The sequence below is a fragment of the Acidovorax sp. genome (assembly GCF_034519795.1).
Lineage (GTDB): Bacteria > Pseudomonadota > Gammaproteobacteria > Burkholderiales > Burkholderiaceae_C > Acidovorax.
Window position 1 is genome coordinate 281,781 of sequence record NZ_JAXHOB010000012.1, and the last position, 115,343, is coordinate 397,123.

Consider the following 115,343-nt stretch of genomic DNA (forward strand, 5'->3'; position numbering starts at 1 on the left):
CCGCTGACCATGACCATGATGGGCGGCCCCATCGATGCGCGCAAGTCGCCCACGGCGGTGAACAACCTGGCCATGAACCGCAGCTACGAGTGGTTCGAGAACAACGTGATCTACCGCGTGCCCGACAACTTCCCAGGCGCCGGCCGCCGCGTGTACCCGGGCTTCCTGCAGTACACGGGCTTCGTGGCCATGAACCCGGACCGCCACGCCACGAGCCATTACGACTACTTCAAGGACCTTATCAAGGGCGACGACGCCAGCGCCGAGGCCCACCGCAAGTTCTACGACGAGTACAACGCCGTGCTGGACATGGATGCGGACTACTACCTGGAAACCATCAAGACCGTGTTCCAGGACTACGACCTGGTGCATGGCACCTGGGACGTGCGTTCGCCCGAGGGCAAGGTCGAGCGCGTGCGCCCGCAGGACATCACCACCACCGCCCTGTTCACGGTGGAAGGCGAGCTGGACGACATCTCCGGCTCGGGCCAGACCGAAGCCGCGCACGACCTGTGCACCGGCATCGTGCGCAAGGAGCAGCGCCACCTGGAAGCCAAGGGCGCCGGGCACTACGGCATCTTCAGCGGCCGGCGCTGGCGCGACATCGTGTACCCCGAGGTGCGCAAGTTCATCCTCTCGCACGAAGTCCCGCAGAAAAAGGCACCCCGCCCCGTCGCCGTGACTGAAATGCCGGACGACAATCCGCCCGCGCCGCCGAGCAAGGTCGCCGCCAGCAAGCCCGTGGCGAAGAAGGCGCCGGCCAAGGCCGCAGCCAAGCCTGCGATCAAGGCCGTGCCTGCGTCCGCCAAGGCCGCCGTGCAGGCAACGCCCGCCAGCGGGGCGGCCGCAGCCCCCGAGCCGGAGGCTCCAGTGGCCAAGGCGGCCGTCACTGCCGCCCCCGCATCGCGCACCCGCCGCACCACGGCGGCACGCAAGGCTTGAATCCGCAGCCGGACGCCCGCGCACCCCTGCCTTCACCGCCTGCAGGGCCGGCCGCGCATGCGCTGGCGGCCCGCATCGACGCCGCCCTGCCGCAGACGCAGTGCACCCGCTGCGGCTACCCGGACTGCGCGGCCTACGCGCAGGCCATCGCCTTCGAGGCAGCGCCCATCAACCAGTGCCCGCCCGGCGGTGCCGAAGGGGTTGCCCGGCTGGCGGCCATCACCGGCCAGCCGGTGCTGCCACTGAGTGCCGAGCATGGCCTGGAGGTGCCGCGCGCTCTGGCCATCATCGACGAGAACTGGTGCATCGGCTGCACGCTGTGCATCAAGGCCTGCCCGACGGATGCCATCGTAGGCGCCAACAAGCGCATGCATACCGTGATCGAGCCGCATTGCACCGGGTGCGAGCTGTGCATCCCCGTGTGCCCGGTGGACTGCATCCGCCTTGAAACCGTGAGCGGCCAGGCCACGGGCTGGGCCGCCTGGAGCCCGCTGCTGGCGGACCATGCGCGCGGGCGTTATGCGCTGCACAAGGCCCGGGTGGCTGCCGGTGCGCCCGAGGAGCCGGACGACGAAGACAGCGCCGTACCCGCCGATGCCTCTGCGCCTCCCGGCGGTGGTGCCGATGCGGCCGCCCAGGCGCGCAAGGCGGCCATTGCCGCCGCCATGGCCCGCGCCCGGGAACAACGCGCCGGAACGCAGCGCTGAGCCAGGCGCGCCCAGGCCCCGTCAGCGTGCGGCCAGCGCCTTGTACACGCCGCAGCCCAGGTACAGGTCGCCCGCCCGTTCCACGAAGGACATCTTGGTCTGCACCGCACCGGTGGCCGGGTTGGTGATGTCGTACTCGACCCAGCCCGGACCGGCATCGGCCTGGGCCACGATGTCTTCGATCAGCCGGTCACCCGCGATGCCGGGAATATCCTGCACCCGGGTGCCCACCTTGGCCGGGTTGCCACCGAAGGCGCGGTAGGTGCCGCCGGCATCGAGCACGAACACGTACATGTCCCGGTCGTTGAAGGGCTGGCTCTTGTCGGTGATGCGCGCCAGGAACTGGTCCCGCGAGCTGCCCTTGTGCAGGGCCGCGGCGCGCTTGACCAGGGCCACCGCCTCTTCGGCCGTGCCCTGCTGCAGGCGAAACGCCGACACCGCGCGCGACAGCGTGGAGGCGCGGCTTTCCAGCGCCTCGGCCTGCCCCACGGCCTGGCCCACCATCTGTGCGTTGCGCTGGGTGATCTGGTCGAGCTGCTGCACGGCGCTGCTGATTTCGCGCAGGCCCGTGCTCTGCTCGGCGCTGGAACTGGAGATCTCGGACATGCTGGCCGCCACGCTGCGCATGCCGCCGGCCATATCGGTGATGCCTTCACCGGCGGTGCGGATCAGGCCGGCGCTGGCCTCCACCTGCGTGACCGAGGCATTGATCAGCTCGCGGATCTCGCGCGCGGCATCGGCCGAGCGCTTGGCCAGCATGCGCACCTCGGACGCCACCACGGCAAAGCCGCGACCCTGCTCGCCCGCCCTCGCCGCCTCCACCGCCGCGTTGAGCGCCAGGATGTTGGTCTGGAAGGCGATGGCGTCGATGGTGCCGATGATCTCCGTCATGCGGCGCGCGCCCTGCTGGATGGCCTGCACCGACTGCACGGCGCGGCCCATGGCCTCGGCCCCGGTGTCGGCGGCCTGGCGCATCTGGCCGGCGCGCTGGTCGGCGCCCTGGGCCGTCTGGGCATTGTTCTGCACCGTGGACGAGAGCTGCTCCACGCTGGCGGCGGTTTCTTCGAGGTTGGCGGCCTGCTGCTCGGTGCGCTCGGCCAGCTCGCGGTTGCCGTGGGCCAGGCTCTGGCCGGCATGGGCCACCAGGGCGGCGTTGCTGCGGATGTCGGCCACCATGGACGAGAGCCGCAGCACCATGGCGTCGAGCGCCCGGGCCATCTGTGCCATCTCGTCGCTGCCGCCGGTGGCGGCATGCACGCACAGGTCGCCGTCGGTGATGCGCGCCATGGCGCCGGACAGGGCCGCCATGTCGTCCACCAGGCTCAGGTACAGCGCCAGCAGCGCATACAGCACCACCACGCTGCCCGCCAGGGCTACCCACCAGGGGGCCCCCAGCGATGCGGCGGCCAGCGTACAGGCAATGGGCACGGCCAGCGTGGCCAGCTTGCCCGCAAGGTGCAGCCGGCGCATCCACCACAGGCCAGGCCGCAATGGAAGGAATCCTGCCATGTTGTCTCCGATATCGTTGTATTCCCGGGCCATGATCGCGCTGCGGGGTTTCGCAACCATACTAGGCATGGGCCTTACGCCGGATTGACAAGCAGCGCCACCCAAGGGTTTGCGATAGGAGCTGTGCCGGGGGACACACCGCAAGCGCGCCAGGCCGCTCGCCTGCGTCCCCGCAGGCACGGCATCACCCATAATGATGGCCCATGAACCCCCTGCTCTCCCACCTGCAGCCCTACCCGTTCGAGCGGCTGCGAAAGCTCTTCGCCGCAGTGGTGCCTCCGGCCCAGTATTCCCCCATCAGCCTGGGCATGGGGGAGCCGCGCCATCCTACACCGCAGTTCATCAAGGACGCACTCAGCAACAACCTCAATGGCCTGGCGAGCTACCCGGCCACGGCGGGCGAGCCGCGCCTGCGCGAGGCCTTCACCACTTGGTTGCGCAAGCGCTACGCGCTGACGCTGGACGCAGGCAGCCAGGTGCTGCCCATCAATGGCTCGCGCGAGGCGCTGTTTGCCTTTGCCCAGACCGTGGTCGACCCGACGAAGCCCGACCCGGTGGTGGTCTGCCCCAACCCGTTCTACCAGATCTATGAAGGCGCGGCCCTGCTCTCGGGTGCCACGCCCTACTACGCCCCGAGCGATCCGGCGCGCAACTTCGCGGTGGACTGGGACAGCGTGCCGACGGAGGTCTGGAAGCGCACGCAGTTGCTCTTCGTGTGCTCGCCGGGCAACCCCACGGGGGCCGTCATGCCGCTGCATGAATGGCAGAAGCTCTTCGCGCTGAGCGAGCGGCATGGCTTCATCATCGCCTCGGACGAGTGCTACAGCGAGATCTACTTCCGCGACGAGCCGCCGCTCGGCGGGCTGCAGGCCGCAGCGCAGTCGGGCCGCCCCGATTTCCAGAACCTGATCTCCTTCACCAGCCTGTCCAAGCGCAGCAACGTACCCGGGCTGCGCAGCGGCTTCGTGGCCGGCGATGCGGCGCTGATCAAGGCCTTCCTGCTGTACCGCACCTACCATGGCAGCGCCATGAGCCCTATCGTGCAGGCCGCCAGCATCGCGGCCTGGGGCGACGAGCAGCACGTGACCGAAAACCGTGCGCTCTACCGCAAGAAATTCGCCCAGGTCACGCCACTGCTGGCCGGCGTGATGGACGTGGCGCTGCCCGATGCCGGCTTTTACCTCTGGGCCAAGGTGCCCGAGGCCCTGAGAATGACCGACGCCGAGTTCGCCCGCGAGCTTCTGGCTCAATACAATGTCACCGTGCTGCCGGGCAGCTACCTGGCCCGCGAGGCCGGTGGCTTCAACCCCGGCGCCCAGCGCGTGCGCATGGCCCTGGTGGCCGAGGCCGAAGAATGCGTGGAGGCCGCGATGCGCATCGTCCAATTCATCCAATCCCGTACTGTCTGACATCCATGACCCAACAACTCCAGAACATCATCGACGCCGCGTGGGAAAACCGCGCCACCATCTCGCCTGCCGCAGCCCCCAAGGAAGTCGCTGACGCCGTCGAGCACGTCATTGCCGAACTCAACAACGGCACCCTGCGCGTGGCCACCCGCGAGGCCGTGGGCCAGTGGACCGTGCACCAGTGGATCAAGAAGGCCGTGCTGCTGTCGTTCCGCCTCAAGGACAACGAAGTCGTCAAGGCCGGCGACCTGGGCTTTTATGACAAGGTGCAGACCAAGTTCGCCCACCTGAACGAAGAACAGATGAAGGCCACCGGCGTGCGCGTGGTGCCCCCGGCCGTGGCGCGCCGCGGCAGCTTCATCGCCAAGGGCGCGATCCTGATGCCCTCGTATGTGAACATCGGCGCCTACGTGGGCGAAGGCACCATGGTCGACACCTGGGCCACCGTGGGTTCGTGCGCGCAGATCGGCGCCAACGTGCACCTCTCGGGCGGCGTGGGCATCGGCGGCGTGCTGGAACCCCTGCAGGCCGGCCCGACCATCATCGAGGACAACTGCTTCATCGGCGCCCGCTCCGAAGTGGTCGAAGGCGTGGTCGTCGAAGAGCACTCGGTACTGGGCATGGGCGTGTACCTGGGCCAGAGCACCCCCATCTTCAACCGTGCCACGGGCGAGATCAGCTACGGCCGCGTGCCCACGGGCTCGGTGGTGGTCAGCGGCAACCTGCCCAAGACGGCGGCCAATGGCGCGCCCTACAGCATGTATGCTGCCATCATCGTCAAGCAGGTGGATGCGCAGACCCGCTCCAAGACCAGCATCAACGACCTGCTGCGCGACTGATTCCAGTCCCGCAGAGCCTTCCAGCACGCACGGCCAGCGCCGGCAGACAAACCGACAATGAGAGGGGAAACACCATGAGTACGATGGAGCGGATTCTTCGCCTGATGAGCGAAAAGAAGGCATCGGACGTCTACCTGTCGGCCAATGCCCCGGCGCTGATCAAGATCAACGGCGAGTGCGTGCCGATCAACAACCAGATCCTGCCGCCGGATGCGCCGCGCAACCTGCTGTCCGAGATCATCACGCCCGACCGCATCGAGGAGCTGGAAGAGACCGGCGAGCTCAACATGGGCGTGCCGCTCTCGGGCGTGGGGCGCTTTCGTATCAGCGCCATGCGCCAGCGCGGCAGCTATGCGGTGGTGATCCGCTTCATCTCGCAGCAGATTCCCGAAATCAGCAGCCTGGGCCTGCCCCCGGTGCTGACCGAACTGATCATGGAAAAGCGCGGCCTGATCCTCATGGTGGGCGCCACGGGCTCGGGCAAGAGCACCTCGCTCGCGTCCATGATCGACAGCCGCAACGAGGCGCTCACCGGCCACATCCTGACCATCGAAGATCCGGTGGAATACCAGTTCCGCAACAAGAAATCCATCGTCAACCAGCGCGAGATCGGCAGCGACACGCAGTCGCTGCAGACCGCCCTGAAGAACGCGCTGCGCCAGGCCCCCGACGTGATCCTGATCGGCGAAATCCGCGACCGCGAGACCATGTCGGCGGCCATCGCCTACGCCCAGTCGGGCCACTTGTGCCTGGCCACGCTGCACGGTAACAACAGCTACCACGCGCTCAACCGCATCCTGTCCTTCTACCCCGTGGAAGTGCGCCCCACCATGCTCGGCGACCTGGCGTCGGCGCTCAAGGCCGTGATCTCGCAGCGCCTGGTGCGCACCCTGGACGGGGGCCGCCTGCCGGCCGTGGAGGTCATGCTCAACACCAAGCTGGTGTCCGACCTGATCGAAAAGGGCGACTTCGGCGGCGTCAAGGAAGCCATGGAAAAATCCATGGCCGAAGGCTCGCAGACCTTCGAGGAGGATCTGGCGCGCATGATCATCGACAAGCGCATCGACAAGAAGGAAGGCATGGCTTTTGCCGACTCGCCTACCAACCTGATGTGGCGCCTGCAGAACGATTTCTCGCTGGCGGCCAATGCCGCCAAGGCGCAGAAGGAGTCGCGCGACGCGCCCGATGACATGCCCTCGTTCACCGAGATCGTGCTCGACGTGAAGCCTGCGGCCTGAGGCGGGGGCGCGCAGCGCCCCCATGTTCTTTTTGTCTTTGTCTTTTATTTGCCTGCGATGTCCCGTACCCTGCACCTGGCCGAACAGCTGATCTCCCTGCCCTCCATCACCCCCGACGACGCGGGCTGCCTGGAGGTGCTGGCAGCACGGCTGGCACCGCTGGGCTTTGAATGCGAGCGCATCGACAGCGGCCCCGACAATTTCCGCGTGAGCAACCTCTGGGCCCGGCGCAAGGGTGCGAACGGCAGTGCCGCCAAGACCCTGGTGTTTGCCGGCCACACCGACGTGGTGCCCACCGGCCCGCTGGAACAGTGGAGCAGCAACCCCTTCGTGCCCACGCACCGCGATGGCAAGCTCTTTGGCCGCGGTGCGAGCGACATGAAGACCTCCATCGCCGCCTTCGTGGTGGCCGTGGAGGACTTCCTGGCGGCCACGCCCGAGCCGCATGTCACCCTGGCCCTGCTGCTCACCAGCGATGAGGAAGGCCCCTCGGTCGACGGCACCAAGGTCGTGGTCGAGCAGCTCAGCGCGCGCGGCGAGCGCCTGGACTACTGCATCGTGGGCGAGCCGACCTCGGTGGAGCGCACCGGTGACATGATCAAGAACGGCCGGCGCGGCACCCTCTCGGGCAAGCTGGCGGTGCGCGGCATCCAGGGCCACATCGCCTACCCGCAGCTGGCGCGCAACCCCATCCACCAGGCCCTGCCGGCGCTGGCCGAACTGGCCGCGACCGAATGGGACCAGGGCAACGCCTTCTTCCCGCCCACCAGTTGGCAGATCAGCAACGTGCATGGCGGCACGGGCGCGACCAACATCATTCCCGGCGAGGTGGTGTGGGACTTCAACTTCCGCTTCTCGACCGAATCCACGGCCGAGGGCCTGAAGCAGCGCGTGCACGCCGTGCTCGACGCGCATGGCCTGGACTATGAGCTGCGCTGGACCCTGGGCGGCCAACCCTTCCTGACCACGCCGGGCGAACTCGTCACGGCCGTGCAGCAGGCCATCCTGGCCGAGACCGGCATCACCACCGAGCTGTCCACCACGGGCGGTACCAGCGACGGGCGCTTCATCGCCCAGGTCTGCCCCCAGGTGATCGAGCTGGGCCCGCCCAACGCTACCATCCACAAGATCGACGAGCACATCGTGGTGGCCGACATCGAGCCGCTCACCAACATCTACCGCCGCACCCTGGACAACCTGCATGCCCAGGCTCTCGCGGCTGCGGCGGTGCCGGCATGAGCGCGGTATTGACCGGGGGCACCGTGGGTGCCGTGGTGCAGTCCGCCGCCGCCCTGCTGGCATCGGCCGGCCTCGCATTCGGCCATGGCACGGCCAACGCGCACGACGAGGCTGCCTGGCTGGTGCTGTGGCGCCTGGGCCTGCCACTGGACAGCGACCTGTCGGACGCGCCCGGCGCGGTCAGCGCCCAGGGCGTTTCGGCCGAGCAACTGGTCCAGGTGCAGGCCTTGCTGCAGGAGCGCATCGACACCCGCAAGCCCGCCGCCTACCTCACGCGCGAGGCCTGGCTGCAGGGCGTGTCCTTCTATGTGGACGAGCGCGCCATCGTGCCGCGCAGCTTCATTGCCGAGTTGCTGGCCGATGGCAGCGTGGATGAGTTCCTGGGCGAACACACGCACCGCGTGCTGGACCTGTGCACCGGCAACGGCAGCCTGGCCGTGCTGGCCGCCATGGCCTGGCCCGAGATCACCGTGACCGGCGCCGACATCTCGCCCGACGCCCTGGAAGTGGCCCGCATCAATGTGGACCGCCATGGCCTGCAGGATCGCATCACGCTGCAGCTGTCGGACGGCCTTGCCGCCCTGCCCGGCCCCTGGGACCTGATCCTGTGCAACCCGCCCTACGTCAACGCCAACAGCATGGCCAAGCTGCCGGCCGAATACCGTGCCGAGCCCGAGCTGGCGCTGGCCGGTGGCAGCGATGGCATGGATTTCATCCGCCAGTTGCTCAAGGATGCGCCCGCGCGCATGGGCGAGAACGCCGTGCTGCTGCTGGAGATCGGCAACGAGCGCGAGCACTTCGAAGCCGCCTTCCCGCGCCTGCCGGTGTACTGGATCGATACCAGCGCCGGCGAAGACCAGGTGCTGCTCATCACGCGGGAGGCGCTGCTCCAGCCATGAACAGCATTTCCTCACCCGTGGCCCTTACAACCTCTCTTGCCTCCCCGCCCCCTGCGGCGCCCGCCCGTGTCGCCGTGGTCATCCCCTGCTACAAGGTCACGGCCCACGTGCTGGGCGTCATCGAGCGCATCGGCCCCGAGGTGCAGGGCATCTTCGCGGTGGACGACAAGTGCCCGGTCAACTCCGGCGCCTTCATCCAGCAGCACTGCACCGACCCGCGGGTGCAGGTGGTGTTCAACCCCGAGAACCTGGGTGTGGGCGGCGCCGTGATGCATGGCTACCGCCGCGCCATCGAGGCGGGCTACGACATCATCGTCAAGGTCGACGGCGACGGCCAGATGGACCCGCGCCTCTTGCCCGGCTTCATCGCCCCCATCCTCAGCGGCGAGGCCGACTACACCAAGGGCAACCGCTTCTTCGACCTCGAAGAGATCCACCAGATGCCGCGCATGCGCATCTTCGGCAACGCGGCCCTGTCGTTTTTGACCAAGATCTCCTCGGGCTACTGGCAGGTGTTCGATCCGACCAACGGCTACACGGCCATCCACGCGCGCGTGGCCAGCCACTTGCCGTTCGACAAGATCAGCCGCCGCTACTTCTTCGAGACGGACATGCTGTTTCGCCTGAACACCCTGCGCGCGGTGGTGGTCGACGTGCCCATGAACGCCCATTACGCCGACGAGGAAAGCAACCTCAAGATCAGCAAGATCCTGCCCGAGTTCACGGTCAAGCACCTGCGCAACTTCAGCAAGCGCATCTTCTACAACTACTACCTGCGCGACATGTCGCTGGCCTCCATCGAGCTGCCGCTGGGCCTGCTGATGCTGGGCTTTGGCACCTGTTTCGGCCTGCTGCACTGGATCAGCTCGAGCGCCCACCAGGCGTACTCGTCGGCCGGCACCGTGATGCTGGCGGCCCTGCCGGTCATCGCCGGCCTGCAGCTGCTGCTGGCCTTCATCGGGCACGACATCGCCTCGGTGCCCCAGAGGCCGCTGCACAAGGTGCTGCACAGGAAGATCGATCTCGGCAAGAACGGCTGAGGGATGGGTTCTTCCGTCCAGGCCGCCGCCACGCGCACCGGGGCGCGCCACCTGAAACCCCGCTTTGACCTGCGCACCGTTGACCTGCGCGCAGCAGGGCTGCCTGCGCTGGCGGGCGGCTTGCTGCTGGCGCTTGTGGTGGCATGGTGCCTGATGCGACTGGTGCCGGCCTTCCAGTCGCCTGACGAGAATGTGCACCTGCTGCGGGCCGACATGATCGCCCACGGCCAGTGGACCTTGCGCAAGGATGAACCGGACGAGGTGGGCAACCAGGGCGGCTACGTGGACCGCAATTTCATGGCGTTCACGTCGCGCATGCGGGTGCTCTCCGGCACGGAGCGCGACTACACGGCTTCGGCCAGCGCACTCATGGCGCACGCCTCCGGGGAGCGCTGGGCGCACAAGGACATGTTCGTCAACGCCGTGGGCACGGGCTACTACGCGCCCTTCATCTACCTTCCCCACGCGCTGGGCCTGCGCGCCGCGCGCGCGCTCGACCTGTCGATGCGCGCAAGCTACGAGCTGACGCGCCTGCTGGTGGCCGCCACAGCCCTGGGCCTGATCGCATGGGCGTGGCGGCTGTTCACACCCAATCTGCTGGTGCGTGCGCTGGTGCTGATGCCGATGGCCCTGTTCCAGATCATCTCGCCCACCATCGACGGGCTGAGCATCGCCGCGGCGCTGCTGCTGGCCGCGCTGTTCTCCGTGCGCTGCATGGCCCCCCGCGGCGACGCGAACCCGTTGCAGGAATACGCGCTCTATGCCTGCACCTTCCTGCTCGTGACGTCCCGCGTCAATCTGGCCCCCTTGCTGCTGCTGCCCCTGTGGCTGCTGGTGCGCCGGTTTTCGGCCGCGCACCTGCTGGCCTGGATCGCGCTGTGCGCGGCCTGCGCCGGCTGGACGCTCTACGGCATCGCCACCACGGCGGACGCCCGCCTGGTGCGCAACCACGCGACCATCGAGATACTGGCGATCTATCTGCAGGATCCACTCGGGTTCGCCCGCCTCGTCCTCGGTACGCTGCTGGACGGCGATACCGGGTACTTCTACGCCTACTCCTTCGTGGGCATGATGGGCTGGCTCGATGCCGCAGTCACCAAGGATGCGATGAAGGCGGTCTGGTGTGGCCTGGCAGTGGCACTGGTGGCGACCATCGGGTCGGCGCGCTGGCGGTGGCGCGATGCGGCTGCCCGGGCGCTGCTCCTGTTCGTGGCGCTGGCCAGTTGTGTCCTGGTCTTCCTGGCCCTGGCCATCAGCTGGAACGACTACCCGGTGGCCATCATCAGCGGCGTCCAGGGCCGCTACTTCATCGTGCCCGCCCTGCTGGGCGCCACGGCGCTGGGCCCCATGGGCCAGGCGGCCTCGCCCACCCACCGGACCGTGGCCAACGTGCTCACGGCCACCTTCGCCCTGGCCTCGCTCTACATCATGGCCACCACCCTGTCCGAGCGCTACGCCCTGCGGCTCCTTTAACATCGCCGGGCCCCCGCCCGATCACTCCCATCCGAGGTCCCGATCCATGTACGTCTATCTTCTGACCATCCTTTGTGTGGTGGGCATCGCCATCGGCCAGATCCTGTTCAAGGTCAGCGCCAATTCCATGAACAAGACCGGCAGCTTCTTCGCCCTCGAAACGCTGGCCGTGTTCTTTGCCACCATGGTGCTGTACGGCATCACCTCCATCGGCTGGGTGCTGATATTGCGCAAGGCCGAGCTGGGCAAGGTCTACCCCTTCATGGCCCTGGCCTTCGTCATCGTGCCGCTGGCCAGCCGTTTCTTCTTCGGTGAGCGCTTTGCGCCGACGTACTTCATCGGCACGGCCCTCATCATGTCGGGCATCGTGGTCACGGTGGCTGCATCCCGATGAGCGCCGCCTTCGGCGGGCGGCCCGGCGCCACACCGACCGGCGGATGGCTGGCAACGGCCTGGGGACTGTTCCTGGCCTTGGCTCTGTTGCTGCCGGTGGGTGCGTGGGCACAACAGCCGCTGCCGCCCGGTGCCTATGGCTTCGTCGACACGGTGGAGTACGACGCCACCACGGGCATGGTGCGCATCACCGGCTGGTGCTACGACTCGCAGAACCAGCGCCTGCCCAAGGACTTCCTGGTGCGCATCGGGGATGCCGAAAAGCGCATTGCCGTGCCCGAACGCAAGACCCGCCCATCCGTCGGGGTCTACTTCCAGGACGGGGACCGCATCGCCCTCGAATTCGCGCTCGAAGTGCGTTACCCACGTTACCTCGCGGGTGGCGAGCAGCCGGTCTCGGTGATCGCCCGGTTCGAGGATGGCGCCCGTTTCGACGTCCAGGCCTCCTCTCCCGCAGCCGGCAAGGTCCTGGGACCTGACACCCCTGCGCGGCACTGGCTGATCGCGGCCGCCGTGGCCAGCACCATTGCGCTGCTGCTGCTCCCCGGCTCCGGGCGCCTGCAGGCGCGCCTGGGCACCTGGGTCGGTGGCCACCGCCGGGTGGTGGCAGGCGGCATCGCAGGCATCTTCCTGGTGCTGGTGGGCATCGGCGCCACGGGTTCGTCGCTGGAGCTGTTGCTGGGCCGCACGGACCAGGGGCCGCACCCCTTCCTGTCGCAGGACAGTGCCATGACCCATGTGGCGGGCCAGCCGCGCAGCGTGCGCTCCGACGACTGGATGGTGATCACCGCCAGCGCCCTCGCGCAGGCCAACCACGAACCGCCCTTTCCCGTCGTCAACCGCCATCTGGGCCTGGATGGCCAGAACATGATGGTCATCGGCATGACCGGCGTGCCCGTGTGGCACATCTCGGCCCTGGCACGCCCGGCCACCTGGGGCTTCTTCGCCCTGCCGCTGGACAAGGCACTGGCCTGGTACTGGTATTTTCCGTTCTTCGCCTGCCTGCTGGCGCTGTGGTGGCTGCTCGACGTGCTGGCGCCCGGACGCCCGGGCCGCAGCCTGGCGCTGTCGGCCGTGTTCTGCGTGGCGCCCTATGCGGCGGGCTGGTCCCACTGGCCGCTGTACGCGGTGTTCTTCCCCTCGGGGGCCCTGGCCGCGACCTTGCTCATGCTGCGCCACAAGTCCGGCGCCCGCCTGGGGTGGCTGGCGCTGGCACTGGGCTGGTTCCTGGCGGGGTTCGCACTGGTGCTCTACCCGCCCTGGCAGATCACCGTGGCCACGCTGTATGCACTGGTGCTTGCGGCCTGGCTGGCCGACAACCGCCGGCAGATCGCCTGGGGGCGCCTCACACCGCTGGCGTTTGCGCTGGCCGTAGCGGTCATGGCGGCCCTGCTCTACTTCTGGTGGCAAGATTCCCGCGAAGCCATCGCGGCCATGCGCAACACGGTCTATCCGGGCCAGCGCGCGGCGCTGCGCGGCGGCGACCTGTCCCTCCTGGTGCTGCTGCGCGGCTTCGGCAATGCCGATACCCTGTCCAACCTGCAGCGCAGCGTCTTCAACGAGAGCGAATTTGGCTCGTACTTCCTGCTGCTGCTGGCCACCTGGTTCCTGTGCCTGCGGCATGCGCGCAGCCAGGGCCCCCACCGCTGGATGGTGGCCGCCTGCGCGCTGTTCACCGTGTTCACGGTGGTGTTCGGTATCTGGGGCATACCGCTGGCCCTGTCCAAGGCGATGTTCTGGCACTATGTGTCGTCGTCGCGCATCGATCTGGCGCTGGGCCTGGCCTGCCTGCTGGTGGTGGCCTGCCTGCCTGCGCCTGCAACTGCGCAAGGGCGCACGGCACCGGTGGTGCTGGGCCTGCTCACAGCCGCAGTGGCTGCGCTGGCCATGGCCGGCATCCCCGAAGACTTCCACCCCGGCCTGAGCACCACCCTGCTGGCCAGCATGGCCGTGGCCGCAGGGCTCATGGCCTGCTGGCTGGTGCAAGGCAAGGTGGCGCATTCCATCGCGCTCATGGCCGTGGTGTATGGGGCCGCCACCGTCGACTTCAATCCAGTGGGCCTGGCCCCTTCCCGCGTAGCGCTCAACGAGACGGTGCAGCGCTACGTCGCGGGCCCTGCCGGTGCCGATGGCCAGGCCCGGCCGAGGCGGGTGCTGGCGCTGTTCCCCAGCACGTCCAATGCCATGGTCCTGGCAGCCGCCGGCGTGCCGTTGGTGAACGGCGTTTTCTACTACCCCCAACCCAGCGTCTGGCGCGGCATGCATCTGCCGGCGGGCGACCAGGACACGGTGAACCGCTACCAGCACCTGAGCTTCGTGCAGGAAACCATGGTGCCCCCGGCGACCTACCGCGTGATCAACCCCACGCCCGACAGCGTGCGTGTGCTGGTCGACCCACGGCGTTTCGACTTCGCCCAGACCGGCGCGCAGGTGGTGATGGGCAACGACCAGATCTTCGAGCTGGCAGAAAACCCCCGTTTGCGCCTGCTCGGCAAGTACGAGGGCTGGGCCTGGTACGAGGTGGCTGGCGCGGCGCCCTAGGAGGCTGTCGGACTTGGAGCGTCGAAAGCGAAAATCGGCCTCAGCGAGGACAGTTTTTGCCGGATTTGCAGCCCCATAGCAGCCTCCTATGGCCGTCCTACAGGGTTTGCCCGGTATCGGCGACAATATGGGGATGCCTGCCCGCGCAGTGCGGCGGCTGCCGCCGCGTGGCAACCGCGGCATCGCCCATGGGCTCGCGCCGATGCGATGCGGGCCCGCCGCCCCTTTCCGGGATCACCCGATCCCCCACCTGGAATACCCCGGGGCCTTGCGCTGCACGACGCAGCCGGGTCGCCTGATTGAGTTTTGCATGATCAACCTGAAGAACATCGTCCTGCGCCGCGGCACCAAGGTGCTGCTGGACAGCGTCTCCGTGACCCTGAACCCGGGTGAGAAAGTCGGCCTCGTGGGCCGCAACGGTGCCGGCAAGTCCACGCTGTTCGCTCTGCTCAACGGCAGCCTGCACGAGGACGGTGGCGATTTCTCCATCCCGCGCCAGTGGCGCATGGCGCAGGTCGCGCAGAACATGCCCGAGACCGACGAGACGGCCACCGCCTTCGTACTGGCCGGCGACACGCGACTGGCCGAGCTGCATACCCAGCTGGCGCAGCTCGACCAGAGCGACGCCGCGCACGACGATGCCGACCACGGCATGGCCATCGCCCAGGTCTACACCGACCTGGCTGATGCTGGCGACCACGACGCCGTTCCCCGCGCCCAGGCGCTGATCCTGGGCCTGGGTTTCCAGGCGCACGAGCTGGAGCGCCCGGTCAACAGCTTTTCGGGCGGCTGGCGCATGCGCCTGCAGCTGGCGCGCGCGCTGATGTGCCCGTCGGACCTGCTGCTGCTCGACGAACCCACCAACCACTTGGACCTGGACGCACTGGTCTGGCTCGAAGCCTGGCTCAAGAAGTACGCTGGCACCATGATCGTGATCAGCCATGACCGCGAGTTCCTGGACGCCGTCACCAACGTCACCTTGCAGATCGACAGCGCCAAGCTCACCCGCTACGGCGGCAACTACAGCAAGTTCGAAGAGTTGCGCGCGCAGCAGATGGAGCTGCAACAGGCCGCCTTCTCTAAGCAGCAGGACAAGATCGCCCATTTGCAGAAGTTCATCGACCGCTTCAAGGCCAAGGCCAGCAAGGCCAAGCAGGCGCAAAGCCGGGTCAAGGCGCTCGAGCGCATGGAGAAGATCGCCCCGCTGCTGGCCGAGGCCGAGTTCACCTTCGAGTTCAAGGAGCCCGTGAACCTGCCCAACCCGATGCTGGCGATCAGCGACGCGGCGTTCGGCTACACGACCGACGACGAGATCAAGACCATTCTTACCGGCGTGAGCAAGTCGGTGCTGGCCGGTCAGCGCATCGGCATCCTGGGCGCCAACGGCCAGGGCAAGTCCACCCTGGTCAAGACCATCGCCCGCGAGATGGCGCCCATTGCCGGCACGGTGACCGAGGGCAAGGGCCTGTCCATCGGCTACTTCGCCCAGCAGGAGCTCGATGTGCTGCGCCCCGGCGAGAACCCGCTGGAGCACATGATCCGCCTGGCGCGCGACATGGGCGCTGCCGCCCGCGAGCCCTCGCGCGAGCAGGACCTGCGCAGCTACCTGGGCAGCTTCAACTTCAGCGGCGATATGGTCAAGCAGGCCGTGGGCACCATGAGCGGCGGCGAAAAAGCGCGCCTGGTGCTGGCCATGATGGTCTGGCAGCGCCCCAACCTGCTGCTGCTGGACGAGCCCACCAACCACCTGGACCTGGCCACGCGCGAGGCGCTGTCCATGGCGCTCAACGAGTTCGAGGGCACCGTCATGCTGGTCAGCCATGACCGCGCGCTGCTGCGCGCCGTGTGCGACGAGTTCTGGCTGGTGGGCCGCGGCGTGGTCGGCCCGTTCGATGGCGACCTGGACGACTACCAGCGCTACCTGCTCGAAGAGGCCAAGCGCCTGCGCGAATATTCGCGCCAGGCCGAAGCCGCCGCTGCGAAGACGGCCTTAGCGGCTGCGGCTGCGGCAGCCGTCGCCAGCGCTCCGGCCCCTGCTGCGGCACCGGCACCGGTGGCCGCGCCACCCGTGGTGGCGGCCAAGGCCCCGGCCCCTGCAGCCGCTCCCGTGGCAGGCCGCGACCAGCGCAAGCTCGACGCGCAAAGCCGCCAGCAGCTGGCCGAGAAGACGCGCCCCCTGAAAAAGGAGCTGGAACAGATCGACAAGCGCCTGGCCGCCCTGTCGACCGAGCGCGCCGATCTGGAACACAAGCTCACCCAGCCCCTGCCCCCGGCCGAGATCGCCGAATGCGGCCGCCGGCTGAAAGCCGGCAACGACGAGACCGCACAGCTGGAAGAGCGCTGGCTGGAAATTTCATCGGCGATCGAAGAAATTGCGACGACCGCGGGCGCCTAAGTTGTAAAATCCTGTAATTCATTGCCTATTTTTCAAGTGCTTACATTAGGCCCGTATTGAATTATTTGCTATCTTTTTTGGAGTTGCGGGGGCGTGGAATTTTTTTGATTTTGGGTTGCATTTTTTTGTGAAACGCTGTCAACCGAGGGGCAAGTGAACGCGTTGTTGGTACATCACAGGAGTTTTCCAGTATGAATACCACCGCAATCATGTCCGCCTGGCCCGAAGACGAACGCGACCGCAAGCGCGCCCCGGCCCGCTTCTGAGGGTGTGGCGGCCCCGGCTTTCAAGCCGGGCGCCCCTTCTTTTCACTGTTCAAACCACCCCAGCAGGAAAGCCCCGCCACCGCGGGGTTTTTTGCGTCCCGCGCAGACCGCCGCCGCCTTGACCGCGATGGTGTCTGCACAGCGGCTCCATAGCCGCGTGCGCCCAGGCAGGCCAGTCTGCCGTCCTCCCCCCCCGCCACATCACTTCGCCCTGCGCCCGCCGACGCCGCCAGTGGTTTCATCGCGCCCCGGCAGCCGCGCCCTCCGCCCAGTGGACACATTGTCAAGCGCCCGAGAGGCGCCGGTGGACAAGGCGGAGAACGCCCGCCCTGCCTGGGCGCAGAACAATCCATGCATTGCGCCCCCCCCGGTGCGCCGGCCCTCCCGCTGGCCAGGAGGGCAGCCCCGGCGAATTTCTCGCCGAATCCATGGAAAGGAAAACCACCAATGCGGATGCACCACCACAGCCTGGGAATCACGGCGCATACCCGGCACTCCCTGCGTTTCGCCTGCGCCAGCCTGGTGCTGGCGGCCCTTGGCGGCCTCGCGCCGTCCGAGTCCGGCGCACAGACGCGCTACACCTGCCGGGACGACAACGGCAACCACTACACCTCGTTTCGGGCCTGCCCCCAGGGCATGAAGACCACGTCGGTATCGGCAGGGCCCACGGCAAGCGAATACCGCAGCGAACGCGCACCCAGCCGTGCGCAGCCCTCCGCGCCCGCGTCGGACCACCAGCAGTACATGAGCGAGCGCTGCCGCACCCTGAGCGACACCCTGCGATCGGCCTACTCCCGCGGCATCAAGGCCGACGTGCAAAGTGGCATGCGCCGTGAATTCGAGCGCGACTGCCGAGACGAAGAAAGCGATGCCTCATCACGCTACCACCAGGAGCAGCGCGACGCGCGCCGGCAACGGCGCGACGAAGACCGCCAGCAGCAGATGGCACAGCAGGCTTCGCAGGCCGACGAGGCCCGCCGCGGCCAGCAGTGCGCCGAATCGCGCCGCATCCTGCACCTCAAGAAGGCGCGCACGGACCTCAGCGAAGGCGAGCGCAGCGATCTCAAGCGCTTCGAGGATGCCTACCTGGCGCGTTGCGCGCGCTGAGAGGCTTTGCCGGCCATCGCCCGCCACCCGCCACTTGTCCGTTGGTCTGAAACGTTTTTTGACGTTGTTCACGTTTGGTCGATAGAATCAGGGTTTTCCCTATGGTTGCGCTATCCATGCGGCCATGGGGTCCCTGGCCACCACGGTATCCCCTGGCAGCGCCCTCCCCCTTCTTCGATCCATCGCCAACTTCCATGCAACGTCGCCAGTTCACCCAGTCCCTTCTTGCCACCGCCACGGGTCTCTCGCTCGCCCCTTCCGCATGGGCCGGCCCGCAGGACCCCATCGACGCCAAGCTCGTCACCATCGGCTGCTCGCTGGGCCTGACGGGTCCCCTGGCCAGCCTGGGCAAGGAGCTCAAGCAGGGCCTGGACGCAGGCATCGCCCAGGCCAACGCCCGCAGCGGCGGCACGGGCGGGCGTGAGCTGCGCCTGCTGGCGCTGGACGACGGCTACGAGCCCGCGCGCTCGGAAGAGAACGTGCGCAAGCTGATTGCCGACGGCAACGTGGCGGCGCTGCTGTCGTGCATGGGCACGCCCAACAACCAGCGCATCATGCCCCTGGTCGACGAAGCGCAGATCCCCTACGTGGCACCGCAGAGCGGCGCTTCGTCGCTGCGCAAGGCCGAGTACCGTTCGGTCTTCCATGTGCGCGCCGGCTACTCCGACGAAGCCCAGCGCCTGGCCAAGAAGCTCGTGGCCATGGGCATCACCGACCTGGCCGTGGTCTACCAGGACACGGTGTTCGGCCGCGAATTCCTGGCCGATGTGAACAGCGCCCTCAAGGCCGTCAACCAGCCCGCACCCAAGGCCTTCAAGCTCGACGCCAAGGGCGAGCAGGTGCCCCAGGTGGTGCAGCAGGCCCTCGGGGCCAAGCCGATGACGGTGCTGCTGGGCACGGCCGGCGACGTGAGCGCCGCGCTGGTCAGCGAGTTCCGCAAGGTCTCGGCCAGCACACCACTGGCCGCCACCAGCGTGGCCTTCAGCGGCGAAAACATCCGCCAACTGGGTGCCAAGGCCGGCGGTCTGGCCGTCTCGATGGTGATGCCCGATGCCACACGCACCAGCGTGGCCCTGGTGCGCGACTACCAGCGCGCCATGCGCGCCGTGAACCAGCAGGAATTCTCTTCGCGCAGCTTCGAGGGCTACGTCAACGCCCGCGTGCTGATCGATGGCCTGGACCGCGCGGGGCGCGACCTCAGCCGTGCCAAGCTGCGCACGGCACTGGCCGGTTTGCGCAGCAACGACCTGGGCGGTTTCATGGTCGACTATGCGGGTGGCGCACCGTATGTGGGTTCGAAATTCATTGACCTCGGAATCATGGGCTCCAACGGCCGCTTCATTGGCTGACACCCCCTGAGTCGCTTCGCGCCTTCCCCCTCTCTCGTCTCGCTGCGCGAGTCGGGAGGGGGACGCCCCCGGTGCGGCGGGGCGGCCCTTGCACGGGGGCACTGGCTTTGGCCATGCCTGTTTTGTCCGTAGCAGGCATGTCATACCGCGTCAAAAACAAAAAACCCGCCGAGGCGGGTCTTTGCGTTCCGGGCGACAACGGGGTCGCCTGCGGATGGATCAGCCCATGTGCAGGCCGCCGTTGACCGAGAAGTCGGCACCGGTGGCGTAGCCGCCTTCTTCCGAGGCCAGCCAGGCGATGATCGAGGCGATCTCGCTGGGCTCGCCCAGGCGCTTGACGGGCACGGTGGCGACGATCTTCTCCAGCACGTCGGGGCGGATGGCCTTGACCATGTCGGTGCCGATGTAGCCCGGGCTCACGGTGTTCACCGTCACGCCCTTGGTGGCCAACTCCTGCGCCAGGGCCATCGAGAAGCCGTGCATGCCGGCCTTGGCGGCCGAGTAGTTGGTCTGGCCGGCCTGGCCCTTTTCGCCGTTCACGCTGCTGATGTTGACGATGCGGCCCCAGCCCTTTTCCACCATGTCGGCCACCACCTGCTTGGTGACGTTGAACATGCTGTTGAGGTTGGTCTCGATCACGGCGTCCCAGTCCTCGCGGGACATCTTCAGGAACATGCGGTCGCGCGTGATGCCGGCGTTGTTCACCAGCACGTCGATGCTGCCGTGTTCGGTCTTGGTCTTGGTGAAGGCTTCCACGGTGGAATCCCAGTCGCCCACATTGCCCACCGATGCGTAGAACGTGTAGCCGAGTGCCTTTTGTTCCGCCAGCCACTTGGCATGGTCGCGGGTCGGGCCGCAGCCCGCAATGACCTTGAAGCCTTCCTTGTGCAGGCGCTGGCAGATAGCCGTTCCGATGCCCCCCATGCCGCCGGTGACGTACGCGACTTTCTGGCTCATGTAATTACTCCTTATGTAGTGATGCGCTCCATGCCACTCTACCCAAGAAACATGGCCCCACCCTGAAGGAAAACACTGAGCGGGCTTTCTTTTTGATGCAACAAAGCGTGTGATAACCTGCGATGTTGCGGCGCTCGGATGAGGCGCTGCGCGCGGCCTGCACTGCCTTGGGGCGCCTGCATTCCCCTGGCGCCACGCGGACCCACGGGCGGCCCTGGCATCCCCCGCGCGCCAAGGGCCAATGCAGCGCCCGGCGCACCCATGGTCCAGGCGCCACCACATTCCCAACGCCCCATGAAAAAAGCCCGCAGCGGCTGCTGCGGGCTTTCGTTCTTGGGCCGGGTTCGGGCGCATGGCGCCCCCTCCCCAAGCCTGTCAATCGGCCGTGGCCTCTTCCGGCTCGGCTGGCTCCGACTTGGCCGAGCGCTCCTTCTTGGGAAGGGGCTGGATGTCAAGCAGCACTTCGGGTGTTTCCACGCCCTTGTCGTCGGCCTTCATCTCGATGTCCACCGTGAGGCGGCCACCTTCGGTCAGGCGGCCGAACAGCAGTTCGTCGGCCAGCGCGCGGCGGATGGTGTCCTGGATCAGGCGCTGCATCGGGCGCGCACCCATCAGCGGATCGAAGCCCTTCTTGGCCAGGTGCTTGCGCAGCGTGTCGGTGAAGGTGACCTCCACCTTCTTCTCGGCCAGCTGGGTTTCGAGCTGCAGCAGGAACTTGTCCACCACGCGCAGGATGATCTGCTCATCGAGCGCCTTGAAGTTGACGATGGCATCCAGCCGGTTGCGGAACTCGGGCGTGAACAGGCGCTTGATGTCGCCCATTTCATCACCCGCCTGGCGCGGGTTGGTGAAGCCGATCGTCGCCTTGTTCATGGTCTCGGCGCCGGCGTTCGTCGTCATGATGATCAGGACGTTGCGGAAGTCGGCCTTGCGGCCGTTGTTGTCCGTCAGCGTGCCATGGTCCATCACCTGCAGCAGCACGTTGAAGATGTCCGGGTGCGCCTTCTCGATCTCGTCGAGCAGCAGCACCGCGTGCGGCTTCTTCGTGATGGCTTCGGTCAGCAGGCCACCCTGGTCGAAACCGACGTAACCCGGAGGCGCACCGATCAGGCGGCTCACGGCATGGCGCTCCATGTACTCCGACATGTCGAAGCGCAAGAGCTCGATGCCCATGATGTAGGCCAGTTGCTTGGCGGCCTCGGTCTTGCCTACGCCCGTGGGGCCGCTGAACAGGAACGATCCGATCGGCTTGTCGCCCTTGCCCAGGCCCGAGCGCGCCATCTTCACCGCGCTGGCGAGCACTTCCAGGGCCTTGTCCTGGCCGAACACCACGCTCTTGAGATCACGCTCCAGGGTCTGCAGCTTGCCCCGATCGTCGTTGGAGACGTTGGCCGGCGGAATGCGGGCGATCTTGGCCACGATCTCTTCGATCTCGGCCTTGCCGATGGTCTTCTTGCGCTTGCTCGGCACCATGATGCGCTGCGCAGCACCGGCTTCATCGATGACGTCGATCGCCTTGTCGGGCAGGTGGCGGTCATTGATGTACTTGGCGCTCAGCTCGGCCGCGGCCTGCAGGGCGGCCGCTGCGTACTTCACGCTGTGGTGCTCTTCAAAGCGCGACTTCAGGCCCTTGAGGATGTCGATGGTTTCCTGCACCGTGGGCTCGACCACGTCCACCTTCTGGAAGCGGCGCGACAGCGCTGCGTCTTTTTCGAAGATGCCACGGTATTCCGTGAAGGTGGTGGCGCCGATGCACTTGAGCTGGCCGCTGGAGAGCGCCGGCTTGAGCAGGTTGGATGCATCGAGCGTGCCGCCCGAGGCGGCACCGGCGCCGATCAGGGTGTGGATCTCGTCGATGAACAGGATGGCATTGGGCTTGTCCTTGAGCGACTTGAGCACGCCCTTCAGGCGCTGCTCGAAATCGCCGCGGTACTTGGTGCCCGCCAGCAGTGCGCCCATGTCGAGCGAGTACACCACGGCCTCGGCCAGGATCTCGGGCACGTCGTTCTGCGTGATGCGCCAGGCCAGGCCCTCGGCAATCGCGGTCTTGCCCACGCCGGCTTCACCCACCAGCAGCGGGTTGTTCTTGCGGCGGCGGCACAGGATCTGGATGGTGCGCTCCACCTCGTAGTGGCGCCCGATCAGCGGATCGATCTTGCCATCCTTGGCGGCCTGGTTCAGGTTCTGCGTGAACTGCTCGAGCGGCGAGGCCTTCTCGTTGCGCTCGGCAGACGCGCCCTCCTCGCCCTCGGCCTGGTTCTCGGCCTTGGCGGGCTCCGGCGGCTCGCCCTTCTTGATGCCGTGGGCGATGAAGTTGACCACGTCCAGGCGCGTCACGCCCTGCTGGTGCAGGTAGTACACGGCATGCGAATCCTTCTCGCCGAAGATGGCCACGAGCACGTTGGCGCCGGTGACTTCCTTCTTGCCGTTGCCGGTGGACTGCACGTGCATGATGGCGCGCTGGATCACCCGCTGGAAGCCCAGCGTGGGTTGCGTGTCCACCTCGTCGGTGCCGGCCACCTGGGGGGTGTTGTCCTTGATGAAGTTCGACAGCGACGACCGCAGGTCATCGATGTTGGCCGAACAGGCGCGCAGCACTTCCGCTGCGCTGGGGTTATCGAGCAGTGCCAGCAGCAGATGCTCCACGGTGATGAACTCGTGGCGTTGCTGGCGGGCCTCAACAAAGGCCATGTGCAAGCTGACTTCCAGTTCTTGGGCAATCATGTGAACTCCTTTGTGCTTGCGTGGAAGAGATAACTGTAGATCGGGACGAAAAACCTGTTATTCAACAGGTTCACTGACACATTGCAGCGGGTGCCCGGCCTTGAGGGCCGCATCCAGCACCTGCTCGACCTTGGTGGCGGCCACGTCGCGCGAATACACGCCGCAGACGCCTTTGCCGTCGAGGTGGATCTTGAGCATGATCTGGGTCGCCTGCTCCCGGTCCTTGCTGAAAAACTCCTGCAGCACCACGATCACGAACTCCATGGGGGTGTAGTCGTCATTGAGCATGACCACCTGGTACATCTGGGGGGGCTGGGTCTTTTGCGTGCGTCTTTCCAGCACGACCGAACCGCCGTCATCCCGCGCAGGCCTGGTGACCGGCGGCGCGGTTTTGGGAGAAGGTGGTTTTGTTGCCATGAATTTCATTCTAGCGACCCGCGCGTACCGCTGCCGCAGGAGAAATCTGATGTTCATCCGTTTTTTTTCAAGGCTGCCCTCAGCAATATTCTTGCCAGGCCATATCCGGCCTGGAAAAACACCCTTGGGATGAATATGGAACAGCAGCTTTTCTAGTCATAGACAACCGTTGCGGAGCCTGCTCCGACCTGGGCGCTCCAGGCGGCCAGCGCGGCATCGCTGGGATAAAAGCGGCTGCTGTCGGACAGCTGGATCTCGGCGACGGCCGTGGTGCTGCCGGCCGCCCCCTGGGCGGTGCCCGTGCAGCGCAGCCCCATGCGCACCCGCAGGCCGTGCAGCAAGTCGCCCTCGGGCGCCTCCTCGCGGCGCGGTGGAAACTCGCGCAGCAGCCTTTGCACCTCGGGCGCCTTGTCGCTGACCATCACGTGCAGGTACTTGCCGAAGCGCGCACGCGCGCCCGCCAGGTCCCAGACCTGCTGCACCTTCACGCGCAGGCCGCCGCTGAAATGGTCCAGCTGCAGGCGGCCCATCATCACCACGAACTCGTCCTCCTTGAGCTGGTTCTTGTAGGTGTTGATCAGCGCCTCGTCGGCCGAGGCCTCGATCACGGCCGACTTGTCGTCCAGCTTGAACAGCGCGAGCTTGCCGCGCTGGCCGTTGATGACCCGGAAATCACTGATGATGCCGGCCAGGATCTGCGGCTCGCGGCTGTCCAGCAGCTCGTCGATCTGCGTGCGCACGAAGCGGCGCACCTCGGTGGCCACCTCGTCGAACAGGTGGCCCGAGAGGTAGAAGCCCACGGCCGTCTTTTCCAGCGTCAGGCGCTCCTTGATGCCCCAGGGGGTCACGTCCACCAGCTCGGGCTCCTGCGTGCTCGATCCATGCGCGTCGTCGCCCATCATGTCGAACAGGCCGCCCTGGTTCACGTTGGCCAGCGAGGCCGCCGCGAAGTCGAAGGCCCGGTCGATGGAGGCCACCAGCGAGGCCCGGTTGAGGTTGAGCGAGTCGAAGGCGCCGGCCTTGATGAGGGCCTCCACCGTGCGCTTGTTCATGCGCGCGCGGTCCACGCGCAGGCAAAAGTCGAACAGGCTCTTGAACGGGCCCTTGGTGGCGCCGTTGGGGCCCTCGCCGCGGCCTTCGCGGGCCGCCACGATGGCCTCGATGGCGGCCTGCCCCCCGCCCTTGACGGCGCCCAGGCCGTAGCGGATGACCTTGTCCGTCACCGGCTCGAAGCGGTACATGCCGCGGTTCACGTCAGGCAGCTCGAAGGTGATGCCGAAGTTCTTGCGCGCGTCCTCGAACAGCACCTTGAGCTTGTCGGTGTCGTCCATTTCCACCGTCATGTTGGCGCAGAAGAACTCGGCCGTGTAGTGCACCTTGAGCCAGCCGGTGTGGTAGGCCAGCAGCGAGTAGGCGGCCGCGTGCGACTTGTTGAAGCCGTAGCCCGCGAACTTCTCCATCAGGTCGAACACCTCGTCGGCCTTGGCCTCGCTGATGTCCTGCTTGGCAGCGCCGGCGCGGAAGATCAGGCGGTGCTCGGCCATCTCCTCGGCCTTTTTCTTGCCCATGGCCCGGCGCAGCATGTCGGCGCCGCCCAGGCTGTAGCCGCCCAGCACCTGGGCGGTCTGCATCACCTGCTCCTGGTAGACCATGATCCCGTAGGTCTCGGCCAGCACCTTCTCCACCAGCGGGTGCGGGTACTCCACGACCTCCTTGCCGTGCTTGCGGTTCACGAAGCTGGGGATCAGGTCCATGGGACCGGGGCGGTACAGCGCGTTCAGCGCGATCAGGTCTTCCAGGCGGCTCGGGCGCGCCTCGCGCAGCATGCCCTGCATGCCGCGGCTTTCAAACTGGAACACGGCCTCGGTCTTGCCGTCCGAGAACAGTTTGTAGGTGGGCCCGTCGTCGAGCGGAATGCCCTCGAAGGTGAAGTTCTCCTGGCCCTTGTGGCGCTTCATGATGAACTCGCGCGCGATCTCCAGGATGGTCAGCGTGGCCAGGCCCAGAAAGTCGAACTTCACGAGACCGATGGCCTCCACGTCGTCCTTGTCGTACTGGCTCACCGCCGATTCGCTGCCGGGCTGCTGGTACAGCGGGCAGAAGTCGGTGAGCTTGCCCGGCGCGATCAGCACGCCCCCGGCGTGCATGCCGATGTTGCGCGTCATGCCTTCGAGCTTTTGCGCCATCTCGATGACGGTCCGGACGTCCTCTTCCTTGGCCACGCGCTCGGCGAGCATGGGCTCGAGCTCCAGCGCGTAGTTGTTCTTGTCGCCCTCCTTCTTGACGGCAGGCGGGTACTGCAGCGTGTAGGACATGCCGGGCTTGCCCGGCACGAGCTTGGAGATGCCATCGCAGAAGGTGTAGCTCATGTCCATCACGCGGCCCACGTCGCGGATGGCAGCCTTGGCCGCCAGCGTTCCGAAGGTCGCGATCTGGCTCACGGCGTTCTTGCCGTACTTGTCCTTGACGTAGTCGATCACCCGGTCGCGGTTGGACTGGCAGAAGTCGATGTCGAAGTCGGGCATGGACACCCGCTCGGGGTTCAGGAAACGCTCGAACAGCAGGTTGTATTCAAGCGGGTCCAGGTCGGTGATCTTGAGCGCGTAGGCCACCAGCGAGCCGGCGCCCGACCCCCGGCCCGGGCCCACGGGGCAGCCGTTTTCCTTGGCCCACTGGATGAAGTCGCCCACGATCAGGAAGTAGCCGGGAAAGCCCATCTTGAGGATGGTGCCGATCTCGAACTCGAGGCGGTCGACGTAGCGCTGGCGCTGCGCATCGCGGTCGGCCTCCTTGGGGAACAGCAGCTTCAGGCGCGCTTCCAGCCCTTCGAAGGACGCGAAGCGGAAATACTCGTCGATCGGCATGCCGTTGGGCGTGGGAAAGTCCGGCAACTGCGGTTTGCCCAGCACCAGCGTCAGGTTGCAGCGCTGGGCGATCTCCACGGTGTTGGCGATGGCCGAGGGGATGTCGGCGAACAGTGCCTCCATCTGGGCCGACGACTTGAAATACTGCTCGCGCGTGAAGCGGCGCACCCGGCGCGGGTTGGCCAGGATCTCGCCCTCGGCAATGCACACGCGCGCCTCGTGGGCCTCGTAGCCCTCGGCGTCGGCGAACTGTACCGGGTGGGTGGCCACCACCGGCAGGTGCAGGCGCGCGGCGAGCTGGGCGGCGGCCACCACATGGGCCTCGTCATCGGGCCGGCCGGCGCGCTGCAGCTCGATGTAGAAACGGTGCGGAAAAAGGCCCGCCAGGCGCAGCGCCAGGTCGGCCGCGCCCGCGTCATCGCCCTTGAGCAGGGCCTGCCCCACGGGGCCGGCCTGGGCGCCCGAGAGCACGATCAGGCCCTCGGACAGCTCCTGCAGCCATTCCCAGGTGCAGACGGCGAGGTTCTTGACGATGTTGCGCGTCCAGGCGCGGGCCAGCAGTTCCGACAGGCTCAGGTAGCCCTGGCGGTTCTGCACCAGCACGATCATGCGCGATGGCGGGGCCGTGCCCTCCCCCTCCAGGAAGATCTCGGCGCCCAGCAGGGGCTTGACGCCCTTGCCCCGGGCTTCCTTGTAGAACTTGATGGCGCCGAAGAGGTTGTTGAGATCGGTGATGGCCAGGGCGGGCTGGCCATCGACGGCGGCGGCCTTGGCCACCTCGTCGATGCGGTTGGTGCCGTCGACGACGGAATATTCGGTGTGCAGGCGCAGGTGGACAAACATGGGCTCCATTGTAGAAAGCCCACTGCACCTCGTAACCGAAACGTTTGCGACAGGGAGATTCCAGTGGTGCATGCCGCCGGTACAATGCGCCGTCGGGTCCCGGGCAGGCTTCCGCGTGGAGACATGCCCCCCGCTGGCGCCACCGCCAGCCACCCGTCCTGGAACATCCCGTTTCCTTTTTTTGCCTGAAAGCTGCTTGCGATGCTTCGTGCCCCACTGCCGTTTATCTCCGCCCTGCTGGCTGCAGGCGTTCTTGCCGGGTGCTCGACCACCACGGAAGACAAGACCGCCAACTGGAGCCCGAACCGCATCTACTCCGAAGCCAAGGACGAAATGAACTCGGGCGGCTACGACAAGGCCGTGCCGCTGTTCGAAAAGCTCGAAGGCCGTGCCGCCGGTACGCCGCTGGCCCAGCAGGCCCAGCTGGACAAGGCGTATGCCCACTACAAGGCGGGTGAAAAGGCGCAGGCCGTGGCCACGCTCGACCGCTTCATGAAGCTGCACCCCGCCAGCCCCGCGCTCGACTATGCGCTGTATCTCAAGGGCCTGGTCAACTTCAACGACAACCTGGGCCTGTTCTCGTGGCTGTCGCGCCAAGACCTGTCCGAGCGCGACCAGAAGGCCGCCAAGGATTCGTTCGAGTCCTTCAGCGAACTGGCCACGCGCTTTCCCGATTCGCGCTATGCCCAGGACGCGCGCCAGCGCATGACCTACATCGTCAACTCGCTGGCCCAGTACGAAGTGCACGTGGCACGCTACTACTACCAGCGTGGCGCCTACGTGGCCGCCATCAGCCGCGCCCAGGTGGCCGTGGCCGACTACCAGGGCGTGCCTGCGGTGGAAGAAGCGCTCTACATCCTGATGCAGTCCTACGACGCCCTGGGCATGGACCAGCTGCGCGACGACACCCGCCGTGTCATGGATGCCTCGTACCCGCAAAGCGAGTACGTGCGCACCGGCTTCAAGGGCAAGTCGGATCCCTGGTGGAAGTTCTGGTAAGCCTCTGAACGGTTCAGTCCGCGTCTGAACGGGCGCCCATCAGATCATCCAGCGCGGCGTCGAAATCCTCCGGGGTTTCCAGGCGCCGCATGGGCGGCAAGGACCGCAGCAGCCGTTTGCCATAGCCCATGGTGGCCAGGCGCGTGTCGCCGACCACCAGCACCCCCCGGTCCGACTCGCGCCGTATCAGCCGGCCCGCCCCCTGCTTGAGCGCCACCGCCGCCTCGGGCACGGCATATTGCTGGAACGAACTGCCCCCTGCCTCCTCGATGCGCTGGCTGCGTGCCTCGACCAGCGGGTCGCCCGGCGGCGGAAACGGCAGCTTGTCGATGATGACCAGCTGCAGCGCATCGCCGGGCACATCGAACCCCTCCCAGAACGTGGCCGAGGCCACCAGGATGCAGCCCGGCGCACCGTGCCCGCTGCCCTCGCGAAAGCGCTCCATCAGGCGGCGCTTGGGCCATTCGCCCTGCACCAGCACCGACAGCGACTGCCCGTCGCCAAAGCGGCGGTGCAAGGCATCACCGATCGTGGCCAGGGCCTTGAGCGTGGTGGTCAGAACCAGGGTGCGCCCACCGATGCGCGCGGCGGCATCGCCGGCCAGGCGCGCAATGGCGGCGCTGTGGGCCGGGTCCGCCGGCTTGGGCAGGTGGCGCGGCACGTACAGCGCGGCCTGCGTAGCGTAGTCGAACGGGCTGTCCACGCGCAATATCTCGGCCCCCTGCAGCCCGCAGCGCTCGACGAACCAGGTCAGCCCCTCGTCGGCGCCCAGCGTGGCCGAGGTGAAGATCCAGGCGCGCTGGCGCTCGCCCTCGGGGTCGGGCCACTCATCGTCACGCGCGCTGTGGGTGGGCTGGGTCAGCAGGCGGGTGCGCATGGCATGCGAGATATCGAGCGGCGACTCCACCAGCCGCACCTGGGTGCTCCCCAGATCGATCCAGCGCACCGCATCCTGGCCACAGGGCCCGGCGAACCGCGCCAGCCGGGCCAGCAACTCGGTGCTGCGTTCGTACAGGCGCTCCAGGTCGGGGGCGGTCTCGCTGAGCTGGTCGAGCGCCTCCTGGGCCTGGGCGCAGGCCGTCGACAGCCTGCGCAGCGCGGCCTCCCATGCCTCGCCTTGCGCGCCCTCGGGTGCGGGCCCCGTCCAGCCGCGCTTGCCCTGGGCGCTGGCGCTGCCGCCGGCCATGCGCAGGTCGCCCACGGCCTGCTCCACCCGGCTGGCCAGGGCCAGCCAGTCGGCCAGGCCGCGTGCATGGTGCAGGCCTGCGGCCAGCAGGTCGCGCGCAAAGTCGAGCAACTGGCCCGAGGACAGCTGCAGGCCCAGGAACTGCACGCCGGTTTCGCTGATCTGGTGGGCTTCATCGAACACCACCACGCGTACCGTGGGCAGCAGCTCGGCCACGCCGGATTCGCGCACGGCCATGTCGGCGAAAAAGAGGTGGTGGTTGATCACCACGATGTCGGCCGCCAGGGCCTCGCGGCGGGCGATGTTCACATGGCATTCGCGTGCGCGCGGGCAGTTTGCGCCCAGGCAGCTCTCGCGCGTGGAGGTCACCAGCGGAATGACGGGCGAGCGCTCGTCCAGGCCAGTGAGCTCTGCCAGGTCGCCGCTGCGCGTGCTGCGCGACCAGTCTTCCACCTTGGCCAGCACGCGCACCACATTACGATCTGTTACCGCGATGTCCTGCCTTGCCTGCACCATGCGGTGCAGGCACAGGTAGCTGGCCCGGCCCTTGAGCAGGGCGGCGCGCACCGACACGCCCAGAACACCCGCCAGCAGCGGCAGGTCGCGCGCGAACAGTTGGTCCTGCAGCGCCTTGGTGGCGGTGGAGAGCAGCACGCGCTCGCCGCTGAGCAGGGCGGGAACCAGATAGGAGAAGGTCTTGCCCACACCCGTACCCGCTTCCACCACCAGCATGCCACCCTCTTGCATGGTGCGGGCCACGGCGGCCGCCATGCGGGTCTGGCCCTCGCGCGGGCGGAACTGTGCATCGGCCCGCGCCAGCAGTCCTTCGGGCGCGAACACCTCCTGCACCATCTCGGCCAACGGCATCAGGCAGGCTCCCGGGTTTGTAGCAAGCGCTCCATGCGCAGCGCGAGCGGCTGCCGCAGGGGCAAAGGGTGGGTGGATTTCAAAAGGGGGTGCGCGGCAGTCATGGCAAAAATGCCACAGGCGGGCGGATAATACGCGTTCCAGAGCACCCAAACGACTGACAGGCCCGTTGGCACACCCACAATCACCAGCATGACCACCAAAGCGTTCCGCCTTATCGCCTCCACCGGCATCCACAAGGGTGACCGCGAGTACCAGCAAGACCAGGTGGCCCTGATCTCGCACGAACGGCACAACGGCTGCGTCCTGGGGGTCGTGGCCGACGGCATGGGGGGACGCAGCGGTGGCCGCAAGGCGTCCGACCAGGTCATGATGACCGCCCGCCAGCTGTTCGAGCGCTATTCGCCCGAGACCGACGATCCGGCTGCCATGCTCAAGAGCATGGTCGAAGAGGCGCACATCGTCATCCGCCTCACGGCCATCTCGGCCGAGCAGGAGCCGCACAGCACCATCGCCGCCTTCCTGATCAACCCGCGCGGCGACTGCCACTGGGTGCATGCCGGCGACTCGCGCATCTACCACTTCCAGGGCGGGCGCCTGGCGCACCGCACCAGCGACCACTCCTACGTGCAGGCCCTGGTGGACCGGGGCGAGCTGACCGAGGCCGAGGCCAACAACCACCCGCACTCGAACATCCTGGTGGGCTGCCTGGGCACCGAGAGCGACCCGCCCATCACCACCCACATGATTGCCCAGTTGCACCCGGGCGACACGCTCATGGCCTGCAGCGATGGCGTGTGGCACTACTTCTCGCCCACCGAGCTGGCCTCGGTGGTCGAATCGCTCTCGCCGCGCGAGGCCACGGAGTTCCTGATCGAAAAAGCCCGCACGCGGGCCCGTGGGGGCGGCGACAACCTGTCGCTGGTCATCGTGAAGATCGAGGCCCTGGTCGAAGAGAAGAAGACCGTGCAGGGCATGGGCATGGGGATCCATCCGTCCACAGCCAGCGTTCCCGCAGGCGCCACCAGCAAGGTCTGAGAGGCTGAGCCCGCCCACCCTGCCCTGCGCTTCAGTGCGCAGGCGCGGGCAGCGGTGCAGCCGGCTTGCGCCCCGATGCCGCTGCAGCGGCCTGCTCGCGGGCCACGCGGGCGCGGCGCGCCTCGGCGGCCTTCAATTCCTCGGCATGGCGCTCACGTGCGCGGCCCGCGCGCTGGGCGGCATCAGCGGCGCGCTGGGCCTGCTCGGCCTCGCGCTGCTCGATGTTCTGCGCGCGCGGGGTGGGCACCACGGGGGTCTTGGGTGTGCGCGGCATGCGCGGGGTCTGCACATGCGGCTGGCCACGCACGCCAATCCCCACTTCAGGAGCTTCACTCGGCGGGCCGGGCTGGGCAGCCTGCTTTTGCGCGATGCTGCGCCGCCGCTCGGCGGCTTTCTCCTTGCGCTCGGCATCGTTGATCTGCATCTCGCGCGAGCGCAGGCCGGCTTCGGCCTCGCGCGCCCGGTTGCGTTCCACACGCAGGCAGTCCTCCACCGCAAAGAGCTTGTAGCACTCGGTCTCGGCCGCCAGGCGCCGGGCGGCCACGGCCTTGCGCTCGTCCGCGATGTGCGCGCGTTCGGCGGCCCGGTGGGCATGGGCTGCCTTGCGCTCGGCCGACTCGGGCTCGGCTGCGGCCTGGGCCAGGGCATGCGAGGCCATGCCCATCTGCGCCAGCAGGCACAGTGCAGGGAGAATGAGGAACTGCCGCATTGTCCTGGTCTTCATGTCAAGCCTGTATCCACCATGCGGCGCTCGAGCGCCAGAAACTCCTTGGACTGCATCTCGTTCAGGCGCGACACCGTGCGCGGGAACTCGTGTGCCAGGGGACCTTCCGTGTACAACGCTTCCGGCGCCACGGCCGCCGACATGATGAGCTTCACGCGCCGGTCGTACAGCACGTCCACCAGCCAGGTGAAGCGCCGCGCCGGCGAGGCCATGGCCACCGGCAGGTAGGGCACGTCGGACAACAGCACGGTGTGGAACTGCGTGGCGATTTCCAGGTAGTCGTTCTGCGAACGCGGCCCACCGCAGAGTTCACGGAAATCGAACCATACCACCCCGCCGGCCTTGCGCTTGGCGCGGATCTCGCGCGCCTCGATGTGCAGCACCGGGTCTTCGTCGTGCACCTCGGCCAGCTGGTTGAAGGCCTCGTTCATCTGCGCGTCGGCGTCCGGCCCCAGGGGCGTGTGGTAGAGCTTGACCTGCTCCATGGTGCGGCGCCGGTAGTCGGTGCCGTTGTCCACGTTCACCACCTCCAGGCGCTCGTTGAGCAGCGCGATGGCGGGTAGGATGCGGTCGCGGTGCAGGCCGCCCGGGTACAGGTCGTCGGGCTTGAAGTTGGAAGTGGTGACGAAGCCCACGCCGTTCTCGAACAGCGACGCCAGCAGGCGGTGCAGGATCATCGCGTCAGTGATGTCGGCCACGTGGAATTCGTCGAAGCAGATCAGCTTGTAGCGCTTGGAAATGCGCTCGCCCAGCACATCGAGCGGGTTCTGCGTGCCCTGCAGGCCCGCCAGCTCGCGGTGCACCTCGCGCATGAACTCGTGAAAATGCAGGCGCACCTTGCGCTTCAAGGGCACGGCGTCGAAGAAGCATTCCATCAGAAAGCTCTTGCCGCGCCCCACCCCGCCATACATGTAGACGCCGCGCGGGATGTCCGGGCGGTTGATGAGCTTCTTGAACGCGTTGGAGCGGCGCTCCTTGTAGGTGGCCCACTCGTCGGCGCAGCGCTGCAGGGCATCCACGGCGCGCAGCTGTGCAGGGTCGCTCTGGAATCCCTTGGCCTCGAGTTCGGCCAGGTAGGTCTGTTTGACAGTCACGGTGCGCTCGCCTGGTGCTAGGAATGAATAAGGCATAAAGCGCCGCCGCCCCTCACAGGGCGACGGCGCCATCTATCTCCCGTGGGAGGAGATCAGAAGTTCAGCGTGCGCTTGTCCACGGCCAGGGCCGCTTCCTTGGTGGCTTCGCTCAGGCTGGGGTGGGCGTGGCAGATGCGCGCGATGTCTTCGCTGCTGGCCTTGAACTCCATGGCGACGACGGCCTCGGAGATCAGCTCGCTGGCCTGTGGGCCCACGATGTGCACGCCCAGGATTTCATCGGTGTCGGCATCGGCCAGCATCTTGACCATGCCGGTGGTGTCGCCCAGCGCGCGCGCGCGGCCGTTGGCCAGGAACGGGAAGGTACCGGCCTTGTACTTGACGCCGTCGGCCTTGAGCTGCTGCTCGGTGCGGCCCACCCAGGCGATTTCGGGGCTGGTGTAGATGACCCAGGGCACGGTGTTGAAGTTGACGTGGCCATGCTGGCCGGCAATGCGCTCGGCCACGGCAACGCCTTCTTCCTCGGCCTTGTGCGCCAGCATCGGGCCGCGCACCACGTCACCCACCGCCCACACGCCGGGCAGGTTGGTCTTGCAGTCGGCATCGACCACGATGGCGCCGCGCTCGTCCAGGGCCAGGCCCACGGCTTCGGTGTTCAGGCCGATGGTGTTGGGCACGCGGCCGATGGAGACGATGAGCTTGTCCACTTCCAGCGCCTGGGCTTCGCCCTTGGCGTTGGTGTAGGCGATGCTCACGCCCTTCTTGCCGGTCTTGATCTCGCCGACCTTCACGCCCAGTTCGATCTTCAGGCCCTGCTTATCGAAGGCCTTCTTGGCTTCCTTGGCGATCTGCTCGTCCACCGCGCCCAGGAAGGTGGGCAGGCCTTCGAGGATGGTGACTTCGGCACCCAGGCGGCGCCACACCGAGCCCATTTCCAGGCCGATCACGCCCGAGCCGATGAGGCCCAGCTTCTTGGGCACGGCGCCCACGCGCAGCGCGCCGTCGTTGGACAGCACGAATTCTTCGTCGAAGGGCGTGCCGGGCAGCGCACGGGCGTTGGAGCCCGTGGCGATGATGATCTGCTTGCCCGTGATCGACTCTTCGGCGGCGCCAGCCACCTTGATCTCGTAGCCACCTTCGGCGGCCTTCACGAACGAGCCGCGGCCGTGGAAGAAGCTGACCTTGTTCTTCTTGAACAGGTACAGGATGCCGTCGTTGTTCTGCTTCACGACGGTGTCCTTGCGGGCGATCATCTTGGCCACGTCCATCTTGACGCCGGTGGCCGTGATGCCGTGCTCGGCAAAGTGCTTGTTGGCGTGCTCGAAATGCTCGGACGATTGCAGCAGCGCCTTGGAGGGGATGCAGCCCACGTTGGTGCAGGTGCCGCCGGGTGCGGGGCCGCCCTTGTCGTTCTTCCACTCGTCGATGCAGGCCACGTTGAAGCCCAGCTGGGCGGCACGGATGGCGGCGATGTAGCCGCCGGGGCCGCCACCGATGACGATCACGTCGAATTGTTTGCTCATGTCGATCTCAATCACTTGTTCATTGGAAAAAAGACCCACCGGCGGGCCTGGCACAAGCCAGTCGCACATGTGGGTCAATACGATGCATATGAAGGGCGCTATGCGCCAACCCCATCAGCCTACGAGACGCGCTGGGCCCTGCCAGCGACCGCCGCGCAAGGGCCGCCCCGCCGCGCTGGCGGTGTCCCCCTTCCCGAATTGCGCAGCAATTCGAGAGAAGGGGGAAGGCGCGAAGCGACTCAGGGGGTTGTCGCCTCATTCTTCAGATGTCGAACAGCAGGCGCGATGGGTCTTCCAGCGCTTCCTTCATGGCCACCAGGCCCAGCACGGCTTCGCGGCCGTCGATGATGCGGTGGTCATAGGACATGGCCAGGTAGTTCATCGGGCGGATCACGATCTGGCCGTTCTCCACCACGGCGCGGTCCTTCGTGGCGTGCACGCCCAGGATGGCCGACTGCGGCGGGTTGATGATGGGCGTGGACAGCATGGAGCCGAAGGTGCCACCGTTGCTGATCGAGAACGTGCCGCCGGTCATCTCTTCGATGCCCAGCTTGCCGTCCTTGGCCTTCTGGCCGTATTCGGCGATCTTCTTCTCGATGTCGGCAAAGCTCATCTGGTCGGCGTTGCGCAGGATGGGCACCACCAGGCCACGGGGCGAACCCACGGCGATACCGATGTCGAAGTAGCCGTGGTAGACGATGTCGTTGCCATCGACCGAGGCGTTGAGCACGGGGTACTTCTTCAAGGCATGCACGGCCGCCTTCACGAAGAAGCTCATGAAGCCGATCTTCACGCCGTGTTCCTTGGTGAACGCGTCCTGGAACTTCTTGCGCATGTCCATCACCGGGGCCATGTTCACTTCGTTGAACGTGGTCAGGATGGCGTTGGTCGATTGCGACTGCAGCAGGCGCTCGGCCACTCGGGCGCGCAGGCGGCTCATGGGCACGCGCTGCTCGGGGCGACCGCTCAGGTCTTCCTTGGCGGCCGGGGCCGACACCTGGGGCAGTGCCTTGGTGGGCACGCCCGTGGGGATGGCGCTCGGGGCTGCCACGGCGGCCTTGGCGGCACCACCAGAGACCGCGCCGAGCACGTCGCCCTTGGTCACGCGGCCATCTTTGCCCGTGCCGGCCACAGCCGATGCGGACAGGTTGTTCTCGGCCAGCAGCTTGGCAGCCGCAGGCATGGCCACGTCGCCCTTGGAACCACCGGCAGCCGCAGGTGCGGCTGCAGGCGCCGATGCCGTGGCAGCAGCGGGTGCTGCGGCAGCGGCGGCGGCTGGTGCGGCTGCGCCGGCCTTGCCTTCGGTGTCGATCTTGGCGATGAGCTGCTCGGCCACCACGGTGGCGCCGTCGCCCTGGATGATTTCAGCCAGCACGCCGGCCGAGGGGGCGGGCACTTCCAGCACGACCTTGTCGGTTTCGATCTCGATCAGGATTTCGTCCACTGCGACCGCTTCACCGGCCTTCTTCTTCCAGGTGAGCATGGTGGCTTCTGCCACGGACTCGGACAGCTGGGGGACTTTGACTTCTACGATAGCCATATCAATTCTTTCGGAATGGGGTTCTGTTCTGTTGTTGGGGTTGCCGGCCTTACTTGGTCAGGACAAAACCCTTGAGCTTGCCAAACGCGCCGTCCACCAGCGCCTTTTGCTGTTCCTGGTGCAGGTGCGAGTAGCCCACGGCAGGCGATGCGGACGCTGCGCGGCCGGAGTAGCCCAGCTTCTGGCCGTCGAGCATGTTCTCGTGGATGTAGTGCTGCACGAAGAACCAGGCGCCCTGGTTCTGTGGCTCGTCCTGGCACCACACCACGTCCGTGGCGTTCGGGAAGCGCTTGAGTTCGTTGGCGAACGCCTTGTGCGGGAACGGGTAGAGCTGTTCGACGCGGATGATGGCCACATCGTCGTCTTCGCGCTCGGTGCGCTTCTTGACCAGGTCGTAGTAGACCTTGCCCGAGCAGGCGATCACGCGCTTGACCTTGGCGGCCTTCTTCACGATGGCTTCATCCTGCTCCGGGATCACCGTCTGGAAGCTGCCCTTGGTGAACTCGGACAGCGGCGAGGTGGCGTCCTTGTTGCGCAGCAGCGACTTGGGGGTCATGATGATCAGCGGCTTGCGCAGATCACGCACCATCTGGCGGCGCAGGATGTGGAAGATCTGGCTGGCCGTCGTGGGCTGCACCACCTGCATGTTGGCATCGGCCGACAGCTGCATGAAGCGCTCCAGGCGCGCCGAGCTGTGCTCGGGGCCCTGGCCTTCGTAGCCGTGCGGCAGCATCAGCGTGATGCCGTTGACACGGCCCCACTTGACTTCGCCGGAGGCGATGAACTGGTCGATCACGACCTGCGCGCCGTTGGCGAAGTCGCCGAACTGGGCTTCCCAGATCACCAGGGTGTTGGGGTCGTTGGATGCGTAGCCGTATTCGAAGCCCAGCACTGCCTCTTCGGACAGGATGGAGTCGATCACGACGAACGGGGCCTGGTTCTCGCTCACGTTCTGCAGCGGCACATAGGTGCCGATGTCCCACTTCTCGCGCTTCTGGTCATGGATGACCGAGTGGCGGTGCGTGAACGTGCCGCGGCCGCAGTCTTCACCCGACAGGCGCACCGGGAAGCCGCTGGCCACCAGCGAGGCGAAGGCCATGTGCTCGCCCATGCCCCAGTCCACCGGGATGTCGCCACGGCCCATGGCGGCGCGGTCGTCGTACACCTTCTTGACCAGTTGGTGCGGGGTCACGCTTTCGGGGATGGTGGTGATCTTCTCGGACAGGCGCTTCCACTCGGCCAGCGGAATCGCGGTGTCGCCCGCGTCGGTCCACTTCTTGCCCAGGAACGGGCTCCAGTCCACCGCGTACTTGCTCTTGAAGTTGGTCAGCACCGGGTCGACCGTGTGCTTGCCCGCATCCATGGCGGCGCGGTAGGCCTTGACCATGTCGTCGCCCAGGGTCTCGCCCAGGCCTTGCGCGGCCAGCTTGTCGGCATACAGCTTGCGCGTGCCGGGGTGCTGGCCGATCTTCTTGTACATCAGCGGCTGGGTCAGTGCAGGCGTGTCCTGCTCGTTGTGGCCCAGCTTGCGAAAGCAGATGATGTCCACGACCACGTCCTTCTGGAACTCCATGCGGAATTCCAGGGCGAGTTGGGTGGCCAGCACCACGGCTTCGGGGTCGTCACCGTTCACGTGCAGCACGGGCGACTCGATCATCTTGACGATGTCGGTGCAGTACAGCGTCGAGCGTGCGTCGCGCGGATCGGAGGTGGTGAAGCCGATCTGGTTGTTGATGATGATGTGCACCGTGCCGCCCGTGGAGTAGCCACGGGTCTGGGCCAGCGCCAGGGTTTCCTGGTTCACGCCCTGGCCGGCAAAGGCCGCGTCACCGTGCACCAGCACGGGCAGCACCTGCTTGCCCAGCGGGTCGGCGCGGCGGTCCATGCGGGCGCGCACCGAGCCTTCGACCACGGGGTTCACGATTTCCAGGTGCGAGGGGTTGAACGCCAGCGACAGGTGGACCGGGCCGCCGGGGGTGGTCACATCGGAGCTGAAGCCCTGGTGGTACTTGACGTCACCCGATGGCAGGTCTTCGGGCGCGGTGTGGTCGAACTCGGCGAACAGGTCCGCAGGCATCTTGCCCAGGGAGTTGACCAGCACGTTCAGGCGGCCGCGGTGGGCCATGCCGATCACGATTTCCTGCACGCCCTTGGCGCCGGCGGACTGGATCAGCTCATCCATGGCGGCGATGAAGCTTTCACCCCCCTCGAGGGAGAAGCGCTTCTGGCCGACGTACTTGGTGTGCAGGAAGCGCTCCAGGCCTTCGGCGGCCGTCAGGCGGTCGAGGATCTGCTTTTTCTTCTCGGCACCGAAGCTGGGCTTGCTGCGGATGGTTTCGAGCTTTTCCTGCCACCAGCGCTTCTGGTTCTGGTCGGTGGCGTACATGTACTCGGCACCGATGGAGCCGCAGTAGGTTTCGCGCAGGGCATTGATCAGCTCGCGCAACGGCAGGGATTCCTTGCCGAAGAACGTGTTGCTGATGTTGAAGACGGTTTCCTGGTCCGCGTCGCTGAAGCCGTAGAACGAGGCTTCGAGTTCGGGGATCGCAGGGCGCTCGGTGCGCTTCAGGGGATCGAGGTCGGCCCAGCGCTGGCCCACGTTGCGGTAGGCAGCGATCAGCTGCTGTACGGCGGTGCGCTTGCGGCCCAGTTCCGAATCCGCACCGGTGGCGACGACGACCTTGGTGCCGCCCTGCTTTGCGCGCTCGGCGAAGGCATTGACGACGGGAAGGTGGGGTACGTCCTTGGCATTGGAGCCATCGACGGCAGGCACATGCTGCAATGCGTCGAAGTACTCGCGCCAGGTGTCAGGCACGCTGCCGGGGTTGGCGAGGTAGTTCTCGTACATCTCTTCGACATAGGGCGCATTGCCGCCGAAGAGGTAGGTGTTGCCTTGGTAGGCTTGATAGACGGACGTCGTATCGCTCATATTCCGCTGACCTCCGCTTCCCTGAGGGAAGCATTAGCTGGTTGAGAAACCTTCCGCGACACGGCTGAACCGGTTGGCGGATGCGACTGTGGCTGGGGAAGGGCCTTGGTACGGGCTGCATTGTGCCACTGATCTGCATCAAGGCCCAAAAGCACGAGCCATATGTATCCGGGCCCCATGGAAATGCCGGGCGCCGCAGCACCTCGCGTACATTGCGGGTACACGCGATAGGGCGGGTATACGTTCTCAACAGGTTCCAATGAGCCCCAACACACTCCAAGACAAGACTTTCCTGCTGCTACTGGTGCTGGTCACCGTGGCTTTCGGCGCCATCCTCTGGCAGTTCCACGGTGCGGTGTTCTGGGGCATGGTGCTGGCCATCCTGTTCGCCCCGCTGCACCGCAAGGTGCTGCGGCGCCTGCGCCCGCGCACCAACCTGGCAGCCCTGATCACGCTGGGGCTGTGCCTGGTGATCGTGATCCTGCCGGTGGCCTTCCTCACCATCTCGCTGGTCCAGGAGGCCACGGCCATCTACGAGCGCACGCGCACGGGGCAGCTCAATTTCGGCCTGTACTTCCAGCAGGTCATCGCCGCCCTGCCCCAGTGGGCCGTGAACCTGCTCGACCGCTTCAACCTGACCTCGGTGGCGCAGCTCCAGGAGCGGCTGTCGTCCGTGGCCGTGCAGGCCAGCCAGTTCATCGCCACCCAGGCGGTCAACATCGGCCAGAACACGCTCGAATTCCTCGTGGGCTTCGGCATCATGCTGTACCTGCTGTTCTTCTTGCTGCGCGATGGCGCCGCGCTGGGCGCACGCATCGGCCGCGCCATTCCGCTCGAGACCGAGCACAAGCGCCAGTTGGTCACCAAGTTCACCACGGTGATCCGCGCCACCGTCAAGGGCAACATCGTGGTCGCGGCCTCGCAGGGCGCCCTGGGCGGGCTGATCTTCTGGATCCTTGGCATCCAGGGTCCCGTGCTCTGGGGCGTGCTCATGGCCTTTCTGTCGCTGCTGCCCGCCGTGGGCGCCGGCCTCATCTGGCTGCCCGTGGCCATCTACTTCCTGGCCACCGGCGCCGTGTGGCAGGGTGTCGTGCTGATCGCCTACGGCATCGGCGTCATCGGCCTGGTGGACAACGTCCTGCGCCCCATCCTGGTTGGCAAGGACACCAAGATGCCGGACTACGTGGTGCTGATCTCCACCCTGGGCGGGCTGGGTCTGTTCGGACTCACGGGCTTTGTCATCGGCCCGGTGATCGCGGCGCTGTTCATGGCGACGTGGGATCTGTTCTCGCCCGAGCCGGACCAGATCCAACGCGATCCGAGCTGACCCTGTGCCGCGGAGACCCATACGGACTTGCATTTGACCGTATAGCCAAGCGGGAAGCCGCAGACAGTGCTGTAGCACGGCAAGGCGAACCAACGACGCTAGACGGTCGAAGGCAAATCCGTATCACATCACCCGCACGCCCAGCTCGCTCACCAGCGCCGCCGCCTGGTCCTGCGAGATCACGGCCCCCTTGAAGAACTGCGCCACGTTGGCGATGCGCAGCCCGGCCAGGTCCACCGCACGCAGATCGGCGCCGTCGAAGCGGGCGTTCTTGAGGTTGGCATCGCGCAGGCTGCCGCCTTCGAACACGGCATCGCGAAAATCGCAGCCGCCCAGGTCTGCGTCACTCATATCGAGTTGCCCGATGGTCTGCTTGCGAAAAGACATGCCGCGCAGGTCCGCGCCCACCAGCAGCGAGTCGTGAAAACCTAGGCCCAGCGTGTGCGCCTCGCGAAAGCTCGCGCCGGTGAGCTTGACCTCGGCAAACACCGCAGCGCCCAGCTTGCTGCGCACCCAGCTGGTGTTGTTCAGGTCGCAGCGGTACCAGCGCGCATCGCTCAGGTCCGCCAGGTGGAAGTTGGCCAGCCCGGCCCGACAGCCCAGCCAGCGGCTGTCGGCCAGGTTCGATTTCTCGAACGACACCTCGGCCAGCGTGCACTCGGTGAACTGCGCCCCATGCAGCTCCAGCCGCGACAGATCCGCCCCCTCGAAATCGCACTGCTCGAAGTGCAGTGGCCCGGGGCCACGCTCCATCAGGGCCAGCACATCCGAGCGCGACAAGGTCTGGCCTGTGATGGGCGCAACCGCCGGTGCGGTGGCGGCAGTCGAAGAGCAGGCGTAAGAGGCGGTCATGGCATCACCCAAAAAACAGGGAGGGGGAGCGCAGGCATCAATGGCCCACGCTCTTGGAAAACAGGTTCACGACGAGCACGCCCGCAATGATCAGGCCCAGGCCGATCACCGCCGGCAAGTCGAGCTTCTGCCCGTAGACCACCCAGCCCACGGCCGAGATCAGCACGATGCCCACGCCCGACCAGATCGCATAGGCAATGCCGACGGGCAGGGTCTTGAGCGTGAGCGACAGCAGGTAGAACGACAGGCCATAGGTGACCACCGTGATGGCGCTGGGCCCCAGGCGGGTGAAGCCCTCGGAGGCCTTGAGCGCCGAGGTGCCGATCACTTCGGAGACGATGGCAATGCCGAGCAACAGGTAGGCGGTGGTGAGATTCATGGGTACTCGCTTTTGAACAGGGTGGTCAGTTGCACAGATCGAGCAGGGTTTTGAGGATGCGGGCCTTGCGCGCTTCGTCCATCGGGTACACATCGAGCATGTGGCTGAACCAGTAGCCGTCGGCCGCCAGGCGGCAGGCCAGCAGGCGGTCGGCTGTTCGAGGGTCATCGCCATCCTCCGCCAGGGCGGCCTGCATGGCGGCGCTCCACTGTTCGCGGCAATGGGGCAAGGTCAGCGCCAACAGGCCGATGGCGCGCTGGGCCTCCACCCGGTTGCAATCGGTGCCTTCGTCGAACGCCGTGCGGATGTAGGCCCGGGCATGCCGGCCCGGCCTGCCCTCCTCTTCCCGGGCCAGTGCCAGGGCATAGCCCTGCTGAAACTCCTCGAACAACTGGTCACTCAGCGCATCAAGCAGCGCCTGCTTGCTGCGAAAGTGGTGCTGCAGCCCACCTTTGGTCACGCCGGCGCGGGCCGACACGGCATCCAGCGTGACAGCATGGGGCCCCTGCTCGACCAGCAGCGTGCGCACCACGGCCAGCAACTGGCTGCGCACGAGCTCGGGGTGTTTCTGGCGGCGGTGGGCTTCGGTCATGCGGACAAACAAACCATCTGGATGGAATGTTTAGTATAGCGCTCCCCCGCCCATCGGAAACACGCCGATCCGAAAGACCGGATCGGCAAGTCCCCTTTCTTCAGCTATTCACCTGCGCCCACAGCTTCTCCAGCCGCTTCACGCTCACCGGCTGCGGCGTGCGCAGCTCCTGCGCGAAGAAGCTCACGCGCAGTTCCTCCAGCAGCCAGCGCAGCTCCTGCATGCGACTGTCCACCTGGCCCTTGCGCTCGGCCACCAGGCGCCAGTAGCGCTGCTCCTGCGGGCGCAACTCGGCCAGCTTGGCAGCGTCGCGCGCGGGGTCGGCGCGGTATTTGTCCAGGCGCAGGGTGATGGCCTTGAGGTAGCGGGCGTAGTGGGCCAGCTGCGTCCAGGGTGCGATGGCGATGAAGTTCTTGGGCATCAGCCGGGCCAGTTGCTGCTGGGCATCCTGCGTCGCTTCGGGCGCGTTCTTGGTGTCCTTGATCTTGCGCGCAGCCACGGCGAACTCGATGAGGATGGTGCCCGCCAGGCGCGCCACCTCGTTGGCGATCAGGGTCAGGCGGCCCCTGCCCTCTTCCAGCCGGCGCTTGAAGGCGAACTCGTCGGTCGGCAGCGGGTCGAGCAGGAAGGCTCGGTCCAGCGCCACGTCGATGACCTGGTTGCGCAGCTCCTCCTGCGTGCCGCCGCCGGTGCCGTCGGCGTTGCGGCCCACCTGCATGTAGGCCACGGCCATCTTCTGCAGGTCGGGGATGTTCTTTTCGAGGTACTTGAGCGCGTCCTTGATCTGCAGCGCGAACAGGCGGCGCAGGCCGGCGCGGTGCTTGGCAGCGGCCACCTCGGGCTCGTCGAAGACCTCGATGGTCACCGCGTCGCCGCCGTCGATCAGGGCCGGAAAGCCGATCAGCGTCTGCCCGGCCTTCTTGATCTCCATCAGCTCGGGCAGCTCACCAAAGGTCCAGGCGGTGTAGCGCTGGCCAGCGGGTGCAGCGGGCTTGGCTGCTGGCTGTGCGGGCGCTGGGGCCGCCGCAGACCCGCTTTTGGCTGCAGGCGCCGCTACTTCTGGTGGCGGCGGCACGCCTGCGGCCAGCTTGAGCCCTGCCAGCGCCTGGAAGGCACCGCGCGCCTTGGCGCCCCATTCGGCCTTCAGGGCGCCCAGGTTGCGGCCATGGCCGAGCTGGCGGCCGTGCTCATCCACCACGCGGAAGTTCATGAACAGGTGCGGGCTGAGCATGTCGAGCTTGAAGTCGGCGCGCTTCACATCGAGCGAGGTCTCGTCGCGCACCTGCTTGAGCAGCACGTCGGTCAGGCTGCCCAGGCCGAAGCGCTCGGGCGTGCCCAGCAGGCCGGCCAGGCGCGTGGCGTTCTCGAGCAGCGGCACGAAGCGGCTGCGCGGGCGCTGGTGCAGGCTCTTGAGCAGGGCCTGGATCTTGTCCTTGAGCATGCCGGGCACCAGCCATTCACAGCGCTCGTCGTTCACCTGGTTGAGCACGAACAGCGGAATGGTCACCGTGATGCCATCGCGCGCGTCGCCCGGCTCGTGCAGGTAGCTGGCGGCGCAGTCCACGCCACCCAGGCGCACCGTCTTCGGGAAGGCGTTGCTGGTGATGCCCGCCGCCTCATGGCGCATGAGCTCCTCGCGCGTGAGCTTGAGCAGCTCGGGCTGCTGGCGCGAGGCTTCGCGGTACCAGGCCTCGAAGCCGTGGCCGCTGCATACGTCGGGCGGCAGCTGCTGGTCGTAGAAGGCGTAGATCAGCTCGTCGTCCACCAGCACGTCCTGGCGGCGCGACTTGTGCTCCAGCTCCTCCACCTTGGCGATGAGCTTCTGGTTGGCGGCCAGGAAGGGCAGCTTGCTCTCCCAGTTGCCGCCCACCAGCGCCTCGCGGATGAAGATCTCGCGTGCCGCATGCGGGTCGATCTTGCCGAAGTTGATGCGCCGGCCGTTGTAGACCACCAGGCCGTAGAGCGTGGCGCGCTCCAGCGCCGTGACCTCGGCCGACTTCTTTTCCCAGTGCGGGTCGAGCAACTGCTTGCGCAGCAGGTGGCCGCCCACCTGCTCGATCCACTGCGGCTCGATGGCGGCGATGCCGCGCCCGAACAGGCGCGTGGTCTCCACCAGCTCGGCCGCCACGATCCAGCGGCCGGGCTTCTTGGACAGGTGGGCCCCCGGGTGCTTGTAGAACTTGATGCCGCGCGCGCCCAGGTACCAGTCTTCCTCTTCGCTGCGCATGCCGATGTTGCCCAGCAGGCCCGCCAGCATCGACAGGTGCAGTTGCTCGTAGCTTGCGGGCTGGCTGTTGATGGCCCACTTGTGCTCGGTCACCACGGTGAGCAGTTGGGTGTGGATGTCGCGCCACTCGCGCAGGCGGCGGATGCTGATGAAGTTCTGGCGCAGCAACTGCTCGTACTGGCGATTGCTCAGCTTGTGCGTGGGCGCATGTGCCTCGGCACTGGCCACGGCGGGCGCTGGCGCTGCAGCGGCCACCATGCGCTGCGCAACAGGCAAAAACGCCTGCGAAGGTGCTCGCTGGTTGGCCATGGCTTTTTGCGCGCGGGCCGACGGCAAGGTGGGCGCACCGCCCCGGGCCTCGTTGATCCACTTCCACAGCTTGAGGTAGCCGCTGAACTCGCTTTTCTCGTCGTCGAACTTGGCATGCGCCTGGTCGGCCTGCTGCTGGGCCTCCAGCGGGCGGTCGCGCACATCCTGAACACTCAGAGCGCTGGCGATCACCAGCACCTCGTCCAGCGCCTTGCGGTCGCGTGCCTCCAGGATCATGCGGCCCACGCGCGGGTCGAGCGGCAGGCGCGACAGCTCCACGCCCATGGGCGTGAGCTCATTGGCCTCGTCCACCGCGCCCAGCTCGCCCAGCAACTGGTAGCCGTCGGCAATCGCACGGCCCGAGGGCGCCTCGATGAAGGGGAACTGCACCACGTCACCCAGGTGCAGCGACTTCATGCGCAGGATGACACCCGCGAGCGAGCTGCGCAGGATTTCCGGGTCGGTGAAGCGCGGGCGGCCGTTGAAGTCGGCCTCGTCGTACAGGCGGATGCAGATGCCATTGGCCACCCGGCCGCAACGGCCGGCACGCTGGTTGGCCGCAGCCTGGCTGATGGGCTCGACCAGCAACTGCTCCACCTTGCTGCGAAAGCTGTAGCGCTTGACGCGGGCCGTGCCCGCATCGATCACGTAGCGGATGCCCGGCACCGTGAGCGAGGTCTCGGCCACGTTGGTGGCCAGCACCAGGCGGCGGCCGGTGTGGCCGTCGAAAATGCGGTCCTGCTCGGCCTGCGACAGGCGGGCGAACAGCGGCAGCACCTCGGCGTTGCGCATCACCGGCTGGTGCGCCAGGTGCTTGCGCAGGTGGTCGGCCGCCTCGCGGATCTCGCGCTCGCCGGGCAGAAAGATCAGGATATCGCCGGCGGCGTTGCCCTGCCAGAGTTCATCCACGCCGTCGGCGATGGCTTCGTTCAGGCCATAGTCGCGCGTGTCCTCGAACGGCCGCCAGCGCTGCTCCACCGGAAAGGTGCGCCCCGATACATAGATGATCGGTGCCGGCCCCTTGGCCGACTCGAAGTGCTTGGCAAACCGGTCGGCATCGATGGTGGCCGAGGTCACCACCACCTTCAGGTCCGGCCGGCGCGGCAGGATCTGGCGGATGTAGCCCAAGAGGAAGTCGATGTTCAGGCTGCGCTCGTGCGCCTCGTCGATGATGATGGTGTCGTAGGCCTTGAGCAGCGGGTCGGTCTGCGTCTCGGCCAGCAAAATACCGTCCGTCATGAGCTTGACCGAGGCGTCGCGCGAAAGCCGGTCCTGAAAGCGCACCTTGAAGCCCACCACGTCGCCCAGCGGCGTCTTGAGCTCTTCGGCGATGCGCTTGGCCACGCTGCTGGCCGCAATGCGGCGCGGCTGGGTGTGGCCGATCAACTGGCCCTTCTGCCCTGCCGGCGCATTGCACTTGCCCCGGCCCAGTGCCAGCGCGATCTTGGGCAACTGCGTGGTCTTGCCCGAGCCGGTTTCGCCGCAGACGATGACGACCTGGTGCTGGCGGATGGCCGCCATGATCTCGTCGCGCTTGCCCGATACGGGCAGGGATTCGGGGAACTCGATGTGCAGCTTGGCAGGGGGCCTGGCGGGCGGGACGGGCTTGGCGGGCTGGGAAATGGGAGGCGTGGAGTCGGTCATGAAGCCCGCATTATCCGAGGCTGGGCGTTGGCCTTGTGCAACACCGGCCATGCGCGAGCGGCCAGGGGGTACGCGGCCGCCCCATCGGGTCGCTATTTCTGTGTGAAACGTCCGCCGGACCGGGCGATTTTCAGGATGTAATCACCCCATCACCATCCGGCCCTGTCGTCCCGCCGCGCGCCCCCTCCCCTACCCAGAATGCCTCCGCAGACATCTGCCTCCACGCCCTCCCTGGACGAACGCCTCCCCACGCCATCGCGCCGCGCATGGCTGGCATGGACCGGCACCGCGGCCCTGGCGCCCTGGCTGCCCGGCTGCGGCGGCAGCGGCGCCCCCGCGCCCACCCTGGATGCCACCATGGCCTGGGGCCGCCGCCAGATCCGCCAGGCCATGCAGGCCAGCGACACACGGGCCGCCTCGATTGCCATGATGTACGGTGACCGCATCGTCTGGCAGGAGGCCTTCGGGGTGCTGCGCGATACCTCTGCCAACCCGGCCAACCCGGCCACCCCCGCCACGCCTGAAACCCGGTTCAACGTCGGTTCGGTCAGCAAGGTGCTCGCAGCGCTGGCCGTGATGATCCTCGTGGACCGCCAGCTGGTGCAGCTCGATGCGCCGGTGGTGCGCTACCTGCCGCAGTTCAGCATGCTCTCGCCCGGCTACCGCGACATCACCGTGCGGCACCTGCTGAGCCACGCCTCGGGGCTGCCCGGCACCTACCTGCGCAACATGTTCGCGTTCGCCCCGCTTGCGGGGTATGCGGCCGGGGTGGAGGCCGCGCTGGCCGACATGCACCTCAAGCACGCCCCCGGGGCCATGGCGGTCTACTGCAACGATGGCTTCACCCTGGTCGAGCGCATCGTGCAGGCCGTCACGGGCCAGAGCTACCCGGCCTTCGTGCAGTCCGCCATCCTCACCCCGCTCAGCATGGGCCGCTCGGGCTTCACGCTGCAGCCCCTGCCCGAAGGCAGCTTCGCGCCGGGTTACATCGGCCAGGCCCGGCAAGGCCAGGAGTTCGTGATGGGCTACGCCACGAGCGGGCTGTGCACCACGCCCGGCGACATGATGCGGTTGGCCGCCCTGCTGATCCAGGGCGGAGAACAGGATGGCCAGCGCGTGGTCTCGAAAGCCGGCGTGGCGGAGATGGGCCGCGACCAGAACCAGGGCATGCGCATCGACCTCACCCCCGACTGGCACTGGGGCCTGGGCTGGGACAGCACGCAGCAGCCGGGCCTGGGCGCCGCCGGCGTGCGGGCCTGGCAAAAGAGCGGCAGCACGGTGTTCTGCGCGAGCGACTTCTACGTGCTGCCCCAGGCCGGCATGGCCTTGCTGCTCACGGGCAACGCACCGGGCTTTCGCCCCGGCCCCATCGCCGAAGGCATCTTGCTGCGGGCCTTGCAGGAGACCGGCCAGCTGCAGGCCCTGCCTGCCAAGGTGAGCGCCGTTGCGCCTTCGGTGGCCACCTCCTCCACCACCGACGTCGATGCCGTGCTCGGCATCTATGGGCGTGCCTCCAGGCCGCTGAAGGTGGCCTCGCCCGACGGGCAGCAGATCGACCTCTCGGTGTGGTCCGCTGCGCTCAAGGACTGGGAGCCGCTGTGCGAGGGCCTGCGCCTGCGCAGCGATGGCTGGTGGTGGGCGGATGCCAAGCCCGGCACGCACTACCGCTGGGAGCAGACCGACGGCCGGCGCTACCTGCTGTCGCGCGAGCCGGCCCGCGCCGGGCACTACTGGGTCACCACGCCGATGGCGCAGCAGATGCCCCGTGCAAGTGCCCCGCTGCCCTCGGCCTGGGCCGACCGCCTGGACAGCACCTGGATCCAGGCCAACGAAGCGCCGGAATCGATCCTGCTGGCAGCCGGCAGCATGGCCACTGCCACCCTGAGGGAGTTGCCCGAGCTGCGTGGCTACCTGTTCTGGGACGACCGCCAGTTGCTGCTCCCCCTGTCGGCAGACCGCGCCGGCATGGCGGTACAGGTGCCCCTGCACGAAGGCCGCGATCTGGTCGAGCTGGTCGTGCACGTGCAGGACCAGCAGGAGTGGCTGCACGCAGCAGGCTGGGTCTACCGCCAGGGTGATTGATCCGGCACGCGCCACCACCACTGTTCCTTTCACGCGACAGTCACTTGCTTTTGCCGCAGCCACGGCTTGCCACGCGCTGCGCGGCTCGCCACAATGGCGCCTTCTTTCCGCAACGCATGGCCATGTCGGCCACCGCTGAAAGCCCTGGAGGTCACCGCTATGTTTGTTCCCTTGTTCGCTCCTGCCTGACCACAGTCCACCGCCCCGGCTGGACTGTGCATTCACGAGTCCAGCCACGGCAAACAAGCGCACCTCGCACCCAGTGCAGCGCTCCACAAGCCCTGGCTACCTTGCCGGGGTTTTTTGTTTGTGGAGTGCACATGAGTGCCCAAAAATTGTCCCGCGCCTACGCCCAGGGTGAAATCAAGAAGCTGCGCCGCATGAAGCAGCCCCTGGTGCTGAAGCTCGAAGCCTCGGGCCCGCCCCGAAACCCTGTGGCCACCGCGCTGGCCCAGCGCAGCCTGTCCAGCGCGGCAGGCAAGCACATACGCAGCCGCGGGGCCCAGCGCCGCGCGGACAACGTCGCCCTGCGCAAGGCGATCCAAGGCAAGCTACAGAACGATTGACCGATTGACCGATATGAATCCCTTCACCAACGACGTGCCGCCGCAGCCGCGGCACACCCTGCACCCCACTGCGGCCCTGGCCGCAGGCGGGGTGCCTGCCACCGCACCGCATGCCGCACCGGCACCCGTGCATGCCCATGGCGACACCGCGCCCGCCGCCGTCAGCGCCGCCGAGCTGGCCGTGCGCCAGCAGGCGCTGGCACGGGCGGCTGCGCAGCTCAAGGCCGAGCTCTTCGGCATCGACGACGTGATCGACCGCGTGATCGATGCCGTGCGCGCCTGGTATGTGCTGCCCCAGCTCATCAGCCGCCCGGTCATCGTCTGCCTGTGGGGCTTGACCGGTACGGGCAAGACCCAGCTCACGCGGCGCCTGGCGCAGCTCCTGGGCTTTTACGACCGCTTCGTGGAGGTGCAGATGGACGGCTTCAGCCACGGCGCCAGCTACCGCAGCTCCACCATCTCGGGCATGCTGGGCGACTCGGGCATCACCGAGGCGGCGACCGGCATCCTGGTGCTCGACGAATTCCAGCGCTTTCGCACCATGGACCGCAAGGGCGAGGACGTGAAGGTCGAGCGCTACCAGGACGTGTGGACCCTGCTCTCCGACGGGCGCCTGCCGCCCGCGCTGAGCGCGCTGTCCAACATCGAGCGCAAGCTGGCCGACGCCCACTACGAGGCCGAACGCGCCGAGACCGACGACGAAGCGCGCGCCGGCAAGCCGCCGCTGCGCTTTCAGCTCGATGCCTGGGACGCGCAGGAGCTCAAGCGCATGCTCAAGCTGCAGGAGCCGCTGGCCGAGATCATGCAGTGGCCGCCCGCCAAGGTGCAGGCGCTGTTCACGCGCTTTCAGCAGTCGCACCACTCATGGGAAACCGACTACAGCAAGCTCCTGGTCTTCGTCTGCGGCAACCTCGACGAGATGTACCACGAGACCGCCCAGCGCGTGGAGGACTGCGACACCGACGCCGACATCTTCCACCGCCTGACGCGCAAGCTCTCGCTGATCGACGTGAAGAAAGCGCTGGGCGAACGCTTCAAGCCCGAGCAGATCGCGCGCCTGGGAAACGAGCATGTGATCTACCCCTCGTTCAGCAAGGCGACCTACGAGCAGCTCATCCGCAACCTGTGCACGCGCTACGTGGACGACATCGCCGCGCAGTGCGGCGTGCGCTTTGCCATCGGGCAGGACGTGCTCAACGAGCTGTATGCCAACGCCGTCTTTCCGGCACAGGGCACGCGGCCGCTGTTCTCGTCGGTGCACGCCATCCTGAGCGCCAACCTGGTCAACGCCGCGCTGTGGGTCATGCAGGAGCAACTGCCGCTGGCGCAGGAGTTCCCCATCACGCTCGCGACCGGCAAGCGCCATTTGCTGGTGCAGGGGCTGGGGCCGCACGGGCCGGCAGAGACCACCTTCCCGGTGGTGCTGGAGCTCAACCGGCTCAAGCAGCGCGCCAACGCGGATTTTCGCGCCCTGCTGGCGGTGCACGAGGCCGGGCACGGCCTGGCCTACTGTGTGCTGTTCGGCCATGCCCCGCAGGAGGTGAAGATCAACATCGCCTCCTTCTAGGGCGGGTACAACAGCTTCTCCAGCCTCAAGGCCACGACCCGGCAGAACGCGCTGGACATGATGTGCGTGGGCCTGGCCGGCCGCGTGGCCGAGGAGCTGGTGTTCGGCGAAATGGCCTGCACCACCGGTGCCGAGCAGGACTACAAGCAGGTGACGGCCGAGGCCGCGCGCTACATCCGCCACCACGGCTTCGGTGCGCGCCTGGCCCGCACCGACGTGACGGTGGAGATGGACAACCACGTCAACACCGACGTGGGCCCGAGCAACGAGGCCATCGAGGCGCTGATGCAGCAGCAGTACCGGCGCGCCCAGGCGCTGCTGCAGACCCACCGCGAGGCCCTGGGCCGCACGGTGGACGCGCTGCTGCGCCAGGGCACCATCGCCCCGGTGGAGATGGTGGCCTTGCTGCGGGACTGCGGCATTGCGCTGGCCGCGCCCGCGCAGGGCGGCCTGCCCGACGAAGGGCTGGTGCTGGAGCCGTTTGCGGCCAAACTGGGAGCGTTTCGCCAGGCACTGTGATGCGGGCCGCAGCGCGGGGCGGGGTACGCCCTTATGATGCCGGCCTGCCAACGCATTCTTATTTTCAGGTCGCCCCACCCCTCGCTGCCCATGTCCGCCGTTTTCAACTTCACCTTCGTCCCCTGGTTCCGCTCGGTGGCGCCCTACATCCACAAGTTCCGCAACCAGACTTTCGTGATCGGGCTGACGGGGGAAGGCATCGCGGCAGGCAAGCTGCACAACATTGCGCAGGACTTGGCGCTGATCCAGGCCATGGGCGTGCGCATCGTGCTCGTGCACGGCTTTCGCCCGCAGGTCAACGAGCAGCTGGCGGCCAAGGGGCATGAGGCCAAGTACTCGCACGGCATCCGCATCACCGACTCGGTGGCGCTCGACTGCGCGCAGGAGGCCGCGGGCCAGCTGCGCTACGAGATCGAAGCCGCCTTCAGCCAGGGCCTGCCCAACACGCCCATGGCCGGCGCCACGGTGCGCGTGATCTCGGGCAACTTCCTCACGGCGCGGCCGGTGGGCATCATGGACGGGGTGGACTTCCAGCACTCGGGCCTGGTGCGCAAGGTCGATGTGGCCGGCATCCAGCGCACGCTGGACATGGGCGCCATGGTGCTGCTCTCGCCGTTCGGCTTCTCGCCCACGGGCGAGGCCTTCAACCTGAGCATGGAAGAAGTGGCCACCAGCGTGGCCATCGAACTGCGCGCCGACAAGCTGATCTTTCTGACCGAGGTGCCCGGCATCCGCATGCAGCCCGGCGAGCCCGAGGGCGAGGACAACCCCATCGACACCGAGCTGCCGCTGGCAGCGGCCCAGGCCCTGCTGGCCACGCTGCCCACCGCGCAGCAGCCGACCGACACCGGCTTTTACCTGCAGCACTGCGTCAAGGCCTGCAAGGCCGGCGTGGAGCGCAGCCACATCCTGCCGTTCGCGGTGGATGGCTCGCTGCTGCTGGAGGTGTACGTGCACGACGGCATCGGCACCATGGTGATCGACGAGAAGCTCGAAGAGCTGCGCGAGGCCACCATCGACGACGTGGGCGGCATTCTGCAGCTGATCGAGCCGTTCGAGAAGGACGGCACCCTGGTCAAGCGCGACCGCACCGAGATCGAGCGCGACATCTCCGCCTACACCATCATCGACCACGACGGCGTGATCTTCGGCTGTGCGGCGCTCTACCCCTACCCCGAGGCGAAGACGGCCGAGATGGCCGCCGTCACCGTGTCGCCGCAAAGCCAGGGCACGGGCGATGGCGAAAAACTGCTCAAGCGCATCGAGCAGCGCGCCCGCGCTGCGGGCCTGGACAGCATCTTCGTGCTGACCACGCGCACCATGCACTGGTTCATCAAACGCGGCTTTCAGCCCGCCGACCCCGACTGGCTGCCCGAGGCGCGCAAGCGCAAGTACAACTGGGACCGGCGCAGCCAGGTGCTGGTCAAGAAGCTCTGATCGGGCCGGGCCTGTAGCGCAAGACCAGGCGATCGCCCCTCATTCCCCCTCTTTGGGCGCGTCCAACTGGTGGCCGATGCGCGGAGCAAGGTGTTCGCGCACGTGCTCGGCGATGGCCACCGTGGCATCGCCGCCCAGCTCGTCGATCATCTGGCGGGTGACGGCGTAGTGCATGGCCAGCAGGCCGCGCAGCTTTTCGAAGGCGGCCGGGTTGTCGTGCCGGGCCACCAGCCGGTCGCGAGCCAGCACGCGCTCCGCGGCGCCGGGGGCGGCCAGCGGCACCTGGCAGACGATGGCCATCTGGTCGACCTCCAGGTCGATCTGCTGCAACAGTTCTTCCCAGTGGCCGGGGGTGAATCGCTCTTCATGGTCCATGCGAAGGTTCTCCGGTGGTCGGGCGGGGCCCGGTCGTCTATGGCGGTCAAGGCATTTGCCAGCCAATTATGGCCAGCAGCGGCAAGCCCGCCCACCACAAAGGGGTGCAACAAAGGTGTACAGAGCCCATGCTAAGCTGGATATTGCACTGCAGCAGATGAATTCTGGCATCCCTTTTTCGGAGCTTTCCATGGCTGAGCACGGCACCCTCTCGCGCACCGCATCGGCGGCGCCGATCCCCTCGGAACACAGCGTTCCCCTCTTCTGGCCCATGGCGGCGGCCTGGCACCTGGGCGAGCAGGCCGTGTCGCTCATGCAGCGCAACCTGGCCTTTGCCACCGAGGCGGCCGTCATCGACCACCCGCCCCAGCCCGAATGGGCCACGCCCAACCAGGTGCGGCTGGAGCTGGCCACCATGCGGCTGCGCGAGTTCACCGACAGCACGGCCAAGGGCATCCCCATCCTGATCGACGCGCCCTTTGCAGGGCACAGCTCCACCATCGCCGACTACGCCCCCGGCCAGAGCCTGGTGCAGGTCCTGATGGCCGCAGGCGCACCGCGCGTGCTGGTGACCGACTGGAAGACGGCCACGCCGGCCATGCGCTTCTTCGACATCGACACCTACCTGGCCGAGCTCAACGTGGTGGTGGATGACCTGGGCGGCCAGGTGCACCTCATCGGCCTGTGCCAGGGCGGCTGGCTGAGCGCCATGTATGCGGCGCGCTTTCCGGGCAAGGTCAAGAGCCTGGTGCTGGCGGGCTCGCCCATCGACACCGATGCCGGCGATGGCCCGATCAAGCGCCTGGCGCACAGCCTGCCGCTGGCCACCTACCGCGAGATGGTCGACCTGGGCCAGGGCCTGATGCGCGGCAGCATGATGCTGGCCGGCTGGAAGAACATGCACCCGGCCGAGCAGTATGCCGAGAAGTACGCCACCCTGTACCGCAACATCGAGGACCAGAGCCAGGTCGCCCGCACCGAGCAATTCGAGCGCTGGTACGAGAACCCGGTGGACCTGCCCGGCGCCTACTACCTGCAGGCCATCGAGCAGTTGTTCAAGGACAACCGCTTTGCCAAGGGCAGCTTTGTCGGCCTGGGCAGAACGCTGGCGCTGCGCGACATCACCATTCCCACCTACCTGCTGGGCGGCGAGGCGGACGACATCACCACGCCCGAGCAGGTGTTCGCCGCGGCCGACCTGATCGGCACGCCCAGGCACAAGATCGTGCGCAAGCTCGTACCCGGCGGGCACATCGGCCTGTTCATGGGCAGTGGCACACTCCGAAGCGCCTGGCCGGGCATTGCCGACTGGGTGCTCGGCCACGGCTGAGGCCCGGCCCCCTTCCCCCTTTCTACGTCCTGCAACCCTGGTGATTCCCGATGAACAGTTTTGATGCCAACAGTCTGCTGGAACATTGCCGCACGCTCGCGCCCGCGCGCACCGCCATCGTCCATGCGGTCAGCGCCAATGTGCTGCAGGCCGCGCAGGAGGCGCAGCAGCAAGGGCTGATCACCCCCGTGCTGGTGGGGCCTGCCGCGCGCACGCGCGAGGCCGCCGAAGCGGCGGGCGTGGACATCTCGGCCTGGCGCCTGGTCGATGCCGAACACAGCCACGACGCGGCCGCCAAGGCGGTGGCCCTGGCCGCCGCGCGCGAGGTCGATGCGCTGATGAAGGGCTCGCTGCACTCCGACGAGCTGATGGGCGCGGTGGTCAAGAGCGACGCCGGCCTGCGCACCGAGCGGCGCATTTCGCATGCCTTCCTCATTGACCAGGAGAGCTATTCCAAGGCCTTCATCATCACCGACGCCGCGGTGAACATCGCGCCCGACCTTGCCACCAAGGTCGACATCGTGCAGAACGCCGTCGATCTCTGGCATGCGCTGTTCGGCGCCGACGTGCTGCCCAAGGTGGCGGTGCTGGCGGCGGTAGAGACCGTGAGCCCGAAGATGATCGCCACGCTCGATGCCGCCGCCCTGTGCAAGATGGCCGACCGGGGCCAGATCACGGGCTGCCTGATCGATGGCCCGCTGGCCTTCGACAATGCCATCAGCGCGGAGGCGGCCCGCACCAAGGGCATCGTCTCGGAGGTCGCGGGCAACGCCGACATCCTGCTGGTGCCCAACATCGAGGCGGGCAACATGCTGGCCAAGCAGCTCATCTTTTTGAGTGGCGCGGAGGCCGCCGGCATCGTGCTGGGCGCGCGCGTGCCCATCATCCTGACCAGCCGGGCCGACAGCCAGCGGGCACGCCTGCTGTCGTGCGCCGTGGCGCTGCTGCTGGCCCATGCCCGCAGCAAGGGGTTGATCAAATGAAGCAGAACACGCCCGTGCTGCTGGTGCTGAACGTCGGCTCGTCCAGCATCAAGTTCCAGGTGTTCGAGCGCGAATCCCTCGCCGTGCTGATGGCGGGCAAGGTGACCGGCATCGGCACCAGCGCGCAGTTGTCGGCCCGACTGGCCGGGACCGAGGCCCCGCTGCGCACCGCCCTGCCTGCGGCGGACCACGACACTGCCATGGCGGCCGTGATCGCGCTGATCGACCAGCACGACGACGGCTGGCACCTGGCGGCCGTGGTGCACCGGGTGGTGCATGGCGGCGCGGATTTTCGCGCGCCGGTGCTCGTCACGCCCGCCATCGTGGCCCGCCTCCAGGCCCTGGCCCCGCTGGCCCCCCTGCACCAGCCGCACAACCTGGCCGGCATTGCAGCGTCAGAGCGCCTGGCCAGCCATGCGCTGGACATCGCCTGCTTCGACACCGCCTTCCATGCGCGCATGGACCCGCTGTTCCAGACCTTTGCCCTGCCCCAGGCCCTGCGCGCGCAGGGCGTGCGCCGCTACGGCTTCCACGGCCTGTCGTACGAATGGCTGGCGCACGAGATCGCCCGCACCCGCCCCGACCTGCGCGAGGCCCGCGTGGTGGCCGCGCACCTGGGCAACGGCGCCAGCCTGTGCGCCATGCAGGCGGGCCGCAGCGTGGACACCACCATGGGCATGACCGCCCTGGACGGCCTGCCCATGGGCACGCGCAGCGGCGCCATCGATGCGGGGGCCGTGATCTACCTGCAGCGCGAGCTGGGCATGGATGCCGCGCAGGTCGAGCACCTGCTGTACCAGGAGTCGGGCCTCAAGGGCCTGTCCGGTGTAAGCAGCGACATGCAGGCCCTGCTGGCCAGCGCCGACCCGCAGGCGGCCTTTGCGGTCGACTACTTTGCGCTGAAGGTGGCGCAGTACACGGCCATGCTGGCCGTGTCCATGGGCGGGCTCGATGCCCTGGTGTTCACCGGTGGCATCGGCGAGAACGCAGACCCGGTGCGCGAAGCGGTGCTGGCGCGCCTGCAGATGCTGGGCGCTTTCGAGACCCTGGTCATACCCGCCAATGAAGAAAAGATGATGGCCCTGCACGCCAAGCAACTGCTGGCAATGCAGGGCTAACTCTCTCCCTACGCTGCCAGGGCCCACCGGGCCACCAGCGCCCCAATCTCTGCCATGGCCGCATCGCGCTGCTCGGGCGGCGCCTCGCCGCCGGTCAGGTAGCAGCTCACCACGATGGGCTTGCGCGCTGGCGGCCAGAACACGCCGGCATCGTTGCTGGTGCCGCGCGATGCGGTACCGGTCTTCTCCCCTGCCTTCCAGCCCTCGGGCAGGCGGGCGCGCAGGCGCTTGTCGCCTGTCTTGTTGGCCAGCAGCCAGCCCTGCAGCTTCTCGCGCGAGGCGGGTGACAGGGCCTGGCCCAACGCCAGCGCCTGGATGCAATGCACCATGGCCACGGGCGTGGTGGTGTCGCGCGGGTCGCCAGGCTTGGCCTCGTTGAGTTCGGGTTCGGTGCGGTCCAGCCGCGTGATGCTGTCGCCCAGCGAGCGCACATAGGCCGTGAGCGCGGGTGGGCCGCCATTGCTGGCCAGCAGCAGGTTGGCGGCGGTGTTGTCGCTCAGGGTCATGGTGCCGGCGCACAGCTCTTCCACCGTGAGGCCGGCACCATCGGCGTGCGGCTCGGTCACGGGCGAGTAGGTCACCAGGTCTTTTTTGGCGTAGGTGATGCGGCGGTCCAGCTTGTCGTGGCCCTGGTCCACGCGGCGCAGGGTCTGCGCGGCCAGCAGCAGCTTGAAGGTGCTGGCCATGGGAAAGCGCTCTCCCCCCCGGTGCGCGATCTGCCGGCCGGTATGGGTATCGAGCGCGGCCACGCCCACGCGGCCACCCACGCTGGCCTCGATGCGTTTGAGGTCTGCCAGCCAGGCGGCATCGGCGGCAGAGCCACTGTTTTTCTGCGGACTGGTCTGGGCCAGGGCGGCCAGGGGGATCAAGCCGAAAGCAGCTACGAAATCTCGTCGAATCATCATTTACCTCTGTCGTTGAACGGAATAGACGCAACGATACCGATTCGACGCACAGCGCACCATCGACAATAATCGACCCGAGACCCAAGAAAAACTTATGCACCTGCCGCTCAACGCCCTGCGCGCCTTCGAGGTGTCGGCCCGCCACTTGAACCTGACCCGCGCCGCCGACGAGCTCAACGTGAGCCAGACAGCCGTGAGCCAGCACATCCGCAACCTGGAGGACCGGCTGGGCAAGCCGCTGTTTCGCCGCCTGCCCCGGGGCCTGGCGCTCACGGACGAAGGCCAGGCGCTGCTGCCGGTGCTCAGCGATGCCTTCGAGCGCATTGCGGCCGCACTGGAGCACATGAGCGATGCCCGCCCGCGCGAGGTGCTTACCGTGGGCGTGGTCGGCACCTTTGCCGTAGGCTGGCTGCTGCCACGGTTGCGCGACTTTCAGCAGGCCTGCCCCTTTGTGGACCTGCGCCTGCTCACGCACAACAACCGGGTGGACATGGCCGGCGAGGGCCTGGACTATGCGATTCGCTTTGGCGATGGCGCCTGGCACGGCACCGAGGCGCAGTGCATATTGCACGCCCCCATGACCGCCATGTGCGCCCCGGCCCTGGCCCACCACCTGCGCCACCCGGCGGACCTGGCGCGCCAGCCGCTGCTGCGCACCTACCGCGTGGACGAATGGGTGGCCTGGTTCGATGCGGCCGGCGCGCCCTGCCCCGTGGTGCGCGGCGCCGTGTTCGACTCGTCCCTGACCCTGGCCGAGGCGGCCGTACAGGGCGCGGGTGTGGCGCTGCTGCCGGTGAGCATGTTCACGCGCGAGCTGCAACAGGGCCGGCTGGTGCGCCCGTTTGCGCTGGAGCTGCAGCGTGGCGCCTACTGGCTCACGCGGCTGAAATCACGCGTGCCCAGCCCGGCGATGGAGGCCTTCCACAAATGGCTGATGGCCCAGGTGGGGTGAAGCATCAGCTGACGAGTGCCCTGGCAATCACCTCAGGGGGAATCTCGTCCACCTGCGCGGGCTCCAGAAACTCCTTGCCGTAGCGCGCATAGACCCCTTCGCGCACGAACACCTGGAACAGGTCGGGGTCGATGTGGCCGTTGTCGCGCATCTTGCACATGATGGCCAGCGCCTGCGACAGCGTCATGCCGCTCTTGTAGGGCCGGTCGGCGGCCGTGAGCGCCTCGAAGATGTCGGCAATGCCCATCATGCGCGCCTGCACCGACATCTGGTCGCGCGTGAGGCCGCGTGGGTAGCCCTTGCCGTCCATGCGCTCGTGGTGGCCGCCCGCGTACTCGGGCACGTTCTTGAGGTGGCGCGGCCAGGGCAGCGTCTCCAGCATCTTGATGGTGGCGACGATGTGGTAGTTGACGGTGTCGCGCTCGGCCTGGGTGAGCGTGCCCGAGCGGATGGTCAGGTTCTCGACCTCCTCGGCCGTGAGAAAGCTGGTCTGCACGCCCTGCGGGTTGCGCCACTGGCGCGCGGCCGAGATGTCGCGCACGCGCTGCTGGTCTTCGGCCCGCATGGCCTCGGCACCCTGGTTGCAGCGGCGCATGAACTCGCGCTCCTCCTCCAGCGTGTGGATGCTGTGCTGCAGGCCCTGCAGCTCCTGTGCCTCCGCAGCGGCGTCCACCACCGGGCGCAGCGCCAGCTGGCGGCGCAGCGCAGCCAGCTCGGCATCGCGCTTGAGCACCTCGAAACGCGTGTCCACCAGGCCGATGCGGTCGTAAATGGTCTGCAGCTTGGTGGCCTTGTCCACCACATGCACGGGCGTGGTGATCTTGCCGCAGTCGTGCAGCAGGCCGGCCATCTTGAGTTCGTAGCGGTCGCGCTCGGTCATGGTGAAGGATGCCAGCGGTCCCTCCTGCGTGGTGTTCACGGCCTCGGCCAGCATCATGGTCAGGGCCGGCACGCGCTGGCAGTGGCCGCCGGTGTAGGGCGACTTTTCGTCGATGGCCAGGTTGATCAGGTTCACGAACGACTCGAACAGGCGTTCGAGCTGGGTGATCAGCAGCCGGTTGGTCAGCGCAATGGCGGCCTGCGAGGCCAGCGACTCGGCCAGGCTCTGGTCGGCTGCCGAGAACTCGGTGACCTCGCCAGTCTCGGGGTCGCGCGCATTGATGAGCTGCAGCACGCCGATGAGCTCGCGGTCGTGGTTCTTCATCGGCACCGTGAGGAAGGACTGCGAGCGGTAGCCGGTGCGCTGGTCGAACAGCCGCGTGCCCGAGAAGTCGAAGCCCTCTTCGCTGTAGGCATCGGCCACATTCACCGTGCGGTCGTGGATGGCCGCATAGGCCGCCACCAGCGTATCGTTGGGCGAGCCATCGGCATTGCGCAGGGGCAACTGCGGAAAATCGATGGGCCGGCCCGTGGTGCCGCCCAGGCGGATGTCCAGCGAATCGGTGCGCACGATCTCGAAGCGCAGCGCCGTCTGGTCCTCGGTCACGCTGTACAGCGTGCCGCCATCGGCCCCGGTGATGGCCTTGGCCGCCTCCAGGATGTTCTCCAGCAGCCGGTCGATGTCGCGCTCGCGCGAGAGCGCGGCACCGATGCCGTTGAGCTGCTCGAGCCGGCGAAAAAGATGGACGGTGGATTCCTTGCTCATGGCGACCTTGGCTGCGGCGTTGGCGACCACCCATCGTAACCAAAAGTGACCGCTATCATCAGCCCTTCTGTCCTGTTTTACACCCGCCTCCGTGCAGTCTGTCACGCCATCCATCCTCACCGCCGCCCTGTACCAGTTCGTCGACCTGCCCGACTTTGCGGATCTGCGCGACCCGCTGCAGGCCTTGTGCGACGCCCACAGCGTGCGCGGCATGCTGCTGCTGGCGCCCGAAGGCATCAACGGCACCATTGCCGGCCCGCCCGAAGGCGTGCACACGGTGCTGGCCTGGCTGCGCAGCGATGCCCGCTTTGCCGCCCTGCAGCACAAAGAGGCCCTGGGCGAGCGCCAGCCCTTCTACCGCATGCGCGTGCGCCTCAAGCGCGAGATCGTGACCCTGGGCGTGCCCGGCCTGAACCCGGCGCGCAACGCCGGCACCTATGTGAAGCCCGAGGACTGGAACGCGCTGATCGCCGACCCCGCCGTGGTGGTGGTGGACACGCGCAACGACTACGAGGTGGGCATCGGCAGCTTCGAGCGCGCCATCAACCCGCACACCAGGAGCTTTGCGGAGTTTCCGGCCTGGGTGGCCCAGCAGTCCGCCCCCGGCGGCGTGCTCGAAGGCAAGCCGCGCGTGGCCATGTTCTGCACCGGCGGCATCCGCTGCGAGAAGTCGACCGCGCTGCTCAAGTCCCAGGGCTTCGGCGAGGTGTACCACCTCGAAGGCGGCATCCTCAAGTACCTGGAGACCGTGCCCGAGGAAGACAGCCTGTGGCATGGCGACTGTTTTGTCTTCGACGAGCGCGTATCGGTAGGCCATGGCCTGGCGCCCGGCCACCACCAGCTGTGCCGATCGTGCCGCATGCCCCTGGGCGAGGCCGAGCTGGCATCGCCCCACTATGTGGCCGGCGTGAGCTGCCCCTATTGCCACGGCACGCGCACGCCCGAGCAGGAGCAGGCCCTGGCCGAACGCGAGCGGCAGATGCAGCGCGCCCGAGCGCGCGGCGAGGAGCACATCGGCGCACGCCAGCCCGGTACGCCGCCCCGCGGCGGGGGCGAGGACGGGCCTGCATGAGCACCCTGCCCGTCCTCTACTCCTTTCGCCGCTGCCCCTATGCCATGCGCGCCCGGCTGGCCTTGGCCGTGAGCGAGCAGGCCTGCGAGCTGCGCGAGGTGGTGCTGCGCGCCAAGCCCCAGGGCCTGCTGCAGGCATCGCCCAAGGCCACCGTGCCCGTGCTGGTGCTGCCCGAGGGGACCGTGCTGGAGCAGAGCCTGGACATCATGCGCTGGGCGCTGGGCCGCAATGACCCCGCCGGCTGGCTCACGCCCAGCCACGGCGACGAGGCCGGCATGCTGGCGCTGATCGCCGAGTGCGATGGCCCCTTCAAGCAGGCACTGGACCGCTGCAAGTACCCGAGCCGGTATCCCGAGGCGGATGGTGCCGAGGCACGTGTGCAGGCTGTGGAGTGGCTACTTGGGCTTGAGGCGCGGCTGGCTGACCAGCCGTTTCTGTTTGGCGACCACGCGGCGCTGGCCGACATGGCGATTGCGCCGTTTGTGCGGCAGTTTGCGGGTATTGACGCCGACTGGTGGGCAGCGCAGCCCTGGCCTCGGCTGCAGGCATGGTTGGCGCAGTGGCATGAGAGCGCGCTGTTCGAGGGTGTAATGCCCAAGCTCGATGCGTGGGTGGATGGGACGGAGGGTGTGCGTTTTCCGTCCCAGGATGTTCTGCCCGCCGCCTGAACACTCCGGAATTCCGCACAGAGCCGACGCATGATGGCTGTTTTCCCGCCAGCGCGGGCGCTGCCGACAATGGCTGAAGCGCCCTGCTCCGCTGGAAACCGGCGGCTTTCCTCCCTCGAAAGCCCACTGCTCCCGGGCCAACACAGACCATGGCATTGCGGAATGCGTTCGTGCTGGCATGGCGCGTGCGGAAGCGGCCTGCCCCGGCAACCTTATCTTATCAGTGACGACAACAACTAGATATTAAGCAATACCCGGAGATTGCGACGCTCTAACGGCTCGTAAATTTCAAAAACCAGCGACTTGTCGTAATCGCCTAATGATGCGAACACATCTCGGTGTGCGGCAATTAGGAAGGTCGAGCAAAGCTTCGCAAATCTGACAAAAAGTGCATTCAGTTTTTCCTCTTTTCCATCGTTTCGCACAAGCGAAGCGGCACTACCAACTGCCGCAAACCACTCGCTTGATGCGCCATGCACCGCAGATGAGAGGGCAGAATATAAATCGTCGTTTACCGCAATCCAGTCCATATCTTTAGGATCCGACTTGGGGGAAAAGTCAATTTTTGCACCAACAATACTGCGCAAATAACTAGTTCTAGACAAATACTCCCTAAGCCCCTGTGGACTAATTTTCATTGAAAATTCTGTTTCCCGACCAGCGCTAAGTGCCGCAAATTCTTGCGGGTGATCCATGTAGTAAAGATGCCTATATAGATCCTCAAGGGCACACCTCAAACTAATTGCAGCACCGCGATAGCTATATATTAGCCCTTGTGTCAGCGCCATCATTAAATCAGAACGCAATTCTGCAATGAAGCCAGAGAAAACCGTCCGCCGATAAGACTCTCTCATCGCATTCAGAACATCTTCGGGCGCTTGAAATGCTGTCATCGCCTGAAGAAAAAGCTCTCGATTGCCCGTGGCTTTAGCTCCTAGGAGGGCGTATTCTCGTGATGGATTGACATCCAGCCTGGCCCCTGGCAAAAGGTGCAAAAGTGCCAATAAGTGGTACATGATTTTTAGCCAGGGATCGTCCAATCGCGGCTTAATCTGTGCCGACTCCATGTGTCCGCGAATAGTTTTGGCAAAATCTTCCGCAAGCAAGCCCATTTCCTTCTTGCGCTTTTGATTTAGATATGGAACTTTCATCGCTCGCTCCGCGTCTCAAGCAAACTAAGTGAGTCGCTGTCGGTAAACAGGCGGAGCAACAAATTCACGAAGAGCACCTGTTGAGCCTCCGAGTCAAGCTTGGAGAACAAGGGTCTGTACATCTGCACAATCTTGGCAGCTGGAACACCGCGACCTGCCGCCTGCATGTTAGGAACATCAAGCGTGTATGCCAAGAGGTTCTCGATCTGAGTGGGGCCAAGGCGTACCCCCAAGCGCCCTATTGCCTTCCACAGCTCGGGATACCAAGACGAGAGATCAACATCGCGCCGGTACTTACTATGCGCTAACTCGTTCCGAAGCTTGCGAAGGCTTAAATCGCCCGTCCCTACCTGAATTGGCTCCAAATCATTCGCCTTCTTTTGAAGGTAGTTGTAGATCTGCTTCAAAACGGCAGCCTTCCGGGTTGCTGAGGTGTTTTCCAAAGCTAATAGATTTGAAATCCTGACCATCGAATCCGCGATGCAGTTTGCCGTTTCCTTATCCACCCGCGCTGCAGCTTTAAGGAAAGCGGCAGGGGTTTCCGCGCGACTCATTTCGCACTCCTCTCAATGAACTGATCAACGAAGTTGTTCAACTCGTCTTTTGCTCCCCCATGCGCGCGCGTCGCGGTGAACGGTTTCCGCTCACCATTTGCTACCTTGTACCAATCGTTATGGGATATTGACTGCTTAAAAACAACATCAGAGCCCCATTTACCAACAATCTTCCTCTCCGTTGCTCTTTGATTTGCTCCATCTTTCACCATCGTAAACACAACCCCAATTACTTTCACATCAACCCCGAAATCATGTTTATGTTCCTCTAGTATCTGCTGCATGAGATCAGTACCGTGCATCCCGAACGTATCTGATATCATTGGTATCAACACTGAGCGGCATGTATTCAACGCAATGGTTGTTAAGGATGAATAAGTCGGGGCGCAATCTATGAGTATGTAGTCGTATTTCCGCCTTACTTCTTCAGTGATTAGCGTCCCAAGGGTATAAGGGCCTAAATTTACCCCGCGAAGAACTGAACTCAGATAAATATCGGACGGAATGAAGTGAAGTGCTGAGTTAGTCGCTGCAGCTGAGCCGAGCGGCACTTCGAATACGTAGTCCTGCAGAGTAGGACCTGCCGTCTGTGGCAGCGCTAGAGGTACACGAGGCTCATACGCATCTAAGAATAGATGCGTTATCGTGCGCTTACCACTTGCCTTATGCTGCTTGATCTCTGCGTCACTCATGCAAACCAGCGTGGCGTTAGATTGGGGATCAAGGTCGACAAGCAACACATGATTGCCTCGGCCCGCCAGTTCGAAAGACAAGTTGTAGCTCAGCGTGGTTTTTCCCACGCCACCCTTCATGTTGATGATAGCTGCGGCCTTGCTAGCCTTATGTTGAGTCTGTCCAGTCGCCAAAGTGTGTCTCCAATTCGGTAAAAGCTTTGATCCCCCATGCTATGCGGCACGCTCGCTGAACGTAACTCAAGCCTGGATTTTCTAACGCACCAACGATTCGTCGTTCGGCCAAGGGCCGTCGCAATCCGGGGCATGAGTTTGCTACGCTTGCGCTCAATTGTGACTGCCATGAGCCGACTTTGGCTTATCAAGAGCCAGATCTTCCAGCAACGAGTCCAGATCTCGAGTGTCTTCCAAAACGAGGCCTCTTCGCGAAGCCGTTTGTTGCGGTTCTTCCAGCTACCTACGATGGGTGATACAGATCGCTCTAAAGCTTGAGCAACTTGAAGCGATGGGCAGTTTCGATGTCTCAGCGGCCAATTTGTCGAGGGGCTGTGTAGCGGTGGCGGTCATCCAACAGAGCGCGTAACTGACCACAGGCTGCGGCCTGCCAAGACACCCCAGCTCAGGGAGCTTCCATCTTAAGTCGTCCACACGTGAAACACGCTCGCGACAAGTGAACGCCCCTGTCAGTCAGAATTCGCAACCTCTTGCCGCTTGAACCCCCACGGACCTCTGCCGCCTAGCCTATTTCGTAGCCGTAGCGGAAGAGCGCCACCTCGGCCGAGCCGCAGAGAGCCTGGACCTGTCCCCACCCCCGCTCACCCGCCAGATCAAGGCCCTGGAGGCCGAGGTCGGCGCGCAATTGTTCGAGCGCACTCCACGCAGCACGGTGTTGAACCATGCGGGGGAAACCCTGCTGCGCGACGCCCGGGATTGTGGACCAGGCGGCGAACCGGGCGCACCGGGCGGGCGCGGCAAGCTGGGGCGACTGGATGTGGGGGTCCATGGGTCTGCCATCTTCGGCATCGTACCGAACATCCTGGCGCGCTTCTCGCACGACAACCCCGATGTGGAGATTGCGCTGCGGCAAGGGCGGGTGCGAACCTTTCGCAAAAACAAAAGGCGCTCCGAGGAGCGCCTTTTTCATGGAAGCCAGAGACTTTGCCAGCCTCAAGCCATCGAGTACCCCGCCCCACCCCGACGCCCACCCTTGAGATGCCGCCCCAAAACCACCAGCATCACGAGCCCAAACCCCACAAAGCAGACAAACGACCAATTGGCAATCGAGCCACCCAGAAACGTCCAGTCAATCGCCGCGCAGTCGCCCGAGCCGCGGAAGATCATGGGGATGGCGCGGCTGATGGGGTAGTTTTCGATCATGCCGTAGAAGTCGCGGCCGCAGGTGGCGACCTCGGGCGGGTACCACTGCAGCCAGCTCTGGCGGGCGGCGACGAAGGCGCCGAAGCCGGCGATGAGGACGGCGATGCCGGCCAGCGACATCCACCAGCCGCGCGAATCACGCGCAGCGGCCAGGCCTGTGAAGATGGCCACGCCGATCAGCGCGTAGCGCTGCACGATGCACATGGGGCACGGCTCCAGCCCCACCGCATGCTGCAGGTACATGCCGAAGGCCAGCATGGCCACGCAGGCAAAGCTGATCAGCGCGAGCAGGCGGCGCGGCGCGTTATCAATCCAATTCAACACCATATTCTTGTCATCCTTGATGCGAATTTGCGTTCAACCGGCTAACGTCGTTGGAGAGCCTTGCCGTGCAACAGCACTGTCTGCGGCTCCCCGCCTAGTTATCCGATTGAATGCCAATCCGCTTGAGCCCCGACACCCGGCCTGCGCCGGGCGCCGCAAGGGGCACGGAGCGACAAGCGTCAGATGTTGGCGGCGTGGTCCAGAAAAACCCGGGCGCGCCGTGGTGTCACCACCAGCGTCTCACCCTCCTTGAAACCCATCTCCCGGAACTGCTGCGCGGGGATCTGCGCCTCGATCAGCATTTCGGGATTCGAATTGTCCGCTGGTTTGTGATCGTCCGATGGAATAAGTTCCAGCCGCGCGATGGGCCCGACCACGATGGCGCGGCTCAGTTGCGCCACGATGCCGCGCGGGCGGCCTGCGGCGTCGATGCCGGCGCCGGGCGCGTAGCGCTGCACGTCCAGGTCGTGCGGGCGCACATAGGCAAAGGCCTTGGTGTCTTGCGCGTCAGCGTGCTCGGGGGCGTCGAGCTGCATGCCGTCGAGGTGCACCAAGCCCTCATGGGCGCGGCCCTGGAACAGGTTCACGTCGCCCAGGAAGCCGTAGACAAACGGGCTGGCCGGGTTGTCCCACACCTGCTGGGGCGAGCCGCTTTGCTCGATGCGGCCCTGGTTGATGACCACCACGCGGTCGGCCACTTCGAGCGCCTCTTCCTGGTCATGGGTCACGAAGATGCTGGTCACGTGCAGCTCGTCGTGCAGGCGGCGCAGCCAGCGGCGCAGCTCCTTGCGCACCTTGGCATCGAGCGCGCCAAAGGGCTCGTCGAGCAGCAGCACCTTGGGCTCCACGGCCAGGGCGCGGGCCAGCGCGATGCGCTGGCGCTGGCCGCCCGACAGCTGCGAGGGGTGGCGCTCGGCCAGCCAGTCGAGCTGCACCAGCTTGAGCAGGTCGGTGACCTTCTTCTTGATCTGGGCCTCGCTCGGGCGTTCGCTGCGCGGCTTGACGCGCAGGCCGAAGGCCACGTTCTCGAACACCGTCATGTGGCGGAACAGCGCATAGTGCTGGAACACGAAGCCCACGTTGCGCTCGCGCACGTGCACGTCGGTGGTGTCCTCGCCCGAGAAGTGGATGGTGCCCACGTCGGCCGTCTCCAGCCCGGCGATGATGCGCAAGAGCGTGGTCTTGCCGCAGCCCGAGGGGCCGAGCAGCGCGATCAGCTCGCCCGAGGCGATGTCCAGGCTCACGTCGCGCAGGGCATGGAAGTCGCCGAACTGCTTGCTGACGTTGCGAATTTCGATACTCATGGTGTGCTTTCTTCTTCCTTCAGCGCGCAGAGGGGGCGGTGGCGGGCGCAGGGCGCTCGGGCGGCAGCTCGGCTGCGGCCTTCATTTGCTGCTCGTTGCGCCACTCGGCAATCGACTTGATGACCAGGGTGACCAGCGCCAGCAGCGCCAGCAGCGAGGCGGCGGCAAACGCCGCGACCGACTGGTACTCGTTGTAGAGAATTTCCACGTGCAGCGGGATGGTGTTGGTCTGGCCACGGATGTGGCCCGAGACCACCGACACCGCGCCGAACTCGCCCATGGCGCGTGCGTTGCACAAAATCACCCCATACAGCAGGCCCCACTTGATGTTGGGCAGCGTGACGTACCAAAAGGTCTGCCAGCCGGTGGCGCCGAGCACGATGGCGGCCTGCTCCTCGTCGTTGCCCTGGGCCTGCATCAGCGGGATCAGCTCGCGTGCGATGAAGGGGAAGGTCACGAACACGGTGGCCAGCACGATGCCCGGCACGGCAAAGATGATCTTGATGTCGTGCGCCTGCAGCCAGGGGCCGAACCAGCCCTGCGCGCCGAACATCAGCACGTAGACCAGGCCTGCCACCACGGGCGATACCGAGAACGGCAGGTCCACCAACGTGGTCAAAAACGCCTTGCCCTTGAACTCGTACTTGGCAATGCACCAGGCCGCCGCCACGCCGAACACCAGGTTCAGCGGCACGGCGATGAGCGCGGTGATCAGCGTGAGCTTGATGGCCGACCAGGCATCGGGCTCGCGCAGGCCCTCCAGATAGGCGCCAAAGCCCTTGCGCAGCGCCTCGGCAAACACCGCGGCCAGCGGCAGCACCAGGAACAGCAGCATGAAGAGCAGCGCCACGGTGATCAGGGTGTAGCGCACCCAGGGCGCCTCGGTGGTGCCGGCGCTTGCGCGGCGCACCGTGCGGGAGTTGGCGCCGCTCATTGGAAAACCTCCGTGCTGCGCACTGCGGTGCGAGCTTGCTTGAAGCGGTTCAGCGCTGCGCTCATGCTGGTGCCCCCGCGTGGCGCCGCTGCCAGGCCTGCAGCGCGTTGATGACCAAGAGCAAGATGAACGAGATCACCAGCATGACCACCGCCACGGCGGTGGCGCCGGCGTAGTCGTACTGTTCGAGCTTGCCGATGATGATGAGGGGCGTGATTTCAGAAACCATGGGCATGTTGCCGGCGATGAAGATGACCGAGCCGTATTCGCCCACCGCCCGTGCGAACGCCATGGCAAAGCCGGTGAGCAGCGCGGGGGTGATGGAGGGCAGGATGACCTTGGTGAAGGTCTGCCAGCGCGTGGCGCCCAGGCAGGTGGCGGCTTCTTCGAGCTCCTTTTCGGCGTCTTCGAGCACCGGCTGCACCGTGCGCACCACGAAGGGCAGGCCGATGAAGATCAGCGCGATGACAATGCCCGCGGGTTTGAAGGCCAGCTGGATGCCCAGCGGCTCCAGGTACTGCCCCACCCAGCCATTGCCGGCGAGCAGCGCGGTCAGCGAGATGCCGGCCACGGCAGTGGGCAGTGCAAACGGCAGGTCCACCAGCGCATCGACGATCTTCTTGCCGGGAAACTTGTAGCGCACCAGCACCCAGGCGATGAGCAGGCCAAAGAACAGGTTGACGAGGGCCGCGATGAACGATGCGCCAAACGTCAGCCGGTACGAGGCCAGCACGCGCGGTGCGCTGATGGCGGCCCAGAACTGCTCCCAGGTGAGGGTGAAGGTCTTGAAGATCAGTGCCGACAGCGGGATCAGCACGATGATGCTCAGGTAGAAGAGCGTGTAGCCCAGCGTCAGGCCAAAGCCGGGCAGCACCCGTTTGGACGCACGCCGGCCGGCCTGCGCAGGGGCCTGCAGGGCACCCCGAGCGGCCACAGGGGTCGCAGCGGTCATGGCTTACTTGGCGCCGGGCGTGTAGAGCTTGTCGAACTGGCCGCCGTCGTTGAAGTGCACCTTCTGTGCATCGCTGAGCGAACCGAAGTACTTGGCCACGGTGAACTGCTTCAAGGGCTTGAAGGTGGCGGCGTACTTCTTGAGCACGGTTTCAGAGCGGGGGCGGATGGCGTGCTTGGCCGCGATTTCCTGGGCTTCTTCGGAGTAGAGGTAGTCCAGGTAGGCCTTGGCCAGCGTGGCCGTGCCCTTCTTGGCCACGGTGCGCTCGACCACGGCCACGGGGTTCTCGGCGACCACGCTCACCGACGGATAGACGGCATCGACTTTGCCGGCGCCGAACTCGCGTTCGATGGAGACCACTTCGGATTCGAAGGTGATCAGCACGTCGCCCTGGTTGCGCTGCAGGAAGGTGGCGGTGGCATCGCGCCCGCCCTTGGCCAGGATGGGCACATTCTTGTACAGCTTGCCCACGAACTCGGCGGCCTGCGCTTCGGTGCCGCCCTTTTCGCGCACGGCGCCCCAGGCGGCCAGGTAGGCATAGCGGCCGTTGCCGCCGGTCTTGGGGTTGACCACGATGACCTGCACGCCGGGCTTGATCAGGTCGTCCCAATCCTTGATGCCCTTGGGGTTGCCGTTGCGCACCAGGAAGAGCATGGTCGAGGTGGTGGGCGATGCGTCGTGGGGGAATTTCTTCGCCCAGTCCTTGGCCACCACGCCGCTGTCGGCGAGGAACTGCACGTCGGTGGTCGTGTTCATGGTGACCACGTCGGCCGCCAGCCCGTCGTTCACGGCGCGCGCCTGGGCGCTGGAGCCGGCGTGCGACTGGTCGATCTTCACGTCCTTGCCGGTGGTCTTCTTGTAGTGCGCGGTGAAGGCGGCGTTGTAGTCCTTGTAGAACTCACGCGCCACGTCGTAGGAGACGTTGAGCAGCGAGTCCTGGGCCAGCGCCATGCCGCTGGCAGTGAGTGCCAGAGTGGCCAGAAGAGTCTTGAGTTTCAAAGAAGTCATGTGGCGTAGCCTGTGAGGAAAAACGGTAGATGCCCGATTGTCCACACAGCGCCTTAAAACTCAAAAGAATATATTCTTGTTAATTAATCGGATTTTGGAATATAGAAACAGGATGTAGTCGCATTGGCTGCTGCAGGCCACTGGCCTGCAGCCAGCGACCAGCGCAACTGCGCTCAGGTTTCGATGAGCCAGGGTGCTTTGGCGTGAAAGGCGGACATGGACGAAAACCTACAGCCTCTCAGTCCTCATCCGCCAGCAGCCGATCCAGCCGTTCCCGGTAGTTGTTGAGGAAATCGTGCGTCACGGCGTAGTGCTCGGTGTCCTCGAAGGCCACTTCCGACAGCCCCGTGCCGTCGAACTGGATGATTTTCGCGTGCGGGTAGGACAGCAGGATGGGCGAGTGCGTGGCGATGATGAACTGCGACTTGTCTTCGACCAGTTGGTGGATGGCCGAGAGCGCGGCCAGCTGGCGGTTGGGCGACAGCGCGGCTTCGGGCTCGTCCAGCAGGTACAGGCCCTTGCCCTGGAACTTGTGCGTGAGCAGCGCCATGAAGGCTTCGCCATGTGAGCGAGCGTGCAGCGACTTGCCACCATAGCCGTCGAGGTAGCCCACCTCGTCCATGTAGGTGGCTACATTGAAAAAGCTCTCGGCCCGAAGGAAGTAGCCATCCTTGGGCTGGCGAAAACTTCGCGCCAGCCGCAGCACCTCATGCAAAGAAGATTCCGAACCCGCCGTAGCCAGGCTGAAGTTGCGCGTGCCGCCCTCGGGGCTGTACCCCAAGGCCAGGGCAATGCCCTCCAGCAGCGTGGATTTGCCCGAGCCGTTCTCTCCCACGAAGAAGGTCACATCGGCGTGCAGTTCCAGCAAACCCATCTCCCGGATGGCGGGGATGTCGTACGGGTAGCTGTCGAAATCCACCTCTGCATCGGGGCGGATGCAGACGCTCTGGAGGTAGGGTTTGGCGGCAAGCATGGTGCCGCCATGCTAACGGGCCGGCGTGCAGCTCAGAAGCGCACGGCCTCGAAGGCGGGGTGCAATTCGTCCACCCAGTGGTCCAGCTCTTCCTCCGACACCGCCAGGTGGTCCATGCAGGCCTGGCCGTGTTGCAGCCAGTCGCGCGTGGGCTGCAGGTTGTCGTGGTGGTTCACCAGGTACTCGGCCAGCAGGCCCAGGGCCACCAGGTGGCGCACCGCGGGGTTGAAGCGTTCGTCCTGCAGGGCCGTGAAGTCGTGGTGCAGCCAGATGGCCTGGGCCACGTCGCCCGGCAGGTGCCAGGTGCGCGCGACGATGGCGCCCATCACCGCATGGTCGGTGTGGTGGTTGGCGTTTTCGGTCTGGGTGAAGGTGCGGTCCTTGCGGGCCAGTGCCTCGGTCACGGTGGAGCCATACCCGCGCACGGCCTTGACCAGCACCGGCATGCCCACGTGGCAGAACAGGCCGAAGCTATAGCCCAGGCCCGGGTCAAAGCTGTAGAGCTGGCGCCCGATGTGCTCGCAGGCAATGGCGCGGCGCTGCGAGCTTTCCCAGAAATGCTCGAGCAGCGGTGAGCGCACCATGAGCGCGTTGCGCGTGATGAAGGCCGAGAGCAGCTCCACCGCCGGGTTGAGCCCGAGCACGGTGAGCGCCATGCCCACCGTCTGCACCGGCTGGGCCAGGCCGTACAGCGGGCTGTTGGCCTGGCGGATCAGGGCGGCGGCCATGGCCACGTCGGACGAGGCCAGTTGCTCCAGCGCGCCCGAATCGAGCTCGGGCGCGGCCACGATCTGCTGCAGGCGCACCAGGGATTCCGGGCACGGCGGTATCACGATGGCCCGCACGGACGGGTGAACGCGGGCCTTCTGGAGGTGGGTATCGATGGGGTGAGAGGTTTTCACGGCGCGCCCCGGGCACCTGCGCAGGGGTGGCACGCAGGCAACCGGTCAGTTGCAACTGGTTGCATTGTGGCCTGAAAACGCCCGCCGGGCAGAGACCCGCGCGCCTGACGGACTTCGCCACATGGCGTATTGCGCGTGTTATATGCCGGCCCCGTCCATCCCTGCCCCGCCATCGCGCGTGGCCAGGCTGTTGCGCCCCGGCATGGCCTCGCCCAGGTAGTCGAGAAAGCTGCGCACTGCGGGCGACAGCCCACGGCGCGAGGGAAACACCGCATGCACGATGGCCGGCGGTGGCACCCACTCGGGCAGCACGCGCACCAGGCGGCGCTCGCGCATCTCCTCGTGGCACATGTAATCGGGCATCCAGCCCATGCCGATGCCGGCCAGCACCGCGAACTTCAGGGTCAGCAGGTCGTCGGCCACGTAGCGCGGCGTGTGGTGCACCACCTGGTGCGCGCCACCGGGGCCCATCAGGTTCCAGGTGGCGCGGCCGTCGGGCGCCGACATGGCCACGCTGTCCATGCGCGAGAGGTCTTCCAGCGTGGTGGGCGTGCCCTGGCGTATCAGCAGGTCGGGGCTGGCCACGAGGATCTGGCTGGTCATGTCCAGGCGCTTGACGACCATGCTGCCGCTGTCCTCCAGTGAGGGGCGCACACGCAGGGCCACGTCGATGCCCTCTTCCACCACGTTCACGGCGCGGTTGCTGACCACCATGTCGACCCGCACCTCGGGGTAGCGCGCGAGGAAGGCGGGCATCATCTCGGCCAGCACCGTCTGCGCCAGGGTCACCGGGCAGCTCACGCGCACGGTGCCGCGCGGCACGGTCTGCACCTGTGCCACGGTGTCGGCGGCCGCCTGGGCCGACTCGCGCATGGCCTGGCAGTGGCGCAGGTAGGCCTCGCCCACCTCGGTCAGCGAGAGCTTGCGCGTGGTGCGCTGCAGCAGGCGCACGCCCAGCTGTGCCTCCAGGTCCGACACGCGGCGCGACAGGCGCGATTTGGGAATGCCCAGGGCGCGGCCGGCGGCGGCAAAGCCACCGCGCTCGACCACCTCGGCAAAGTACAGCATGTCGTTGAGGTCTTGCATAAAGTACATCGTTCTACTGATAGGACAATCTATCGCAAGTTCAATACCTTATCAACAAATGAGTGCGTCTCCACAATTCACCCATGGCCACACGCTGTGGCTACCACCCACAGGAGATTCCCTCATGCAACTGCTTCACATCGACTCGGCCATCACCGGCGAACAATCCGTTTCGCGCGAACTCACCAAACGCATCGTCGCCGCCTGGAAGGCCGGCCACCCCAACACCACGGTGCAGTACCTGGATCTGGTGGCCCAGGCCCCGGCCCACTTCACGGCCGACGCCATGGGGTTTCGCACCGGCCAGGAAGCATCGACCGATGCGCAGCGCACGGAAAACGCCCTGTCCGAAGCCCTGGTGAGCCAGTTCCTGGCCTCTGACGTGATCGTGATCGGCGCCCCGCTGTACAACTTCACCATCCCCAGCCAACTGAAGGCCTGGATCGACCGCGTGGCCCAGATCGGCCGCACCTTCAAGTACACCGACAAGGGCGCCGTGGGCCTGGCCGGCGGCAAGACGGTGATCGTGGCATCGAGCCGCGGCGGCGTGTACTCCACCAGCGAAGGTGGCCAGGCCATGGAACACCAGGAGAGCTACCTGAAGGTGGTGTTCGGCTTCTTCGGCATCACCGACGTGCGCTTTGTGCGCGCCGAAGGCGTGGGCATGGGCCCGGACGCCAAGGCCCTGGCCTTTGCCAATGCCGACAAGGACATCGTGGCGCAAACCAGCGTGCCGGCCAACCAGCCACAAGTGGCACAGGCCGCCTGATCCGGCCAGCGGTTCACACAGCAAAACGCCGCCCTTCAAGGGCGGCGTTTTTCATGGTGCGTTCAGAAGAAGCTCAGATGTGCTTCTTGACCCAGGCCACGTAAGCATCCACCCAGCCCTGCAGGAACTTCTTGCTGCCTTCGCCCACGTTGCCGTCGGCGTCGAACAGGCCTTCCTTGGCGTGGATGAAGCCCTCGGGCTGGCCCAGCGTGGGCACGTCGAGGTAGGCCAGCACGTTGCGCAGGTGCTGCTGCGCCAGCGCGGTGCCGATGGCGCCGACCGAGGCACCGATCACGCCGGCAGGCTTGCCGCCCCAGGCGCTCTGGCCGTAGGGGCGCGAGGCGTGGTCGAGCGCGTTCTTGAGCACGCCGGGTATGGAGCGGTTGTACTCGGGCGTCACGAACAAGAGGCCCTGGGCGGCCTTGAGCTCACCCTTGAGGCGCAGCACCGAGGCGGCCTGCTGGCCATCGTCGTCCTGGTTGTACAGCGGCAGGTCATCGATGCGCAATTGGGTGAACTTGAAGTCTGCCGGGGCCAGCCGCTCGATGGCGGTGGCCAGCTTGCGGTTGAACGAATCCTTGCGAAGGCTGCCGACGATGACGGCGATCTGGACATTGCTCATGGAAACTCCTGGTGAGGGGGACGGCACGGAGGGAAGCACTGCGGGGTCACCCGACCCAGCAGCACCCAGCGCCTGCCATGATAGCCACCGCGCATGACCCCAAGCGCCGGCACGCCCGACTCAATTGCTCCATTGTGTACAGGGGGTTGCGCCGGGATGGCAGGCCCTGCGCTGACCTGCCATTACTGCGGCCAGACCTTGCCCTTGCTCACGAAGCTGCCGGTGCCGGTCTTGTAGCCGAAGTGGACCTGCACGTTGAACGCGCGCAGCTCGGCCTCGGTGAAGTCCAGCGAGGGCGTGAACTTCAAGCTGGCGGCGTTGGCCACCCCGCTGGCGAAAGCGATGCCCTCCACGTCGGCCGGCACCTGGCTGCTCCAGCCGCCATTGGCCAGGCGGAAGAACCAGGCGTCCGCCGGGAACGACAGGCCATTGGCCGGCACGAACGCCGCGACCCAGGCGCTGATCTTCGGGTTGGCGGCGACATCCGCCGCCGCCTGCGCCAGGCTGATGTCGAGCCGCAGGGGCTGGCCGGCAGCGGACACCACCGAGGTGGCCACCGTGGCCGGGACCGGCAGGGTCGTGGCGTTGTCCGGCGGGTTGACCGTACCGGTACCGCCGCCCGCACTCGGTGCGTCCACCGGGTCAGGGTAGTTGCTGGTAGTCCAGACGATCTTGGCATACCCTGCCGCGTACCTGGCCATGTCCACGTCCATGGCTCCCTGCACGTCGTACAGCGGGGCCCCGCTCAGCTGGCGCACATAGAGCCAGTTGCCCTCGCCGGTGCTGCCGCGGTTGGCATCGAGCTGGCCGCCCACGAAGCGCAGCGTGCCGCCGCCGTCGTGCACCACCAGTTGTTCGCTGCGCTCATTGACCAGGCGCTGGAATGCGCTGTCGATGCGCTCGCCGGTCTGGGCTTTCTGGTATTCCGCACCGCTCAGCGCCGCCTCGCGCACCGGCGCCGAGCCATAGCGCAGCACAAAGGCCGATTGCGTCCGCTGCGGCGCATAGCCCGAGAACATGAACGAGCGGGTTCCTGCGGGGATGAAGATCTTGAATTCCTTGTACTGCAGCTGGTAGCCGGTGAACTCGGGCAGCGCCAGCGATCCGCCGCCAGGGAACGCGCAGCCGCCCGTGGCGTAGCCGATCACACAGCCGGTGGCGCCTTGCGGCGCGTACTGCTGCTTGAAACCCACCTTGGTATCGAACTTGTAGTGGTAGGAACCGGCTGCCGGGGGCAGTGCAATCCTGAGCGCCGACTGGTGGAGCGAAACGAAGTTGGCAGCCTGGGCCAGCGGGGCCACCGCAGCCAGCAAGAAAACAGCGAGATACCGCATGGAGTGCATCCAGGAAAAAATAGACGAGGGACAGGGACAAAAACAAAAAGACGGGCCGCCAGAGCTGCGCCGGTCCGCCGCCGGGACGCAGTTTCGACCAGAGGCCAAGCGTACCCGGCCACGGCCAGGACGATGGGCCGAAAAGCGGGAGCACACGGCCGCTTATCCCGGCGGCGCGGGCGCGGCCTATACCGGAACGGCCCGCCCGTCCCTGTGCAGCAGCCCCGCCGCCATGTCGCCGATCTCCTCGCCCATGAACAGCTGGCTGCGCCAGTGCGCGGGAATGCCCTCGATGCCGTAGAACGCGCCCGCCACCTGCCCGGTGATGGCGGCCGTGGTGTCGGCATCGTCGCCCAGGTTGGCGGCGGCCAGCACGGCATCGGCAAACGATTCGGTAGTGGCAAAGCACCACAGCGCCGCCTCCAGCGAGGCCACGCAGTAGCCGGTGCCGCGGATCGCTTCGCGCGGCTTGGCACGGTACTGCCCCTCTGCGATGCTGCGCACCGATGGACAGGCCAGCCCCTCCTGCGCCACGGTCAGCACCTCGGCCCGACCGGCCTCGCCACGCTGGGGGTCGGCCGCCAGGGCATTGGCAATCACCTCGGCCAGCACGCTGCAGCACTCGAGCGCCTCGGCCGCGCCGTGCGTGGTCTGCGAACTGAGCCGCGCCTGGCGCACAACCGCCTGCATGTCAGGAAAGTAGCGCAGCACCACAGGCGCCAGCCGCATCAGCGAGCCGTTGCCTGCGGTCTGGGGGTCGGTGGAGCCGGCCATGGGTTCGCCGTTGGCCATGAAGCGCGACAGCGCATCGCGCACGGTGATGCCGATGTCGAAGCAGGTGCCGGTGGGACTGGGGTAGCCCCAGCGCCACCAGTTCACATAGCGGCGCATCTGGTCTTCTGCATCGAAGCCACCGCGGTGCAACAGGCTCTGCGCCAGGCAGATGGCCATGGAGGTGTCGTCCGTCCACTGGCCCGGTGCCAGCCGGAACGGGCCACCGCCCACCATGTCCGTGAGGGGTTCGAAGCTGCCGCGCGGGCTGAACTCCACCGTGGTGCCCACGGCATCGCCACAGGCCAGGCCGACCAAGCAGCCACGGTAACGGCTTTCGAGTGGGTTGTTGAATTCCGATGCCATAGGCCCTCCGACTTAGTTTAATTGATGAACTTATGATAGTTTCATTAAAATACTAAGTCAAGCCAGCGCCACGGAAACACCATGCCAAAAACCTCTGCAGAACCCCTCTTCCCGCCCGTCATCTGCACGGTGGACGTGGTGCTCATGGCACTCAAGGACGATGCCCTGCACGTCGTGCTGCTGGAACGCAAGAACCCGCCCTTTGCCGGCGCACTGGCCCTGCCGGGCGGCTACATCCACGCGCAGGAGGACCGCACGGCCTGGGATGCGGCGGCGCGGGTGCTGCGCGACAAGACCGGCATCGTGAGCCCGTACCTCGAACAGTTGGCCACCTACTCCGGCGCAGAACGGGACCCGCGCGGCTGGTCGGTCTCCGTCGTCTACTACGCGCTGGTGCCGGCGGAGCTGCTGCCCGCCGACCGCGAGGGGCTTACCCTGGCGCCGGTGGCCGCGCTGCCGGCCCTGCCCTTCGACCACCAGGACATCGTGGCGCTGGCCGTGGAGCGCGTGCGCGCCAAGAGCCAGTACTCGTCGCTGCCGGTGTACCTGTGCGGCGAGCGCATCACCCTGCCGCGCCTGCAGGCGGTGTACGAGGCGGTGCTGGGCGAGCCGATCAACAAGGTGAGCTTTCGGCGCAAGATCGACGAGCTGGACATGCTCGAACCCGTTGCGGGCGAGCAGGAGACCGGCGGCGCGCACCGGCCGGCGCAGATCTACCGCCTGCGCGAAGCGTACCGGCGCGCGCTCTCCACCGTGCAGCGCGGCATCAATTCCTGACCGGTTACAACCGACTGGGCGTGGGCAGCTTGCGCCTTTTGGATAGCCGGGCTCAGAAGCCTGGCAGCACCGATCCCTTGAACTCGGTCTGGATGAACTTGCGCACCTCTTCCGACTGGTAGATCTTCACGAGCTTGGCGACCCAGGGCTTGCCCTTGTCGGCCTCGCGCACCACGAGCACGTTGACGTAGGGGCTCTTGGCGTTTTCCTGGGTGATGGCGTCCTTGCCCGGGTTCAGCCCGGCCGACAGCGCGAAGTTGGTGTTGATGGCCGAGGCGTCCAGGTCATCGAGCGAACGCGGCAGTTGCGCCGCATCAAGCTCCACGAACTTGAGCTTCTTGGGGTTGCTCACCACGTCCAGCGGGGTGGCCTTGAGGCCGGCGCCCTCGCGCAGCTTGATCAGGCCCTTGTCCTGCAGCACCAGCAGCACGCGGCCGCCGTTGGTGGGGTCGTTGGGGATGCCGAACTTGGCGCCTTCCTTGAGGTCTTCGAGCTTCTTGACCTTCTTGGAGTACAGGCCGATGGGGAAGTTGACGGTCTGGGCCACGGAGACGAGCTTGTAGCCCCGGTCCTTGACCTGGTTGTCCAGGTAGGGCTGGTGCTGGTAGCTGTTGCCGTCGAGGTCGCCAGCGGCCAGGGCAGCGTTGGGCTGCACGTAGTCGCTGAACTCGACGACCTGGATCTTGAGACCTTCCTTGTCGGCGATCTTCTTGACCACCTCGAAGATCTGGGCGTGCGGGCCGCCGGTCACGCCGATCTTCAGGGGCTTGTCCTGCGCCATGGCACCCGTGGCAAAACCAGTGGCGAGGGCCAGGGCAAGGGCGGATTGCAGGAGGGAGCGCTTGTTCACGGAAAACACCTTTCGTTATGGGATGTTTCCACTATAGGGTTTGCCCTTTAAAACTCAAAAGAATAACTTTTAATTACCTTAGGTTCAATCAATATAAAGAAGTCAAGCAAGCGTCAACCACGCAAGGCCACGTTGTTGAGCTTGTCCAGCCGCTCGGGCCAGGTGCCCTCGGTGGCCGACTGCTGCAGGATGCGCGTCCACGCCACCCAGGCATCCCATTGCACGCGCTTGTCCCAGGAGTTGCCCCAGGCGCTGAACTGCTGCAGCGCGCCAGAGGCAGCGGCCGCCGCATCGGCATTGCGGCCGGCGGACAGGTAGAGCTGGGCCAGCACCATCTGCGGCTCGCCCACCCAGGGGTTGTGGCGCACGGCGCTCTCGAGCACGGCGGTGGCCACGTCGAGGTCGGCCAGCGGCTGGTCCTGCTGGATCACCGACCAGTACAGCGAGGTGGCGGCGGCTTCGTCGGTGGCCGACAGCGCCGCCGTGCAGTGGTCGAAGACGGGCGGCGTGGGCAGCAGGCCCTTGAGGCCCGGGTGCTGCAGCGCCAGCCCCAGCGCATTGATCTGGCTCACCATGCGGCCACTGGGGCGCATGGGGCCGGGCCAGAGCGAGGCCGCCCAGTGCACGGCCTGCGGGCGCTGCTGCACGGCGGGAAAGCGCGAGTAGATGTCGTCCTGCCAGCTGAACCACTGCTCGATGGTGTCGGCCATGCTGACGATGGTGAAGGCGGCCACCTCGTAGGGCGTGAGCACATGGGGCTGGCCGTCCTTCTCGAGCACCAGGCTGCCATCGGCTTCCAGCGCACCCGCCAGCACGCGCTGCACGAACTGCGTGCGCGACTGGGTGCAGAATAGGTAGACTAGGTGCTCGGCCGATTCGCCCGCGATCTCGCGCACGCGGGCGCGCTCCTTGGCGGGGTCGAACTTCACCAGGTCCACGAAGGCATTGCCGTACACGCTGTGCAGCAGGCCCAGGAGGCGCACGTCGCGCGGCTGCTGCCACATAGCCAGCGAGCGGGCCACGCCCACCAGGTGGTGGCGGAAGGTGCCGGCCTTGTGCCAGTCCTGCCCCACGTTGCGCGCCAGCACGGTGGGCAGCACGGGGGCCAGGTCGGCATCGCGGGCCAGCCACTCCTCGTCGAGCAGGGGCAAGGCACGGGCCAGCAGGTCGGCATCGAGCGGTTGGAATGGCAGCGTCGTGGTCACGGTGTCTCCTTCAATCCGGGATGGTTCTTGTCCCCAAGTATCGCCGCTGAGCGCAGTGATGGGATGCGCGCACACCATTCCAACATAATGGAATAAAAATCCATTAAACTGGAATAATGGACATCCACACCCGCATTGCCCAGCGCCTGCGCGAACTGCGCGACGCCCGCGGCTACTCCCTCGAAGCGCTGGCCGAGCGCAGCGGCGTGAGCCGCTCCAACATCTCGCTGATCGAGCGCGGGCAGAGCAGCCCCACGGCCGCCGTGCTCGACAAGCTGGCCATCGGCCTGGGCGTGGCGCTGGCCTCGTTCTTCGATGATGGCATCCCGAGCTCGGAACCGCCCTCCCCCATGATCCGCGCCGACGACCAGCCGGTATGGCAGGACCCGGCTTCGGGCTATGTGCGGCGCCGGCTGTCGCCCCCTGCGCCTTCGCCGCTGCAACTGGTGGAGGTGGTGTTCCCTGCGGGCCAGCGCGTGGCGCTGGACTCGGCCGTGCATGACGCCGACATCCACCAGCAGGTCTGGCTGATCGAAGGCGCCATGGACCTCACCGTGGGCGAAGTCACCTGGCATCTGCAGGCGGGCGACTGCCTGGCCATGCGGCTGAACCAGCCCATCGTGTTCCACAACCCCACGCCGCAGGACGCGCGCTACCTGGTGGCGCTGGCCACCCTGCCCCCACCACCCATACCCACCCGGAGAAACCCATGAATGCCACCGCCGACACCCCCACCCTCACCGTGCGCCGCCTGGGCGCCAACGAGGCCGCCGCCAGCGCCGAAGCCCTGGCCCAGGTGCTGATCGACTGCGTGCACGGCGGTGCGTCGGTGAGCTTCATGGCCCCCCTGCCCCACGACAAGGCCCTGGCCTTCTGGCGCGGCGTGGCCGAGGGCGTGGCACGCAACGAGCGCGTGCTGCTGGTGGCCGAGGATGCGGTAGAGGGCATCGTCGGCACCGTGCAGCTCATCACCGCCATGCCCGACAACCAGCCCCACCGCGCCGACGTGGCCAAGATGCTGGTGCGCCGCAAGGCGCGCCGCCAGGGCGTGGCCCAGCGCCTGATGGCTGCGCTCGACGATGCGGCGCGCAGCGAGGGCAAGAGCGTGCTGGTGCTGGACACCGTGACCGGCGGCGATGCCGAGCGCCTGTACGAACGCGCGGGCTGGCAGCGCGTGGGCGAGGTGCCGCGCTATGCGCTGATGCCCGATGGGGCGTTCTGCGGCACGACCTTCTTCTTCAAGCACCTCTGAGGCTGATTCCGCGGGCTGTGCCTGCTCTTTCAAGCCAGGGCCTGTAGCGCGGCTATCACCGCACCTGTAGCTGCGCTGTGTGCCTGGTCCATGCGGTAGGCCAGGCCCAGTTCGCGCAACAGCGGCGGGTACAGCGGGCGCACCTGCAGGCCGGCGTTGTCGGGATCGCCACTCCGTACGTCGGACTGCTCCAGAGGCAGCAGGGCCGCGCCCTGCCCGGCGGCCACCAGGCTGCGCAAGGCCAGCGGGTGGTTGAGCTCCATGCGAGGGCGCCCGTGCAGCCCGGCCTGGGCGAACCAGGCCACGATCAGGCGGTACATCTACGTGGACGGGCCGAACGACATCCAGGGGTGCTCGGCCAGCCATTCGCCGGTGATGCGCCGGGGCGCCTTCCACCCCGGCGGCAGCAGCGCAACCATGGGGTCGCTGCGCCAAGGCACCACCTGCACCTGGCCCGTGGCGGCCTGCGGCATGGCGACGATGGCCAGGTCCAGCGTGCCGGCCGCCAGGCGCGCCATGGCCTCGGCAGAGCCGAGCACGTCGAGCCGCACGTCCACGCCCGGGCTCTGGCGCGCCAGCGTGTCCACCAGGCGTGGCAGCAGGTGCGCGCTGACGCCCGCCGTCGTGCCCAGGCGCACCAAGCCTTCGAGGCCTTGGGCGCGGCGGCGCACCTGCTCGACGACCTCGTCCACCCCGGCCAGCAGACGGCGCCCTCCGGCCACCAGGGCCTCGCCCGCCGGCGTCAGGCTGGCGTGGCGGCGCCCGCGCACCACCAGCGTGGCACCCAGGAGCGACTCCAGCTCGCTGATGTGCAGGCTCACCGTGGGCGGCGCCAGGTGCAGCGCCTGCGCCGCGGCGGCCAGCGTGCCCAGGTCGGCGATGGCGATGAGTGTCTGTACCTGGTCCAGATTGAGGTTACGCATCAGAAATCCTGAATTCAGCGGTCATTGAATTCAACTTTACAGATGTCTGGAGGGAAAACACCATCCCTCCCATGATCACCAACGACGTTTTTTTCATCGTGCTGCTCTCCGCAGCCCTCAATGCCGGCTGGAACAGCGCCATCAAGATCGGCGGCGACCGCATCACCGCCATGGCCATCACCACGCTGATCGGCAGTGCGCTGTCGCTGCTGGTGCTGCCCTGGGTGGCGTGGCCCGGGCCCGAGAGCTGGCTGCTGCTGGGTGCGTCCATCGCCATCCATACCGCTTACCACTTCGCGCTGCCCCTGGCCTACAACCACGGCGACCTGGGGCAGGTCTACCCCATCGCGCGCGGCTCTGCGCCGGTGATGGTGATGCTGGGCGGTGCCCTGTTCGCTGGCGAGTCGCCCGGACCTGGCGCCTTGGTGGGCGTGCTGTGCCTGTGCGCCGGGGTGATCTCGCTGGCATTGCTCAAAACCTCTGTGGGCAGCAGCCGCAAGGCCGTGGGCTATGCGCTGCTGACCGGCGCGCTGATCGCGGCCTACACCGTGGTGGACGCGCTCGGCGCGCGGCAGTCCGGCACGGCGATTGGTTTCGCGGTGCTGATCACGCTGGGCGACGGCATTGCCACGGCCCTCATCGTGCTGGGGTGGAAGGGACGGCGCACCTTCGTGGTGGAGCGCCGTGCCCTGTGGCTGTGCGCTGCCGCCGGCAGCATGCAGATGGGCGCCTACTGGACCGCCGTGTGGGCACTGGCCCGTGCTCCCATGGGCCAGGTGTCGGCCCTGCGCGAGACCAGCGTGCTGCTGGTGGCGCTGGTCTCGGCCTGGCTGCTCAAGGAGCGCGTGGGGCCGGGGCGCATCGTGGCGGCGGGGCTGGTGTTTGCGGGCATCGTCGGCATCCGGCTCGGGTCATAGCGCTGTTGCCAGCGGTTGGTATAAATGGGCATGTCCCTCGCAACGCCTCCGGCCACCGCGGCCCCGTTCAGCCCAGTCGATCCCGAGACCATCCGCGCCCTCGAAGAACGCGCCTTCAATGCCTGGCCCGCGCGCCAGAGCGTGCTGCACGGGGGCTGGGTGTTTCGGCTGTCGGGCGGCTTCACCAAGCGCGCCAATTCGGTGAATGCCATCGAGGCCGGTGCGTCCTTGCGCGGCGTGCGCGCTGCGGCCGAGGCGCTGTACGCACGCCACGGACTGCCGCCGGTGTTCCGCATCTCGCCCCTGGCCCACCCAGATGCCGACCAGGAACTGGCCGACGCCGGCTACACGCACTTCGATCCCTCTTTGGTGATGGCAACCACCGGGTTGGATGCGGCGCAGGCCCATGCGTGCGTGCAGATCGAAACCACCCCTACTGCCGCGTGGCTCGATGGCTTTGCTGCGGCCAATGGTGTGCAGGTGAAGAACCACGCGGTCCACCACGCCATGGTGCATGCCATCGCCCTGCCCTGTGCGTTTGCCACCCTGCATGACAGCGCAGGTCGAACCGTCGGCTTCGGGCTGGCGGTGCTGGAGCGCGGGGCCATCGGGCTTTATGACATCGTGGTCGATCCTGCCTTGCGCGGGCAGGGGCATGGGCGGGGTCTCGTCTGTGCGCTGCTGCAGTGGGGGCGGGATGTGGGGGCGGGGTCGGCGTATCTGCAGGTGCGGGCGGTCAATGGGGTGGCTCGGAGCTTGTATGCGGGGTTGGGGTTTGCCGAGGTGTATCAGTACCACTATCGGATTCCGCCTGTGAAGGTCTGATGGCTTGGTGGATGGTGGTTGCTGCATGCCTTGATCGAGGGCGGGAGCCGGGGTGTGCGCCCGGCGGCGCACCTACCTTCTTTTGCCTCGCCAAAAGAACGTAGGCCAAGAAAAGGCGACCCCGCTGCCCGTGTCCCCCATCGCCCTGTCGGGCGCTGGGGGCAGCCTGCGATGCTCGGTCCTGGGGTGACGCCGAAGAACTCCCTGCGCTGCCTCTGCGAGGCAGCTCCGGTCAAACAGCTTCGGCGAGTCAGATGACGAGGCGCGTGTCCTTCGGCACGCGCTCACCCCAGGCCCTGCGCTTCTCGGCACGGTCAGAAGGGGGGGGGGAGCGGGCTCCACTCGGGCCATTGCTTCGCTCGGCCTCGTGGCCCTTCGCTGCGCTCGGCTCGCCAGTGCGATCGCGCCAGTCTCGTCGGCAGCGCGCACCGCGCGCGTAACCGACACCCGGCGTAGCTGCGAAGGCAGCAGCCGTGCGGTACCCGCCCCCACCCCTGCTGGCTGCGCCGAGAAGCGCAGGGGCTGGGGTGGGTGCGTGTGCCGAAGGACACACGCACTTCGTGCTCTAGCTTGCCGATGCTGTCTGAGCGGAGTTCGAAGAACGCAGCGAGTTCATCGGCACCACCCCAGTTCCGAGCATCGCAGGTTGCCCGTAGCGAAGCGCAGGGACGCAGACTGGGGGCCGCCTTCTCTTTGGTGACTTTCTCTTGGCGGCCAAGAGAAAGTTACTGCGCCGCCGGGCGCACATCCCGGCCTCCGCACTCAACCAAAGCACGCAGCCAGCAAAACAATCAGACCCCCCAAAAAAATGGCCGCAAAACCCCAAAGGCCGCGACCACTCGTCAGCACCTACCGGCAATGATCACTTGGGCAGCAGCACCTTGTCCACCACATGGATCACCCCATTGGACTGGTACACATCCGCAATCGTCACATTCGCCGTACCGCCCTTTTCATCGGTCAGCATGATGGTCTTGCCACTGGCCTTGGCCGTCAGCATCCCCCCCGCCACGGTCTTGATGCTGGCCATGCCCTTGCCATCGGCAATCATCTTGGACAAGGCCGCCGCATCCCACTTGCCCGCCACCACGTGGTAGGTCAGCACGGTGGTCAGCGTGGCCTTGTTCTCGGGCTTGAGCAAGGTGTCCACGGTGCCGGCTGGCAGCGCCGCGAATGCGGCATTGGTGGGCGCAAACACGGTGAACGGGCCTGGGCCCTTCAGGGTATCGACCAGGCCCGCGGCCTTGACCGCAGCCACCAGCGTTGTGTGGTCCTTGGAGTTCACGGCGTTGTCGATGATGTCCTTGCTGGCCAGCATGGGGGCGCCGCCCACCATCACATCGGCGGCCAGGGACGGGATGGCTGCGGCAGCCAGGGCTGCGGCGAGGCCGATGGACGCGAGGCGGGCATTGAAACGGATGGTCATGAAAATCTCCTGAAGTCGATTGATGAGCTGACAGTCTTTGACCGCATGAGCAATGCCACGCGGCTGTCAATCAATACGGCGCCCGCAACGCATCGGATTCAACGGCGGAAAAAATGGCCAAAAAAAAAAAATCGCCCCACGGCGCTGGCCGGGGGCGATTGATCTGCAGGGTCCCGGCTGTGCCGAACCCCTGCCATTCGTGGCTAGATCGTGCGACCGAAGGGCCCGTCCGATCCCAGCTGCACCAGGTTCTTCTCGGTTGCCAGCGGTTTCGGGTTTTTCTTGGCCGGCTTGGCGGTCACTTCCTCGGCCACGCAGTCGGCGTAGTAGCGCACATGGCCGTTTTCGTCCTCCACCTCCACCAGACCGTGGATGTCGGTCTCGAAGCCGGGGCACAGCTTGGCGAACTCGCGGGCGAACTTGAGGTAGTCCACGATCTTCTTGTTGAACACCTCACCGGGGATCAGCAGCGGAATGCCCGGTGGGTAGGGTGTGACCAGGCCCACGGTGATGCGGCCTTCGAGCTGGTCGATCTCCACGCGCTCGGTCTTGCGGTGCGCGATGTGCGCGTACGCATCCGAGGGCTTCATGGCGGGCGTGAGGTCCGACAGGTACATCTCGGTGGTCAGGCGCGCGATGTCGTACTTGGCGTACATCTCGTGCACGTGCTGGCACAGGTCCTGCAGGCCCATGCGCTCGTAGCGCTTGTGCTGCTGGCAGAACTCGGGAAGGATGCGCCACATGGGCTGGTTCTTCTCGTAGTCGTCCTTGAACTGCTGTAGCGCGGTGAGCAGCGTGTTCCAGCGGCCCTTGGTGATGCCGATGGTGAACATCACGAAAAAGCTGTACAGGCCGGTCTTCTCGACCACCACGCCGTGCTCGGCCAGGTACTTGGTGACGATGGACGCGGGAATGCCCTTTTTGTCGAACTTGCCGTCCAGGTTCAGGCCCGGCGTGACGATGGTGGACTTGATCGGGTCCAGCATGTTGAAGCCGTCGGCCAGCTGGCCGAAGCCGTGCCACTTGGTGCCGGCCTTCTTGCCCTTGGCATCGCTGCGGATGATCCAGTCTTCCGCACGGCCCATGCCTTCTTCCACGAGCTTGTCGGGGCCCCAGACCTTGAACCACCAGTCCTTCTTGCCGAAGTCGTTCTCGATCTGGCGCATGGCGCGGCGGAAATCGAGCGCCTCCAGAATGCTCTCTTCCACCAGCGCGGTGCCGCCGGGCGGCTCCATCATCGCTGCGGCCACATCGCAGCTGGCGATGATGCTGTACTGCGGGCTGGTGCTGGTGTGCATCAGGTAGGCCTCGTTGAAGAGGTGGCGGTCCAGCTTGGTGGTCTGCGAGTCCTGCACCAGCACGTGGCTGGCCTGGCTGATGCCGGCCAGCAGCTTGTGGATGGACTGCGTGGCATACGTCACCGAGTGCTTGGGGCGCGTGCGCTTCTTGCCCATCGCATGGTAGGTGCCATAGAAGGGGTGGAAGGCGGCGTGCGGCAGCCAGGCTTCGTCGAAATGCAGGTTGTCCACGTAGCCATCGAGCATGCCCTTGATGGTCTCGGTGTTGTAGAGCACGCCGTCGTAGGTGGACTGCGTGAGCGTGAGCACGCGCGGCTTGACCTTCGTGGCGTCCACGCCCTTGAGCAAGGGGTTGGCGCGGATCTTGGCCTGGATCGCCTCGGGCTCGAACTCGCTTTGCGGGATCGGGCCGATGATGCCGAAGTGGTTGCGCGTGGGCTTCATGAACACCGGGATGGCCCCGGTCATGATGATGCTGTGCAGGATGGACTTGTGGCAGTTGCGGTCCACCACCACCACGTCGCCCGGCGCCACCGTGTGGTGCCACACCATCTTGTTGGAAGTGCTGGTGCCATTGGTCACGAAGAAGCAGTGGTCGGCATTGAAGATGCGCGCGGCATTGCGCTCGCTCTCGCCGATGGCGCCGTTGTGGTCCAGCAGCTGGCCGAGTTCTTCAACCGCGTTGCACACGTCGGCGCGCAGCATGTTCTCGCCGTAGAACTGGTGGTACATCTGGCCCACCGGGCTTTTGAGGAAGGCCACGCCGCCCGAGTGCCCGGGGCAGTGCCAGCTGTACGAGCCGTCTTCGGCGTAGTCGAGCAGCGCCTTGAAGAACGGCGGTTGCACGCCCTCGAGGTAGCTCTTGGCCTCGCGGATGATGTGGCGCGCCACGAATTCGGGGGTGTCCTCGAACATGTGGATGAAGCCGTGCAGCTCGCGCAGGATGTCGTTGGGCAGGTGGCGGCTGGTCTTGGTCTCGCCGTGCACGTAGATCGGCACTTCGGTGTTCTTGCGGCGCACTTCGCCGATGAAGTTGCGCAGGCTCAGCACGATGGGGTCGAGCCCCTCGCCCACGGTGAATTCCTCATCGTCGATGGACAGGATGAACGCACTGGCGCGGCTTTGCTGCTGTGCGAACTGCGACAGATCACCATAGCTGGTGACGCCCACCACCTCGAAACCCTCGGCCTCGATGGCCTGCGCCAGGGCGCGAATGCCCAGGCCCGAGGTGTTCTCGGAACGATAGTCCTCGTCGATGATGATGATGGGAAAACGAAACTTCATGCGCAGCCTCCGTGCAACCGTGCCCTGCCGGCCAAAAAACGAAATAGGCGCGAAGTGTAAGGAATAACCTTGTCAGGCCTTTGAACTGGGGGTCTTTTGACCCAGAATGTGGTGGATTAGGAACAGCCGACACACAGGCTGTTTACGATACGAACAACAAACAACACAGGAGGAGGTCGGTATGGAGGAATCCACCATCTGGTGGCTGGCGGCGGGGATCGTGGTGGTGGCAGAAATGCTCACGGGCACGTTTTACCTGCTGATGATGGCCGTAGGTCTGGTTGCGGCTGCGCTGGCCGCGCACATGGGCTTGTCTTCGGCCCTGCAGATCGTCGTCGCGGCCGTGGTGGGCGGCGGGGCCGTGGTGGCCTGGCACTTTGCTAGGCGCAAGCGCCCGGGCGACCCGTCACCTCGCGCAGACCGCAGCGTGAATATGGACGTGGGTGAAACCATCCTCATCGAGGGCTGGAACCCCGATGGCACCACCACCGTGAAATACCGGGGAGCCATGTGGACAGCCATCCACCGCCCGGGCGTCACCCCATCCACCGGCATGCACCGGGTCGCCGAACTGGTGGGCAACCGCCTGCTGGTCGACCCCATGTAACCCCCAACGTTCAAGAACACTGAAAGTCGTCCATGGACAAAACCTACATCGCACTCGTCATCATCGTCATCGTGGCGGTCTTCATCATCCGCAGCTTCAAGCAGGTGCCCCAGCAGAACGCCTGGGTGGTGGAGCGCCTGGGCAAGTACCACAGCACGCTGGCTCCCGGGCTCAAGCTGATCATCCCGTTCATCGACAAGGTGGCCTACAAGCACAGCTTGAAGGAAATCCCGCTCGACGTGCCCAGCCAGGTCTGCATCACGCGCGACAACACCCAGCTGCAGGTGGACGGCATCCTGTACTTCCAGGTGACCGACCCCATGCGCGCCAGCTACGGCTCGTCCAACTACATCATGGCCGTGACCCAGCTGGCCCAGACCTCGCTGCGCTCGGTGATCGGCAAGCTTGAGCTGGACAAGACCTTCGAGGAGCGCGACATCATCAACGCCCAGGTGGTCCAGGCCATTGACGAGGCGGCCCTGAACTGGGGCGTGAAGGTGCTGCGCTATGAAATCAAGGACCTCACGCCGCCGGCCGAAATCCTGCGCTCCATGCAGGCCCAGATCACCGCAGAGCGCGAAAAGCGCGCGCTGATCGCCGCCTCCGAAGGCCGCCGCCAGGAACAGATCAACATCGCCACCGGCGAGCGCGAGGCCTTCATCGCCCGCTCCGAGGGCGAGAAGCAGGCCCAGATCAACAACGCCCAGGGCGAGGCAGCAGCCATTACCGCCGTGGCCGAAGCCACGGCCCAGGCCATCGAGCGCGTGGCCGCCGCGATCCGCCAGCCCGGGGGCGAGCAGGCCGTGCAGCTCAAGGTCGCCGAAAAGGCCGTGGAGGCCTACGGCAAGGTGGCCGCCGACGCCACCACCACCCTCATCGTGCCCAGCAACATGACCGAGGTCTCGGCCCTGATCGGCTCGGCGATGAAGATGGTGCAGACGACGCAACGAATCGTGTGAAGACGCCCACCGGATGGCGGAGCGAGCGGGCGATGGCGTTTTTTTGTCCCGCCCTGCCCCAATCCGCCAAAACGGCCAAAACCTGTGGCTATAATCGAGGGCTTCGGAGAGGTGGATGAGCGGTTTAAGTCGCACGCCTGGAAAGCGTGTGTGGGCTAATCCCCACCGCGGGTTCGAATCCCGCCCTCTCCGCCAAAGATACAACCCCAAGTGGCTCACGCTGCTTGGGGTTTTTTCTTGGCTGCGCAGAGACCGGACCTTCCATGGACGCGCATGGGTATGAAATAATTCTTTGGGGGTAACAAAGTCAAGGCGGCAAGTGCCCGCCCCGGCCCCAAACAAGACCAGTAGATGGCCCGGAACATATCGAGAGGGATGTCCAAGAATGCTTGAAGTTACACGACAGGCCCTAGATAGAGCGGCCGTGGTGGCTGCTGCCGTTTGCAGCATGTCGTTTGCCCCACCCGCGTTTGCCGACACATTCAAATGCACGGTAGGCGGCAAGGTGCAGTACCAGCAGATGCCCTGCGCGGATGGACAGGAAAAGGTGCTGGACGACAGCAATCGGCGCATGCTCCAGCGTGAGCGCGAAGCGAAGGAACGGCTGACGAAGCAGGAAGGCGAGGCAATCACGGCAAAGGGGGGTACTGGTGCTGGCAATGAGGGTGAGCGCCATGCAAAGGCGGACCAGGCGATGCGCTCCTACTTTGAGCAAACCCTGATAGACCCTTCCAGCGTGCAGTTTCGAAACCTTCGGGTGTTCCTTGACGTGCCCGGGTTGAAGCTACGCAAGAGCGGTTCGAAGACCACTCCGCTTGTCGACGTGGTGTGCGGGGAAGTGAATTCCAAGAATCGCATGGGAGGCTATGTCGGTTTCAGGCATTTCTACTGGGACAGCGATGAAAGAAAGGCCGTGGGGCCGCTCGATGACCGGGAAATGGGCGCCATCCTGGAAGGCGTGGCGCAACGTACTTGCGCAGGACTGCGGTAAGCGGTTTCGGCCTTGCGATCACGGCAGGCAGGGCCGATACCATGCTTTTTGGGCTCGGGGCCGAGTGTTCCGCCCTCTCCGCCAAAGAAGCAACCCCAATTGGCTCACGCTGCCTGGGGTTTGTTCTTGGCTGCTCGGCCTTGCCCAGGCCGCATGCGCCCGCCCCTGAGCCGGCCACGCAGAGTCAGCCCGGTTGCGCCTTGGATCGCGCTCGCCACTCGGGCACAGTCAGGCCGCCGACGCCCCAACTGTCGAGATCGACCTCGTCGATGACCACGAAGGTGGAGTCGTGGGGCTTGCCCATGACCTCGTACAGCAGGTCGGAGACGCCCTGGATGAGAGCGCGTTTCTGTTCCAGGGTGGTGGCGCTGGCGCCGGGCGCCGTGCCCTCGCGCGTGACCTTGATGTTGACGTAGGGCATACGGGTCCCCTCTCTTACCAGCGGCCGGCGTGCTGGCCGCCGTCGACGTTGAGGGTTTCGCCCGTGACGAAGGCAGCGTCCTCCAGGTACATCACGGCCTCGGCCACCTCGGAGACCTCGCCCATGCGCCCCATGGGGTGCATGCCGGCGAGAACGCCGTGCGCCGCCGGGTTGTGCATGGGCGTCTTGATGATGCCGGGGGCCACCGCGTTCACGCGCACACCGGTCTGAGCGTACTCGATGGCCAGGCCCCGGGTCACCGCGTCCAACCCGCCCTTGGTCAGCAGGGCCAGGCCCGAAGGCGCGCCGGCAATCGCCTGGTGCACCAGCGTGGTGGTGATCTGCACGATGTGGCCGCGGCCCTGGCGCAGCATGTGCGGCAGCACGGCCTGCGTGGTGTGGAAGAAGCCGGCTAGGTTGATGTCCACCACGTTGCGAAACTCTTCGCCGGTGTAGTCGGTGAACGGCTTGCCCAGGAAGATGCCGGCATTGTTGACCAGCGTGTCGATGCGGCCGAAGCGCTCCAGCGCGGCCGCCACCAGATACGCAGCGGCCAATGGGTCGCGCACATCGCCCGCAACGGTCAGGACGTCCGGGTCCGTGGAGGGCGGGATGCTGCGCGAGGTGGCGACCACGGCGTAGCCGTGCCGGCGGTACGCGTCGGCGATGCCGGCGCCAATGCCTTGCGATGCGCCCGTGACGATGGCGACTTTTTTCTCACTCATGAATGGCTCCTTGTGAAATGCCGATACAGACAGATGGATGGCGAAGGGTTCTCCCCAAGCTGTTCATAGAGTAGGGACGGCACCCCTGGAGCGGTAGCCGTTATCCTCGCACAATGGCTGATAGAAAACGCACAGAGGTCGACTGGCAGGACGTGCGCGTCTTCCTGGCATTGGGGCGCTACCGCAGCCTGTCGGCCGCGGCCCGGGCGCTACAGGTGAACCACGCGACCATCGCCCGGCGCATCCAGTCGCTGGAGCACAGCATGGGCGAAAAGCTGGTGGAGCGCCGGCCCGACGGCTATGTGATGACCCCGGCCGGCGAGGTGGCACTGCAGGCGGCCACCAGCATGGAAGCGGCAGCGCAGACGCTGACCCGGGCCGAGCACGGCGAGGGTGAGGTCCTGCGCGGGCTGGTGCGCATCAACGCACCGCCGGCACTGGCCCATGCCTTCCTGGCGGCGCAGTTGGCCAGGCTCACCTCGCTCCGCCCGGGGCTGGACATCGACCTGGCGACAGACCTGCATTCCATCAGCCTGAACCGGCGCCAGGCCGACATTGCCGTGCGCCTGGGCCGGCCCGGCGACGGCGACCTGATCGCCAAGCCCGCAGGCAAGATGGCTTTCGGCTTCTATGGCACACGCCAGCGCTGCGAGGAGGTCGAACAGGGCCTGCCACCGGTGTTCATCAGCTTCGACGAGCAGCACTCGGGCATGCCGGAGTCGAGTTGGCTGGTGCGGCAGTTCCCGCGCGCGCGCCTGGCCTTCCGGGCGGAGAACCAGGTTCTGCAGGCAACCGCCGCGCGGGCCGGCGCGGGGATCGCGCTGCTGCCGCACTACATCGGTCGGCAGGTGCCCGAACTGCAGCCGTGCCCGCTGGGCCCGCTGCCGCCCGCGCGCGAGATCTTTGTACTGATCCGCGGACAGGACCGGCATGCGGGCCCGATCCGCGCCGTGGTGCTGCACCTGCTCGATGTGTTCCGGGAAAACCGCGCCCTGTTTGCCGCCTGACCCTGTGCTGGGATGCCCTTGCGACCATCTCTTTCAGAGATACGAAGCTCGCCAATCCATATGAATTTTGCGTAGTAACCCCCGGCGGTGCCGCCGGCACTGGTGCAACCATCTCGCCACACCAACAACGAAAGCGAGACAGCCATGGGTTCCCCTGCAACCACGCAGCCCTACGCGGGCCCGTTCGACAGCACCGCCGACGCGACCTACCGCAAGGTCGGCTGGCGCCTGCTGCCACTGCTCTTCCTGTGCTACATCGTGGCCTACCTGGACCGCGTGAACGTCGGCTTCGCCAAGCTGCAGATGCAGGGCGACCTGCAATTCAGCGAAGCGGTGTACGGGCTGGGCGCGGGCATCTTCTTCCTGGGCTACTTCCTCTTCGAGGTGCCCAGCAACGTGGTGCTGCACCGCGTGGGGGCGCGCCGCTGGATCGCGCGCATCATGGTCACCTGGGGCCTGCTGTCGACGGGCACCATGTTCGTCAGCTCGCCCACCTCGTTCTACGTGGTCCGCTTCCTGCTGGGCGCGGCCGAGGCGGGATTCTTTCCCGGCATCATCCTGTACCTCACCTACTGGTACCCCGCAGCACGCCGCGGCAAGGCGACCTCGCTGTTCCTGGCCGCGATCCCGTTTGCGGGCATCCTGGGCGGGCCGATCTCGGGCTGGATCCTGCAGGGCATGGGCGGCATCAATGGCTGGGCCGGGTGGCAGTGGCTGTTTTTGCTGCAGGGCCTGCCGACCGTGGCGCTGGGCCTGGTGGTGTGGCGCTGCCTCGACGACCGCGTGAAGGACGCGCGCTGGCTCACCCCGGCCGAGCGCGCGCTGATCGCCCGCGAGATCGCGGCCGAGGATGCCGGCAAGCCCGAGCCGAAGATCCTGGCCGTGCTGTCCAACCCGCGTGTCTGGCTGCTGGCGCTGGTGTACTTCGCCTTCGTCTCGGGGCTGTACGGCATCTCGTTCTGGCTGCCCAGCATCATCAAGGCCATGGGCATCAAGGGTGCACTCGACATCGGCCTGGTCAGCGCCATCCCCTGGACCTTCGGCGTGGTGGCCATGTACCTGGCGGCGCGCAGTGCAGACCGGCGGCTTGAATACCGCTGGCACTGCGCGATTGCTGCGGCCATCGGCGCATTCGGGCTGGTGCTGAGCGTGGCCTTCCATGGCAACGCGGTGTTTGCCATGGCCGGTCTCACGCTGGCCACCATGGGCATCATGGCCACCCTGCCCGTCTTCTGGGGCATGCCCACGGCCTTCCTGGGCGGTGCGGCCGCCGCAGCGGGCATTGCCTTCATCAACTCCTTCGGCAACCTCTCGGGCTTTTCCGCGCCCTACCTGATCGGTGTGATCAAGGATGCGACCCAGAGCACCGATGCGGGCCTGCACATGCTGGCGGCCCTGCTGGTGGTCGGCGCGGTGCTGGTGCTGTTCGCCAAGCCGCAGGCCCCGACGCCAAAGCGCTGACCGTTTCGCGCTGCCGCGATCCTGCGCAGCGCCCTCCCCCCTTCCAGAAAGAGACTTCCCATGCTTGCGGAACTGAGTCCCCCTGCGCGCACGCAACGCCGCGCGCCCTCCAGCGAACTCATAGCCGTGCTGCGCCAGCACTTCGGCGAGCGCTGCTCCACCAGCCATGCCGTGCTGCTGCAGCATGGCACGGACGAGTCGGCCTACCTGCCGCAGCCGCCCGATGCCGTGGTCTATGTGCAGAGCAGCGAGGAGGTGGCCTTTGTCGTGCGGGCCTGTGCGCGCGAACGTGTACCGATCATCGGCTTCGGCGTGGGCTCCTCGGTCGAGGGGCATCTGCTGGCCATCGAGGGCGGCGTCTGCGTGGACTTCTCGCAGATGAACCAGGTGCTGGCCATCCGGCCTGGCGACCTCACGGCCACCGTGCAGGCGGGCGTCACGCGCGGGCAGCTCAATGCCGCGCTGGCGGGTACGGGCTTCTTCTTCTCGGTGGACCCGGGTGCCGATGCCTCCATCGGCGGCATGGTGGCGACCGCAGCATCCGGTACCAACACCGTGCGCTACGGCACCATGCGCGACAACCTCGTGAACCTCACCGTGGTCACCGCCAGCGGCGAGGTGGTGCGCACCGCCTCGCGGGCGCGCAAGAGCGCCGCGGGCTACAACCTCACGCAGCTGTACTGCGGGTCGGAAGGCACGCTGGGCCTGATCACCGAGGCCACGGTGCGCCTGCACCCGCACCCCGAGGCTTGCGCGGCAGCGGTGGTGCACTTCCCCACGGTGCAGGCCGCGGTGGACTGCGTGATCGAGTCGATCCAGATGGGTGTGCCGCTGGCGCGTGCCGAGATGCTGGATGCGCTGACCATCCGCGCCGTCAACGCCCACAGCCGCACGGCGCTGAGCGAGAACCCCACGCTGTTCCTGGAATTTGGCGGCAGCCGGGCGCAGATCGACGAACAGTCGGACACCGTGCGCGAGATCGCAGCCAGCCATGGCGGCGGCGCCTTCGAGTGGGCGCACCTGCCCGAAGAGCGTTCGCGCCTGTGGACACCGCGCCACCATGCCTACTTCGCCTGCCTGCAGCTCAAGCCCGGCAGCCGCAGCCTGACCACCGATGCCTGCGTACCGCTGTCCGCCCTGGCGCAGTGCATTGCCGAGACCCAGGCCGACCTCGCCGAGCACGGCCTGCTCGCGCCACTGTTCGGCCACGTGGGTGATGGCAATTTTCATTGCCTGGTGCTCGTCGATCCTGAAAGCGACGAGGAGAACGCCGCCGCCGAAGCCTTCAGCCACCGCCTGGTGCAGCGCGCGCTGCGCCATGGCGGCACCTGCACGGGCGAGCACGGTGTGGGCCTGCACAAGCAGCACTACCTGGCACTGGAGCATGGCGCGCCGGGCGTGGCGCTGATGCGCGCCGTCAAGCAGGCGCTGGACCCGCACAACATCTTCAACCCCGGCAAGGTCGTTGGCGCAGCCGGCCCGGACCACCACCCCCACTGAGGAGATCCACCATGACGAAACTGATGCAATGGCTGCTGCTTGCGGCCGCACTCGCCACCCTGGCCGGCTGCGGCGGCGACGACGCGCCTGCGATGCCGCTGGCAGAAAAATGCCCCACTCTGCAGGGCAAGACCCTGGGCAACGGCAGCGTGGTGATCGACGAGGCGAAGGTGGCCGCCGCAGCCCCGCCCCAGCCCGAGTACTGCGTGGTGACGGCCCGCTTCAAGGACTCGGCCCTGCGCTTCGAGGCCCGGCTGCCCACCACGGGCTGGAACGGCAAGCTCGCCTTCCTGGGCGGTGGCGGCTTCGATGGCGCCATGCCCACGGCCGCCGCGGCGCAGTTCAGCGAGTCCATCTTCACCGAGCGCTACGCGACCATCGGCACCAACGGCGGCTACGACTACCCGCCGCCGCGCGACCTGAACTACTTCAAGGGCGAATTCGCGCTCGATGCTGCCCAACTGCTCGACTTTGCGCAGCAGTCCGAGCACCGCGCCCTGCCGCCCGGCAAGGAGGTCATGGCGCAGTTCTTTGGCACGCCGCCCAGGCGCAGCTACTTCGAGGGCTGCTCGATGGGCGGGCACGACGCGCTGATGCAGGCGCAACGCTTTCCCGAGGATTTCGACGGCATCGTCGCGCGGGCGCCGGCCGGCAACGTGATGGGGCTGTTCATGCAGTTCAACCGCATCGCCCGGCAGGTCAAGGCCCCCGGCGGAGCGCTCAATGCCGCCAGGCAGAACCTGCTGGCCAACGCGGTGCTGGCGCAGTGCGACGGGCTCGACGGCCTGAACGATGGCATCATCGCCCGACCTGCCGCCTGCCAGTTCGACGCCAGGGTCTTGCGCTGCACGGGCGGCGCCGACACCGGCGACAGCTGCCTGTCGGACGCGCAGATTGCCACCGTGCAGGCCGTCACCTCGCCCACCGCCACGGCCAACGGCGCCTGGTCGCACCCAGGATACCCCTTCGGCGGCGAGAACGCGTCCAAGGGCTGGGGCGAGTACATCTGGCCGCAGACCGGCCTGGGTGGCGCCTCGCCGCAGGGCCTGTTCTCGGACGGGTTCATCCGCTCCTTCATCGCCCGCGATGCGTCGTTCGACACCGCCACCTGGAACCCCGACCAGTGGCTGGCACGCATGGACACCATCGGCGGCCTGTTCGGCGCGACCGACCCGAACCTGGCCCCTCTGCACGCGCGCGGCGCCAAGCTGATCCTGTGGAACGGCACGACCGACACCTCGGTGAGCGCGCGCGACACCGCGCGCTACTACGAGCAGGTCGTTTCCACCCTGGGCACAAAGAAGGCCGATGAAACGGTCGAGCTGTTCCTGGCACCGGGCGTGGGCCATTGCTTTGGCGGCGCCGGGCCCGACAAGGTCGACCTGCTGCAGGCCATGGCCACATGGGTGGAGCAAGGCGTGCCCGCATCGCAGCAAAAGCTGGTGCTGCGCAGGGTCGAGGCCTCGGGTGCGACGGCCATGGCCCGGCCGATGTGCAAATACCCGGCCTATCCGCGCTACAAGGGCACAGGCGATGCCAACGCTGCGGCCAGCTTCGACTGCGTGAACTGAAGCACCCAGCGCTTCTTACAATGACGGGCCACCCCTGCGCTGCAGGGGCAAGGCCGGAGGCCCCTGGATGGAATTGCGCCAGTTCAAGTATTTCGTGGCCATTGTGGACTGCGGCAGCCTGTCGCGCGCGGCCCAGCAGCTCTATGTGGCGCAATCGGCCCTGAGCAAGCAGATGACCGAACTCGAAGGCGAGCTGGGCACCCAGTTGCTGCTGCGCGGGCGCAATGGCGTGGCCATGACCGAGGCCGGCAAGGTGTTCTACGAGTACGCCCAGGGCATCACCAAGCAGGTCCATGATGCCAAGGCCGCCGTGCATGTGGCGGCCAACTCCGTGGTCGGCACCGTCGTGGCTGCCGTGCCGCAGAGCGTCTCGCCGATGATCGCGCTGCCGCTGATGCGCGCCGCCGCACGCCGCTATCCGGAGGTGGTGCTGCACCTCAACGAGGAGCTGACCGGCAACATGGTTGACCAACTGCTGCGCGGGCGCGTGGACATGGCGATCTTCTCGCCCACCATGCCGGCGGAGGACACCACGTTCACGCCCCTGGTCGAGGAAGAGTTCGTCTTTCTCGAATCGCCCCAGGACCCGCAGGCCCTGCCGCCGGGCGAGGTGAGCCTGGCGCAGGCCATCGCCCGCCCGCTGGTGTGGCCCGCCAATACCCACGGCCACTGCACGCGCTGGTTGGTGGACGCGGCGCTGGGCAGCGCAGGGCACCCGGCCGCGCGCGTGGCCGCAGAAATCAATTCGGTCTACACCCTGAAGGCCGCAGTGGAGGCAGGTCTGGGGCCCACCATCATGCCGCTGGGCCTGGCCCAGCGCGAGGTCAGCGAGGGCCGCTTGCGCGCCCACCGCATCGCCTCGCCCGCCATGTACCGCACGCTCGGTCTGTGCCTGTCGGTGCACCTGCCCACCACCAATGCCAAGCGGGCCATCTTCCGGCTGATCGGGGACGTGGTGCGCGAGCTGTGCACCAGCGGGGATTGGCAGGGCACGCGCCTGCCCCCTGGCCCGAAAGCCTGAATTTGCGCCCCCGGATCGAGAAGTAGTTAACACACCAGCGCGGCCGAAGGCTTGTTGCCCGGGCGCTTCGGGCCTAACCTTGGGCACCTGGATTTGATCCAACGCCAAGCCGGCACTCCAGGAAAAAAGTGCGTGAGTGGCGGCATGCATCCATGCAGCCCTCCTCTTCCTGTTTTTCCCACTGGAGTAGTCCGATGAAGCATTTCTGCCTCCTGGCCATCACCGCGGCGATCGCGGCCCACAGCCCGCTCGCAAGTGCGCAGGCAACCCTGAGCCTGAACGATGGCGCGTTGCGCATCCCCAGCCTGACGGTGGGAACCGATGTCTATACCAACGTGGTGCTGCGCTACGGTGCTGACGGGCGGTTCGGCCTGGAGGCGGCCACGCCACCCGCCGGCAACCCGGGTGCTGGTGGTGGAGGCGCTGCCCAGACCCTTCAGCTGGCCTATGCGCCCCAACCGAACACCCAGTACTGGTACTCCGCCCAGGGCCGGGTCGTTGCCACCTGCTCGAACCTGCCCCAGGCGGCCATCACGCTCAAGATCCCGGCCGGTGCCACGGCCCAGGCCAAGGTGCCGCTGGTGATCAGCCTGGCGGGCTGGGCCCCCAATGGCAATCCGCCGGCGCCCGTACCGCAGGACCCGGCAGGGCTGGACCAGTTCAGCGCCGCCGGCATGGCCGCCGCCACCTTCGAATACCGCGGCTGCGACAACTGGAGCAGCCCGCTGATCGCCCGCACGAATGTGAACGAGACCTTCGACATCGCAAGCTCCGACTTCGGGCTGGGCCTGGCGGCGATCAAGGCCGCCGTCGCCGAGCGCAACCTGCCCATCGACACCAGCCGCATCGTCGTGGCCGGCACCTCGTTCTCGAGCAACCTCATCTTCACGGTGGCCACCAAGCACCGCCTGCAGGGCGCCATCGCACTCGCCGGAGGGTGCGACTACAACTGCAACGCCACCGGCACGACCTACGAGCAGCCCAGCGATTTCCGTGTCAACGGCGCGGCCATCCGCGTCGCAGCGGTCTCGGGCAGCGCCGACGCACTGTTCCCGCCGATCGGTCTGGGCAGCTCGGGCTACGGCGCGTCCGGCGCCCGGGCCCGCATCCTGACGGCCATTCCCGACGGCACCATGAGGCCCGCCGCCTTCTACACCTACGTCGCGCCAGGTGCCGGGCATGAGGTCAATGCGGCGATGTGGGCCAAGGCGCGCACGTTTGCGCAGTGCATGACCAATGCGCGCCCAGCGGCCGACTGCGCGGCGGACGACCGCTGAGTGGGAAGGCCCTCGCCAGGTCTCAGCCTCTCGGTACGCCGTGCTCAGTGCTGCAACGCGGTGCCGCGGCGCTCGTGCTTGGCCTGGTACATGGCCTCGTCCGCATGGCGGATGGCCGCGTCGGCCGTGTTCAGCCCGGGGTCGGAGCAGACCACGCCCACACTGGCCCCCGGGTACTCCAGGGCCGTCTGGCCGGCCAGGGGTATGCGGCACACGGTGGCCTGCTGCAGGCGCTGGCGCAGACTCTGAATGGCCTCGGCGGTGTCCTGATCGCGCCGCGGGCCAGGGCCGACGAACACGAATTCGTCGCCGCCAAAACGGCTGAGGAAGTCGCTCTCGCGCATGGCTGCGCGCAACTGGTTGGCAATGGTGCACAGCAGGGCATCGCCGGCCTCGTGGCCGTGGGTGTCGTTGACCTGCTTGAAGCCGTCAAGGTCGAGAAACGCCACCATCACCATGCTGCCCGAGCGCCGTGAGCGCGCCTGCAGCCGCTCCAGCTCTTCGAACAGGGCACGGCGGTTGGGCACGCCGGTGAGGGGGTCCAGCAGGGCCATGCTGGTGAGCTGCTCGTTCTTGCGCTGCAGCTCCTCCAGCAATTGCTCGCGCTCGACCTGCTGGGCTATGAGGCCGGCGAACAGCTGCAGCATCTTCTCGGTCTCGGGCGGCAGCTCGGCGCGCTCGGCGCTGGCCGCGCACAGCGTGCCATAGATGGCGCCATCGGACAGCCGCACCGGCATGCTCACATAGGTCTGGATGCCCAGGGCGGCCGCGGCCTGCGAGTCGCCCCAGCAGCCCTGCACGTCGGCGGTGAACATGCGCCCCTCCTTGAGCGCGCGGTAGCACAGCGTGTCGCCCCAGGGCACGGTCAGGCCCTCGGGGATCTCCATCTTGCGGGTGTTGCGGGCATACAGCACATGCTGCAAGGCCCGCTTGAAATCGATGGTGGTCAGGTAGGTGGACTCCAGCCGCGTGACCTTCTCCAGCATGTCCAGCAAGGGCCGTGTCAACTCTTCAAGGGTCTTGGCCTGGACCACGGAATCGGAGAGTCGGGCGAGAAGCGGGTCCATGGCAGCGTAACCTTCTACGGCGGCACAAAATTCGCCGCCTACGCATGACTGTACGCCATGTCAAGAACAAAAGGACCAAACCGCAACAGCACTGATGTCCAAGGGCATGCACACCCTCTACGGCAAGTCATTGGGTCGGCCAGTGTTCCTGGGTCTGCAAGGCCATTGGCACGCCCCTGCCATTCCCCCATACCTGTCGGCAGGCATGCCAAGGTGCCTCGTCGCTGGTGGCGAAGGAGGCCAGCAAAGCCTGAAAACGTTGCTCCATGGCACACATCACTTCGGCTGCACCAGCGCACCAGCTGCAGCGCCGCCAGGCACCCGCACCTGCGGCAGGCAACCGGGGTACTCGCGCTGGATGAAGGTCACCAGCGCCTCGCGCACGCGGCAGCGCAGATCGAACGCCAGGCCCGAGGAGCGGGCCGAGACCAGCACGCGGATCTGGATGGTGCGGTCCGTCGCCTCGGTCAGCTGCAGCACGCTCACGCGTTGGTCCCACTCGGGGGCGGTGTCGAGCACGCGCTTCAATTCTTCACGCAGTGGATCCAGCGGCAGCGCATAGTCGGCGTAGAGAAACACCGTGCCCAGGATCTCGGAGCTGGTGCGCGTCCAGTTCTGAAAGGGGTGCTCGATGAACCACTGCAGCGGGATGATCAGGCGCCGCTCGTCCCAGATCTTGAGCACCACGTACGTGCCGGTGATCTCCTCCACCCTGCCCCACTCGCCCTCGATGATGAGCACGTCGTCGATGCGAAACGGCTGGGCCAGCGCGATCTGCAGGCCCGCGATCATGTTGCTGAACACCGGCCGCGCGGCGATACCCGCGACGATGCCCACCACGCCGGCCGATGCCAGCAGGCTGGCGCCCACCTGGCGTGCGCCGGGAAAGGTCATGAGCATCATCGCCAGGCCGGCCATCACCACGGCTGTCATGGCAGTGCGCGAGAGCACGCGCGCCTGGGTGGCGATGCGGCGCGCGGTGAGGTTGTCCTCCACATCGGCCGGGTGCTTGGCGATCACCCCGTCGGCCAGCCCGCCGATGGCCGCGATCAGCAGCCAGCAGGTGCCGGCAATGACGGCCAGCCCGTTGAAGTGCCGCACCGTGGCGATGTGGCGCAGCTCATCGCTGGCCGCCTGCCACACCAGCTGCAGCGCGATCAGCGGCAGCAGCAATCGCACCACCGGCACGCAGGCCTCGAACACCTCGCGCAGCACCGGCACATGGCCCGTGGCACGCCGCAGCACCACGGCCACGATGCGGTGCAGCACAGCCGCCGCCACGATGGCCACCAAGGCAACCGCGCTGACATGGGTCCAGGAAGTGGGGTCGAACCGGTCCATCACATCCATGCAATGGCGGCAGGGCGGGTTCCCTGCATCGGAAAGGCACAGGGCCTGGGCTGTCGGGTATCGGGCATGGGCGGCTTCGCAAACGGTGAAGCCGCCATTGTCGAAAAATGCTGCACAGCAGCATGTCAGCCAATGCCGACAATGACAGCGCATGCGGGCAAGCGCCGGCCCGGCCGTGGGCGCACCAGGCAGGCCATCCACAAGCGCGCGGACGATTGCAGCTACCCGGCGATGCGCGCAATCGCCCCATGCAGCATCTGCGGTGTGCAGGGCTTGGGCAGCACGTCGAAGCCCATCTGGTGGATGTGGTCGAGCTGCTCGGCGTAGCCGGTCATGAGCAGCAGCTTCTGCGCGGGCCAGGTCTGGCGGATGTGCCGGGCCAGGCCCACGCCATCGATCTCGCCGGGCATCACCACGTCCGAGAGCACCAGGTCCGGGCGCTGGCCCTCTTGCAGCAACGCGCGCGCCTTGGCGGCGCGGTCCACGCGCGTCACCCGGCAGCCCAGCGATTCGAGGATGGGCACCAGCGATGCGGCCACCTCGTCGTTGTCTTCCACCACCAGCAGGCTCTTGTCCAGCGGGGCCAGGGCCGGCGCGGGGCCGTCATCCTCGCGGGCGGCCTGCGGCGGGGCGCTCGGGAAGTACAGGCGGATGCGGGTGCCCGCGCCCAGCGTGCTGGCAATCTCGGCGCGCCCACCCGCGCGCTGGCACATGCCATACACCTGGCTCAGGCCCAGGCCCGTTCCCTCACCCACGGCCTTGGTGGTGAAGAAGGGCTCGAACACCTTGCCGATCAGCTCCGGGGGGATGCCGCTGCCCGTGTCGGCCACCTCGACGAGCACCATGGCGGGCATGCCCTGCCCTGCCTCGCTCTCGCTGGCGTTGCGCGCACGGATCACGAGGCTGCCGCCCTGGGGCATGGCATCGCGCGCGTTGATGGAAAGGTTCAAAAGCGCCAGCTCCAGCTCCGCCAGGTCCAGCACCACGGGGGCGGTGGCGGGGTCCACCTGCACCTCCAGCTGGATCTGGCTGCCCAGCACCGGGGCGATCAGGTCCTTGCTGGGCGGCAGCTTGTCCTGCAGCACCACATGATCGGCCACCAGGGGCTGGCGGCGCGAAAAGGCCAACAGCTGGCGCGTGAGGTTGGTGGCCGACTTGACGGCCCGCGCCATGGAGTCGATCTGCCGCGTGCCCACCTCGGGCACCGTGCGCCTGAGCAGGTGCAGGTTGTTGCTGATGACCATCAGCGCGTTGTTGAAGTCATGCGCCACGCCGCCCGTGAGCCGGCCCAGGGCCTCGAGTTTCTGCGCCTGCAGCAGGGCCTCCTCGGCGCGGCGGCGCGTGGCGATCTCCTTTTCCAGGCGCTCCGTCGTCGAGAGCGCCGTGCGGGCATTGCGCAGCGCCATGCGCGCGGCGAAGAACAGCGCCGCCACCGGCAGCGCCCCCAGGGCGAACAAAGCCCCCAGCTGGCGCAGCACCTCGTTGCGCAGCGAGGTGAGGTTCATGCCCGTGCCCACGTACAGCGGGTAGTTGCCCACCTTGCGGTAGGCGATGATCCGGTCCTGCCGGTCCACCGACGAGATGCCGCGCATCTGCGCCGAGGCTTCGCCGTTGAACAGCCGCTGCATCACCGGGCTGTCCGGCGCCAGCTTGTCGGGGGCCTTGGCCACCAGCGGCCAGCGGGTGTAGATGGCCCCGTCTTCGCGGAACAGGTTCACGGCCAGGCCGGGCTCGTCGGCCACCAGGTCGCTGTAGAAGTCCTGGAAATACGCGCTCAGCAGGCTGACGCTGATGACGCCACCGAAATGGCCGTTGTGGTCCTCGAAGCCGATGCTGATGTCGACGATCTTCTCCTTCGTGGTCCGGGTGAGCAGCGGCGGCGAGACATAGCGCTGGCCCGGCGGCCGCAGGCGGTGGAACTGGAAGTAGTCCCGGTCCGCCACCTCGAACACCGGCACCTGCGCAAACCGGCTGCTGGCGATGGGCTTGCCCTCTGCATCGAAGATCCAGACGGACTGGATCTGCGGCTGGTCCCTGACACGGGCCAGCAGGGCCGCATGCAGATCTGAGGCATGGATGCGCAGCTCCTGCGGGCTCCTGCCGCTGACCATGGCCAGCACCCGGTCCTGCAGCGCTTCGGACGCCGCCATCACCTTGGAGGCATGCTCGTGCGCCACCCGGAGCGAACGGCTCACGCGCAGCTCGGCCTCCTCGCGCGCATCCACATAGCCCACGGCACCGAACACCAGGTAGATGAACAGCGGCACGGCCACGCTCAGGATGACCAGCAGGCGCAGCCACTTCACCGAGGCCTGGGCTTTGGACAGGTTGTCTTCACGAGCCACTGCGGTATCCCATGTCGTAGCGCCCGGCAAGGCGCCCGTTGTTGTTTCAAGGCTGGCGCAAGCCCGCCGGTCCTGGCGCCCCCGGCAAGGCCCCCCAAAGTATCAACCAAAAATGCGCTCCCGGACGGTACCGGGCTTGCAGCCCTTCAGCCCAGGCTGCGCGCCAGGTAGGGCGCCGTGCGGCTGCCCCGGCTTTGCGCCACCTGCGCGGGCGTGCCCTGGGCGACGATGCGCCCGCCCTCCTCGCCCGCGCCGGGCCCGATGTCGATCACCCAGTCGCAGGCAGCCACCACGCGCATCTCGTGCTCGACCACCACCACGGTGTTGCCGGCGGCCACCAGGCCGTCGAGTTGGGCGAGCAGGCGCTCCACGTCGGCCGGGTGCAGGCCGGTGGTGGGCTCGTCGAGCACGTAGAGGGCGCCGCCACGCTGCTCGCGGCGCTGCAGTTCGGTGGCCAGCTTGATGCGCTGGGCCTCGCCGCCACTGAGCTCCGTGGCAGGCTGGCCCAGGCGCAGGTACCCGAGGCCGATATCGCGCAGCACCGCCAGCGGGCGCAACACCTGCGGTTCGCTGGCAAAGGCGTCGCAGGCCGCATCCACCGAGAGGCCCAGCACCTCGGCGATGCTCAGGCCGTTCCAGCGGATTTCCAGCGTCTGCGCGTTGTAGCGCGCGCCGTGGCAGCTGGGGCATGGCGCGTACACGCTGGGCATGAACAGCAGCTCCACGCTCACGAAGCCCTCGCCCTCGCAGGTGGCACAGCGGCCCTTGGCCACGTTGAACGAAAAGCGCCCCGCGTCGTAGTGCCGCTTGCGCGCGGCCGGCGTGGCGGCAAAGAGCTTGCGCACCCCGTCGAACAGGCCGGTGTAGGTCGCCAGGTTGGAGCGCGGCGTGCGGCCGATGGGTTTCTGGTCCACCTGCACCAGGCGCCGGATGTGCTCCGCACCTGCGGCGATGCGCCCGGCCACCGGCGTGGCCAGCAGCGCGGCATCGCCCGCCGGGGCCTCGCCATCGTCGGGCATGGCGCCCGCCGTATCCTCCTCGTCGGCCAGCACCGGGCGGCCCAGGTGCGCCGACACCAGCTCCAGCAGGGCCTGGCTCACCAGGCTGGACTTGCCCGAGCCCGAGACCCCGGTCACCGCCGTCATGCAGGCCAGCGGAAAGGCGGCGTCGAGCCCGCGCAGGTTGTTGCGTGTGATGCCTTCGAGCCGGAGCCAGCCCCGGGGCTGGCGCGGCGTGCGCGCAGCGGGCGCAGCGCCGGCTTCTTCGAACAGGTAGCGCCGCGTCTGCGAGCGTTCCACCCCGGCCAGGCCGGCCGGCGGGCCGCTGTAGAGCACCTCGCCCCCGTGCTCGCCCGCAGCCGGCCCCACATCGACCAGCCAGTCGGCACGGCGCATGGTGGCCACGTCGTGCTCCACCACGAAGATCGAGTTGCCCGCGGCCTTCAGGCCCTGCAACGCGGCCAGCAGCGCCTCGCCGTCGGCGGGGTGCAGGCCGGCCGAGGGCTCATCGAGCACATAGACCACGCCGAACAGCTGCGACGAGAGCTGCGACGCCAGGCGCAGCCGCTGCAACTCGCCCGGCGATAGCGTGGGCGTGCTGCGGTCCAGCGACAGGTAGCCCAGGCCCAGGTCGATCAGGGCCAGCACGCGCTTGCGCAGGTCACTGGCCAGGCGCCGGGCGGCGATCACCTTTTCTTCGGACAGCCAGTGCGTGCGGTGCACGTCGGGCGCGGCGGCATGGGCCGCAGGCCGCTTTCTCCGGGCGCGGCCAGCGGGTGCATCGGGCCTGGGGTCGCCCTCCCCCAGCCGCCCTTCGGCCGCAGGCCGCAGCAATTCGGCCAGCGCCGTGAGCGGCAGCTGCGACAGGCTGCCGATGTCGTGCCCGGCAAAGGTGACCGACAGCGCCTCAGGTTTGAGCCGCTTGCCCTGGCACACCGGGCACAGCGTGCCCACCATGTACTGTGCCACGCGCTTTTTCATGAGTGCGCTCTGGCTGTGGGCAAAGGTGTGCAGCACGTGGCGCCGCGCGCCGGTGAAGGTGCCCATGTAGCTCGGGGTGAGCTTGCGCTGGATCGCATCCTTGACCTCGTCGATGCTGAAGCCCGCGTACACCGGCACGGTGGGCTGCTCGTCGGTGAAGAGAATCCAGTCGCGCAGCTTTTTCGGCAGCTTGCGCCAGGGCACGTCCACGTCGTGGCCCAGGGTGGTGAGGATGTCGCGCAGGTTCTGCCCCTGCCACGCCAGGGGCCAGGCAGCCACGGCGCGCTCGCGGATGGTCAGCGAATCGTCGGGCACCATCGATTGCTCCGTCACCTCGTACACCCTGCCCTGGCCATGGCAATGCGGGCAGGCGCCCTGCGGGGTGTTGGGCGAAAAGTCCTCGGCGTAGAGCATGGCCTGCCCATCGGGGTAGCGGCCGGCGCGCGAGTACAGCATGCGCAGCGGGCTCGAGATCGCCGTGACGCTGCCCACCGACGAGCGCGTGCTGGGCGTGCCGCGCTGCTGCTGCAGGGCCACGGCGGGTGGCAGGCCGTCGATGCTGTCCACCTGCGGCACACCGGCCTGCACGATGAGGCGGCGCGCATAGGGCGCCACCGACTCAAGGTAGCGCCGCTGCGCCTCGGCGAACAATGTGCCGAAGGCCAGCGACGATTTGCCCGAGCCCGAGACGCCGGTGAACACCACCAGCGCATCGCGCGGGATGTCCACGTCCACATCTTTCAGGTTGTGCTCGCGGGCACCGCGCACGCGGACCATGCCGTGCGAAGGGGGTGTGGAAGCTGGGTCTGGGCAGGCAGGGGGCATTGGGGGCAAGGCGCGAGGTGGGGACATCGGGGCGGGGCTATCCTAACGGGGACTGCCCGCCGGTCAATCCTTGAGCGCAGAGCCTGGCTCGGCCACCTTGCGGTGCTGCTCTGCGCCCTGCCCCCTTCGTCCCGAATTGCCTGGCTCAGCGCACGGTGGCACCTTTGAGTTCCTTCAACAACAGCACCACCTGGTTGGAAGCATGGCGGCAGCTGCTGTTGAGCACCCTGAGGGCCTGCGACCGGTCACCCGCCTGGAACAAGGAAACGACCGCTGCTGCCTGCTGATGAAAGTATTGGTGCCGGGCCACGAGCATGGCAAAAACCGTGTGCTGCCCGTACCGCGCGTGCCCGGTTCCAAACAGCCAGCGGCCCAGGTCACACCGATGGTCCTGGCAGATCAGCTCCGGGCGCATGACCTCGGACGAGCGGCCATGGACCATGTCCTCCAGGCGGGCGCGCCAGCGCTCATGCAGGGCGATGCCTGCATCGATGTCCATCTCCAGAGCGAAGTGGTCGGCATATTCGGCATCCAGCACGAGCTCGCTGGCGTTGTCCTGGGCGTTCCATTCGGCCTCCGGGTTGGATCGAACCTGCTCGCGGACCCTGAGCAAGCGGCTGAAAAATCCCATCTGCATTCCTCTTGTTTTAACCGCCGGTGAATGGCCGGATGAATAGGTTGTGTAGGCCGGCGTGCTCCATTGCATCGGTACCAGCGGCACCGCGTGGATGCTGAATCAAGCAGCCACCGAAATCCATAACCCAAATGATCTAGAAGATCTCGACAGCAGGCAGGTGGCGCATGGCAGGCCCCAGCCAGCGGTGCCATCGGTGCGCTGCGCGCAACACCTGCCGACCTCATCCAGGCACCGCCGGTGTGCGCAGCGTGCAAGCACGCCCGCCGCTGTGGGCATAGGGGCGCCATGCATGCAGGGGTTGGGCAAGGCGGTCGGCCACCACCCTCAGCACGGCGGGGTTCCAGGGCATGCCGCAATGGCTGCCCGCGATCTCGATGGATTCGGACCGCGCGCTGCGCCGGGGGTCCACGCAGGCCTGCCACGCCACAACGCCATCGCTCCTGCTGTAGATCGATGTGGCAGGCACGGGCGGGGCCGTGCGCAGCCTTGCCAGCAACGCAGGGTCGTCGGGTGGCATGCTGCCGTTCAACAGGCGGTAAATCAGTGCGGCGTTGGTGTGTCCGGCCGCTCCCGCAAAGGGTGTGCCGATGGTGATCACCTGCCTCACGCGCGAGCGCAGCCGCTTGGCCACTTCGCGCGCATAGATGCCGCCCAGGCTCCAGCCGACCAGGCTGATCGGGGCGGCATGGCGGGAGGTTCGTGCCTGCACGCCCTGTGCCAGCGTGTCGAGCCAGGCATCGACGTCCCCCTTGGGCCCGGTGTTGAGCCCCTGCCCCCAGTCGTAGCACTGGTAACCCAGGCGCTCGCAAAACGCGTGCAAGGGACGCGTCACCGCCCCATTGGTGGCCAGGCCGGGGAAGATCACCACCGCATGCCGATCGCCTTGGGGCAAATGCGCTTCCCGCATGACCTTGTGGCCGGCAAACTCCCAGGCGGCGCGCACCGGTTCGAGCGCAAGCAGAGCGTACGAGGGTGGACGAAGGGGCGAGGTCAATCTGGACATGGAGGCTCCGGTGGGTCTGGCCTCCATGGTGCGGCCCCGGGCCGTGGTGCGATGCGCAACTTCGCCCCCACCTGGGGTGGGAACTGTCTTACGCCCGCCACGGCGGCGCTGGCTTTGACACAGCTTGCAACGGGCGTTGTCTTACCCGCGCCGCGGCGGCCTGCTGCAAGAATGGACCGGCCAGGGCGAGCTTCACTCGCCATACAGGAGCAGGCCATGCACACCAGCAACACCCCATCCCATTCTTCGTGGCCCTTCCCGGCCACCGGCCATTTCAGACGAGCGGCGGCCGCCACGAATGCAGATCCCATCCCCGCGCCAGACGAAGACGCACCGGACCCCGTGGAGCAGGAACTCGTAAACGAGCAACTCGAACGGGACCGCAAGGCCTCCAGGGCCGTGGACAGCAAGATCAGGGACCGCGCTACCCCATCGTCAAAGTAGCGCTCGCCGGCCGTCGAGAAGCCAGCTGCCGGGACGCAAAAGCCCTGTCTCGGCGCCACGGTGCCCAAGACTCACTGGATCAGGTTGTTCTTCAGCGCGTAGTAGGTCAGGTCGCTGTTGGAGTCGAGGTGCAGCTTTTCCATCAGCCGCGTGCGGTAGGTGCTCACCGTCTTCACGCTCAGCGACAGGTCTTCGGCGATCTCGCCGACATTGGCGCCCTGGGCGAGCTTGAGGAACACCTGGAACTCGCGCTCCGACAGGTGCTCGTGTGCCGGGCGTTCGCCGGGGCGGTTGAGCTGCTGGGCCAGCAGTTCGGCCACGGTGGGCGTGAGGTAGCGCTTGCCCAGCGCGATGACGCGGATCGCCTCGACGATCTCTGCGGGCTTGCATTCCTTGTTGAGGTAGCCGCTGGCCCCCTGGCGGATCAGGTTGATGGCGTAGTGCTCTTCGGGGTAGCCGCTCAGGATGAGGATGCCCATGTCCGGCGCCTTGGCGCGCAGCATGGACATGGCGTCGAGCCCGCTCTGCCCGGGCATGGCCAGGTCCATCACGAGCACGTCGATGTCATGCTCGCGGATGAGGTCGATGGCCTCGCGCCCGTTGCCGGCCTCGCCTTCCACCCGCAGGTCCACGTGGTCGGCCAGGAACTGGCGCAACCCCGCACGAACGATTTTGTGGTCATCCACGATGCCGATCTTGATCATTTGGTTTTTTCTGAGGTTGATGAAAACTGTCTTGTCTGAGAGAGGCAGGGGTCAATCCTTGGGCGCATACCCCAGCAGGCGCATGGCACCCGATAGGGATGCTGCGGCGGCCGCATAGCCCTCCCAGGGCGCATTGCCCTGGCGCAGGCGCTCGCCCACGGTGCGCACCGTCCAGTGCGCGCCACTGGTGAGCGTGCCCAGTTCCTTCCAGGCCACGGGCACCGAGATGCCCATGCCCTCGCGCGAGCGCGCGGACCACGCGCTCACCGTGGTGGCACCACGCCCATTGCGCAGGTAGTCCACGAAGATCTTGCCCACCCGGTTGCGCGGGCCACTCTTGGCCACGAAGCGTGCGGGTATGGTGTCGGCCAGGTGCTGCACCACGGCCTGCGAGAAGCCCTTGACCGCGTCCCAGCCCTGCAGCCGCTTGAGGGGTACCACCACGTGCAGGCCCTTGCCGCCGCTGGTCTTGAGAAAGGCCGGCAGGTGCAGCTCCTGCAGCATCACCTGCACCAGTTGGGCGGCCTCCAGCACCTGCTCCCAGGGCACGCCCTCGCCTGGGTCGAGGTCGAAGGTCATGCGGTCGGGGCGCTCGATGCGGTCCTTGCGCGCGTTCCAGGTGTGGAACTCCACCACGTTCATCTGCGCGGCTGACAGCAGGCCCTCGGGTTTGGCCACCTCCAGCAGCGGCGCGTGGCCGGCATCGAGCGCCGGGTCGAGCAAGTTCACGCCCTCCATGCGGCCCTTGTCCAGGTGCTTCTGGAAGAACAGCTCGCCCCCCACGCCATCGGGCGCCCGCACCAGCGACACGGGTCGGCCCTTCAAGTGCTCTACCATCAGCGGCGCCACGGTGGCGTAGTAGCGCACCAGTTCGATCTTGGTGATGCCGGTGGAGGGGTCGATCACGCGGTCGGGGTGCGAGATGCGCAGCGCGTCGGGCAGCAGCGCCTCGGAGGCCTTGGCCGCACCCGCCTTGCGGGCCGGGTTCTTCTGGTTGTCGATGGCTTGCATGGCCTGGGGCTTCTCCTGCACGATGGCGCGCGCGGGCTTGTCCGCGCGCAGGCCGTGGAACACCGAATGGCGGATGCGCCCTTCCTTGGTCCACTCGGCGAACGACACCTCGGCAATCAGGCGCGGCTTGACCCAATGCGCCTTCTTGGCTGTGGCGGTGCCCTCGGGGAAGGGGCTCTTGGCGGTGGCCAGCGCGGTGAGCCTGGTGTGCAGCTCCTGCAGCGTGCGCTCGCTGAAGCCCGACCCCACGTTGCCGGCATAGCGCAGCGCGCCATCGTCGCCGTGCACGCCGAGCAGCAGCGAGCCGATGCCGGTGCGCGAGCCCTGCGGATCGGTGTAGCCGCAGACCACGAACTCCTGGCGCTGGCCGCACTTGAGCTTGATCCAGTCGGCATTGCGCCGGGAGACATAGGGCGCCGACTTGCGCTTGCCGATCACGCCCTCGAAGCCCAGATGGCAGGCCGATGAGACCAGGTCCGAGGGCCTGGCCTCGAAGCCTTCACTCAGGCGCACGCTGTCGGTCTTCGCCCCCTGCAGCACGGTGCGCAGCCTCTCGCGGCGCTCCACCACCGGCAGGCTGCGCAGGTCGTTGCCGTCGGCATAGGGCAGATCGAACACGTAATACACCAGGTCCTTGGCCACGCTGGCGTCAAAGGCGTTCTGCAGCATCTGAAAGTCGGGCGTGCCGTGCTCGTCCACGGCCACCACCTCACCGTCGAGCCAGCCGGACTGCAAGGGCAATCGGCCGATGGCCTCGACCAGTTGGGGCATGCGGTGCGTCCAGTCGTTGCCGTTGCGCGTAAACAGGCGCACGGAGCGCTTGTGCACCCGCGCCAGCAGGCGGTAGCCGTCGAACTTGAGTTCCCAGAGCCAGTCCGTGGTGTCGGCCGGCGGCTTGTCGACCAGAGTGGCCAGCTGGGGGGCCAGGGTGTCGGGCAGCGGAACCTTGGCCATCTTCGCGGGCCTGGCCGGCGCTGCCTCTGCGCGGGCAATGCCTGCAGGCCCGGGCGGCGCCAGGGGCGCCAGCGACGTCACGCTGTCGGGCATCTCCTCGACGACGCTGAATTCGGCCGCGGGCCGCTCGAAGTCATCGTGCTCCTTGATCAACAGCCAGGGCGGCTGCTTCTCACCGCCCTTGCCATGCATGCGCACCAGGGTCCAGTGGCCCTTGAGCTTGTGGCCATGCAGTTCGAACTTGAGCTTGCCCTTGCGGTAGCCCTCGGCTGCATCGCCCACGGGCACCCAGTAGCCCCGGTCCCAGACGATGACCTTGCCGGCGCCGTACTGTTTGGGCGGAATCTGGCCTTCGAAGCTGTTGTACGAGATCGGGTGGTCCTCCACCTGCACGGCCATGCGCTTGTCGGCCGGGTCGAGGCTCGGCCCCTTGGGCACGGCCCAGCTCTTCATGGTGCCATCGAGCTCCAGGCGCAGGTCGTAATGCAGGCGGCTGGCCCAGTGCTTCTGGATCACGTACTGCAGCGCCCCGGCGCCGGGCGCTCCGCCCTCGGCCGGCTCGGGCGTGATAGCGAAGTTGCGCTTTTGCTGGTAGAGGGCGAGGGAGTCGGCCATGGACTGAATGGGGCTGGGCTCTCAGGCGGCGCGGCGCGCGGGCGCCTTCGCTGTGGCGGCCTTCGCTGTAGTCGCCTTCTTGGTGGCGGCCTTTTTGGCGGGGGCTTTCTTCTTCGCCGGGGCCTTCTTGGCCGCAGCCTTGCGGGCGCTGCTGGGCAGCGGCGTCACCGAAGCTGCCTGGCCCTTGGCCGATGCACCGCCCTTGCCGCCCAGGCTGCGCTTGAGCAGCGCCGTCAGGTCCAGCACGTCGGCACCGGCCGGGGCGCTTTCCTTGCCGCTGTCCACCTTGACCACCGCCGCCGTCTCGCCCGATGCGACCTTGGTCTCGACGAGCTTGTGGATCTCCTGCGCAAACGAGTTGCGAAACGCATCGGCGTCCCAGGGCTGGGTCATGTCGTCGATGAGCTGCAGCGCCATGTCCATCTCGGCCGGCTTGATGCCGGCGGCCTTGGCATCCAGCGGCGGCAGGTTGAGCTGCTCGAACGAGCGGATCTCGCCGCCCCAGCGCAGCAGGTTCAGGATCAGGGCACGCCCGCACGGGATCAGCACTGCCAGGTGCTGCTTGGTCTGTATGACCACCTTGGCCACGCCCACCTTGTTGCTCTGGCGCAGAGCCTCGCGCAGCAGGGCGTAGACCTTTTCGCCGCGCTTGAGCGGGGCCGTGTAGTAGGGCCGCTCCAGGTAGACGAAGGGGATCTCGTCGGCGTCGAGAAAGGTCTCGATCTCGATGGTCTGCGTGATCCTGGGGTAGGCAGCGGCGATTTCCTCGGGGGTGAGCACCACGTAGTGCCCGTCCTCGTACTCGATGCCCTTGACGATGTCGGCCGTGGCGATCTCCTTGCCCGTGACCTTGTTCACGCGCTTGTAGCCCACGGGCTCCATCGAGCGCTTGTCCAGCCAGTCGAAGTCGATGCCCGAGCTCAGCGTGGCCGAATACAGGCCGACGGGAATGTGCACCAGGCCAAAGCTGATCGCCCCCTTCCACATCGTGCGCGTGGAAGTGGGTGCCTGGCCTTCGTCCTCTTTTGCCTGGGCCATCGCGATGCCCTTCAGCGCGCGTGGCCCAGGTAGTCGCGCACCTTGTCGGCCGACGACCCGACCGCAGCCACGGCTTCGCGCAGCTGTGCCTCGGTCACGCCCAGGCTGTTGGTCCAGTCGCGCACTTCATAGGGCTCGCTGAGGTTGATGAAATGGCGGTCCTGGGCGGTCTTGCTCTTGTCGTCGCTCATGGCGTGTTTCCTTTCCAAAGGGTGCTCTGGAAAGTAACATTCACCCCCGGGCCCGCCTTGTAGGACAGATGCCGCTCCCCCCCCCGGCAAAATGCCCGATCAGCCGTTCACGGCGCCTGCAGTCGGATGTTCAGGTGTGGCCCGGCGGTCAGATCGAAAACATCGGCCCGGGCCAGATCGGCGCTGTGTTGGAACTGCGTTTCGACGAAATCCGCCGTAAGGTGGCTGGCGACGGCTTCGAGCAAGGCATGGGCACTCTCCAGCCCGCCACCCGAGACTCCGTTGCCCTCCAGCGTGTAGCTGTAGCGGCCCTGCCGCTGGGTGACGAGTGCCAATGCGATCAGGTGCCCTTCGGTATCGCCCGCATACACCCGGCCCCCCGGGAAGAAGAGGGTGTAGCAGCGCACTTTCTGCAGCTGGTCCTGACCGGGCGCGTGTGCGATGGCAACCTCCGTGGGTAGGGGCGGATGAAACACGGCGCTGGCTGCCACGGCAGCCTGCCTGGCAAATTCTGCGGCCTGAACCGCGTGGGCGCAAGGGCACCGGCGCTGCCGCGCAGTGCAATCCGGCCGTGTCCTACAGCGGTGGGGGCACGGCTTTTCTACGATGCCTGCATCCGGTCACGTCTCAGTGGCCCATGTGTCGGCCCCCCACCCTCCTTGCATCCACCCGCTGATCACCCACCGATGGCCGCTACCCGCCCCCAGAAGAAAGCCCCCTTGGCAACGCCCGCTGGCATTGCCAAGTCGCCCACCGGCATCGCTGGCCTCGATGACATCACCGAGGGCGGCCTGCCTGCGGGGCGCCCCACCCTGGTGTGCGGTGCAGCGGGCTGTGGCAAGACCATGCTGGCGGCGGAATTTCTCGTCAAGGGCGCCACGGAATATGCAGAGCCTGGCGTCTTCATGATGTTCGAGGAGTCGACCGAGGAGCTGGTCCAGAACATGCGCTCGCTGGGCTTCGACCTCGATGCGCTGCAGCGGCAAAAGAGGCTGGTGCTGGACTTCGTGCGCGTGGAGCGCAGCGAGATCGAGGAGACCGGCGAGTACGACCTCGAAGGCCTGTTCATCCGCCTGGGCTACGCCATCGATTCGATCGGTGCCAAGCGCGTGGTGCTCGACACCGTGGAGGCATTGTTCGCGGGCGTGCCCAACCACGCCATCCTGCGCGCCGAGTTGCGCCGTCTGTTCCGCTGGCTCAAGGACAAGGGCGTCACAGCCATCATCACCGCCGAGCGCGGCGAGAGCGCCTTTACGCGCTACGGGCTGGAGGAGTACGTGGCCGATTGCGTGATCCTGCTGGACCACCGCATCGATGACCAGGTTTCCACCCGCCGCCTGCGCGTGGTGAAGTACCGCGGCTCGGCCCATGGCACCAACGAGTACCCCTTTCTGATCGGTCGCACCGGCCTGTCGGTACTGCCCATTACCTCGCTGGCGCTCGACCACCAGGCGTCGCGTGAGCGCGTGTCCACCGGCATCGGCGGGCTTGACGACATGCTCGATGGCCGGGGCCTCTTCCGGGGCAGCAGCCTGCTGGTATCGGGGGCACCCGGCACAGGCAAAAGCAGCATTGCCGCCAGCTTCGTGAACGCCGCATGTGCGCGCGGCGAGAAGGCCGTTCTGTTCGCCTACGAGGAATCCGAAAGCCAGCTGCTGCGCAACATGGAATCCATCGGCCTGAATCTGCGCCGCTGGGTGGACAAGGACCTGCTCCGCATCGAATCGACCCGCCCCACCCTGCAGGGGCTGGAGCAGCACCTGGTGCACATGTACGACCTGGTGCGCGAATTCCAGCCGCAGGCAGTGGCCGTGGACCCGATCAGCAACCTGACCTCGCAAAGGGATGACTCCGGCCTCAAGCAAACGCTGATGCGGCTCATCGACTTCCTCAAGACAGAGGGGACCACGGCGCTGTTCACCAGCCTCACGGCGGATGCGGCGCCGCTTCCCGTCGCCACATCGGAGGTCGGCGTGTCCTCGCTCATGGACAGCTGGCTGCTGCTGGCCAATGTGGCCGTCAACGGCGAGCGCACGCGCACGCTGCAGGTGCTCAAGTCGCGCGGCATGCCCCACTCCAACCAGGTGCGCGAGTTCGTGTTCTCCGACAAGGGGGTGGACCTGGTGGACGTGTACCTCTACGGCGACCAGGTGCTCACCGGCACGGC

92 protein-coding genes, 1 tRNA gene and 3 pseudogenes (2 of these 96 cut by a window edge) are annotated in these 115,343 nt (G+C 66.7%); 46 read left to right on the top strand and 50 right to left on the bottom strand.

The genetic code is table 11. From position 1 onward, the window contains the following. On the top strand, positions 1–942 hold the 3' portion of the coding sequence (locus U5N23_RS14850) for a polyhydroxyalkanoate depolymerase (RefSeq protein WP_322593556.1). Its footprint begins 615 nt before the window's first position; 942 of the gene's 1,557 nt are visible here — the last part of the coding sequence; its start codon lies off the left edge, out of view; the stop codon is at positions 940–942. A 26-nt stretch (positions 943–968) separates the two neighbouring features. After that, complete coding sequence (locus U5N23_RS14855; RefSeq protein ID WP_322593882.1) at positions 969–1,649, top strand: RnfABCDGE type electron transport complex subunit B; 681 nt, start codon at positions 969–971, stop codon at positions 1,647–1,649. A gap of 21 nt (positions 1,650–1,670) precedes the next feature. Here the strand turns inward: U5N23_RS14855 and U5N23_RS14860 are convergent, their stop codons facing one another. After that, positions 1,671–3,158: a methyl-accepting chemotaxis protein gene (locus U5N23_RS14860; protein ID WP_322593557.1), complete on the bottom strand. Its 1,488-nt coding sequence runs from the start codon at positions 3,156–3,158 to the stop codon at positions 1,671–1,673. Between the two features lie 203 nt (positions 3,159–3,361). Here U5N23_RS14860 and dapC point away from each other — a divergent pair, with 203 nt between their 5' ends. The 12 genes from dapC to U5N23_RS14920 all read left to right on the top strand — a co-directional run bounded on the left by dapC (position 3,362) and on the right by U5N23_RS14920 (position 19,346). Then, positions 3,362–4,567 carry a succinyldiaminopimelate transaminase gene (dapC, locus tag U5N23_RS14865; protein WP_322593558.1) on the top strand — a complete coding sequence of 402 codons (1,206 nt, stop codon included), beginning with the start codon at positions 3,362–3,364 and terminating at the stop codon, positions 4,565–4,567. A gap of 5 nt (positions 4,568–4,572) precedes the next feature. Beyond that, positions 4,573–5,406, top strand: a complete 834-nt coding sequence (gene dapD / locus U5N23_RS14870) for a 2,3,4,5-tetrahydropyridine-2,6-dicarboxylate N-succinyltransferase (protein ID WP_322593559.1) — start codon at positions 4,573–4,575, stop codon at positions 5,404–5,406. A 74-nt stretch (positions 5,407–5,480) separates the two neighbouring features. Beyond that, positions 5,481–6,644 carry a PilT/PilU family type 4a pilus ATPase gene (locus U5N23_RS14875; protein ID WP_322593560.1) on the top strand — a complete coding sequence of 388 codons (1,164 nt, stop codon included), beginning with the start codon at positions 5,481–5,483 and terminating at the stop codon, positions 6,642–6,644. A 57-nt stretch (positions 6,645–6,701) separates the two neighbouring features. Then, entirely contained in the window at positions 6,702–7,883 is a 1,182-nt protein-coding gene (gene dapE / locus U5N23_RS14880; protein WP_322593561.1) for a succinyl-diaminopimelate desuccinylase, read from the top strand. Next, positions 7,880–8,782 (top strand): 50S ribosomal protein L3 N(5)-glutamine methyltransferase, encoded by a 903-nt coding sequence (prmB, locus tag U5N23_RS14885; protein WP_322593562.1) that lies wholly within the window; start codon positions 7,880–7,882, stop codon positions 8,780–8,782. Before dapE ends, prmB begins: the two co-directional genes overlap by 4 nt. Then, positions 8,779–9,822 carry a glycosyltransferase family 2 protein gene (locus tag U5N23_RS14890; RefSeq protein ID WP_322593563.1) on the top strand — a complete coding sequence of 348 codons (1,044 nt, stop codon included), beginning with the start codon at positions 8,779–8,781 and terminating at the stop codon, positions 9,820–9,822. Before prmB ends, U5N23_RS14890 begins: the two co-directional genes overlap by 4 nt. A gap of 3 nt (positions 9,823–9,825) precedes the next feature. Then, the gene (locus U5N23_RS14895) at positions 9,826–11,295 is read left to right on the top strand and encodes a DUF2142 domain-containing protein (protein ID WP_322593564.1); all 1,470 of its coding nucleotides are present in this window, start codon (positions 9,826–9,828) and stop codon (positions 11,293–11,295) included. Positions 11,296–11,341: 46 nt separating this feature from the next. After that, complete coding sequence (locus U5N23_RS14900; protein WP_322593565.1) at positions 11,342–11,689, top strand: 4-amino-4-deoxy-L-arabinose-phospho-UDP flippase; 348 nt, start codon at positions 11,342–11,344, stop codon at positions 11,687–11,689. Beyond that, entirely contained in the window at positions 11,686–14,229 is a 2,544-nt protein-coding gene (locus U5N23_RS14905) for a hypothetical protein (RefSeq protein WP_322593566.1), read from the top strand. Before U5N23_RS14900 ends, U5N23_RS14905 begins: the two co-directional genes overlap by 4 nt. A 310-nt stretch (positions 14,230–14,539) precedes the next feature. Continuing rightward, entirely contained in the window at positions 14,540–16,624 is a 2,085-nt protein-coding gene (locus U5N23_RS14910; protein ID WP_322593567.1) for an ABC-F family ATP-binding cassette domain-containing protein, read from the top strand. Positions 16,625–17,337: 713 nt separating this feature from the next. Continuing rightward, a complete protein-coding gene (locus U5N23_RS14915; protein ID WP_322593568.1) occupies positions 17,338–17,997 on the top strand; it encodes a hypothetical protein in 660 nt (219 codons plus the stop codon). Positions 17,998–18,191: 194 nt separating this feature from the next. After that, entirely contained in the window at positions 18,192–19,346 is a 1,155-nt protein-coding gene (locus U5N23_RS14920) for an ABC transporter substrate-binding protein (protein WP_322593569.1), read from the top strand. A 219-nt stretch (positions 19,347–19,565) separates the two neighbouring features. On the opposite strand, the gene phbB is transcribed toward U5N23_RS14920, so the two are convergent. From phbB to dnaE, 4 genes are all read right to left on the bottom strand, one after another. Next, complete coding sequence (gene phbB / locus U5N23_RS14925; protein WP_322593570.1) at positions 19,566–20,303, bottom strand: acetoacetyl-CoA reductase; 738 nt, start codon at positions 20,301–20,303, stop codon at positions 19,566–19,568. A 375-nt stretch (positions 20,304–20,678) separates the two neighbouring features. Further along, positions 20,679–23,027: an ATP-dependent Clp protease ATP-binding subunit ClpA gene (clpA, locus tag U5N23_RS14930; RefSeq protein ID WP_322593571.1), complete on the bottom strand. Its 2,349-nt coding sequence runs from the start codon at positions 23,025–23,027 to the stop codon at positions 20,679–20,681. Positions 23,028–23,084: 57 nt separating this feature from the next. Continuing rightward, positions 23,085–23,453, bottom strand: a complete 369-nt coding sequence (clpS, locus tag U5N23_RS14935) for an ATP-dependent Clp protease adapter ClpS (protein ID WP_322593572.1) — start codon at positions 23,451–23,453, stop codon at positions 23,085–23,087. Positions 23,454–23,596: 143 nt separating this feature from the next. Continuing rightward, the gene (gene dnaE, locus U5N23_RS14940) at positions 23,597–27,151 is read right to left on the bottom strand and encodes a DNA polymerase III subunit alpha (RefSeq protein WP_322593573.1); all 3,555 of its coding nucleotides are present in this window, start codon (positions 27,149–27,151) and stop codon (positions 23,597–23,599) included. 201 nt (positions 27,152–27,352) lie between these two features. Between dnaE and U5N23_RS14945 the strand changes: the two genes are divergently transcribed. Then, a complete protein-coding gene (locus U5N23_RS14945) occupies positions 27,353–28,150 on the top strand; it encodes an outer membrane protein assembly factor BamD (protein WP_322593574.1) in 798 nt (265 codons plus the stop codon). Positions 28,151–28,163: 13 nt separating this feature from the next. On the opposite strand, the gene U5N23_RS14950 is transcribed toward U5N23_RS14945, so the two are convergent. Continuing rightward, a complete protein-coding gene (locus U5N23_RS14950; RefSeq protein ID WP_322593575.1) occupies positions 28,164–30,203 on the bottom strand; it encodes an ATP-dependent DNA helicase in 2,040 nt (679 codons plus the stop codon). A 192-nt stretch (positions 30,204–30,395) separates the two neighbouring features. Here U5N23_RS14950 and U5N23_RS14955 point away from each other — a divergent pair, with 192 nt between their 5' ends. After that, on the top strand, positions 30,396–31,241 hold the full coding sequence (locus U5N23_RS14955; RefSeq protein WP_322593576.1) for a PP2C family protein-serine/threonine phosphatase: 846 nt from the start codon (positions 30,396–30,398) through the stop codon (positions 31,239–31,241). A 31-nt stretch (positions 31,242–31,272) separates the two neighbouring features. Here the strand turns inward: U5N23_RS14955 and U5N23_RS14960 are convergent, their stop codons facing one another. The 5 genes from U5N23_RS14960 to U5N23_RS14980 form a co-directional block, all read right to left on the bottom strand. Continuing rightward, positions 31,273–31,965, bottom strand: coding sequence for a hypothetical protein (locus U5N23_RS14960; protein WP_322593577.1), 693 nt, complete (start codon positions 31,963–31,965; stop codon positions 31,273–31,275). Beyond that, positions 31,962–33,059, bottom strand: a complete 1,098-nt coding sequence (gene zapE, locus U5N23_RS14965; protein ID WP_322593578.1) for a cell division protein ZapE — start codon at positions 33,057–33,059, stop codon at positions 31,962–31,964. The genes U5N23_RS14960 and zapE overlap by 4 nt, the downstream gene beginning before the upstream one ends. Positions 33,060–33,151: 92 nt before the next feature. Beyond that, the gene (gene lpdA, locus U5N23_RS14970; protein WP_322593579.1) at positions 33,152–34,579 is read right to left on the bottom strand and encodes a dihydrolipoyl dehydrogenase; all 1,428 of its coding nucleotides are present in this window, start codon (positions 34,577–34,579) and stop codon (positions 33,152–33,154) included. Between the two features lie 262 nt (positions 34,580–34,841). Then, entirely contained in the window at positions 34,842–36,119 is a 1,278-nt protein-coding gene (gene odhB / locus U5N23_RS14975) for a 2-oxoglutarate dehydrogenase complex dihydrolipoyllysine-residue succinyltransferase (protein ID WP_322593580.1), read from the bottom strand. Between the two features lie 49 nt (positions 36,120–36,168). Then, complete coding sequence (locus U5N23_RS14980) at positions 36,169–39,048, bottom strand: 2-oxoglutarate dehydrogenase E1 component (RefSeq protein ID WP_322593581.1); 2,880 nt, start codon at positions 39,046–39,048, stop codon at positions 36,169–36,171. Between the two features lie 259 nt (positions 39,049–39,307). On the opposite strand from U5N23_RS14980, the gene U5N23_RS14985 reads away from it, so the two are divergent. Next, a complete protein-coding gene (locus U5N23_RS14985) occupies positions 39,308–40,375 on the top strand; it encodes an AI-2E family transporter (protein WP_322593582.1) in 1,068 nt (355 codons plus the stop codon). A 123-nt stretch (positions 40,376–40,498) separates the two neighbouring features. Here U5N23_RS14985 and U5N23_RS14990 read toward each other — a convergent pair whose 3' ends face one another. The 4 genes from U5N23_RS14990 to hrpA form a co-directional block, all read right to left on the bottom strand. Beyond that, positions 40,499–41,227: a pentapeptide repeat-containing protein gene (locus U5N23_RS14990; protein ID WP_322593583.1), complete on the bottom strand. Its 729-nt coding sequence runs from the start codon at positions 41,225–41,227 to the stop codon at positions 40,499–40,501. A 37-nt stretch (positions 41,228–41,264) separates the two neighbouring features. Continuing rightward, the gene (locus U5N23_RS14995; protein ID WP_322593584.1) at positions 41,265–41,606 is read right to left on the bottom strand and encodes an SMR family transporter; all 342 of its coding nucleotides are present in this window, start codon (positions 41,604–41,606) and stop codon (positions 41,265–41,267) included. A gap of 25 nt (positions 41,607–41,631) precedes the next feature. Beyond that, positions 41,632–42,198, bottom strand: a complete 567-nt coding sequence (locus U5N23_RS15000; RefSeq protein WP_322593585.1) for a TetR/AcrR family transcriptional regulator — start codon at positions 42,196–42,198, stop codon at positions 41,632–41,634. Positions 42,199–42,298: 100 nt separating this feature from the next. Continuing rightward, a complete protein-coding gene (gene hrpA, locus U5N23_RS15005; RefSeq protein ID WP_416208612.1) occupies positions 42,299–46,429 on the bottom strand; it encodes an ATP-dependent RNA helicase HrpA in 4,131 nt (1,376 codons plus the stop codon). Positions 46,430–46,576: 147 nt separating this feature from the next. On the opposite strand from hrpA, the gene U5N23_RS15010 reads away from it, so the two are divergent. The 5 genes and pseudogenes from U5N23_RS15010 to argA all read left to right on the top strand — a co-directional run bounded on the left by U5N23_RS15010 (position 46,577) and on the right by argA (position 52,549). Continuing rightward, entirely contained in the window at positions 46,577–48,460 is a 1,884-nt protein-coding gene (locus tag U5N23_RS15010; RefSeq protein WP_322593587.1) for a serine hydrolase domain-containing protein, read from the top strand. A gap of 320 nt (positions 48,461–48,780) precedes the next feature. Next, positions 48,781–49,026, top strand: a complete 246-nt coding sequence (locus tag U5N23_RS15015) for a hypothetical protein (protein ID WP_305745697.1) — start codon at positions 48,781–48,783, stop codon at positions 49,024–49,026. Positions 49,027–49,039: 13 nt separating this feature from the next. Continuing rightward, positions 49,040–50,593: an AAA family ATPase gene (locus U5N23_RS15020; RefSeq protein WP_322593588.1), complete on the top strand. Its 1,554-nt coding sequence runs from the start codon at positions 49,040–49,042 to the stop codon at positions 50,591–50,593. Between the two features lie 45 nt (positions 50,594–50,638). After that, a pseudogene (locus U5N23_RS15025) lies at positions 50,639–51,112 on the top strand (peptidase M41); the annotation flags it as partial. 90 nt (positions 51,113–51,202) lie between these two features. Beyond that, the gene (gene argA, locus U5N23_RS15030; protein WP_322593589.1) at positions 51,203–52,549 is read left to right on the top strand and encodes an amino-acid N-acetyltransferase; all 1,347 of its coding nucleotides are present in this window, start codon (positions 51,203–51,205) and stop codon (positions 52,547–52,549) included. 39 nt (positions 52,550–52,588) lie between these two features. On the opposite strand, the gene U5N23_RS15035 is transcribed toward argA, so the two are convergent. Then, complete coding sequence (locus tag U5N23_RS15035; protein WP_322593590.1) at positions 52,589–52,924, bottom strand: hypothetical protein; 336 nt, start codon at positions 52,922–52,924, stop codon at positions 52,589–52,591. Between the two features lie 190 nt (positions 52,925–53,114). Between U5N23_RS15035 and U5N23_RS15040 the strand changes: the two genes are divergently transcribed. Genes U5N23_RS15040 through U5N23_RS15050 form a run of 3 tightly spaced genes read left to right on the top strand, consistent with a single transcriptional unit; the run spans position 53,115 to position 56,355 of the window. Then, the gene (locus U5N23_RS15040; RefSeq protein WP_322593591.1) at positions 53,115–54,254 is read left to right on the top strand and encodes an alpha/beta fold hydrolase; all 1,140 of its coding nucleotides are present in this window, start codon (positions 53,115–53,117) and stop codon (positions 54,252–54,254) included. 50 nt (positions 54,255–54,304) lie between these two features. Then, entirely contained in the window at positions 54,305–55,237 is a 933-nt protein-coding gene (locus U5N23_RS15045) for a bifunctional enoyl-CoA hydratase/phosphate acetyltransferase (RefSeq protein ID WP_322593592.1), read from the top strand. After that, entirely contained in the window at positions 55,234–56,355 is a 1,122-nt protein-coding gene (locus U5N23_RS15050) for an acetate/propionate family kinase (protein WP_322593593.1), read from the top strand. The genes U5N23_RS15045 and U5N23_RS15050 overlap by 4 nt, the downstream gene beginning before the upstream one ends. Positions 56,356–56,363: 8 nt before the next feature. Here the strand turns inward: U5N23_RS15050 and bla are convergent, their stop codons facing one another. Continuing rightward, positions 56,364–57,257, bottom strand: a complete 894-nt coding sequence (bla, locus tag U5N23_RS15055) for a class A beta-lactamase (protein WP_322593883.1) — start codon at positions 57,255–57,257, stop codon at positions 56,364–56,366. A 97-nt stretch (positions 57,258–57,354) separates the two neighbouring features. On the opposite strand from bla, the gene U5N23_RS15060 reads away from it, so the two are divergent. Beyond that, the gene (locus U5N23_RS15060; protein WP_322593594.1) at positions 57,355–58,212 is read left to right on the top strand and encodes a LysR family transcriptional regulator; all 858 of its coding nucleotides are present in this window, start codon (positions 57,355–57,357) and stop codon (positions 58,210–58,212) included. A 4-nt stretch (positions 58,213–58,216) separates the two neighbouring features. Here U5N23_RS15060 and U5N23_RS15065 read toward each other — a convergent pair whose 3' ends face one another. Beyond that, positions 58,217–59,857, bottom strand: coding sequence for an HD domain-containing phosphohydrolase (locus tag U5N23_RS15065; RefSeq protein ID WP_322593595.1), 1,641 nt, complete (start codon positions 59,855–59,857; stop codon positions 58,217–58,219). A 91-nt stretch (positions 59,858–59,948) separates the two neighbouring features. Between U5N23_RS15065 and U5N23_RS15070 the strand changes: the two genes are divergently transcribed. Further along, entirely contained in the window at positions 59,949–60,929 is a 981-nt protein-coding gene (locus tag U5N23_RS15070; protein ID WP_322593596.1) for a rhodanese-related sulfurtransferase, read from the top strand. Beyond that, positions 60,926–61,597, top strand: a complete 672-nt coding sequence (locus tag U5N23_RS15075; protein WP_322593597.1) for a glutathione S-transferase — start codon at positions 60,926–60,928, stop codon at positions 61,595–61,597. Before U5N23_RS15070 ends, U5N23_RS15075 begins: the two co-directional genes overlap by 4 nt. Positions 61,598–61,833: 236 nt before the next feature. Here the strand turns inward: U5N23_RS15075 and U5N23_RS15080 are convergent, their stop codons facing one another. Genes U5N23_RS15080 through U5N23_RS15090 form a run of 3 tightly spaced genes read right to left on the bottom strand, consistent with a single transcriptional unit; the run spans position 61,834 to position 64,168 of the window. After that, positions 61,834–62,748 (bottom strand): hypothetical protein, encoded by a 915-nt coding sequence (locus U5N23_RS15080; protein WP_322593598.1) that lies wholly within the window; start codon positions 62,746–62,748, stop codon positions 61,834–61,836. After that, complete coding sequence (locus tag U5N23_RS15085) at positions 62,745–63,302, bottom strand: hypothetical protein (protein ID WP_322593599.1); 558 nt, start codon at positions 63,300–63,302, stop codon at positions 62,745–62,747. Before U5N23_RS15085 ends, U5N23_RS15080 begins: the two co-directional genes overlap by 4 nt. After that, positions 63,299–64,168 (bottom strand): ParA family protein, encoded by an 870-nt coding sequence (locus U5N23_RS15090; protein ID WP_322593600.1) that lies wholly within the window; start codon positions 64,166–64,168, stop codon positions 63,299–63,301. Before U5N23_RS15090 ends, U5N23_RS15085 begins: the two co-directional genes overlap by 4 nt. A gap of 619 nt (positions 64,169–64,787) precedes the next feature. Here U5N23_RS15090 and U5N23_RS33140 point away from each other — a divergent pair. Next, positions 64,788–64,841 (top strand): annotated as a pseudogene (locus U5N23_RS33140) (hypothetical protein); the annotation flags it as partial. Between the two features lie 320 nt (positions 64,842–65,161). Here U5N23_RS33140 and U5N23_RS15100 read toward each other — a convergent pair. The 8 genes from U5N23_RS15100 to U5N23_RS15135 all read right to left on the bottom strand — a co-directional run bounded on the left by U5N23_RS15100 (position 65,162) and on the right by U5N23_RS15135 (position 72,854). Then, positions 65,162–65,698: a disulfide bond formation protein B gene (locus U5N23_RS15100; RefSeq protein WP_322593602.1), complete on the bottom strand. Its 537-nt coding sequence runs from the start codon at positions 65,696–65,698 to the stop codon at positions 65,162–65,164. Positions 65,699–65,874: 176 nt separating this feature from the next. Further along, a complete protein-coding gene (locus U5N23_RS15105; RefSeq protein WP_057204261.1) occupies positions 65,875–66,999 on the bottom strand; it encodes a sulfate/molybdate ABC transporter ATP-binding protein in 1,125 nt (374 codons plus the stop codon). A 19-nt stretch (positions 67,000–67,018) separates the two neighbouring features. Beyond that, positions 67,019–67,933, bottom strand: coding sequence for a sulfate ABC transporter permease subunit CysW (gene cysW, locus U5N23_RS15110; RefSeq protein WP_322593603.1), 915 nt, complete (start codon positions 67,931–67,933; stop codon positions 67,019–67,021). Positions 67,934–67,994: 61 nt separating this feature from the next. After that, a complete protein-coding gene (cysT, locus tag U5N23_RS15115) occupies positions 67,995–68,885 on the bottom strand; it encodes a sulfate ABC transporter permease subunit CysT (RefSeq protein ID WP_322593604.1) in 891 nt (296 codons plus the stop codon). 3 nt (positions 68,886–68,888) lie between these two features. Further along, positions 68,889–69,893: a sulfate ABC transporter substrate-binding protein gene (locus U5N23_RS15120; RefSeq protein ID WP_322593605.1), complete on the bottom strand. Its 1,005-nt coding sequence runs from the start codon at positions 69,891–69,893 to the stop codon at positions 68,889–68,891. 238 nt (positions 69,894–70,131) lie between these two features. Next, a complete protein-coding gene (locus tag U5N23_RS15125) occupies positions 70,132–70,866 on the bottom strand; it encodes an AAA family ATPase (RefSeq protein ID WP_322593606.1) in 735 nt (244 codons plus the stop codon). Between the two features lie 32 nt (positions 70,867–70,898). Next, positions 70,899–71,768, bottom strand: a complete 870-nt coding sequence (locus U5N23_RS15130; protein WP_322593607.1) for an HDOD domain-containing protein — start codon at positions 71,766–71,768, stop codon at positions 70,899–70,901. Between the two features lie 138 nt (positions 71,769–71,906). Next, positions 71,907–72,854 carry a LysR family transcriptional regulator gene (locus U5N23_RS15135; RefSeq protein ID WP_322593608.1) on the bottom strand — a complete coding sequence of 316 codons (948 nt, stop codon included), beginning with the start codon at positions 72,852–72,854 and terminating at the stop codon, positions 71,907–71,909. Between the two features lie 124 nt (positions 72,855–72,978). Between U5N23_RS15135 and U5N23_RS15140 the strand changes: the two genes are divergently transcribed. Further along, complete coding sequence (locus U5N23_RS15140; protein WP_322593609.1) at positions 72,979–73,623, top strand: FMN-dependent NADH-azoreductase; 645 nt, start codon at positions 72,979–72,981, stop codon at positions 73,621–73,623. A gap of 73 nt (positions 73,624–73,696) precedes the next feature. Here the strand turns inward: U5N23_RS15140 and U5N23_RS15145 are convergent, their stop codons facing one another. The 3 genes from U5N23_RS15145 to U5N23_RS15155 form a co-directional block, all read right to left on the bottom strand. After that, positions 73,697–74,245, bottom strand: coding sequence for an NAD(P)H-dependent oxidoreductase (locus tag U5N23_RS15145; protein WP_322593610.1), 549 nt, complete (start codon positions 74,243–74,245; stop codon positions 73,697–73,699). 182 nt (positions 74,246–74,427) lie between these two features. Beyond that, the gene (locus tag U5N23_RS15150) at positions 74,428–75,579 is read right to left on the bottom strand and encodes a hypothetical protein (RefSeq protein ID WP_322593611.1); all 1,152 of its coding nucleotides are present in this window, start codon (positions 75,577–75,579) and stop codon (positions 74,428–74,430) included. 186 nt (positions 75,580–75,765) lie between these two features. Beyond that, positions 75,766–76,716 carry an ADP-ribosylglycohydrolase family protein gene (locus U5N23_RS15155; protein WP_322593612.1) on the bottom strand — a complete coding sequence of 317 codons (951 nt, stop codon included), beginning with the start codon at positions 76,714–76,716 and terminating at the stop codon, positions 75,766–75,768. An 81-nt stretch (positions 76,717–76,797) separates the two neighbouring features. Here U5N23_RS15155 and U5N23_RS15160 point away from each other — a divergent pair, with 81 nt between their 5' ends. Next, a complete protein-coding gene (locus tag U5N23_RS15160) occupies positions 76,798–77,493 on the top strand; it encodes an NUDIX hydrolase (protein ID WP_322593613.1) in 696 nt (231 codons plus the stop codon). A gap of 52 nt (positions 77,494–77,545) precedes the next feature. Here U5N23_RS15160 and U5N23_RS15165 read toward each other — a convergent pair whose 3' ends face one another. Together U5N23_RS15165 and U5N23_RS15170 are read right to left on the bottom strand one after the other, a co-directional pair. After that, on the bottom strand, positions 77,546–78,343 hold the full coding sequence (locus U5N23_RS15165) for a MetQ/NlpA family ABC transporter substrate-binding protein (RefSeq protein ID WP_322593614.1): 798 nt from the start codon (positions 78,341–78,343) through the stop codon (positions 77,546–77,548). Positions 78,344–78,456: 113 nt separating this feature from the next. Next, positions 78,457–79,548: a DUF6817 domain-containing protein gene (locus U5N23_RS15170; protein WP_322593615.1), complete on the bottom strand. Its 1,092-nt coding sequence runs from the start codon at positions 79,546–79,548 to the stop codon at positions 78,457–78,459. Positions 79,549–79,664: 116 nt separating this feature from the next. Here U5N23_RS15170 and U5N23_RS15175 point away from each other — a divergent pair, with 116 nt between their 5' ends. After that, positions 79,665–80,261 (top strand): XRE family transcriptional regulator, encoded by a 597-nt coding sequence (locus tag U5N23_RS15175; protein WP_322593616.1) that lies wholly within the window; start codon positions 79,665–79,667, stop codon positions 80,259–80,261. After that, the gene (locus U5N23_RS15180; RefSeq protein WP_322593617.1) at positions 80,258–80,800 is read left to right on the top strand and encodes a GNAT family N-acetyltransferase; all 543 of its coding nucleotides are present in this window, start codon (positions 80,258–80,260) and stop codon (positions 80,798–80,800) included. Before U5N23_RS15175 ends, U5N23_RS15180 begins: the two co-directional genes overlap by 4 nt. 29 nt (positions 80,801–80,829) lie before the next feature. Here U5N23_RS15180 and U5N23_RS15185 read toward each other — a convergent pair. Beyond that, positions 80,830–81,723 (bottom strand): annotated as a pseudogene (locus U5N23_RS15185) (LysR family transcriptional regulator). Between the two features lie 71 nt (positions 81,724–81,794). On the opposite strand from U5N23_RS15185, the gene U5N23_RS15190 reads away from it, so the two are divergent. Together U5N23_RS15190 and U5N23_RS15195 are read left to right on the top strand one after the other, a co-directional pair. After that, on the top strand, positions 81,795–82,640 hold the full coding sequence (locus U5N23_RS15190; RefSeq protein ID WP_322593618.1) for a DMT family transporter: 846 nt from the start codon (positions 81,795–81,797) through the stop codon (positions 82,638–82,640). Between the two features lie 24 nt (positions 82,641–82,664). Next, complete coding sequence (locus tag U5N23_RS15195; protein ID WP_416208613.1) at positions 82,665–83,465, top strand: GNAT family N-acetyltransferase; 801 nt, start codon at positions 82,665–82,667, stop codon at positions 83,463–83,465. Positions 83,466–84,327: 862 nt separating this feature from the next. Here the strand turns inward: U5N23_RS15195 and U5N23_RS15200 are convergent. Then, the gene (locus tag U5N23_RS15200) at positions 84,328–84,891 is read right to left on the bottom strand and encodes a fasciclin domain-containing protein (protein WP_322593620.1); all 564 of its coding nucleotides are present in this window, start codon (positions 84,889–84,891) and stop codon (positions 84,328–84,330) included. Between the two features lie 203 nt (positions 84,892–85,094). After that, positions 85,095–87,473 (bottom strand): arginine/lysine/ornithine decarboxylase, encoded by a 2,379-nt coding sequence (locus U5N23_RS15205; RefSeq protein WP_322593621.1) that lies wholly within the window; start codon positions 87,471–87,473, stop codon positions 85,095–85,097. A gap of 181 nt (positions 87,474–87,654) precedes the next feature. Between U5N23_RS15205 and U5N23_RS15210 the strand changes: the two genes are divergently transcribed. From U5N23_RS15210 to U5N23_RS15225, 4 genes are all read left to right on the top strand, one after another. Next, positions 87,655–88,080, top strand: a complete 426-nt coding sequence (locus U5N23_RS15210; RefSeq protein ID WP_322593622.1) for an NfeD family protein — start codon at positions 87,655–87,657, stop codon at positions 88,078–88,080. A 32-nt stretch (positions 88,081–88,112) separates the two neighbouring features. Continuing rightward, entirely contained in the window at positions 88,113–89,039 is a 927-nt protein-coding gene (locus U5N23_RS15215; RefSeq protein WP_322593623.1) for a stomatin-like protein, read from the top strand. Between the two features lie 105 nt (positions 89,040–89,144). Beyond that, positions 89,145–89,234, top strand: a tRNA-Ser gene (locus U5N23_RS15220). 190 nt (positions 89,235–89,424) lie between these two features. Beyond that, positions 89,425–90,030 (top strand): hypothetical protein, encoded by a 606-nt coding sequence (locus U5N23_RS15225; protein WP_322593624.1) that lies wholly within the window; start codon positions 89,425–89,427, stop codon positions 90,028–90,030. A gap of 184 nt (positions 90,031–90,214) precedes the next feature. Here the strand turns inward: U5N23_RS15225 and U5N23_RS15230 are convergent, their stop codons facing one another. Next, the gene (locus tag U5N23_RS15230; protein ID WP_322593625.1) at positions 90,215–90,451 is read right to left on the bottom strand and encodes a 4-oxalocrotonate tautomerase family protein; all 237 of its coding nucleotides are present in this window, start codon (positions 90,449–90,451) and stop codon (positions 90,215–90,217) included. 14 nt (positions 90,452–90,465) lie between these two features. Beyond that, positions 90,466–91,176: an SDR family oxidoreductase gene (locus tag U5N23_RS15235; RefSeq protein WP_322593626.1), complete on the bottom strand. Its 711-nt coding sequence runs from the start codon at positions 91,174–91,176 to the stop codon at positions 90,466–90,468. A gap of 113 nt (positions 91,177–91,289) precedes the next feature. Between U5N23_RS15235 and U5N23_RS15240 the strand changes: the two genes are divergently transcribed. The 6 genes from U5N23_RS15240 to U5N23_RS15265 all read left to right on the top strand — a co-directional run bounded on the left by U5N23_RS15240 (position 91,290) and on the right by U5N23_RS15265 (position 99,013). Next, positions 91,290–92,183 carry a LysR family transcriptional regulator gene (locus tag U5N23_RS15240; RefSeq protein WP_322593627.1) on the top strand — a complete coding sequence of 298 codons (894 nt, stop codon included), beginning with the start codon at positions 91,290–91,292 and terminating at the stop codon, positions 92,181–92,183. Positions 92,184–92,327: 144 nt separating this feature from the next. Further along, complete coding sequence (locus U5N23_RS15245) at positions 92,328–93,644, top strand: MFS transporter (RefSeq protein ID WP_322593628.1); 1,317 nt, start codon at positions 92,328–92,330, stop codon at positions 93,642–93,644. Between the two features lie 60 nt (positions 93,645–93,704). Next, a complete protein-coding gene (locus U5N23_RS15250) occupies positions 93,705–95,144 on the top strand; it encodes an FAD-binding oxidoreductase (RefSeq protein ID WP_322593629.1) in 1,440 nt (479 codons plus the stop codon). Positions 95,145–95,155: 11 nt separating this feature from the next. Beyond that, on the top strand, positions 95,156–96,715 hold the full coding sequence (locus U5N23_RS15255; RefSeq protein WP_322593630.1) for a tannase/feruloyl esterase family alpha/beta hydrolase: 1,560 nt from the start codon (positions 95,156–95,158) through the stop codon (positions 96,713–96,715). Between the two features lie 67 nt (positions 96,716–96,782). Continuing rightward, positions 96,783–97,736 (top strand): LysR substrate-binding domain-containing protein, encoded by a 954-nt coding sequence (locus U5N23_RS15260; RefSeq protein WP_322593631.1) that lies wholly within the window; start codon positions 96,783–96,785, stop codon positions 97,734–97,736. A 194-nt stretch (positions 97,737–97,930) separates the two neighbouring features. After that, positions 97,931–99,013, top strand: coding sequence for a hypothetical protein (locus U5N23_RS15265; RefSeq protein ID WP_322593632.1), 1,083 nt, complete (start codon positions 97,931–97,933; stop codon positions 99,011–99,013). A gap of 44 nt (positions 99,014–99,057) precedes the next feature. Here U5N23_RS15265 and U5N23_RS15270 read toward each other — a convergent pair whose 3' ends face one another. The 11 genes from U5N23_RS15270 to U5N23_RS15320 form a co-directional block, all read right to left on the bottom strand. Further along, positions 99,058–100,080, bottom strand: a complete 1,023-nt coding sequence (locus U5N23_RS15270; protein WP_322593633.1) for a sensor domain-containing diguanylate cyclase — start codon at positions 100,078–100,080, stop codon at positions 99,058–99,060. A gap of 276 nt (positions 100,081–100,356) precedes the next feature. Continuing rightward, entirely contained in the window at positions 100,357–101,430 is a 1,074-nt protein-coding gene (locus U5N23_RS15275; protein WP_416208614.1) for a mechanosensitive ion channel family protein, read from the bottom strand. 221 nt (positions 101,431–101,651) lie between these two features. Beyond that, the gene (locus U5N23_RS15280) at positions 101,652–103,775 is read right to left on the bottom strand and encodes a hybrid sensor histidine kinase/response regulator (RefSeq protein ID WP_322593635.1); all 2,124 of its coding nucleotides are present in this window, start codon (positions 103,773–103,775) and stop codon (positions 101,652–101,654) included. Positions 103,776–103,921: 146 nt separating this feature from the next. Then, a complete protein-coding gene (locus U5N23_RS15285) occupies positions 103,922–106,579 on the bottom strand; it encodes an excinuclease ABC subunit A (RefSeq protein WP_416208615.1) in 2,658 nt (885 codons plus the stop codon). 145 nt (positions 106,580–106,724) lie between these two features. After that, positions 106,725–107,210: a CZB domain-containing protein gene (locus U5N23_RS15290; protein WP_322593637.1), complete on the bottom strand. Its 486-nt coding sequence runs from the start codon at positions 107,208–107,210 to the stop codon at positions 106,725–106,727. 226 nt (positions 107,211–107,436) lie between these two features. Continuing rightward, a complete protein-coding gene (locus U5N23_RS15295; RefSeq protein WP_322593638.1) occupies positions 107,437–108,219 on the bottom strand; it encodes an alpha/beta hydrolase in 783 nt (260 codons plus the stop codon). Positions 108,220–108,734: 515 nt separating this feature from the next. Further along, entirely contained in the window at positions 108,735–109,367 is a 633-nt protein-coding gene (locus tag U5N23_RS15300; protein ID WP_322593639.1) for a response regulator transcription factor, read from the bottom strand. A 51-nt stretch (positions 109,368–109,418) separates the two neighbouring features. Further along, positions 109,419–111,947, bottom strand: coding sequence for a DNA ligase D (gene ligD / locus U5N23_RS15305; RefSeq protein WP_322593640.1), 2,529 nt, complete (start codon positions 111,945–111,947; stop codon positions 109,419–109,421). 21 nt (positions 111,948–111,968) lie between these two features. Then, positions 111,969–112,985, bottom strand: a complete 1,017-nt coding sequence (locus U5N23_RS15310) for a Ku protein (protein WP_322593641.1) — start codon at positions 112,983–112,985, stop codon at positions 111,969–111,971. Positions 112,986–112,996: 11 nt separating this feature from the next. Further along, positions 112,997–113,176 carry a DUF3606 domain-containing protein gene (locus tag U5N23_RS15315; protein ID WP_322593642.1) on the bottom strand — a complete coding sequence of 60 codons (180 nt, stop codon included), beginning with the start codon at positions 113,174–113,176 and terminating at the stop codon, positions 112,997–112,999. A gap of 107 nt (positions 113,177–113,283) precedes the next feature. Beyond that, entirely contained in the window at positions 113,284–113,667 is a 384-nt protein-coding gene (locus U5N23_RS15320) for a hypothetical protein (protein ID WP_322593643.1), read from the bottom strand. Between the two features lie 228 nt (positions 113,668–113,895). On the opposite strand from U5N23_RS15320, the gene kaiC reads away from it, so the two are divergent. Beyond that, positions 113,896–115,343 carry the 5' portion of a circadian clock protein KaiC gene (kaiC, locus tag U5N23_RS15325; RefSeq protein WP_322593644.1) on the top strand. 286 nt of this gene lie beyond the right edge of the window, so only the first 1,448 of its 1,734 coding nucleotides appear in the window; it begins with the start codon at positions 113,896–113,898; its stop codon lies off the right edge, out of view.

Excerpts from the sequence above, each read along its gene's own strand:
- dnaE (WP_322593573.1), bottom strand. The coding sequence starts at position 27,151 with ATGTTTGTCCACCTGCGCCTGCACACCGAATATTCCGTCGTCGACGGC.
- U5N23_RS14905 (WP_322593566.1), top strand. The coding sequence starts at position 11,686 with ATGAGCGCCGCCTTCGGCGGGCGGCCCGGCGCCACACCGACCGGCGGA.
- argA (WP_322593589.1), top strand. The coding sequence starts at position 51,203 with ATGTCCGCCGTTTTCAACTTCACCTTCGTCCCCTGGTTCCGCTCGGTG.
- clpA (WP_322593571.1), bottom strand. The coding sequence starts at position 23,027 with ATGATTGCCCAAGAACTGGAAGTCAGCTTGCACATGGCCTTTGTTGAG.
- U5N23_RS15000 (WP_322593585.1), bottom strand. The coding sequence starts at position 42,198 with ATGACCGAAGCCCACCGCCGCCAGAAACACCCCGAGCTCGTGCGCAGC.
- U5N23_RS15075 (WP_322593597.1), top strand. The coding sequence starts at position 60,926 with ATGAGCACCCTGCCCGTCCTCTACTCCTTTCGCCGCTGCCCCTATGCC.
- U5N23_RS14955 (WP_322593576.1), top strand. The coding sequence starts at position 30,396 with ATGACCACCAAAGCGTTCCGCCTTATCGCCTCCACCGGCATCCACAAG.
- U5N23_RS15150 (WP_322593611.1), bottom strand. The coding sequence starts at position 75,579 with ATGCGGTATCTCGCTGTTTTCTTGCTGGCTGCGGTGGCCCCGCTGGCC.
- U5N23_RS14910 (WP_322593567.1), top strand. The coding sequence starts at position 14,540 with ATGATCAACCTGAAGAACATCGTCCTGCGCCGCGGCACCAAGGTGCTG.
- U5N23_RS15080 (WP_322593598.1), bottom strand. The coding sequence starts at position 62,748 with ATGAAAGTTCCATATCTAAATCAAAAGCGCAAGAAGGAAATGGGCTTG.
- U5N23_RS15125 (WP_322593606.1), bottom strand. The coding sequence starts at position 70,866 with ATGCTTGCCGCCAAACCCTACCTCCAGAGCGTCTGCATCCGCCCCGAT.
- U5N23_RS15230 (WP_322593625.1), bottom strand. The coding sequence starts at position 90,451 with ATGCCCTACGTCAACATCAAGGTCACGCGCGAGGGCACGGCGCCCGGC.
- U5N23_RS15315 (WP_322593642.1), bottom strand. The coding sequence starts at position 113,176 with ATGAGCGACGACAAGAGCAAGACCGCCCAGGACCGCCATTTCATCAAC.
- U5N23_RS15065 (WP_322593595.1), bottom strand. The coding sequence starts at position 59,857 with ATGAGCAAGGAATCCACCGTCCATCTTTTTCGCCGGCTCGAGCAGCTC.
- U5N23_RS15105 (WP_057204261.1), bottom strand. The coding sequence starts at position 66,999 with ATGAGTATCGAAATTCGCAACGTCAGCAAGCAGTTCGGCGACTTCCAT.
- U5N23_RS15085 (WP_322593599.1), bottom strand. The coding sequence starts at position 63,302 with ATGAGTCGCGCGGAAACCCCTGCCGCTTTCCTTAAAGCTGCAGCGCGG.
- U5N23_RS15290 (WP_322593637.1), bottom strand. The coding sequence starts at position 107,210 with ATGGGATTTTTCAGCCGCTTGCTCAGGGTCCGCGAGCAGGTTCGATCC.
- U5N23_RS15120 (WP_322593605.1), bottom strand. The coding sequence starts at position 69,893 with ATGACTTCTTTGAAACTCAAGACTCTTCTGGCCACTCTGGCACTCACT.
- U5N23_RS15300 (WP_322593639.1), bottom strand. The coding sequence starts at position 109,367 with ATGATCAAGATCGGCATCGTGGATGACCACAAAATCGTTCGTGCGGGG.
- U5N23_RS15045 (WP_322593592.1), top strand. The coding sequence starts at position 54,305 with ATGAACAGTTTTGATGCCAACAGTCTGCTGGAACATTGCCGCACGCTC.
- U5N23_RS15035 (WP_322593590.1), bottom strand. The coding sequence starts at position 52,924 with ATGGACCATGAAGAGCGATTCACCCCCGGCCACTGGGAAGAACTGTTG.
- U5N23_RS15295 (WP_322593638.1), bottom strand. The coding sequence starts at position 108,219 with ATGTCCAGATTGACCTCGCCCCTTCGTCCACCCTCGTACGCTCTGCTT.
- U5N23_RS15195 (WP_416208613.1), top strand. The coding sequence starts at position 82,665 with ATGGGCATGTCCCTCGCAACGCCTCCGGCCACCGCGGCCCCGTTCAGC.
- U5N23_RS15175 (WP_322593616.1), top strand. The coding sequence starts at position 79,665 with ATGGACATCCACACCCGCATTGCCCAGCGCCTGCGCGAACTGCGCGAC.
- ligD (WP_322593640.1), bottom strand. The coding sequence starts at position 111,947 with ATGGCCGACTCCCTCGCCCTCTACCAGCAAAAGCGCAACTTCGCTATC.
- U5N23_RS14895 (WP_322593564.1), top strand. The coding sequence starts at position 9,826 with ATGGGTTCTTCCGTCCAGGCCGCCGCCACGCGCACCGGGGCGCGCCAC.
- U5N23_RS15225 (WP_322593624.1), top strand. The coding sequence starts at position 89,425 with ATGCTTGAAGTTACACGACAGGCCCTAGATAGAGCGGCCGTGGTGGCT.
- U5N23_RS15275 (WP_416208614.1), bottom strand. The coding sequence starts at position 101,430 with ATGGATGTGATGGACCGGTTCGACCCCACTTCCTGGACCCATGTCAGC.
- U5N23_RS15015 (WP_305745697.1), top strand. The coding sequence starts at position 48,781 with ATGAGTGCCCAAAAATTGTCCCGCGCCTACGCCCAGGGTGAAATCAAG.
- U5N23_RS15270 (WP_322593633.1), bottom strand. The coding sequence starts at position 100,080 with ATGGACCCGCTTCTCGCCCGACTCTCCGATTCCGTGGTCCAGGCCAAG.
- U5N23_RS15310 (WP_322593641.1), bottom strand. The coding sequence starts at position 112,985 with ATGGCCCAGGCAAAAGAGGACGAAGGCCAGGCACCCACTTCCACGCGC.
- U5N23_RS15205 (WP_322593621.1), bottom strand. The coding sequence starts at position 87,473 with ATGAAGTTTCGTTTTCCCATCATCATCATCGACGAGGACTATCGTTCC.
- U5N23_RS15255 (WP_322593630.1), top strand. The coding sequence starts at position 95,156 with ATGACGAAACTGATGCAATGGCTGCTGCTTGCGGCCGCACTCGCCACC.
- U5N23_RS14890 (WP_322593563.1), top strand. The coding sequence starts at position 8,779 with ATGAACAGCATTTCCTCACCCGTGGCCCTTACAACCTCTCTTGCCTCC.
- phbB (WP_322593570.1), bottom strand. The coding sequence starts at position 20,303 with ATGAGCCAGAAAGTCGCGTACGTCACCGGCGGCATGGGGGGCATCGGA.
- dapE (WP_322593561.1), top strand. The coding sequence starts at position 6,702 with ATGTCCCGTACCCTGCACCTGGCCGAACAGCTGATCTCCCTGCCCTCC.
- U5N23_RS15265 (WP_322593632.1), top strand. The coding sequence starts at position 97,931 with ATGAAGCATTTCTGCCTCCTGGCCATCACCGCGGCGATCGCGGCCCAC.
- bla (WP_322593883.1), bottom strand. The coding sequence starts at position 57,257 with ATGATTCGACGAGATTTCGTAGCTGCTTTCGGCTTGATCCCCCTGGCC.
- U5N23_RS15140 (WP_322593609.1), top strand. The coding sequence starts at position 72,979 with ATGCAACTGCTTCACATCGACTCGGCCATCACCGGCGAACAATCCGTT.
- U5N23_RS15020 (WP_322593588.1), top strand. The coding sequence starts at position 49,040 with ATGAATCCCTTCACCAACGACGTGCCGCCGCAGCCGCGGCACACCCTG.
- U5N23_RS15060 (WP_322593594.1), top strand. The coding sequence starts at position 57,355 with ATGCACCTGCCGCTCAACGCCCTGCGCGCCTTCGAGGTGTCGGCCCGC.
- U5N23_RS15235 (WP_322593626.1), bottom strand. The coding sequence starts at position 91,176 with ATGAGTGAGAAAAAAGTCGCCATCGTCACGGGCGCATCGCAAGGCATT.
- U5N23_RS14875 (WP_322593560.1), top strand. The coding sequence starts at position 5,481 with ATGAGTACGATGGAGCGGATTCTTCGCCTGATGAGCGAAAAGAAGGCA.
- U5N23_RS14990 (WP_322593583.1), bottom strand. The coding sequence starts at position 41,227 with ATGACCGCCTCTTACGCCTGCTCTTCGACTGCCGCCACCGCACCGGCG.
- U5N23_RS15145 (WP_322593610.1), bottom strand. The coding sequence starts at position 74,245 with ATGAGCAATGTCCAGATCGCCGTCATCGTCGGCAGCCTTCGCAAGGAT.
- dapD (WP_322593559.1), top strand. The coding sequence starts at position 4,573 with ATGACCCAACAACTCCAGAACATCATCGACGCCGCGTGGGAAAACCGC.
- U5N23_RS15215 (WP_322593623.1), top strand. The coding sequence starts at position 88,113 with ATGGACAAAACCTACATCGCACTCGTCATCATCGTCATCGTGGCGGTC.
- U5N23_RS14960 (WP_322593577.1), bottom strand. The coding sequence starts at position 31,965 with ATGAAGACCAGGACAATGCGGCAGTTCCTCATTCTCCCTGCACTGTGC.
- U5N23_RS15160 (WP_322593613.1), top strand. The coding sequence starts at position 76,798 with ATGCCAAAAACCTCTGCAGAACCCCTCTTCCCGCCCGTCATCTGCACG.
- U5N23_RS14950 (WP_322593575.1), bottom strand. The coding sequence starts at position 30,203 with ATGCCGTTGGCCGAGATGGTGCAGGAGGTGTTCGCGCCCGAAGGACTG.
- hrpA (WP_416208612.1), bottom strand. The coding sequence starts at position 46,429 with ATGGCCGGTGTTGCACAAGGCCAACGCCCAGCCTCGGATAATGCGGGC.
- U5N23_RS15250 (WP_322593629.1), top strand. The coding sequence starts at position 93,705 with ATGCTTGCGGAACTGAGTCCCCCTGCGCGCACGCAACGCCGCGCGCCC.
- odhB (WP_322593580.1), bottom strand. The coding sequence starts at position 36,119 with ATGGCTATCGTAGAAGTCAAAGTCCCCCAGCTGTCCGAGTCCGTGGCA.
- prmB (WP_322593562.1), top strand. The coding sequence starts at position 7,880 with ATGAGCGCGGTATTGACCGGGGGCACCGTGGGTGCCGTGGTGCAGTCC.
- U5N23_RS15050 (WP_322593593.1), top strand. The coding sequence starts at position 55,234 with ATGAAGCAGAACACGCCCGTGCTGCTGGTGCTGAACGTCGGCTCGTCC.
- U5N23_RS15135 (WP_322593608.1), bottom strand. The coding sequence starts at position 72,854 with ATGCAAGACCTCAACGACATGCTGTACTTTGCCGAGGTGGTCGAGCGC.
- U5N23_RS14985 (WP_322593582.1), top strand. The coding sequence starts at position 39,308 with ATGAGCCCCAACACACTCCAAGACAAGACTTTCCTGCTGCTACTGGTG.
- lpdA (WP_322593579.1), bottom strand. The coding sequence starts at position 34,579 with ATGAGCAAACAATTCGACGTGATCGTCATCGGTGGCGGCCCCGGCGGC.
- U5N23_RS14920 (WP_322593569.1), top strand. The coding sequence starts at position 18,192 with ATGCAACGTCGCCAGTTCACCCAGTCCCTTCTTGCCACCGCCACGGGT.
- U5N23_RS15040 (WP_322593591.1), top strand. The coding sequence starts at position 53,115 with ATGGCTGAGCACGGCACCCTCTCGCGCACCGCATCGGCGGCGCCGATC.
- U5N23_RS15100 (WP_322593602.1), bottom strand. The coding sequence starts at position 65,698 with ATGGTGTTGAATTGGATTGATAACGCGCCGCGCCGCCTGCTCGCGCTG.
- U5N23_RS15200 (WP_322593620.1), bottom strand. The coding sequence starts at position 84,891 with ATGACCATCCGTTTCAATGCCCGCCTCGCGTCCATCGGCCTCGCCGCA.
- U5N23_RS14900 (WP_322593565.1), top strand. The coding sequence starts at position 11,342 with ATGTACGTCTATCTTCTGACCATCCTTTGTGTGGTGGGCATCGCCATC.
- U5N23_RS14860 (WP_322593557.1), bottom strand. The coding sequence starts at position 3,158 with ATGGCAGGATTCCTTCCATTGCGGCCTGGCCTGTGGTGGATGCGCCGG.
- U5N23_RS14945 (WP_322593574.1), top strand. The coding sequence starts at position 27,353 with ATGCTTCGTGCCCCACTGCCGTTTATCTCCGCCCTGCTGGCTGCAGGC.
- U5N23_RS15190 (WP_322593618.1), top strand. The coding sequence starts at position 81,795 with ATGATCACCAACGACGTTTTTTTCATCGTGCTGCTCTCCGCAGCCCTC.
- U5N23_RS15285 (WP_416208615.1), bottom strand. The coding sequence starts at position 106,579 with ATGCCCCCTGCCTGCCCAGACCCAGCTTCCACACCCCCTTCGCACGGC.
- U5N23_RS15260 (WP_322593631.1), top strand. The coding sequence starts at position 96,783 with ATGGAATTGCGCCAGTTCAAGTATTTCGTGGCCATTGTGGACTGCGGC.
- cysW (WP_322593603.1), bottom strand. The coding sequence starts at position 67,933 with ATGAGCGGCGCCAACTCCCGCACGGTGCGCCGCGCAAGCGCCGGCACC.
- U5N23_RS15180 (WP_322593617.1), top strand. The coding sequence starts at position 80,258 with ATGAATGCCACCGCCGACACCCCCACCCTCACCGTGCGCCGCCTGGGC.
- U5N23_RS14995 (WP_322593584.1), bottom strand. The coding sequence starts at position 41,606 with ATGAATCTCACCACCGCCTACCTGTTGCTCGGCATTGCCATCGTCTCC.
- clpS (WP_322593572.1), bottom strand. The coding sequence starts at position 23,453 with ATGAAATTCATGGCAACAAAACCACCTTCTCCCAAAACCGCGCCGCCG.
- U5N23_RS15245 (WP_322593628.1), top strand. The coding sequence starts at position 92,328 with ATGGGTTCCCCTGCAACCACGCAGCCCTACGCGGGCCCGTTCGACAGC.
- dapC (WP_322593558.1), top strand. The coding sequence starts at position 3,362 with ATGAACCCCCTGCTCTCCCACCTGCAGCCCTACCCGTTCGAGCGGCTG.
- U5N23_RS15210 (WP_322593622.1), top strand. The coding sequence starts at position 87,655 with ATGGAGGAATCCACCATCTGGTGGCTGGCGGCGGGGATCGTGGTGGTG.
- U5N23_RS14915 (WP_322593568.1), top strand. The coding sequence starts at position 17,338 with ATGCGGATGCACCACCACAGCCTGGGAATCACGGCGCATACCCGGCAC.
- U5N23_RS15240 (WP_322593627.1), top strand. The coding sequence starts at position 91,290 with ATGGCTGATAGAAAACGCACAGAGGTCGACTGGCAGGACGTGCGCGTC.
- U5N23_RS15010 (WP_322593587.1), top strand. The coding sequence starts at position 46,577 with ATGCCTCCGCAGACATCTGCCTCCACGCCCTCCCTGGACGAACGCCTC.
- cysT (WP_322593604.1), bottom strand. The coding sequence starts at position 68,885 with ATGACCGCTGCGACCCCTGTGGCCGCTCGGGGTGCCCTGCAGGCCCCT.
- U5N23_RS15155 (WP_322593612.1), bottom strand. The coding sequence starts at position 76,716 with ATGGCATCGGAATTCAACAACCCACTCGAAAGCCGTTACCGTGGCTGC.
- U5N23_RS14980 (WP_322593581.1), bottom strand. The coding sequence starts at position 39,048 with ATGAGCGATACGACGTCCGTCTATCAAGCCTACCAAGGCAACACCTAC.